Raw genomic sequence first — 115343 nt, 5'->3', positions numbered from 1 at the left:
CTGAAACAAAAAGGGGCTCCGCAAGGAGCCCCTTTGAATTTTTAAGAGGTGCGATCAGTTGATGAAAGTCACTTCGTTGCTGAGCAGCAGCACGTGGGCGTATTTCTCCCAGGCGCTGAGAGCTTTCACAGTGGCACGATTGTTGCCGGTAAAGTCCTTGTCCGCATTCCATTCCCTGTGCAGGCCGGCGATCGTCTCCCCGGTTTCCTGTGCGACGGTGATGACTGGTGCCCAGTTGAAGCTGTCACCGCCATCGTTGGCGCGCGGATCGACCACGAAGTCCAGTGTGTCACCGGCCTTCACTTCGATGCGGGCGATCTTGGTGGCCACCTTCTGCTTGAAGGACGTCCATCCGCCGACCTCACCAGAGCGGCTGGAGATCACTCGGGCGCGCACGCCATCACCCGTTGTTCCCGGATGATCCAGAGTGCCGTTGATCGTCACGATGGCGTCGCGCGGAGCAGTCCAGCGGCGGACGGCTGCCTGCTTCGGGTTCTTGCCCGGGTGACCGCCTTGCTTGCTCAGGCTGAGGTAGCCGAGGTTTTTGTCCGGCATGGCATTGCCCGCTTTCCAGACATTGTTCAGGAAGTTCAACGTGCGGAATTCCTTCACACGCTTGCTGGCTTCATCCACCTCACCGTAGCCGTATTTCCAAGTCTGTTCAGCCGGCATGTCCGTGACGCCCGGCAGTGAGTCGAGGAATCGCAAGCCCATCTTCACTTCATCCTGGGACGGTTCGCGCTGAAGCACCAGGTCATACAGCATCTTCACGCGCTTCTCTTCATCGCCCTGGTCCTTGAAGTCCGGACGTTCGACCAGGTTGCGCGCCTGCTGCACCACCATCGGGTTGTTCATGAGGAACAATGACTGTTGCGGCACGATAGTGAAGTAGCGTTTGCTCGTGGTGAGGTCGGGGTTCGCGAAGTCGAAGTGATTGAACACCTCGGGCAGGTTGCGACGATCGACATAACCATACACTGTTCGGCGGGTGGTTTCGGGCTTGGTGATATCCACCGGATTGCCACCGACGGAGGTGTCCAGTTTGCCACCGAGCGCCAGCAACGTGTCACGCAGCGACTCGAAATCGAGACGGCGGATGTTCATGCGCCAGAGCAATTTGTTGCCCGGGTCCATCTGCGAGTAACGCGGGTTGTGCGTGCTGGCCTGTTGGTAGGTGCTGGAGAGCATCATCAGCTTATGCATCTTCTTCACGGACCAACCGTTATCCATGAAGTAGTTGGACAGATAATCCAGCAATTCCGGATGAGATGGCGGCGTGGAGCGTGTGCCGAAGTCGCTTGTGGTCGGAACCAGAGCTTCACCGAAGTGATACATCCAAATGCGGTTCACCATCACGCGGGCAGTGAGCGGGTTTTCTTTGGAGGCGATGGCCTTTGCTAGGTCATAGCGACCGCTGCCATCCGAGAATGGCTGGCGGTTGCCGGTGCTGAGCACTTTCAGGAACTGGCGCGGAGCCGGATCACCGAGGCTGCTGGCATTGCCGCGGATGAAGACACGTGAATCACGCGGCTGGCGGGAATCTTCCAGTGATTGTGCGCGTGGAGGCGAACCCGGATGGGTCATCTTCAACTGCGCGATGTTGCCGCGCATGGTGGTTTGGCGCTGCTGCACCTGTTGCGGAAGCATGTTGTCGATCTGGTTGCTCGGCGGGTTGGCCGGGGAGTTTTGGCCGTAGAGCGCCATGCGGACTTCCTCGGCATATTTGTCAGATAGGCGCGTCGGCTCGGGCAAATCGTCTTTCTTGCTCAGCTTCTTGCGCGTCTCCCACATATCGATTTCCGCTTCCCATTTCTTGTCCACATCCGCCAGGGCGCGTCCATACCGGTCAGTCACGTCTTTGAAATCCACCGGCCCTGAGCCGGCAAAGAGACGCGCGATGTAAGGATTGATCTGGCCGGCTTTCCATTGGTTCTGAGCGAACTGCGCCGAAAGTGCGCGCCCCTTGGTGGCATATTCCTCCGGCTTCAATTTCGAGAACTCGATCAGTGGAGTGAAGATGGACGGCTGCTTCTGACGCGAGAATGCCGCCAATGTGCGCTGCCAGGCACCCAACACGCCTTGATTCAAGCGGTTGGTGCGCAAGATGAATTCATTCCGCGCCTGGGCGTTTGTCATCTTCGGAGCCTCATAGGCCACGTAGAGATACTTGGCCACATTCGTGCGGAGGTTGGTCAGGATGAACACTTCGTTCGATTCCTTGTATGTCCGCACTTCCGCCTGCAATTTCTCCAGTTGCTTCTGGAAATCAAGGAACTCGGGCGTCTCCACCGGCTTGCTCAAGAGCGGTTCGATCTCCGGCTCCGTCGTGCTGTTGAAGATGCCGTGCCAGGAGTAGTAATCCGCCGTGGGGATCGGATCGAACTTGTGGTCATGGCAACGCGAGCAGGAGACCGTCAGGCCCAAAAGGCCTTTGGAGACGGCATCAATCTGGTCATCAATGATCTCATTGCGATTGCCAGCGAACCGTTTGCCCAGCGTGAGGAAGCCCAAACCGGCCATCGCCTGCTTGTCCTCGCCTTGGACCATCTTGTCACCGGCGAGCTGTTCCATGATGAACTTGTCGTACGGCTTGTCGTCATTGAAGGATTTGATGACGTAATCGCGATACGTCCACGCATAGGGGAAGCGGAAGTCCTCGCGGTTATTGTTAACATCACCCTTAGTGTCCGCGTAACGCGCGATATCCAGCCAGTAACGGCCCCACCGTTCTCCGTACTGCGGTGAAGCAAGCAGGCGGTCGATCAGCTTTTCGTAAGCATCGGGAGACTTGTCTTCCACAAACGCTTTCACCTCGGCAGCTGTCGGTGGCAAACCGACCAGGTCATAGGTGGCACGACGGATAAGCGTACGGCGATCGGCTCCGAAAGAAGGAAACATCGCCTTGGATTCAAGCTGCTGCAGGATAAAATTATCTACGGGTGTGCCGACCCAGCCTTTCATCTTGACCTCGGGTACAGGAGTCTTGGCGACCGGCTTGAATGCCCAATGATCTTTCTCCGCCGCTGCCAGCTGTTCCTTCCACTTATCTGGATCGCCACCTTTGCGGGGATCGGGCGCACCCATTTTCACCCATTGCTCGAGATCGGCGATCTCCTGGGTGGATAGCTTCTTGTTCGATGGCGGCATCCGGAGGTCGGGATCAGTATAGCGGATGGCCTTGATGAAGAGGCTTTTGTCCGGATCACCGGGCACGATGGAGGGACCAGTATCGCCACCTTTGAGCAATGCTTCCTTGGAATCGACTACTAGACCGCCTTTCGATTTGCCCTCCGATACACTATGGCAGCTATAGCACTTGTCGTTCAACACCGGGCGGATCTTCTTCTCGAAGAAATCCAGCTCGGCAGGTGTAGGCTCGGCCGCCTTTGCAGCAGCCGCAGAGATTAAAACGGCAACGGCGGTCGCACGGACCGCCGTCACCCCTTGCCAGAATTGTTTCATGACAGGCACTTGGAGACTTCCCTGTTTTTAGGCGATGATGTCCTTCACTACGTGGCCATGCACATCCGTCAGGCGGAAGTCGCGGCCATTGTAGCGGTAGGTCAGCTTCTCGTGGTCGAAGCCCAGCAGAGCCAGCACGGTGGCGTGCAGGTCATGGATGTGTACCTTGTTTTCAACCGAAGCGGTGCCGAATTCGTCGGTCGCGCCGTAAATCGTTCCGCCTTTGACACCGCCGCCTGCCAGCCAGGTGCTGAACGCGCGGTTATTGTGATCGCGGCCCGGCACTTCGAATGCGCTGTTCGCATTCGGGAGCTGGCGCGAGGCCGTGCGACCGAACTCGCCACCCCACATCACCAGCGTGCTGTCGAGCAGACCACGCTGCTTCAGATCCGTCATCAACGCGGCCAAAGGCTGATCGATATCGCGGGCGCGATCGCGAAGTGAGCGTTCCAAGTTGGAATGGTGATCCCAACCGCCCGCCCATGCTTGGACGAAGCGTACGCCCTTCTCGATGAGACGGCGGGTGATGAGCATCTGGCGGCCTTGCGGCGTGTTGCCGTACATGTCGCGGATGTTCTGCGGTTCTTTGGAGATATCGAATGCATCCGTCGCCTCGATCTGCATTTGATAAGCGAGTTCGAACGCCTGCAGGCGCGCTTCGAGATTCGCATCCTTCTGCATCGTATGGCTGTGGATGTTATTAAGCTGGTTCAGCAGGTCAAGCTGCTGGCGCTGTTCCGGCAGCGAGGTGTACTGGCTCTTGATGTTCTCGATAAGCCGGTCGATCTGCGTGAACTGCGTATTGATGCTGGTGCCTTGAAAAATACCCGGGATGAAGGCCGACTGCCAATTCTGAGCACCACCGGGAGGCACGCCACCGGGACGCAGCGAGATGAAGCCCGGCATGTTCTGGTTCAAGCTGCCCAAACCGTAAGTGACCCAGGAACCCAAGCTCGGCATCGTGCGACGGCCGGAGCCCGTGTTCATCAGGATGCTCGCAAATTCATGGGAAGGAATATCTGTCCACATGGAGCGCACAATCGCCATGTTATCCACGTGCTCACCCAAACGAGGAAACACGTCACTGACCTCGATGCCCGACTTGCCCTTCTTCTCGAACTTGAAAGGCGAAGGAAGACCCACACCGTTTGTGCCCGGAAGCGGCTGGTCGGCATACTTCTCTAACGCGGGTTTCGGATCCCAAGTATCGATGTGTGACGGTGCGCCCTGTGCGAAGATGTGTACCACCTGTTTGGCCTTCGCCGGGAAATGGGGCTGCTTGATGGCCAAAGGACCGGAAGTCGCGGCTTGCAACGGAGACAGCTCACCCATGAAACCTGCCAGGCTCAAGGCACCGAACCCCATGCCGAAGCGGTTCAAAAATTGGCGGCGGCTGACACATAAGTCTGCCATGGTGGGCGTGTGTTCCGCGAGATACTTGTCCTTCATAGCGCGTGGTCTGGTTGGTTAGGTTTTAGGGCGCAAGCCGGCCTTGGTTGTCTGGTTGGTTTGCACGGCTTATTCAACAGGAAGCATTAACACGATTAGGGCACTATGCAACCCGATTTTTCATGTCCTCCTATCGGCATTTTGTAATCGCCCATTAAACCCTCTGATGCGATTCGTTTGCAGGGATTTAGGAGTAGAAACTTTGGGGTGAGAGTTTGCCTTCAGACGGCCAAGCCGTAGCGCCGATCTCCGAATCGGCGAGAGCTTTCCTTTCTTCATTATTGGCCAGCCGGTGCTACCGGCGGCCTCTTGCATCGGAAAAGCGTTGGCCGCTTATCCGTCGGATCTTTCAATCTTCCATAACCGTTATTATCCGTCACTACCCAGATATTCTCGGCATCTACCGCCAACCCTTCAAAGTAACCGGTAGGATAGAGCCGGTGATAGGCATGCTCCGGGGTGGTTTCCAGCGAGGATATATCATACTCCGCCACCACGCGTTCTGTCTTCGGGTCCACTTGGAGAACCACTCGCGCCTCCCGCATCAGCACGTAAAGATGTCCCTCAAACCAGCTCAAATCCGTATAATGCATGTCCCGCGCAAAGAGCTGAATCGCCCCGACTGAAAAATCACTGACAATCTGTAACGTCTTGAGGTCTAATACAATAATACGCCCACGCTCCCGCTCATTCGCTAAATAAAGCCGCCCATCACCGACCGCAATTCCCTCCCAAGAAGCGTTCGTATCCTTGCTAAAATACTTCTTCACCGGGGACCAATCGATTGCCAATCGCTCCACCTTTTCCGTTTTCGGATCCAGCCGCAGCACCCAGCGATTTCCCTCCTCACACACATAAATCTGCCCCTCCTCATCCCGCGCGATCCCTTCCAAGTCCCAATGCCCCGTTTTCTCGCCTTTGAACGGGCTTAACTGCTTTTCCGTAAATAGGTTAGGGATAAGCTCAAGCGTCGCCTCCATACTCTCCGCCGGGCGATTGATCTTATAAAGCCCCACCCGCTTGTCATTCACCGTCAGAAGATCGCCATTCGGCATGAGGAGCAGCCCCGAGGCATCGAACTGCTCCTTGTCCGGCACCGTCAGCCGCCACGCTTGGTCGGGCTTCAGGACGTAACGCTTCCGGGCGTCCGCCTTGACCTCCGCCGCCAGAGTGTCCAGTTGCGAACCCACCAGCCCCAACCCGAGGAGCCCCATGAAACGTCGTCGGTCCATCGATAAGTTTGAGTTAACCCAAAACCCACCCCTACGCCATTACAATCCCGCGTCGGCACCCGTGCAAGTGAACCTCGGGAACTGCGACGAATCACGTGACCCGCGCTGCCGGATTCCAGCCGGCAGTCCGCGACGCCCGCCGTAGCCAAATCTCTGCCATTTCCCGCCTCGGCACTTATCTACAAGTGCCGAGGAATTCTTCCGATTCTCAAGTCCCAACCTCATTTTCCCCTCCGTTCCTCCTTGATCGTTCAAAATGACTCAACTGCCACCCTTTGCCCCAACCGTAGTCGCGGTCGTCAGACCGCGCTGACATTCTTTTCGCCCCTCGTGAGAAGGTCGGTGTGAGGAGTGTCTGGGTTTGCCTAGTAACATGCATGCCAGCGGCACGCAATGAAGGTAGCCGTGGGTGCAGAGTAGCGAAACCCACGGTAGCAGGAACAAAACACGGTTGCGTCGCGGAGCGACGCTTCGAAGTCGAAACGAGAGAAATCCCTCCCTACTCTGGGTTATGGTCCGCTACTTTAAAGCTTAGAATCCTCATTGCATCCTTGCGCATCCACGCTGCTAATAGCGCTATGAAAGGTGACTGGCTGAACCTTGGATATTTAACCCGATGATTTTCTCACAAGCACAACTTGAAGCCTTGATGGACGTACGGACGATATGTGATCGGCCGCCGTGGAATTTGAACGCGACCGATGACCGTGAAGTTGTGCACTTTTATAAGGCAGTGATAGAGACTTTGAATGCGCGCCTACATCTCAAGTGTGAGATCGAGCATGGCTATGGTTCCGGCTATGCTTCATACATTGATGCTTGGTTCTATCCAGCCAAGGGTGGCAGTCCGGCACGGAGATATGGTGATTCAGAATGTCGGGAAGGATTGGTGATTCTTTTCAGCATCCTTTCTGATTACTACGCCATTGGCCAAGGTGAGCGATGTAAGAGTGTTTCGGGCTCAGGTGGCAGCCATTATTTGCCGGACTTGATGATGATAGATAAAGTTACGGATCCACATCTGCAATATCTGGTGCCCAAGATCGAGAAGGTGCTGGACCAAGAGTTCTGCTTGAAACGCATCGGTGCCACAACGCTATCAGAATCTATCCCGTCACATCTTCGTCATCATGATACGACTAACCTTAGTAATCCGCCGTATCACGTCTTTGATGCCCTGTTCTATTGGTATGATTAGCTCGATGGCTCTGTTTTGAAGCAGACTTGGTGCTTCGTCATTCGTCATTTCTCCCCTCTGTCGCTGACGAATTGAATTCACGAAAAAATCCTGCCACCCTCCACCCCAGCAAAATTAAATGACCACCCATCACTACCTCGCCTGCGATCTCGGTGCCGAAAGCGGCCGCCTCATGCTCGGGACGTTGCGTGAAGGGCGGGTCACACTGGAAGAGATTTACCGCTTCCCCAATCCCGTGCTGCGCCAAGGCGAGTCCATGCATTGGGACATCCCGCAGTTGTTCACGGAGTTGAAGAGCGGCTTGCGCTTGGTAGCCAAGCGCAAGCTTCCCATCGCCAGCATCAGCACCGATTCCTGGGGCCTCGATTATGTTCTCTTCGATGCCCAGGGCGCACTCATCCCACCCACATTTCATTATCGCGATCCGCGCACGGCGAGGGGAGTGGAGCGCGTGTTCTCGCTCACCAAATGGGAACACGTCTTTGCCGAGACGGGCATCCAGTTCATGCCCATCAATTCCCTCTACCAGCTCGCTGCGGAATCACCCGAGCGACTGCGAAATGCGCGTCTGCTGCTGAGCGTTGCGGATGCCTTCAATTACTTCCTCAGCGGCAACGCCACCGTGGAAGAGTCCATGGCCAGCACCTTCCAGCTCTACAATCCGCGCACACGCAACTGGTCGGATTACCTCATCAACCTGCTGAAACTCCCACGCTCCATCTTCCCGCACGTCGCCAGTTCCTGCACCAGCCTCGGCCCCATCAAACACGACCTTGCCGATGAACTCTCGCTGAAAGAAACACAAGTCATCGCCACGTGTTCTCACGACACAGGAGCCGCCGTCGCCGCAGTTCCAGCGAAGGAAAAGAACTGGGCCTATCTCAGCTCCGGCACCTGGTCCCTACTCGGCGTGGAACTGGACAAACCCGTCCTCACCGATCTCTGCCGCACGCATAATTTCACGAATGAACTCGGCTACGGCGGCACCGTGCGCCTGTTGAAAAATATCGTGGGCTTGTGGGTGATCCAAGAATGCCGCCGCCAATGGGCCGCTGATGGCAACGACATCGACTACGGCACCCTCACCAGGCTCGCCGCCGATGCGCCGCCCTTCACCGCGATCATCGACCTGACCGATCCACGCTTCGTCTCCCCCGGCGGCATGCCTGCCAAGATCGCCGCCTTCTGCCGCGAGACAAAACAACCTGAACCTGTCACGCCCGGAGCCATCGCCCGCTGCGTCCTCGAAAGCCTCGCGCTCCAATACGATCGTACCCTGCGCCAAGCAGAAGAAGTCTCCGGCCTGAAAACCGAAGTGCTCCACATCGTCGGCGGAGGAAGCCAGAACAGATTGCTCAATCGATTCGCCGCCAACGCCACCGGACGAACCGTCATCGCTGGGCCTGTGGAAGCCACCGCCCTCGGCAACGTCATCCTGCAATCCATCACCCTCGGACACCTCCCCACACTATCCGCCGCACGAGAGATCATCGCGACATCCTTTTACGTGGAGACATATGAGCCGACAGAGATAGAAGCGTGGCAAATAGCAGCGCGGAAACTGGCGCAATTGATGGTAAAGAAATGAAGATAGCTTTTGCGCAATCAAATCGCCGTCAGGTGGAGCGCGGCTTTTAAGCCGCTTCACCATTCAAAAGCAAGGCAGGGATAAGAAAGCATGAGAGCACTCGACAGCCTTGTAGCGAAACGACGCTCTTTGAATTTTGGGTGTTGAAGCGGCTTAAAAGCCGCGCTCCAAACACTCACTTCGCCGTTTCCCCTCGCAAAAACTCCGGCATCAACCTCACCGCCCGCCCCGGTTTCGCCCCCCGTTCCAGCACCTGCACCAGCGCCTCCCCCACCTTCCGTGCGAACTGCTGCGGTCGGCTCGTATACCGCGCCAACGTCGGCACAACATGCTGCAGATATGCATCATCATCGCGACTGATCAGTGCGATATCCTGCGGCACCTTGATGCCACGCCGTTGCAGATGCGTCAGCACCGTGAGCGCATGCGCTGAACGGGCGATGAGAAATGCCGTGGGTGCTTCCGCGAGTGCAATCAGCCGATCGACTCGCGCGCAGACACCAGCCACCGTTTCATCGTGCCGAACGATCTTCACCTCACCTTTCAATGCGCCTTCGCAAAACCCTTCCTCGCTCTCCTGATCGCCCGGACAACCACTCGCGGGCAGGAGCAAGGCGAGCCGCTTATGCCCGTGCCCGCTGAACCACTGCGCCGCATGACGGCAGGCCGCGCGGTAATCCACATCTACCGAGGGCAAAGGGTTATCCGCAGGACAAGAGCCCACCACGAGCGCCGGAATCTTCCGCGCCGCGAACCACCGTTGCATCGGCTCATTCGAGAGAAAAAGCACCCACGCTGCCGATGGATGGCTGGCAGCCAATTCCTCCCAAGCCTTCTCCGCCTTCGCATGATAAGCAGAGGGTCGCACGACCAATTCCATGCCGAGCTGCAATTCCGCCAGCCGCGCCCGCAATTCATTGATCCAAAAAAGAACCATCGGCGGCACCGCATCCAGCGGATGCGGCGAGAGCAAGCATATGGATTTCGGCGCAGATGATTTGCTACCCCGCGACCTCTTCTGAGAAATGACCGTTTGCCGCCGCTTGCCTTGGGACGTTTGCAACAGACCGTCTTTTTCCAATTGCGCCAGTGCCGCACGCAAAGTAGGACGGCTCACGCGAAGTTGTTCGGAGAGCAACCGTTCCCCCGGCAACGCCCCCGGCCAGCGCCCCGTCTCCAATCCCAGCCGCAGAATGCGCGCCGTCTGCGTGACGAGCGAGACCCGCTCCGGCAGTGGCAAGGCGGCAGAGGGCGACGACAATGCTTTCATGCGATACGACTGGTCAAAGGACTTGACCAGCAGCATGGCGTTGCCGATACCAGACGCAAGCCAACAATGCATCCCGTGTCTTCAAGCTCTTTTTTAAACGCGTCAGATTTAACTGACCCCGCTGAACCCCAACGGGGTTCCATAAATCAGCCCAGGGTTGCGAGGCACGAGCTACCCTGGGTCAACGCATCAAAATCCACTACCCTGAAAGGGTTGCGTCACACCCCGATTGCAACCCTCAATTAAAATTTTAAGAACATCCCCATGCGCGCCCTCCCTCATTCCGACCTCCTCCAGCTCAAACGCTGGAACACGCCCACCATCTATAACGGCTGGGAACAGCTCACGAAACACAACGCCGCCCGCGATGCCTTCAATCTGGAGGAAACCCGCGATTTCATGCCACAGATGGGCCCGATGGTCGGCTACGCCGTCACCGTCGTCATCGAACCCAGCAACGCCGCGCACAAACAAAATGCCAACGCGTGGGCAGACTATCGCCGCTACGTCGCCAGTGTAGAAGGCCCAAAAATCGTCGTCGTGCAAGACCTCGATAAACCCAACGTCATCGGTGCCTTCTGGGGTGAGGTGAACAGCAATGTCCACAAAGCCCTCGGCTGCGTCGGCACCATTACCGATGGCGGCATCCGCGATCTAGATGAGATGAACAACGCCGGATTCAAAGCCCTCGCTAAACGCCTCTGCGTCGGCCACGCCCACTCCACACCCGTCCGTTGGAACGTGGAAGTCGAAGTCTTCGGCCGCAAAGTATCGCCCGGCCAACTCATTCACGCGGACAAACACGGCTTCCTCGCCGTTCCCTTTGGTGAAGAGTCGGGCTTGCTCGAAGCCGCCCGTTTCATGGACAGCAACGAGTGCGAAACCCTCATCCCCGCTGCCCGCGGCAGTGCTGGCTGCAGCACCGATGAGATCATCGAAAAGCTTGCCAAAGCAGGCGCAGAATTCGGCACCAAGGCCCAAGCAAAGTTCCAACGCGCCGGCGAGTGGAAATAGCTAATCCCGGTAGGGCGAGAGTCCTCTCGAGCCCATGCCAGACCTTAATGTATCCACGTGCCAGAAAGGTATTCTGGCAAGGTAAGGGCAATTGGATGTCAAAGTGTTGCCAGAGTGACGCATTCGACAGGAATAAGCGTTCAGGTCTAGTTAGGGCTCGACAGAGTCTCGCCCTACCAGTTGTCGGAGGTTGACCCCATCCCCGTTTTCTCTAGCATTCCGCCATCAAGTCACCGCTCCCGCCGCGCTAGCCAAGTCTGGCGGTATCGTCGTCACTTGCTCGCTGAACCATGAAAAGTCGTATCTTCAGTATCGCGCTGGCCTGCTTCGGGCTCGCACTGGCCATTTCCTCCGCCTCCGCACAAACCGCGACCACCACGAACAAACCCGCTGCCAAGCCAGCAGCTAAACCGGCCACACCAGTAGAGCGCAAAGCCCCGCCCTACATCATCCTGAAAGTGGACGATCTGCGGAACAACGGCGGCAAGGTTCATCCCCGCTGGCAAAAATTCGTGGACTTCACTGCCGAGCGAAAGATCAAGTCTGCCATCGGCATCATCTCGGATTCACTCGAGAAGGATGACCCGAAGTATTTTCAATGGATCAAAGACCAGCACGCCAAAGGCCTCATCGAATTCTGGAACCACGGCTACAATCACAAGGAATGGGAAGTGGACGGCAAGAAGCTTCAGGAGTTCAAAGGCCCATCCTACGAGGATCAAAAAAAGAATCTCCTGCGCTGTAATGAACTCGCGAAACAAAAGCTGGGCTTCACGTTCCCCGCCTTCGGCGCGCCCTTCAACGCCATCGATGGCAACACGGCCAAAGCACTCTTAGACGATCCCGACACCACCATCTGGCTTTACGGCGACCTCAAGAATCCCGCTGGCAAGATTGTCATGGACCGGGTCGGCTCCGTGAATATCGAAGCCCCGACCTTTGTCCCCAGCCTGCAGAAATTCAAAGCCGGTTACGCTCTGAATCCTACCCGCGATTACTTCGTCATCCAAGGCCACCCCGCTCAATGGACGGATGAACGCTTTGCCCAGTTCGTCGAGCTCATCGATTTCCTTGTGCAGGAAAAAGCCATTTTCACGACGCCTTCCGAATACGTGAAACTGAAAGGTTTGAAGCCCGCGGCTGCTCCAAAAAAATGATTTCCCATCTCTAACAACACACTATGCGTTTACGTTTCACTCCACTGTTCTCGCTGGCGGTTCTCGCTGCGAGCCTCTCCGCTCATGCCGATGCGCGGCTCGCCAGCATCTTCGGCGATAACATGGTCCTCCAGCGCGACCAGAAGCTCCCCGTCTGGGGTTGGGCTTCGCCAGGAGAAGCCGTCTCCGTGCAATTGGACGGCCAAAGCGCCGTCTCCGCGACTGCTGATGCCGCCGGCAAATGGCGCGTGGAATTGCCTCCGCAAAAAGCCGATGGCAAGGCCCGCACGCTCACGGTGAAGGCGAATAACACGCTGACGTTGAAAGATGTTCTCGTGGGTGAAGTCTGGCTCTGCTCCGGCCAATCCAACATGGAGTGGACGGTCAATAATAGCGAGAATCCGAAGGACGAGATCGCCGCCGCGAATTACCCGACCATCCGCCACATCAAGGTGCCGTTGAAACCGGCCAGTGTGCCGCAAGATGAGTTCAAGGCCTCATGGCAGGTTTGCTCGCCGCAGACGGCAGGTGGTTTTACCGCCGCCGGTTATTTCATGGCGCGCAAACTGCAGAAGGAACTCGGCGTGCCCATCGGCCTGATCAATTCCTCTTGGGGCGGCACCCGCATCGAGCCATGGACACCGGTCACTGGCTTCGCGGATCTGCCTCAGTTGAAAGACATCCACAGCCAGGTGCTCAAGACGTTGCCGGATAATCCGGCGTATCAACAGAAGCTCAAGCAGCATCTCGATGCCGTGGATAAGTGGAGCGCAAGCGCTAAGGCGGCTCTCGCGGAGAACAAGCCGGTCACCGCGTCGCCTGTGTTCCCGGCGGACATCACTCCGCTGGCTTCACTGCAGTCTCCGCAGCAACAGCCCACCACACTCTTTAATGCGATGATCAATCCGTTCGTCGGCTTCCCCATCCGCGGTGCCATCTGGTATCAGGGTGAATCGAATCACGGCGAAGGCATGCTCTACACCGAGAAGATGAAGGCGCTCATCCAAGGCTGGCGCAAGATCTGGGGCATCGGCGAATTCCCGTTCTTCTACGTGCAGATCGCCCCTTACAAATACGGCGCGGAAGATCCGAACGTGCTCGCCACGTTCTGGGAAGCCCAGAGCGCCGCGCAAGCCATCCCGAACACCGGCATGGTCGTCACCACGGACATTGCGAACCTGAACGACATCCATCCGAAGAACAAACAGGACGTGGGCCTGCGCCTCGCCTTGCTCGCGTTGAAGAACACCTATGGCAAGAGCGATGTGGTGGCGAACGGGCCGAAATTCAAATCCCTCAAGCAAGAAGGTGACAAACTACGCGTGACGTTTGAAAATACTGCAGGTGGCTTGAAATCGCGTGATCAGAAACCGCTCAACTGGTTCGAGATCATCGGGCCGGAAACGGATTATACGAAGGCGGATGCGGTGATCGACGGCGATTCCGTGGTGCTCTCCGCAGCGAGTGTAAAGAATCCCGCCGCGATGCGTTTCTCCTGGCACAAGGATGCGGAGCCGAATCTCGTGAACGGTGCAGGCCTGCCCACGGAAGCGTTCCGCGCCGGTGAAGTGCCCAAGATGGATTACCTCGCCATCAAAGCTCCCGAAGCCAGCGGCTACAAGCTCGTTTACGATCTCGACCTCGGCAAGCTCGGTGCAAACATCAAGTATGACGTGGATAACTCGGCCTCACTGAAAGGCGAGTTCGATCGCGTCGCTTACTTCATCGAGTTGCGCGGGCCGCAAGGCGTCAACTACTCCTACGTGTCCATGGATGCCTTCACCACGGATATCAAGAAGATCGGCATTCCCACGGTGGCTTCCGGCGCGAAGTTCCAGACGCTGGTAAAGAATGCAAACGTGATCTCGAACGTGAAAGATATCCCGAACGGGACGTTTGCAGGCGATTGCAACATCGAGTTCTGGCCGAACAACTACGGTCCCGCGAACACAGGTAAGGTTGTAGGAGCATCTGATGCCGCATTCGATACGGGTGACATGATCGATGCCTTGGTGGATGGCTACGGCTCCATGCAAGTCCATAACTTCAAGGCCAAGCAGACGATCTTCGCCATCAACAACTGGAAGGCGGCCGCGGGCGCCAATATCGGCATAGGCAACAGCACGGGTGAGACCAAGGACTGGACGTTCGTGGCCAACGCCAACACCTACAGCCAAAAACGCCTCCGCGTGCTGGTCCGCATGAAGTAACGGGTTGCACCCGTGGGCCTATATTTTTGGGCTATTGCAATCATCCGGCAGGTTAACAGCCTGCCGGCTTTTTGTTTTTGGAGCGCGACTCTCCGAGTCGCAGCAACGCTCGATAATCAAGCAGCTGAAATATTTCACGGACGGCGCATGCAGTGCCGTTAGGCACGACCCGATGGTAGCCGTGGGTGAAACCCACGGTATTCAGCGTAATCACGGTGCGTCGCGTAGCGACGCTATGATGAACAGACCAGCTATAGATGGAGTGGTCAAATTAACTAACCAGTCACCCCAACTTGCCATTCACCACTACATACGTCCATCATCCACCATGCACCAGCTTCATCAGCTTTCACGACGCATTGTGCGGGTTCTTTGCGTTGTCGGACTCATCATTTCCGCCTTCACCACTCACGCCGCTGAAATCATCACCGCCGAGGTCTGCGTCTATGGCGGCACCTCGGGCGGCGTCTCCGCTGCCGTGCAAGCCGCGCGCATGGGAAAGAAAACAATCCTCGTCGAACCGCGCAACCATCTGGGCGGCATGACGTCAGGCGGCCTAGGCGCGGTGGATATCGGTGATCCACGTTCCGTCGGTGGCATCACGCGGGAATACTTCACGCGATTGGTCGCCACGTATGGCCAAACGCTCGCATGGGACAAGGCATTTGAGAGCAAGGCCGGTGGTGGTCCCGCAACCGGTGGCGCTTATTCCATTGAACCCCATGTCGCGGAGAAGGTCTTCGCCGACATGGCGAAGGAAGCCGGTGTGACCGTTTATTTCAAAGCCCGTCTTGCGAAGGTGAGCAAGCAAGGCGCACGCATCACGGAATTCACCACGGAAGATGGCCGCACGTTCCGCGCGCAGATGTTCATTGATACCACGTATGAAGGCGACTTGATGGCGAAGGCGGGCGTCTCTTACACCGTGACGCGCGAGGGCAATGCCAAGTATGGCGAGACGTATAACGGCATCCACTACACGGAGAAATATCAGCCCCGCACGAATCATGGGAAACCGGGCGCCAATGGCCGTGTGCCCGGTGGCCAAGGCGTATGGGATCGCGATCTTCCGCTCGATCCTTATGTGATTCCCGGCAAACCAGACAGCGGATTGCTGCCGCTTGTGCAAGCAGGTGATCCCGGCAAACAAGGCGATCCCGCGCCCGGTGTGCAGGCGTATTGCTATCGCCTCTGCCTCACGACAAATGCGAACCGTATCCCCATCACTGCAGCACCAGGCTATGACCCGAAACGCTATGAACTTGTCGCACGCTTCATCGAAGGTTGCGTGAAACTGGGCGATGACATGGACCTCCGCTGGTTCTCGAAATACGACCCGTTGCCCAATGGTAAGTTCGATTTTAACACCGCGACGTTCGGCGGCAATCTGCCGGGGATGAATTGGGAGTGGCCGGATGCGAGTTATGCGCGACGTGAACAGATCGCCAAGGAGCATGAGAATTATCATCGTGGTCTGCTGCACTTCTTGGCTACGGATCCACGCGTGCCGGTGAAGGTGCGTAATGATGTGAAACGGTTCGGCTTACCGAAGGATGAATTCGCGGACACTGGCGGCTGGCCGCACCAAATCTATGTGCGTGAGGCGCGCCGGATGGTTTCCGATCTGGTCATCACGGAGCATCATACGTTTGGGCGGAAGATCGCCACCAATTCCGTAGGGCTGGGTTCCTACGGCACAGACACGCATGAGATCCGGCGCATCGTTAAAGACGGCGTGGTCATCCGCGAGGGGAAGACAGCATTAGGGCGTGGAGGTTTTGAACCTTATCGTATCGACTACGGCGCCATCGTGCCGAAAGCCAGTGAGTGTGAGAACCTGTTCGTGACGTTCGCGTTGTCAGCAAGTCACACCGCCTTCAGCAGCATCCGCATGGAGCCGGTGTTCATGATCACAAGCCAATCGGCGGCGACGGCAGCGTGCCTCGCGTTAGATGGCAAGGTAGCCGTGCAGAAGGTGGACCAAGCCAAACTCCGCGAACGCTTGCTGGCTGACAAGCAGGTGCTGGAGTGGAATCCGCCCAAGACAGGGAAGAAAAAGTGACAGAGCACGAATTGATTGGAAACTATCTCATGACAGACGGAGAATGCGCTCCATCACTTCCCTCAATGTAGCCCCCAGTTTTATCAATTAACGCTCTTTGAGTGTTTGCCGGTAGTTGTTTGCGTCGAAATCCAAGACCTAACCATGCAAACATATCATCGAGAACCGGAGGGCAAGCCTAACTCATCTGCCGCACGGATTCCGCTATGGCTGAAGACCGCCTACACGCTTTTCATGGCGGTGCTGATTACCGTGTATTGGCACCATTATGGGCCCACGAACTTCCTCTACTTCTGTGATGTGGCGCTCTTCCTCACGCTCATTGGCATCTGGACGGAGAACAGGCTGCTCATCTCCATGCCCGCGGTGGGCATCCTCATTCCACAGGCATTGTGGGTGATCGACTTTCTGGTGCAACTCACTGGAGTAAAGTCGACTGGAATGACGGCGTATATGTTCGATGAGAATCGTTCACTCTTCCTGCGGGGGCTTTCTCTCTTTCACGGATGGCTGCCATTTTTGTTGCTCTATCTGGTGGCAAAGCTGGGTTACGACCGTCGTGCCTTTCTAAACTGGACCATCATCGCGTGGGTGCTGTGTCTCGTCGGTTATTACCTGTTGCCACCTGCGGGCGCACAATTGCCGGACCCGAAGATTCCAGTGAATGTGAATTACGTGTTCGGCTTTGACGATGCGCAACCGCAGACGTGGTTGCCCGCGAAGATTTATCTGTTTGTGTGGATGATCACCTTGCTTGCACTGATCTACACGCCTACGCATTACATGTTGAAGAAACTTTTCAGCAAACCCGCTGAGGCCGTTTGAACGCCAGGAGAGGTGAAGCGCCGGGAGTGCCCTCACACACTTCCGGTGCTGTCTTTTTAAAAGCGCTGCCAGAAGCGAAACCAGATTCGGAGCGGGGTCTGGCTTAAAATGTCTTTTAGCAAGACTTCCATGCTGCTCGCGGCGGGTTCTTCCAGCTTGTGACAGCGGTTCAAAGAGAACAGGAACGTCACAAAAACAGCTATGAAAAACCAGGTGTAACGGTTCATATCCAAGCCATACCAAAGTGCTTCGGAACTTTGCAGCGCATCGATGAACACGCCCCAAACCACAGGAGCGATGCCTAGTGAGAGGCTACCAGCCACAGAATAGAGCGCGAAGAAATGTGAGCGGCCCATCTCTGGCACCACTGCCATAGCGAGGCGTGTCGTGGCCATGCCGATGATGGAAGCACTCATGCCAGTGAGGAACATCAGGAACAACACGATCGGAATGGAGAAGGCGAGCAGCTTGGTGGCCAACAAGAACCAACCCGTCAGGATGAGCAGGAAGAGAAGATGCCCGAGAGCCAACGCAGGTTTGCTGCCCAAACGATCTAATCGCGCACCAAGCAACCAAAGGCTGCTCAAGCCGCCGATGAACATCGCTGCGGTCATGAAGAGAATTTTGCCTTCTGGAATACCTTCCATGACTTTCAAGTAAGCAATCGGAAACGTGCCCATGCCGCCATAGGCAAAGGACCAGACGACCGTCATACGCAGCAGCTTCTTGAACGGTGGGTAATTGGAAATTTCTTTCCACGGCACCGGATTATTTGAGCCACTGATCTGCGGCGGCGCTGGCACTTCGGGAATGCGCTTCAAGAAAATCAGGCTGATGGCACCCATGATGGCACTAAAAGCGATGATGGCAGAAAACTGCCACGCTTTCGGATTCGCGCCTAGGGTAGCAGCCGCGATGATCATGGTGATGAAGCTGGCTATGTTCACCATGCTGGCTTCGCGAGCGAGATACTTGCCGCGTATCTCTGCCGGGATCAGTGCCGTGATCCATGGCAACCAACCGCAACTGGAGATGCCACGTGAGAGATTGAAGAAGAACAGCAGGAACAACATCAACGAGAGGCGCGATTCTTTGCTGAGAAAAATTTCCGTCAATGGCACCAACGCCATCAAGAAGATGAACACGACGCGAATGGACCAGCCGCCGAGCACGAATTTCTTATACCCTACGCTCGCCACATGCTTCGCTGCTGGAATTTGAAAGATCACCAACAACGGCATCATGCCAGCAATGATACCGAGCACAGTGGCACTCGCATCCAGTGTCTTCGCATACAGGATCATCGGGCTGGCGAGGACGATCTGGAACGACAGCGCATTGAAGGCCGCAAAGGAAAAGATGTTCCCGATACCCGGCGGGAAGGCCGGGGTGGATGGATTGCTCTCGTTGCGTTCCACAGGTAAACACCGGAGCGCGTTGCGGGCGTATCCGGTGAAGTCAGTGTGGAAAACCTGCGGCCGGTGTCGAGGGAGATTTCTAATCCAAAAACACGAAACCCGGCGTGGTTTTCATCACGCCGGGTTCGTTCGAATTCTTTTTATCGCTTACGCGAACAATTCGTTCATCACCTTGCCGTTGCGCACGATCATCACCGGACGACCGCTCGGTGTGTGGTATTCCTTCGTCGGATTGATGCCCAGCGAGTGATAGTATGTAGCCGCCACATCATCCGGTGTGATGGCCTTGTCCTTCGGGCCTTCACCTTTCGCATCGGATTCGCCGATGACTTGGCCGCCTTGAATGCCACCACCAGCCAATAGGCAGAACATCGCGCGCGGATAATGATCACGACCGCCGCGCTGATTGATCTTCGGCGTGCGACCGAACTCACCCGTCACGAATACCGAGGTGGATTCCAGCAATCCTTTCGCCGCGAGCGTCTGGAACAATCCTGACAACCCGGCATCGAGCGTCGGCAAATTCTTGTCCTTCAGCTTCGCGAAGTTCTGGTCATGCGTATCCCAGCCACCGAGCGTGACCGTCACGAAACGCACGCCGGATTCCACGAGGCGTGTCGCCAGCAAGCAGCTCTGCGAGAATGAATCCGTGCCGAACAGCCCCGTGATGCTTTCCTTCTCCTTGCGCAGATCAAACGCCTCGCGTGACTTGTCCGAGCGCATCATGTCGTAAGCCTTCTGGCCGAACTGATCCATGCCTGCGAGCAATTTGTCTTCCTTAGCGAATTCGCCGAAGGCCGTATCATAACGCTTCACCAAATTCTGACGGCGATCCACATCTTCGAGCGTCACACCATTGCGCAAGGCCAGACCGCGCACTTCCAGAGCACGCCCTGCGACCGGCGCAGAACCCGTCTCGAACGGCCCATATTCCGGCCCCATGAAGCCCGTCGCGTAATTGCCCTGGCTCGGAATCGCCACGAACGGCGGGAGATATTCCGGCGCGCTCAGTTCCTTCGCCACCACCGCGCCATAGCTTGGATAGCGCAGCGAGGCGATAGGCCGATTGCCCGTCATCATGTAGGAGCTGCCCAACTCATGCGCCGCGAGTGTGTGGCTCACACCGCGCAAGATCGCAAACTTATCCGCGCACTGCGCCAGCTTCGGCAAGTGCTCGCTGATGCGCACACCCGGCACATTCGTAGCGATCTCCTTGAACTCGCCGCGATGCGTATCAGGCGCGTTCGGTTTCAGATCAAACGTATCCATGTGGCTCGGTCCACCGGAGAGGCGCACATAGATCGCCGCCTTGCCCTTCGCCGCAGCGACGCCACCTTGCGCCTGAAGCTGCAGAAAGTTCGGCAAGCTCAGGCCAATGCCTGCGAGTGCACCCACGCGCAGGAAATCGCGCCGACTGACGCCATCACAATAAGTGTCGTTTGCCATAAGGTTACGTTTAGTGGTTCACCAAAAATTCACGCGCATTCAGCATTGCCCAGAGGACGTCGCGCACGCCATCCACCGGATCTTTCGCCTTCGCCAGATCTTCCTTCGCCAACTTCACCTCTTCTGCGGTCGGGAAGCGGCTCACCGTGCGGAGATAAATCTCCGTGATGACTTCATCATGATTGAGTGCCACCGGCTTCACCGCTTCGCTCAATTGCTTTTCCTTCACATCTGCCGCCGCGATCTGTGCATCCACTTGCTTGAGCTGCACCTCCGTAGCAGTGCCCTTCTCCATATGCATCGCGCGACGCTTCTTCAAATTCTCTCGCGTCGCACGCATCTTGCGCAGTTCATCATTCGCCTTCTTCGCTTCACCGGTATTGCCTGCATTGCGCAGCTCACTGATCCATGCGCCATCCTTGGAAGGGCTTTCCAACTTCACCAGCATTTCTGGATCATTCCGCGTGAAGAGCGTTTGCAAGAGGGTGGGATCCGCTGTGCGTTCGCAGTCGCAGTTCGTCAACCGTGCTGGTTTGCCGAACGTTGTCAGCGAATAGCTGCTCAAACCTTTCTTATTCCCCAGGCTGGAGGCAGGTCCGATCGCACGTTTCTCGATCTCACCCGCAAAGGTCGATTGATCCTTCGCCGATGCCGTAGCCATCGTAATCGCATCCATCGCCACCTCGGCGGGCAGGCGGCGTAGGATCATGTGGCTGAAATTCTTTTCATCCAGTTTGTTCGTATCGTTCGGTTTCCACGAGCGTTGATACGTATCGCTGTTCAAGATTTCGCGATGCAGCCACTTCATGTCGTACCCCTTCGCGGCGAACTCCATCGCCAGATAATCCATCAACTCCTTGTTCACCGGCGGATTCGCCAGATTCATGTCATCCGCTGGTTCTACGATGCCGCGTCCGAAATAATTCGCCCACACACGATTCACAAATGCCCGTGCGAAATACGCATTGTTCGGATCACGCATCCACTCCATCAGCGGCGCACGCGGATCGGGATAATCGCTCAGAGAAACTTCATCACCACCCAGAATCTTCGGCGTGGCCACGCGGCTGTTGTAGTTCGGGTTCTTCGCTTTGATACGAGCGATGTCCTTATCGCTCAACTTGCGCGCAGTGGTCTGGCTCACGAAAAGCTCCTGCCACGGCGCCGGTTCACCGGCACGCACAAGCTTCTCGAAAGCCGCTTCCATCAGCTTCTTCTGCTCTCTTTTATCCACTTCGCCCACACTGGCACGCATCTGGTCCGCCATCGTGCGCAGAGTGATCTCCTCTTTCTTGTTGTTGCCGCCGTATTTGATCGGCTCGAAGAACGCCTGGAACTGCTCGAAATCCGCCTTCGTCCACTGATCGAACGGATGCTTATGGCACTCTGCGCACTCGATTCGCACACCGAGGAAGCTGTGAGAGAAGGCCAGCGCCTTTTCCTGCGGCTTGCGCACATTCTGGCGCAACCAGAAGAACGGCATGTTCGGGCGATCCGCGATATCCGCCGGGTTCTCCTTCTTCAAGTAAGAGGACATCTCCTTCGCGTAATCCACATAAGACTGATCCGGGCTTGTGCGCCCCGTGGCGAGGACGATGCCCGCCACCAACTTATCGTAAGGCTCATTCTTCTGCACCCGCGCAAGGATCCAGTCATACCACATGCGTGATAATTCGTTGCTATACTCCTTCTCGCCCGCGCCACGCAGTTGGGCTGGATTATTCCCCGTCCAATCATTCATCTGCGTCGCCCACCACGCGGCATAGCCCGGTCGATTCAGCAATTCATCGATCTTCTTCGCGCGTTTGTCGGATGATTTGTCCGCCACGAACTCGCGGATCTCCGTCGGCGTCGGCAACGTGCCTGTGACATCCAGACTTACGCGACGCAGGAACTCCGTATCACCTGCCACATCGGAAGGCACGATGCCCACCTTGCGCAGCTTGTTCACCACCAGTTCATCCACCTTAGTGCGTGTGGCCACTTGCGGATATTTCGGCCCCACCTTATCGCTGACCGGCAGCATCACCGGGATGGGCAACACGCCGTTATCGTAGAACGCCACCACATGCGTATCACCGGGTCCCGTGCACTTCACTTCACCCGTATCGGAAATATTCGAGACCGTGTCATCATTCGTGCGGAAGCGCGTGATCTGCGTCACATCCTCCACCGTGCCGTCTTTCCAATGCGCGAGCACCTTGAGCTGCACTGCTTCACCGGTCTTCTTGAAAACGATCTCCTTCGGGAAAATTTCGAGACGATCAAACTCACCCGTCTCCGCTACATCGATCTTCGCACCCTCGCTGATCCACTTAAGCAACAAGTTATACTCCCAAGAACCTTTCTTGATGCGCTCCTTGCCCTTGTGCTTCTCCTCATTCGTCGCCTTCAGGAGTACGAGACTCTGCGCCGGGTTCTCTTTCTCGATGCGGATACCGTCTTCCTTGTCACTCGTGATCTCCTTGTGATCCTTCTCGAAATCATATCCGAACAGGGAAAGCTGAAATCCACCCTGACCAGCGAAAGAACCGTGACACTCGCGACCACTGCAACCCGACCGGCTCATGAGCGGCACCACGTGACGACGAAAACTCGGCGACTCCGCCTTCTCCATGGTGATCCAGCGCTCCAGCGCCGTCGGCAACTTCTTCTCCGCGGCGCCCACCCCCATCGGAGCGATGAGAGAAAGCGTGGCGATCGCCACCCAGATCCGCGCCCAAAGTTTGCTGGCCTTGCTCGTCATAAAATCTTGTCTCAAATCACTCCCGGCATTCATCCGCCGCGAGCGGTAAACACATCGGTCCCTGCACAAAGAGTCGGCTGAACTTCAAAGCACACCTCAGCCGCTCTGAACACGCAAGGGATATGTTCACCAGATAGACGCCCTACCACCTCCGTAAGGTTACGGAAAAATATTCTTCCATCAGCCTTCCCGCCGCCCACCCACATCTCCCTTACCCACTCAATTTTCATGGCACCCATCATAAAGGAGGGGGTAGGACATTGGCTGTCCATGCCTCCATTTTGCGAAAATATTTCAAAAAATCACAAACAACTAACCATCAATTAGTTAGGCGTTAAATCACCACCTTGATATGAAAATTTTTCCGGCAAATAACGCTTTCTGCCAACTCCGAAAAATTTAACCTAATCAACTTCCCACCCCTCGACGAAGCCCACCGCCCCGTGCTGCCGGATTCCAGCCGGCAGTATTAGTGCGTCCGCCGTAGCATATCTCGACAATTAGCCCGGCGACACGATTTCCCCCAACCCAGCATCCTCATGAACTCTCACCGAGCACTCCTCCAGCCTTGGCCCAAAGGGCCAAAAGAATCCAGCCCAAGGCAGACCACGGGTGGTCTGCCTTGGGATTAAAGCCGCAGAATGAACGCGGCCTGAAAGGTCGCCAGAGCCTTAAAGCCCATCAACCCACTGGTAATGACGCCCCAGCCTCACACAAACCCACCCAGCTTCCCTTACTGGCCCCGAGAGGGACCAGCAGCCACTAGTGACCAAAGGGAACTAGTAAACGATATTTAGCAACCACCGCCCCGGCAGGGGCGGATGACCTCCCGGAGCGCCGACCTCCGGTCCGGCGAGAATCACTTCTGTACCGCAACCCCATCATTGCCCTTCTCGACCTCAAGGCATACCTTCCATCACAAAGGATTCGACCATGAAAACAGGCACTGCCCAGCTCCTCAAATTTTCGTGCGTATTGAGCCTATTCCTCTTCATCGGTTGCACATCACCTCCATCACCCGCTAAAAACGTCACGCTCTCACTGACCGAAGCCACGCTTCAACATGAGGACAGCTATTACCGTCTCACCTGCACAGCCATATTGGATAACCAAACCGGTCAAACCCTCTTCGTGACCACCAGCTTCGATTCCCCTTTCGATCATTTACGCCCGGTCATCTATGATGCACATGGGCAGTTGCTGCACGATGAAAACGATACAAACAAAACCCGCTTAATTTTCGACTATCGTTCTCCCTACCATCTAGGAAAGCCCTATCCGCTCGCCACTGGACGCTCCACCAATGAACTGCACTTTCTGTTACCTTTCACAATTTTCCCGATACGCACCTACACCGTTACAAATCACCCCTCCGTAAAAGTCAGCTTGGCCGGATTTCTGACCGGCAGCTCCTATCCATATCAGGTGAAATCGCAAATCGTTCCAGTGACTGCTGCCGCACCAGAATCTAAACCCACATCACGTCCTTACTTATGGGAAACATCGGCTCCTTGATCCGAAACACCTCATTCAATATGAGGTATGGTTGATTATTTCACTGGAGCACAATTACTTGTTCCTCCGTCCAACCCTCATGCACCGCATCTTTTACCTTCTCCCACTCCTCCTCCTAGCCGCTTGCCACACCACCCCTGACTACACCCAGACCGAATCCACCACCTGCGAAGTCCATCAAGTCGCCATGACCAAACGCACCGTGCCGATCGCCTACGGCATGATCCCCATGAGCAAAGCTGAAGCAGAACAAGGCGAATGGAAACGTCGCACGACCCAATACCCTCACCCCGGCGATTGCCTCCCCGCCACGAGCATCAACCTGCACGGCGAAAAGAAAGCCCGCATCTACGTCTGCACCCAATGTGAACAAACTTGGAAAAACTCACTTCAACATTTTCCCACTGAAAACTGAACACTGAAAACTTGAAACTTACCCCCTCATTTCGTCATTGGTCATTTCACAAGCCCATGCCCCTCCACCACCATCCTCGTCTCACTCGGATCCTGATGAAACACCGTATGCCACCCCCGCGCCTTCCCCGCCTCCACATTCTCCAACCGGTCATCGATATAGAGTATCTCCGCCCCGCGCTTGCCTGACATCGCCTCCACCGCCTCGTATATCTTCGGTGCCGGTTTCATCGCCTTCACTTCATGCGAGTAAACGTAACCCGTGAACTTCGCGAAGAATGGGAACTTCCTCTGTACATGTCCCACAGCCAGTTCGTTCGTATTGGAAAAGATGAACGTGGACACACCGCGCTGATGCAACTGCGCGTGCAACTCCACCATCGCCGGAATCTCCGAGAAAATATCCGCAAACGCCTCTTTGAACTGCGCCAAGCTTCCTGAATATCCCGTCGTGCTCACGAACTCACCGAACAACTCCGGCGTCGTGATCAACCCCGTCTCATAGCGATGCAGCAAAGGCGATTGATCAATCACCAGCTTCAGCTCCTTGCCCTTGATGCGACACAACGGTTCCAACTGCCGCGTCATGATCCCATAATCAAAATCCAGCAGCACCTTCCCCAAATCAAAAACAACCACCGTTGGCTTCATCGTGTTTCCCATTTCTTAATCGTCCTCGATTCCCACCTCAGCGTCCGAATCGCCGACCTGAAACATTAGACCTGAGACCTGAAACTTTTCACCACTGAAAACTGAACACTGAAAACTTGAAACTAATTTTCCACCGTCCGTCTCCCTTCCATGGCGCGGCTAAGAGTCAACTCATCCGCAAATTCCAACCCGCTCCCCACCGGCAATCCCTGCGCCAGTCGCGACACCTTCACACCCTTCGCCGCCAGCCGCTTGGAGAGATAATTCCCCGTCGCATCCCCTTCCACATCCGTGCCCAGCGCCAGCACCACCTCATGAACCTGACCGCCACTCGCGCGCTCTTCCAGCTCCGCGATCCGCAAATCCTCCGGCCCCACGCCATTGAGCGGCGAGATACGCCCGCCCAGCACATGATACTTGCCCTTGAACACACCTGACTTCTCGAACGGCAAAATATCCACCGCCCGCTCCACCACACACAGGATGGCTCCATCGCGACGCTCATCCGCACAGATGCCGCACGGCTGCGATTCCGTCAACGCACCACACACCTTGCACCCCTGCACCCGTTCCCGCGCCTGCACCAATGCCTGCGCCAGCCGTTTCACACCATCCACCTCCGCCTGCACCAGATGCAACGCCAGCCGCTCCGCTGAGCGCGGCCCGATACCCGGCAGCTTGCTCAGCGAAGCAATGAGTTCCGTAAGTGGTGGCGGCAGTGAAGCCATGAGGGTTTAAAAATTTCACCGTTTGATCCCCCTCGCCCCTCGGAGGGGAGAGGGCCGGGGTGAGGGGTGCCGGGAATTACTGACACTACCTACAATTTATGGGAGCACCCCTCATCCTCAATCCTTCTCCCCTCCGAGGGGAGAAGGAAGACAGCCTGTCGCCATGCGGCAACCCGGCTGCTTCGTCCATCCGTACTTTAGAACATCCCGGGCAAGCTCAGCCCCTGCGTGATCTTGCCCATCTCCGCATTGGAGACTTCCTTCGCCTGATTCAGCGCCGTGTTCACCGCGCCCACCACCAGTTCTTCGAGGAACTGCGTGTCCTGCGGATTGCACGCCTGTGGGTCGATCTTGATCGACGCGATCGTACCATCGCACCGCGCGACGACCTTCACGGAACCGCCACCGCTGACGGCCTCCACTGTCTTCGCGGTCAAGGCGGCCTGGGTTTGTTCCATCTGCTGCTGCATGCGCGCAGCCTGCTTCATGAGTTTGCCAATGCTCGACATAGTAAAAGTTGGTTAGCTGTATTATGCCCTCACATCCACGATCTGTCCCTTAAAAATCTCAAGGGCCTTCTTGATCAATGGATCATTCTTAAAATCTTCGATCCGCACCGGCTCCACGGATTTCTTCTTCTCTTCCGTCTTCGCCGCCGGAGCGCCATTTCCGCCACTAGATGCCGGAGCCGCTTTCGCCGCCTCTGGCGTTCCGAGAATCGGCACCATGCGCCGTTCCCAACCTTCCGGCTCTACCGATTCGATGAACTTCACGCGTGCCTCGCCCTGCCCCAGTTCCTTCAACTTCGTCTGGATGAGCGCATGGTTCTTCGAGTTATCCACCAGGCTCAGGTGATACGAAAACTTCGGATCATATCCGATGATGAACACACCGTTATTGAACGACACCGGATGCGCCTCCAACAGATACGACTTGATGAACGGACTCACGCGCGCGACCGCATCCACCACCTGATCCCACAAAGGCGCGAGTTCCAGCGTCGTCGCGCCAGCCTTCGGTGCAGGTTTTTCTTCCTCAAAAAGTGCCGGAGCAGATACCGGAGCCGCCTCAATCTTGTGTGCTTCCAGCTTCGGAGCCACTGGTGCAGATATCGGGGCCGGTTTCGGCACTTCCAATTTCGGTGCCGGTGCAGCCAATGGCACAGGTGCTGCCGTAGTTGCCGGAGACGCTGACATCGCTTCCCGCAAAGATGTAAATGGCTTCGGTGCCGCTGCCGGAGCAGGTGCTGCTGGCGCCTTCGCCACTTCCGCAGATGCTGCCGCTACGGAACCGCCGCCACCACCACTGCCACGCAATTGATTCAACGTCTTCAACACCGAATCAATGCTCACCGCATTGCGCGCCTGAATGGCCCGCAACAACGCCACTTCGATCAAAATCTTCTTCGACACCGCCTCGCGCAACCGCCCCTCCGCATCCGTCAACACCTCAAGAATGCGGCTGAGCGCCTCGACGTTCACGAGACCCGCCTGTTCCTTCAGCATCACCGCTTCCGCCTCGGAAACTTCGAGCAGCGAGAGATCGCCCGAGGACACTTGGTAAATCATCAAGTTACGGATATGGCTGAGCAAGTCGCTGAGCAAACGTCCCAAGTCCTTACCGCTCTTCGCCAGCGCATTCAGTTCGCGCAAGGCCCCATCCACTTCACCCGCAAGCACACCTTGCGAGAGCGCCAGCAACTGGCTCCGCGCCGTGAGGCCGAACATCGAGAGCACATCGCCCTCCTCGATCTTGCTGCCGCAAAAGCTGATGAGCTGGTCCAGCGTGGACTCCGCATCGCGCATACCGCCATCCGCCGCGCGCGCGATCGCATACAGCGCCCCGTCATCGATCTCCACACCCTCTTCCTTCGCGATGAACGCGAGCTGCTTCACGATGAGATTCGCCGGAATGCGCCGCAGGTCAAAGCGTTGGCAGCGCGAAAGAATCGTCGGCAAAACCTTCTCCGGATCCGTCGTCGCGAAGAGAAACTTCACATGCGCGGGCGGTTCTTCCAGCGTCTTCAACAGCGCGTTGAACGCTGCCGTCGAGAGCATGTGTACTTCGTCGATGATGTAGATCTTGAACTTGCTCGAAGCCGGGGCAAAGCGGCAGGTATCGCGCAATTCGCGCACCTGTTCCACACCATTATTGCTCGCACCATCGATCTCGATCACGTCCAGCGAACGCCCGTCCGCGATCTCCTGGCACTTCGGGTCCGCCACGTCGAAATCCGCCTTCGGACCACCCGTGCAATTCAGCGCCTTCGCGAAGATGCGCGCCATCGTGGTCTTGCCCGTGCCGCGCGGACCGCAGAAGAGATACGCGTGCGCGATGCGCCCCGCCTTGATGGCATTGGCGAGCGTCTGCGAGACATGCTCCTGCCCCACCACATCGTCAAATTTCTGCGGACGATACTTCCGGGCTATGACCTGATATGACATGACGGAAAAAGTATGGTTCAGGATTTAAGTTTTACGAGCCCAAGTTTTTCACAACCCCCACGTAGCTGCCGACGTAAGGAGGCAGAACTAACTTCTTCCAACCCGTAGCAGCCGAGGTGACGAGGCTCTAACCTCCGACTCTCGATGTTCAGAGTTGGACGTTCGATGTTCGATGTTTCCGCGTTCCTTGAAGAAAATATCAGGGACACCACGGCAGATGTAGAGCAAACTACCGTTGCTGCCTTCCGGCCCTGGCGGGGTTCGTAAGTCCGCATTCCATGGGCCCTGACGCGCGTGATTAAGCCGAACGAACCCACCGGCATCAAGACACAATTTGCGAAAACATTTCTTACCCCTACGCCTTCACTCGCTCCCAATCCCCATTCATAACTCATAATTCATACCTCATCCCTCAGCATTCCCCTCCGGCCCCACCACCGCCACCACCGCCATTTCCGGCCGCAAATACTTCGCCGCCACCGCTTTCACCTCTTCCACCGTGACCGCCTCATAATGCTGATCTTCCGTCTCGTTATTCGCGAAACCCAGCCCGTAAAGCTCATCCAGCGCCGTCGCCTGTGCGTAGCCGCCCAGCTCCTGCCGCCCGATCTTCTTCTGCCCGATGATCTTCGCCTTCGCCCGCTTCAATTCCTCGGCACTCAACCCTTCCTTCACCAAGAGCGCCGCTTCCTTCAGCAATTCTTCCTCAACGAGCTGCACCTTCTCCGGTGCCGTACCCACATAGAACCAGAACCCGCCCGGCACCAAGCCCGGAAAATTCTGCGCGCCCACGTAGTAAGCGAGCCCCAACTCATCCCGGATGCGGATGAACAAGCGCGATCCCAGATCACTGCACGCCTCGGACAGCAGCTCGATCGCATATCGGTCATTCGCTTTGATCGTCGTGCCGGGGAAGCCCACCACCACCACCGCCTGCTTCTTGTCCCGCGCCTCGAACACATGCCGCAACGCGTTCGCCTCCGGCTTCGGCTGCGCCTTCACCAGCGATTCGCCACTCACCGCATCCTTCCAACCACCCAGCGACTTCTCCACCGCCGCGACTACATCCGTCGCCTTCACATCCCCATAGATCGCCAGCACGCAATTCGATGGCGCGATCACCTTCTGATAAAAACTCCGCAACACCGCTTCATCCAATCGCGCCACACTCTCCTCCGTGCCCGTACCGTCAAAGCCGTAACCACTCGGGCCGAACAACGCCTTGCGCATCAGCGAACTGCAGCTCTGCAAGAGCTGATCCCTCCGCGACCGGATCGCCGCCAGTTGCATCTCCCGTTCGCGCGCCAGCGCATCCGCCGGAAACGCCGCGTGTAGCAGCACATCCGTGATCAACTCCATCCCCAACGCGAAATCACTGCTCAACGTCTCCGCCGAAAGCCCGAAGCTGTTGTTCCCGCCATACGTATCGATGCTTCCGCCCACGGACTCGATCTCCTCCGCGATCTGCTCCGAAGTCCGCTTCTGCGTGCCTTGCAGGAGCATCCGCGCGAGCAATTGCGTCACGCCATTATTCTCCTCCGTCTCCGCGAGCACACCGCCTTGGAACACCGCGCGAAACTCCACGAACGGCAAGCGATGATCTTCCTTCACCAGCAATTTCAAACCATTCGCCAGCGTGAATTTTTGAATCGCATTCTTCTGCGCTTCTGTCGATGCCTTGCTCGCCTTCGGCGCGAAACCCGTCGGCACCAGCGAGTAAACCGTGCGGTTCTCCGGCGTCAGATACTGCTTCGCCACGCGTTGCAGATCGGCGGGCGTCGCCTTGCGCACCGCTTCCAGATAACGCTCCGAGAAATTCAAGTCATTCGCCGCCAGCCAACTGCCGCCGAGATCCTGCGCCTGCCCTTGCATCGTCTTACGCGTCGCGAGCGTCGCCGCCGTGAATTGCTTCACCGCCTTCGCGAACTCCGCTTCCGTGATGCCCTTTTCCTTCACCAGCTCGAGCTGCTCCAGCACCGCCGCCTGCGCTTTTTCGAGCTTCTCTCCCTCGCACACGATGCTCATGCCGAAGAGCCCCGGCGCGCCCGGACTATACGTCCACGCATCCACATGATTCACCACTGCCTGCTTCTGCCGCACCTCGCGATAGAGCCGCGAACTCCGCCCAGCACCCAGCACCGTGCCCAGCACATCCAGCAACGGCACATCCACATGCCGCAAGTCCGGGATATGCCAGCTCATGTGCGAATGCACCAGCTCCACCGTCGCCTCTTCCGTGGTCACCCGCTCCGCGATCTGCCGCGGCTCCACCGGCAACACGATATCCGGCAAAGGCCGCGCCTTGGAATTCGCCCAAGCCGCTTTGATCTGCTCCACCACCTCCGCCGCATTCACATCACCCACCACCACATAGAACACATTGTTCGGCGCGTAACGCTCGTGGTAATAGCCGCGAATGTCTTCCGGCTTCAACTCATTGAAAATATCCAGATACCCGATGATCGGATACCGATACGGACTCTTCGTGTAAGCCGTCTCGAACAGCCTGCGACCCGACCGCCGACCCGGATCATCCTGCCCCATATCCATCTCGCGACGGATCACGTCCAGCTCCTTCGCCAGATCATCCGGCGGTAGCGACGCGTTCTGCATGATGTCGCACAAGATATCGATCGCCACCTTCCCACCCGTGTTCGGCACATTGATCCAATACACCGTGCGATCAAACGACGTGTAGGCATTCATATACCCGCCCGCCTCCTGCACCTCCTGATCGATGCGACTCCCCGTGCGCGACTTCGTCCCCTTAAACAACATGTGCTCAAGCACATGCGAAAGCCCCGCCCCCATCCAGCGCCCCTCATGAATGCTCCCCGTCTTCGCCCAAGCCTGGGCGGACACCACCGGCGCGCTATGATCCTCACGCACGATGATCGTCAGCCCGTTCGGCAACGTCGTCATCTCCACGCCCGACGGCATCGCTGGAATACTTGCCGGTGCCGCCGCTCCCGCCCCATTCGTCTTGCCTGCTTCAGTCGTAATCATGCTCACAAAATTATTAAGTTAGAATTGCCCCTCACCGCTCGGAATGCAAACCACTTCCCATCGTGCTCGTGCTCGTCGTCGTCCTTCGTACTCGAATAACGGTAGGGCTGGGTGTCCTCACTCGGCCGCCCCTTCCCAAGCCGAGGAACGAGGCTCTAACCTCCCAACTCTCGATGTTCGATGTTCGATGTTTCTCTGTCATACCTCATCCTTCATAATTCATACTTTACCCGAGGGGGTAGGACATTGGCTGTCCATGTGACTTTTTCCCGAAAATTTCCAAAACCACACAACCAACTCACCATCAGGCATTTAAACCAAAGCGGCATTCAACGGTAAAAACCCTCTCAAAAAACACGCCCTGAGCGAAATTCTCGTCTCTCCCTCCGTCAACATCCCACTCCCTTTTCCCCTTTCGCGTATTTGGCGTGTTTCGCGGTTAACCACCCTCCCCTTAGATATTTTCCCGTGCTGGCCCACCAGTGCAACCCGCTTCTACATTGCCAAACCACCGCTCCTCTGCTCTGCTAACCATCAAGAGCAACCCCATCACCAGCGCGCCGCCATAGCCCTATGCAAATAAAGTGGCCCAAATACCAATCCATGCCCGCCGACGAATGGCCGGAAGTCTTGGCCCAGATCGTCGTGCTCTATTGGCTTCTCTTCGGCCCCTTTCCACCCAATTCCTCCATGATTGGCCGGATGCTCGGCACAGCTTTAGCTATTGGTGTCGCCTACAATATTTGTGAACGCTGGGAACCTTCGGAAAGAGCCAAGCCCAAAACCCGGTTCCATTTCTACCTGCGGATAGCCGGAGTTTATCTGTTGATGATCATCGGTATCAAAACCGTACTTTGGCTCGTGGCCTTGAGTTTCAGGCACCTTGGCTCATCAGTCTAAGCCTTTCATCCGGCTTTAGTCGAGGATGCGGCTTCCACATTCCTCATTCACTTGACCCCATTCGGTTGAAAAATCTTCTTTTTGCGCCTTTTGTGCTTCTTTGCGGCCATTCCTCTCCGCAGTTAATCCCCCTCTCGATGTTCGATGTTTGCCCAGTCATTTGAACAGTGCTCATTCCTTCGTCATTGGGATTTAGTCATTCGTCATTTAGGTAACGCCCCGTGTCCGACCTTCATCGCTCCCGCCACCTTCGGCTTATATCCGTTAGCCTCATCCAACTGCGGATCCACCCCATACGTCCCTCCTTGTTCCGCTGACGGCAATTGTGGTTTCGCCGGTTGCGACGACGCTTTGTGATACCACCAATTCTCCGCAAACTTGAACGTCCCCGCCTGCGTGTTCCCTCCCACATTGATCCACGACCTCAACGGCTTCTCACACACGATGATGTTCTTCTCGAACACATTGTTCCCGCACGGCGTCATTCCCGGCTCATTATTCTCCTGCAAGATGCGGAACACCCACGTCTCCGGATTCACGATTGTGTTATACCGCACCACCCCTTGCTCCACGCCCGTGAATACAACAGCCGCCATCCCGCCGATGATCAAGTTCCCCTCCACCGTGATGCGACGCCCCTCATACTTCGCATCCTTCGGTCGAAAATAAGGCCGCCCCGTGGAACCGCCCAGATGCATCGGCCGCTGCCCCGCATTGATGAACGTGCAACCGCGCACCGTAATATCCTCCGAGCCACCCTTCGTCTGCGGCCCCGTCGCCTGTGAGAAACCCGCCTTCCCCTCGAACACACACTTCTCGATCAACCCGCGATGACACCCCACCATATCGATCGCCTGTCCCGCCCACCCATTGATCCGACAATTGCGAATCGTGAAATCATCCACGCCCGAGAGCTTGATCCCATCATTATTCCCCGTCGGCCCGATGTCTGAAACGGAAACATTCTCGATCGTAATCTGTTGCGAAGACTCTCCGCCATCATCGAAGTTCAACCCGTTCCCCTTTTGTCCGGACACCGCAATATTCCGCACCGTCAGATAAGAACACCCACGAAAATGAATCGCCAGATTCCCACCCGTGAACTTCGGCGGCTGCGCCGCATTCGCCCCCTCAATGACGATCGGCGCCTCCTTCGTCCCCTTTGCCTTCTCCACCGCATACCCCGATCCATACTCCCCCGGCGCAATCTTCAACGTCATCCCCGGCTTAAGCGACCGCACCGCCTCCAACAACTCCTGCCGATTATTCACCAAGCGCACACTCTCCGCCGCGTTCAAAGAAACCGAGAGCATCAAAAGAAAACCACAAACCGCCGCTAAACGAATGATGGGCATAACCAAAGCCTGTCATATCCCCCTAACGCTGACGAGCCACAAACAAGCACCCCTCAATCCGTAGCAGCCGACGTAAGGAGGCTCTGCCCTGTTTGGAGTGCGGAGGCTTGACTCCGCTTTCCGCCCGAGGCGGCTTGACGCCTCGACTCCCTCAGATGCTCGAAAAGATATTCAGCCATGCAAATCAGCTTTGCCCTCTTCAATTCGTGCCAATCCGTGAAATTCGTGTCTTTTCCCCATCTGCGCTTATCTGTGTCCATCTGCGGTTACTTCCCCTGCAGCCCCTTCATCTTCTCCCCATACCGCTTCCCAAACTCCCGCAACGAAGCCGAATCAAAATGCACCACATCCCCCTTATGCACCAATCCCTCTGACTCCACCACCGCACACTTCGACACCTTCTCCGGCAGCGATGCGATCTGCTCATTCACCAGCGGCCAGTAAGACGCCTTGCCGTCCTTGTTCGCTTTCTCCAAAAACAACCCCAGCTTGCCCGCCACGAACGGCACCTCCGGCGCATTCAAGTCCGTGCGCCAATCCTTCACCGCCTGCGCCAGCCGCTCCGCATAACTCTTAGCCGTCGCCTCGTTGCTAGAATCTCCTTCGCCTTGATGCCATAAAATCCCTTTCAACGTCCCATCCTTCATCGCCGCCTTCGCCCGAACCAAAGCATCCTCATACAAATCCTTCCCCTTCTGCCAACGCGAGAGCGGCGTGCCACCCACCGCACACGGGATCAGCCCGATCGTCACCTCCGGATTCGCCTCCGCCATCACGCGTCCGAACGTAGAACCCAGCCCGACCCCGATGATCGCAGGTTTATCAAAATGCATCGGATCAATCGCCGGAGCCCACGTATTCGTCTTCGTAAACATGAACACCCTAGGATGCGGCACCTTATCCACGTCCTCTACCTTGCCTCTGCCCGCCATGTTCGATTGCCCAATGAGCAAATACAGATGCACCTTCTCCTTCGCCGGCAACTTCACCTCATCCGCCGCATATAAAGAAGCTGCCCCGGAAAACAAAACCAGTCCGCTCAACAAAAACGCACGCAAGGAAATCATGTCTCACCACTAGACCAGAGTGCCCCCAGAAGCAAGCCACATGCTCGAACCTCCTAAAGCATGGTAAGGACCGGTTCCACCCGGTCCCAAACCTTCCCTCAAAGCATCCGCATACAATGTGCAGATATACGGAAACACTGAGTCGAACAAATACTGCCCCTTTCTTCGTTCTTCCTTCTGCATTCTTCATTGAACAATTTTCCATTTGTCCAAATCCCCTATCAGGTGGACTCTTTACCCCAAGCAAATGAAAGCATCGTTTTTCAATCAGCGCACCGGTGTCTTGTCGGCCGCCATCTTGGGCATGGGATTAAGCCTTAGCCCCATCATACCGATGTCCACGCAGGCGGCGGACAAGGAAAAGGACAAGTCCAACGAAAAGCCCCGCGCCATCTCCGGCATCTATCCACACCTCGCCTACTTTAATGACGAAGGTGAATGCGGCACCGGCGCCGTCGTTCCTTGGGCCGATAAACTCTGGGTCATCACCTACGGCCCGCATTTGCCCAAAGGCTCCTCGGACAAATTGTACGAGATCGATAAAGACCTGAACCTCGTCGTGCGCCCGGAGAGCATCGGCGGCACACCTGCGAACCGCATGATCCACAAGGAATCCGAGCAGCTCTTCATCGGGCCATACGCGATCAGTGAAAAAGGCGATGTCCGCACGATTCCTTACAGCGCGATGTTTGGCCGCCACACCGGCAACGCCCGTCACCTCACCGATCCCGCGAACAAAATCTATTACGCCACCATGGAGGAAGGCCTCTATGAAGTGGACGTGAAGACGCTCGACGTGAAGATGCTCTATGCCGATGAGCAATTGAAGGACGCGAAGGAACCGAAGGCCGATCTCCCCGGCTATCACGGCAAGGGCCTTTATTCCGGCCAAGGTCGCGTCATCTACGCGAACAACGGTGAGCACGGCCCGAAAGCGCTCGTCGATCCCTCCATTCCCTCCGGCGTGCTCGCCGAGTGGGATGGCAAAGATTGGAAAATCGTCCGCCGCAATCAATTCACCGAAGTCACCGGCCCCGGCGGCATCTACGGCAATGACCGTTCCGCGAAAGGCCCCGTGTGGGCCATCGGCTGGGATTACCGTTCGCTCATCCTTATGATGCTGGACAAGGGCAAGTGGCATCCCTATCGCCTCCCGAAAGGCAGCCACAGCTACGATGGCGCGCACGGCTGGAACACCGAGTGGCCGCGCATCCGCGACATCGGCGAGAGCGAACTGCTCATGACCATGCACGGCACCTTCTGGAAGTTCCCGAAAGATTTCAGCTTCGAAGATTCTGAAGGCATCGAACCGCGCTCGAACTATCTGAAAGTCATCGGTGACTTCACCGAATGGCGCGGCAAAGTCGTCTTCGGCTGCGATGACACCGCCAAGAACGAATTCCTGAACAAGCGCAAAGCCAAAGGCGAACTCGCCGGTCCCGGCCAGTCGCAATCCAACCTCTGGTTCGTGGAACCCGATCAGATCGATGACTTCGGTGCCGCCCTCGGTCGCGGTGCCGTGTGGTTTGATGAACCCGTGAAGGCCGACTCCGCCTCGGATGCCTACCTCTTCTCCGGCTACGAGCAACGCGGCGTCCACCTCACGCACGATAACGACAAGCCCGTCACATTCACCTTCGAGATCGACCGCAAAGGCCGTGGCGAATGGAAGGGCCTCTGCATGATCGAAGTCCCCGCCAAAGGCTATCGCTGGCTGGAATTCTCTCCGAAAGACAAAGGCGCGTGGGTGCGCGTGCGCGTGGATAAAGACTGCGCCAAGGCCACCGCGATGTTCAATTACAGCAACAAGGACAAGCGCAGCAACGAAGCCAGCGAGATCTTCCGCGGCATCGCCACGGTGAAAGACAAGGCCGTATCAGGCGGCGTCATCCGCGCTCGCGGTGAAAACCTCCGCACGCTGAACTTCGCCGCCCTCCGCACCGAGAACGGCACCGCGAGCGATGCCGGTTATTTCGAGATGGGCGCCGATCTCAAGCTGAACAAAGTCGATGACACAAAAGCCCAAGATTGGCTGAAGAAAAACGTCGCCATCCCGCACGGCATGTTCCAGGTGGATGAAGCCTCCGTCATCTTCACGGATGACAAGGGCACGCGCTGGCGCTTGCCGAAAGGTGACGCCGCCTTCGATCAACCCGGCGCGCTGGGCGATGAACGCATCGACCGCGAAGTCTGCACTGAACGCGATCTCTTCAACTGCCACGGCACCTTCTACGAACTCCCCGCCGAGAACGCCGGTGGCTTCGCCAAGGTCCGCCCCATCACCACGCACAATCGTCGCATCAAGGACTACACCAGCTATCGCGGCCTGCTCATCATGACGGGCATCAGCGATGGCGCACCGAAGAATTCCCAGCACATCATCCGCTCCGCCGACGGCAAGGTCGCCCTCTGGGCCGGTGGCGTGGATGACCTCTGGCAATTCGGCAAAGTGCGCGGCCAAGGTGGCCCGTGGAAAGACACCAGCGTAGAAGCCAATAAACCTTCCGACGCCTATCTCATGACCGGCTACGATAAAAAATCCGTCCTCTTCCAACACGATGCGAAAGACGCCCTGAAAGTCCGCATCGAAGTGGACCTCACCGGCACCGGCCTCTGGCGCACGTATCAAGTCGTGGAAGTTCCCGCCAAGACCACCATGACTCATCAGTTCCCTGACGCCCTCCAAGCCTACTGGGTGCGCGTCGTTGCGGACAAGAACTGCAAAGCCACTGCGCAATTTAGGTACGAATAAGCTGTCCGGTTTTTGCCAATTTGTCAGAAACCCAACAAACGATTCCTTACTTCAAAAATCATTAGGAATCCCGAAATAGGGCGTGCTATATACGGACGGCTTGGGGATTCGCCGTCGCCGTGAGGGGATATTGCACGCAGGCTCGTCGCCAGGCTGTTGTCACACACACCGTCAACAACCATGGCGGACTCATCAAACCAGCCGGTCAGCACGCTTAAACCTCCCGCACGCGAAGGTGCCACCGAGTCGTTGCTCAACGTCGCCGACTCGCTCAACTCCTTTCGCCACGGCCTGCGCACGCCGTTGAACCAGATTCTCGGCTACACCGAGATGCTCATGGAGGATGTCTCGTGCAGTTCCGCGCAGGCGCTGCTGCCTGATCTCGAGCGCGTCCATCTCATCGGCGGCCAGTTGCTCGCGCTCATCAATGAAGGCCTCGCCCCATGGAAGCTCATGGTCGGTCGCGTGGACCTCGAGACCATGCGTTTCGAGATGCGCAGCCCTTTGAATCTCATCATCGGTTACACCGAACTTTGTCAGGAGATCGCTGAAGAACGGGGCGATATGCGCCTCGTGCCCGATCTCAAAAAGATCATCGGTGCGGCCAAGAATCTGCAGAACGCCTTCGAAAGCCCCTCGCTCAAAGACCGCGTGGACCGCTGCCTGCAAAGCGAAAAATCCAAGCATCGCACGCGTTGGCTGATGGAAGAGCCGCCCGAATCGCCACAGGATGAAGGCACCATCCTGATCGTGGACGATAACGAGATGAACCGCGACATGCTTTGCCGTCGCTTGGAGCGTTACGGTTACGTCACTATCGAGGCAGAGAACGGCAAGGAAGGCCTTGAGCAAGCCCACAAACGCAAGCCCGACCTCATCCTCATGGATGTCGTCATGCCGAACTCCAACGGCTACGAATACCTCGAAAAGTTTAAGAACGATCCCGCCCTTGGCCACATCCCCGTCATCATGCTCTCCGCGCTGGACGAGATGGAGGTGACCATCCGCTGCATCGAGATCGGCGCGGAAGATTACATCCCCAAGCCCTTCAATCCCGTCCTCCTGAAAGCCCGCATCGAATCTTCCGTGCAGAAGAAACGCCTGCGTGATCAGGAGAAAGCGCTGCTGGACATGATGCGCATGGAGCGCGAACACCTTGAGCAGATCATGAACGGCGCGCTGCCCCAAAGCGCTGCCGCCCGCATCCGTCAGGGTGAACAAGGCTTCGTCGATGAAGCCGTCGAAGCCTCAGTGCTATTGGTCGAAATCGTTGATTTCAAAGCCCTCTCCGCGCAACTTCCCACCAAGCAATCCGCCACTGTCCTCACAGAAGTTTCCATGACGCTGGATTGGCTCGCCCGTTTCAGCAAGGCGGACAAGATCCGCACCAATCCCGGCCAGTTTGTTATCGTCGCCGGCCTTCAAGGCGAACGTGCCGATCACGCCAATGCCGTCAGCGACATCGCGCTCAAACTCCAGCACGTCCTCCCGCTCCTGCGCATGCAGACCAAAACAGATCTGCACCTCCGCGTCACCATGGCCTCCGGCACGCTCTCCGGCGGCGTCATTGGTCGGGCCAGTTATTACTACGAAGTCTGGGGCGAAGCCTTGCGCAAAGCCACGCAGTTGATGCCCATCTGCGAACCCGGCAGCGTCATCGTGGAGGAACAATGCGCTCGTAAACTGCAGAACTATTTGAAGCTGGAACCTATCCCCGGCACCACCGCCAGCCGATTGATAGGCCGCTCAACTCCAGCCACATCAGTAGCCGCCTAAAGTTAACTGCCTTCTTTCGATGTTGGACGTTGAGCGTTCGAGGTTCGATGCTTCCGAACTCCCCCAGTGCGCTCCGTGGTTCCCTGACCTGACACATGAGACCTGAGACTTGAAACACTCTATCATTCTTCCGCCACTACAAACCCCTTCCGCAACAACGCCGTCAACGCCGCGATCGCCGTATCATCATCCGGCATCTGATCGATCACCCGTCCCACGATCCCCAGCTCCATCACCAGCAATAGTGCTTGCATCTCCTGCGGCGGCAACCCTGCTTGCGCCCCCGTAAGATCACCACTCACCCGCAACCGGCTGCTCCATGAAGGCAACTCCGCCTCCATATCCTTCGTCTCATCCATCATTCGCAAGCCTTCGAGGATCGCATTCTCCGTCGACATCTCGATCTCATCCGGCTGCGGATTCACCGGTCCTTGCTCAAAGACAAACGTCCCTTTTGTCCAGCGAAAGATACGGAAAAGCGCCCGCAACGGCGGCAACGGACTCGCATCAATGCTCGCGAAACACACATGCCCGTCCCGCATATGGATTCGCGCCACCACCGGCAGATTCTCGATCCGTACCACACCCGTACGGCCGTACCGACAAAGGAATTGTAACAGATCCGGCACTGGCGTTTCCGCAATAGTACCGGATAGCCCTGTGGTGCGTTCCTCCTGTCCGCGCGTACGCACCTTGCTTACGAAGTGGATCTCCGTCTCTCCGCTGGGCTTTTGTGCCGACATGCTGAAACGTGTGATCACCACCACCACCACGAGTATCTTGCCCAGTCGCAGGCGATCTCCTTCCTTCAACTCCGCTTGTGCCACTTCCTCCTGGTTCACCTGCACGAACTCACCCGAATTCAGGCTGCGGATGGCCGCGCGGTCGCCCCATCCCGTCACCACCGCGAATCGCTGGGCATTGGCCATGATATCCAGCGTGATGTCGTGATCGCTCGTAAGATTCAAGAGCAGCGCGCCGCCATCGGGCACCGGAAACTCCGCTCCCTTGTTCTCTCCGTTCAAAAAGTGCAATGCCAGCGCCACGCACAAAAATCTTGTGAGCATCGCTCACAATGACAAGCGGCATTCCCCTCACATCCATGAATCTTTTTCTTGCGAGAGGCAGGTTTCATGTTTGAACCGGCAGACCTCCTGCTTCACGTTGCTACCGGAATGCGAGACAGGATTGAAATCGTCTCCGGGGATATCACAAAGCAGCAAGTGGACGCCATCGTCAATGCGGCCAACAGCTCGCTGACGGGCGGTGCCGGTGTCGATGGCGCCATCCACGCCGCTGCGGGACGCGAGCTCTACGAGGAATGCATCACCCTCGGCGGCTGCCCCACAGGCGAAGCCAAAGCCACCAAAGGCTACGCGCTGGCCGCCAAATGGGTCATCCACACCGTGGGCCCCATCTGGCGCGATGGCAAAAGAGGTGAATCGGAGAAACTCGCCCGTTGCTATCAGAACTCTTTGAAAGTCGCCGGGACTTTGCATGTGAAGACCATCGCCTTCCCCTGCATCAGCACCGGCGCCTACGGTTTTCCATTCGATGACGCCACCCGGATCGCCTTGGACGAAACGCTGAAATTCCTGAACACCACCGAAAGCACCATCGAAAAAGTCACTTTCGTCTGCTTCGGCCAGGCCGCCTTCGCCACCTACCAACGCCTGCTGGCCGAACGGCTAATGCAGGTGTCTTGAATATTAGCCCGCAGGTGCAACCTGCTAAATGTTTGTCCAAAGCTCGTGGTTGTGGACTAATAGTCCTTAACCATGAATCGCCGAACTTTTTTGGCCTCCACACTGGCGTCTGCCGTCGTCGCCAGCACTTCCACTTCCTTTGCTGCGGATAAGAAACGCGCTCCTCGCATTCTCCTCCGTTCCTCCTGGCAAGTCGTGAACATCGGCGACATCGCCCACACGCCCGGCGTCCTCACGCTCATCGAGAAATACATTCCCGATGCTGAAGTGATCCTCTGGCCCTCCGGCGATATCACACCTGAAGTGATCGCCATGGAGCACAAACGCTTTCCGAAATTGAAGTTCGTGAAAGGCGGCATCAATCCTGACGGCACCACCAAGGTCAAGGAACTCGAAGAAGCCATCGAATGGTGCGATTTCATCCTGCACGGCTCCGGCCCCTCTATGGTCGCTTACAAGGATGTCTCCGCCGCCGTGAAACGCACCGGCAAACCCTTCGGCGTTTACGGCATCACGTATGGTGGTAGCACCAAGGAACAGCAGGAATTCATGGGCAAGGCCAAGTTCCTCTACTTCCGCGACACCGTCTCCCTCGCCAAGGCCAAGTCTGAAGGCATCAACTGCCCCATCATGGAATTCGGCCCGGATGGCGCGTTCGCTGTGGACTTGCGACAACCGGAACCAGCGGCTGCTTTCTTGAAAGCGAACGGTCTTGAAGAAAAGAAATTCCTCTGCTGCCTCGCCCGCTATCGCTACACGCCTTATTGGCTCGTAAAAGATGGTCGTGCGAAAGACGCCAAGCGCGATGCGCGCAATCAAGAGATGCGCGATCACGACACGAAACCCTTGCGCGACGCCATCATCGCCGTGGTGAAACAGACCGATCACAAAGTCCTGCTCTGCCCGGAAGACGCCACGCAGATGACCATCACGAAAGAGGACATCTACGATAAGCTGCCGGAAGATGTGAAGAAGCGCGTCGTGTGGCGCGAGAAATTCTGGCTCACGGATGAAGCCCTCAGCACGTATCTGAAATCCTCCGGCATCTTCGGCCTGGAGATGCACTCACCCATCATGTGCATCGGCAACGGTATCCCCGCTATCGTCTGCCGCTTCGAGGAACAGACCACCAAAGGTTTCATGTGGCGCGACATCGGCCTCGGCGACTGGCTCTTCGACATGGATAAACCCGACGAAGTCGCCAAGCTCACCGACACCGTCCTCAGCCTCGTGAAAGATCCCAAAGGTGCGAAAGAAAAAGTGGCGAAAGCGGCGAAGTTCGTGGAAGAACGCCAACGCATCACGATGGGAGTTGTGAAGAGCAATTTGCCGGTGTGATGCAGTAAAAATCTTTCTTCGAATGAGCAAGGATACTATCTCCAACATTGAAGCGGTTGTACGCCGCTTGGAATCAGGAGATATTACCGAAGCTGAATTGGAGGAAGCGATCAAATCACCTATCGAATCGGGGATGATAGCCGAGGAAATCTATCTGCTAGTTTCCATTCTTGCGCATGAAAGGAGACAGCTTTGGGTTGGTCATATAGTGGAGTCGCGTCTTCACGCCCAAGGAGCCGAACTGGGCACCATGGGAGCTGTCGGACACCCTCAGGACATGCCGCAAAGCGGAGACGTTCCCGGCGAAAACGGCTGGCGTTATTACTTTCACGGCCGGGGATGCTGTTTCACGCACGAGGACAAGACAGAGATCGATGTAGATTTTGCCGATGATGGCACAGCCTTAGAAATCGACCCGTATTTTTACAGAAACTATCTCAAATCGAGTCCTTCACTCAGTTGGTTTGAGCAGAAACTGATACCGCACAAAAAGCTCGATGATGCCTGGATGTTTGATCTGAAAATGCTACGCAGCATCAACTTGATACAAGACCAACATCGGTTTCGATTAACTGATACCGGTCGAAGCCTAGCAGCAGCTTTCGAAGCTCTACTGGAAAAACTTGATGCCTTGCCCTGCGCAGCAAGATCGCTACTTTTCGTCTCTATCGCCGATTGGCAGGAAGCAGCAAACCAATGCAAACAAGGCGGGCTTCAGGTCGAGAAACTTACCGAAAAGTCAGAGGCTCAACGCACTTCGCGGCTGGCTCAGCTTAGGGCAACAGTTAACAACAAAGCTGTTAAGGATGGAGATATCGCTTTGGCTTCTCTGGGAGCATTCGACAAACAGATCATTTTCCATGATGTGCTCACCTGCTTGCGTCAAAAGCCCGCAAGCAATTTAAACCATACGGCTTTGACGATTCTTAACGGATGGCAAGGCCCGGAAGTGGTGGACATCTTGATGGAAAACATCAAAACACATTCCAGCTTGAGTCTAAAAGATACATTCACGCGATGGACTTCCAAGCATTTGCCCCCGCAGGAGTATAGCCGTTTAAGTTTGATCGTAAGCCTCACCAAGAATCTTTTAGAAAAATGCGCTCCTGACAGACACCCATCAGACCTTATTCCTCTGCTCCGGAAGGTATTGGCAGCAGACTTCGCCTGTCATTCCGCTACAGCCGCTTTCCTTTTGTATCTCATCGACCCTAACGTCGGCTTGATCAAATTAAGCGCAGGGCTTTCAGACCACATCCCCATAAACCGCCAATATTCAGCGGCCTTCTTGGCTATCATAGGCAATAGACATAGCGTCGACATCCTCATCCAAGGAACTAAATTGCCGCCAGAACTTGGTGGTCACGAATCGGCTAGCGCACTTGTTTTGATCAAAGATATTGAAGCCCAGGCTGCCGGGAAGAGCTGGTCGCGGCAAAATAATGGATACGAAAGTATTGAGGGCAAAGAAGTCGAAATCATGGGCAGGAAAATTATGACGTGGAGTTTCGATGAAATCGAACGTTCCAACCTTCGGGAAATGCTCAAATATGAGTATGAAGCTAAATCCATCGAGTTTGGCCCTTTGCTTTCTGTATGGCGGTCAAGTTCATCAGCTTAAAATCTATTTCAAAAAAACAGCCACTTTGACATGAAAAACTCCATCTTGAGTATCAACACACCGGCACTAGTTCTTTTCTGTTTGTTGTGCAGCCCGATCACTAAAATTTTTGCTGCCGAAAAACCACCCGGCGATATCAAAGCAGTTCAAAACACTCCCAACCTCGTCGCCTTCTGGACCTTTGGCGAGGAAGCCGGGCAACCGCGCGTTTCCACTGGCACGAAGGAAAAGCACCCGATGAAAGAAGTCGGCACGCCGATCGCCCGCGTGGAAGGCGGGCCTTTCTCGGGTTATGCCGCTGACTTGAATGGGAAACAGTATTTCTCCATTCCCTATGCTGAGACGGGCGATCTGAACATCGGCGGACCGGGTGCTGAGGTGAGCATGTTCGCGGTCGTGAATATCCAGAATCTCAAGCAGAGCCGCACTATCGCGGGCATGTGGAGTGAGGGCAAAGGCGCGAATGACGATACCGGCACGCGCCAGTATTCCCTGCTCATGAACATGCCCACCTACGGCGGCCCGAACAAACTCGTCCCGCACATCTCCAGTGAAGGCGGCGTGACGCGTCGTGCGGATGGCAGCGCCTTTCCTTGGTGCGCCGATTACGCCGCCACGAAGAGTGAAGTGCCCACGAACCAATGGTGCACGCTCGCCTTCACCTACGATGGCAAATACATCCGCGCCTACATCAACGGCGTGCTGGACAAGATGGAACTCGATCCCGTGAAGCACAAACGCACCGATCCTTACTTCACCAAGGAAGGCCCCGATGGCAAAGACCGCGGCATGAACCCGTATTACCACGGTCGCGGCATCTTCAGTTACGATCCCGAAAAGCATAAGAACCGCATCGGTGGTGCGGACTTCACTGTGGGCGCACGCTACGCCGTCGGCTCCATGCTCGGCGAAGCGACCATCGGCAAATTCGGCGGCCTCGCCGTCTTCAACCGCGCCCTGACCGATGAGGAAATGAAAAAGCTGCATGATGCCGCGAATGTGAACGCGTTGAACAAGTAATCTTAAGCCATATCTCATGAATCGCCGCCAGTTCATCCAAGTCTCCAGCGCCGCCACCATCGGCACGTTGCTCGCCAGCGAATCACTCCTCTCCGCCGCCGACCTCGCGAAGAGCTACGATGTCGTCGTCTATAGCGGTGTCCCTTGCGGTTTCGCTGCCGCCATCGCCGCCGCCCGTGAAGGCGCGAGCGTTTTGCTCATCGAGCCGACCAAACACGTCGGCGGCCTGAGCACCAGCGGCATCAACACCGCTGAGACGGAGCACATGCTCAAGTGGACGATTGGCGGACTCGCTCAGGAATTTTACGAACGCCTTGGTAAACATTACGGCACGAACAAGCCCGAGTATTACTTCGAATCCTCTGTGGCGGAGAAAGTGAAACTGGAAATGCTGGCCGAGGCCAAGGTGCCCATCCTCTACGGCCAACGCGTGGAGAAGGTGGATAAGAAGCGCGGCCAGATCCGCAGCATCACCTTGAGCGACCGCAAGAAGATCACGGCGAAAGTCTTCATCGATGCCAGTTACGAGGGCGATCTCATGTCTCGTGCGGGCGTGAAGTATTCCATCGGCCGCGAAAGCAAAGCCGAGTTCGGCGAAGAAGCAGCAGGCATACGCTTCGATAAAGTTGTGCGCAAAGCCGCTACGGTGGATGAGAAAGGTAAATTGCTCCCCGGCATCAGCGCGTGGGCAAAGGACTTGAAGGAAGGTGACGCGCATCGTTCACCGATGAACTACAACTTCCGCCTCTGCTTCGCGAAAGACCCGGCTTTGCAAGTGCCCATTCCCGCACCGAAGCATTACGATCCGAAACGCTATCGCCTGCTGGAGAACTGGCTGAAGGAAAAGACCGGTCGCAAAGAAGCCGTGAAGCTGACCGATCTGCTGGATTTCTACGCCCGTCGCAACGGCAAGTATGAGGTGAACAACAAGCAGGCCGCCATCTTTTCCATCGGTCACTTCGGCGGCCAGTTCGATTACCCGGACGCCGATTACCCCAAGCGCGAGAAGATCATCGAAGACCATTGGGATTACACCCTCGGCCTGCTCCACTTCCTCGCGAATGACGTGAGCGTGCCGGAGAACGTCCGCACCGAGATGAAGTCATGGGGCCTGCACAACGATGAGTTCAAGGACAACGGCAACCTGCCGTATGAACTCTACGTGCGCGAGGCGCGCCGCATGCGCGGCGAATACATCGTCACGCAGAAAGATGTGCAGACGGATCGCCGCAAGCCGGACAGCATCGGCCTCAGCAGCCATTTCATCGACAGCCATCACGTGCAACGGGTGGCGCTGTCACCTACGGAGTTCGTGAATGAGGGCCGCATCTGGCGTGTGAGCCGTGCCTATCAGATGCCTTATCGTGCTTTCACACCAAAGAAAGCCGAATGTGAAAACCTCCTCGTGCCCGGAGCCGCCAGCTTCACGCACGTCGCCTTCTGTTCCTATCGTTTGGAGAGCGTGTGGATGATCTCCGGCCACGCTTGTGGCGTAGCGGCAGCCATGGCGGCAAAGGCGAAGCAAACTGTCCATGAAGTGGATCTGCCGAAGTTGCAGGAGAAACTCCGCACGCAGAAGCAAGTCGTCGATTTCCTCCCCGGCCAACCAGAGTTTTGGTATGACGTGAACAAAACTCCGAACGGTCCGCCGGAGTTTTAAAACGCTGTTTTTGGAAACAAAAGGTTGTTGCGCAGAATCAATCAACTCTGTGCAACAACCTCGTAAATCGTAATTCAAGAAATCGTAAATCCGCTCACTTCCCCTTCGTCTCAAACGTCTGTTTGTGGCCGCTGGACGGGATGCTGATCGTGTAGCTCTTGCCATCCGGCGCCACGGACATCTTGATGTAATGTGCCGCGCAATCCTTCTCCGTATGATTCGCGATGTGCTCCTTCACCGTGTTATTTGAACTGCCGTCAGCGCGTTCATTCCGGTGCAACTGATACATCGCCTTGATGGAAGGTGTGGACTTGAGTGTGCCAAACGTCTCCGGTCCGCACCCCTTAGTCGCGCCATTATTCATCACAGAAACCGTTGGCGACAGGCTCTTGATAAGCAGAGGATTGTTGCTCACATCGAGACCGTGATGATTCACCTGATACACATCCACCACGCCCGCGAGATTGATCGGGCAGACCAGCTCCCCTTCCACATTCCAAGTGAGATCACCACCATTGAAGAAACGGAACCCGCCGAACTCTACCAATGTCACCACGCTGTTCGCATTATCGCTCCGGTCTTTGTCCTTCAACGTGATGCCTTCGCACTGGCTATTTTTGCCTTGCGGTTTCTTGCCCGTGAAAAGCTGATGCGCCACCAAGCAACGAACATTGAGCTTCGCCACTGATGCGTCCGCGCTCGCCTTGAATGGGATCGTGTCATCCGGGCGGATCACTTTGCGCTCAGCCGGGATGTCCTTATACGGCTTGATCATCAGCGGGAAACGCGTGTCACGAGGATTATTATCCGGATTCACCTCGGGGATACCCTTATCCCAAATCGTGCCAAAAGGAATTTGCTGCGCCACCTCCGCCGCGCCACCAAAGTGATCGATGTGAAAATGCGTCGTCAGCAAGTTGTCGATCTTCTTCAACCCAGCCACTTCCTTCGCCACCTTGATGATGCGTGCAGAATCGCGGCCACCCGGATTGCCGCTATCAATCAACAACGATTCACCCGCTGGCGTCACGATAAGCGTGGAACCGCCGCCCTCGGAATCGATCCAGTAAAAATCCAACGTCTTGTCCGCTACTCCGGCAAAAGTGGAAACGACAGAAGAGCCGGTGATGGCCAAAGCGAGTGCGAGCGATTTCGTATGGTGCATAAAAAGAGTTAACCGAGGATGCGAAAGAGTTTCAACCCCATACGGCTTCTATGCCCCGGAACTCAAAGGATGACGGCGATCTTTCAGCGGTAACGACACCCGCCGTTTCGCTAAGGCGGATTGATAAACGGCCATCACCATCTCCACTGCCTTCATGCCGTCGTAACCATTGCACGCCGGTTCCCAACCCGTGCGTGCAGCCGTGATGAGGCTATCCAACAGCACGCGATTGCCCGCTGTGGTGTTGTGTTGGCTTTCCGGCACGCCCGTCAATGGATCACCCGGCACCCGCTCCCACGCATTGGCCTGGCCGCGCTCGGACCATGCACCAGGTTTCAGTAAAAAGATGCGGGGCGGGATGTTCGCCTGTATCTTCACCATCCCCTTGCTGCCGATGAGTTCTAATCCCCAACCGCCCGCCACCGTGGCATTCTCTTCACGCGAAACGAACAACCCGTTCACACCTTTCGCGAAACCGAATTGCGCATAAATATCTTCACCGGCGACAAGACCGATGCCTTCCGTCGCCTTACGCGCATCCTTGATCGTGATGTCACGGCCTTGGGTCTGCACGCGAGCCGTACACCACTCGGCATTACCGGCGAAGATGCGCATGAGATCGAAGAGATGCGTGCCCAGCACCAGCATATCCTCACCGCCAGCACGCTTGTCCTGCTTGCCATTCGCACGGATTTCGAGCAAATCGCCGATAAGACCTTTCTCCAACTCCCCTTTCAGATACGCGATGTTCTGCGCCACATGCATCTGATGCGCCACCGCGATCTTGATACCCGCTTTCTTCGCCGCCGCGAGAATCGCATCCGCTTCTGCAAGATCAGTAGTGAAAGGTTTCTCAGTATAGATGTGCGCACCTGCTTTGATCGCTGCGAGCGCCATGTCTTTATGTTCCACCGTCCAGCGTGTGGCGATGCTCACGAGATCCGGCTTCTCTTTCTCGAGCATCTCGTGATAGCTCGCGTAGGCCTTGGGTGCCTTGAGTTTTGCCTGGGCTTTCTTCAGGCCATCGGCATTCGCATCCGCCACCGCCACCAGTTCCACTTCAGGATGACCGACCATCACCGTATCCATGCCATGGCCGTAATTGCCTTTGCCCGTGTGACCTATGACCACGGCGCGAAGTTTGCCCGTCTTGGCCAGTGAAGCTTTGGGGGCCACCGTCTGGCAACCGGTGAGAATGGCGGTGCTGGCAGCAGCCAAAGCCGTGCGGGCAAGGAACTGCCGACGCGAAACGGGGTTCATGGGCTCAAAATTCATGATTTTCCGGTGCGTGAAATTCCTGTAAATATGCCTTGCCAAACCGGGTGTCGCCAAGTTGAATTGCGGCCCTTCGATAACTTGGCTGGATAGCTCAGTTGGTAGAGCAGAGGATTGAAAATCCTCGTGTCGCCGGTTCGATTCCGGCTCCAGCCACCACTTTTTCTCAATAGTGGCCGCAGCACATCCATCCAATCCAACGGTAGTGATTCTCGCAGGCGGTCTCAGCACGCGCATGGGGTGCGACAAGGCGCAGGTGCGCTTGGGACGCCGCACCCTGCTCGGTCATGTGAAAGCAGCGGCAGACGCAACAGATTGGCACGTGAAAGTAATTCGCAAGGATGTCGTAGAACGCTGCGGCCCCCTCGGCGGTATCCTCACGGCGTTAAAGCAAAGCCGAGCGGAAACATTGGTATTCCTCTCGTGTGACATGCCGTTCATCTCATCGACGTGGATCAAGAAATTGGTGCGCGTGCAGAAGCAAACGGGAGCGAAAGCGGTTTTCACACAGCAGGAAGAGTTCGCTGGATTCCCTTTTGTGCTTTGCGCTGAGACTCTGGAAATCGTGGAACAACAACGCGCCCAAGGCCGCTACTCCCTGCAAGCCCTCGCGAAGGTGTTGAAAGCAGATATGATGGATGTCCCGGAGAAACGGATTCACGAGTTCATGAACGTGAACACACCGGAAGCATTGGAAGAAGCCAAACGACTCACGAAGCGATAGGAGCGCGGACTTTAGTCCGCCTAAATATCCGTCAATATTGGCGGGAGAATAATATCGAGACTCTCGAAAACTTCCTTGTTCGCCAAATCTAACCGTTTTCCCAAGCTGCTTTTGCTTATGCATGTTTAAGCGGACTAAAGTCCGCGCTCCACTGCAAACGCACACCCTCCCCTTTCTTCATTCTCCCCTCTTAATTCTGCATTCCATCCTACGGTTCCACATACACCGGCATGTCCACCCAGATCATCTTGATCAAATAAGCCGCGTTCCAGTTCGCCAAACGGAAGCACCCATGCGACTCCGTCTTCCCCACTGCTTCCGGCGAAGGCGTGCCGTGGATGCCATAGCCCGGCTTATCGAGGCCGATCCAAGCGACACCCACGGGATTATTCGGACCCGGCTGGATCATGAGCGGCTTGCCGATCTTCTTAGCCTCTTCAGATTCAGGGAAAATCTCCGGATTGAAACGGTAATTCGGATTCTCCGCCGCTGTCTTCACGCGCACCACACCGATGGGGCGCTTATCCACCTTTTGCGCGATGCTGCACGGGAACTGCGCGATGAGCCGGTCCTTCTGATCAAATACCTGCATGAGCCGCGCTGAGAGCAAGATGCTGACATACGCCGCACGACCAGCCGGTTTGGGCGGAGTAATATTCGGCACAGTCAACACCGTACCCGCCGACACATCATCCCAATTCACCCCTTGGTTCAACTGCTTGATGAGCGAGGGATAGGATTGAAACTTCTCCGCTACGAGTTCCAGCACCGTCTCATAGCCCAGCTTGTCCTGCTGTGATTTGCCGAGCCATGTCTTGCTCAACGCCCGTAGACCACCGATGTCCTCGCTGGTGACGGTATAGTTCGTGTAAAGCGGCAGCTTGATCTGCAATGCATTCTTGGTGGCCGCATCGAGTTCCCCGCTTTGCGGAATGCCATTGCGCTGCTGGAAGCCACGGATGGCCGCCCGTGTTTGATAACCGGTCGTGCCATCAACCGAGCCAGGTGAAAAACCAAGTCGCGCCAAGGCAACTTGCGCCTCCAACGTCGTCTGCACAGGACGCGCTCCTTCCACCACCATGTTAGTGACCGGAGTGCTATTGCTGGTGACAATGGGGATGGCCGGAGGAACAACGGTCTGGTTGGTCGTTGGACGGGTGACCTGATTGGTGATAGGAGATCGGACAATTTGATTGGTCGATACTCGAACCGGTTGATTCGTCGGCGTGGCAGAGTTGTTCGTCTTTGCATCTGCCCAAGGGAGGTTCGTGGCGACACGGTTGGAGACGGCTTGCCAGTTCTCATTGGAGAGCAAGACACCGGGAGCGCGCTTGATGGCATCTACATCGACATATTTTTCGATGACAGGCGGCTCTTTTCGCAATGGATCGTTCGATTGCCACCAATACCAGCCACACAAGCCCGCAATCGCCAATACAAGCAGCACGAACATCCGGGAGATAATGCTACCTCCGCCGGACTTCTTTTTACCGCCGCCACTATTGCCGCTATTGGGTGACTTGGATGCCACGGGCCAGACTGTAGCCATAAACCCAGGCTAAATCCAAAGGAAGAAAACAGCCCTGCGAAGACAACCCGCTCTTGGCTGTCAGCGCAATCGACTACTTTGCCGTGGTCAATTTCTCCTTGGTCTTGCTCCAACCTTCATTCGGCAAAGCCTCCCAGACTCGCAAGTTACGGAAAGAAGCTGACTCCCCGCCAACGGTGAAACCCAGATTCGCTTTTGCGGTGGCGATCAACTCATGCGCTCCCGCGATCGCCTTGCCATCGATATGGGCGACCATCTCCTGCCCTTTAATTTCCAGCACCACAGTTTTCCAATCGCCCGGTTTGATCTCGATCTTTTGTGTGCCGAACTTCAACGCCTTGTCCGGGCCATCGTGGTCGTGATCATCCTTCTGGGCTGTGAAGCCGTCTTTGTTGATCAGCACGCGGCAGACGTGTTCTTTCGTATCATTGATGCTGAGGGTCGTCATGCGGCACCCATCCACACGCACATCGTATTGGATGACCACGTCCTTGAACTCCAACGGATAACGGGCGACGGCGCCGTGCTTGTCTTCCTTGAGTTCGATTCCTTTCAAGGCGCCATCCACCGTTTCCCATTTACCTTTGGCCATACGCCAACCGGCAGCAGCAGGCTTGCCTTTCTCGGCCTTGGCGGCAGCGATGGGCTTGGAGAAATCTTCGCTGAGGAGCAGCTTGCCGCGCTCGGTCATGAGGGTCTTGGGATCGGCGGCGTGGAGCTGGGTGTAAGCGGCGGTGATGGCCAGTGCCAGAAAACGGGTCATTGCATTCATGGTTAACGAGCCAGACGAGGAAGCGCTATGTAAGGTTACAAGCGTCGCCGCCTTCCCGATGCTGGCAGGTTAAAAACGTTAAATCGTTGAACCGTGGAATTGATTCACGATTCAACGATTTTAACCATTTAACGAGTCCTCACTTGGGCAGCCACTTTTCCCACTGCTTGGCGATTTGCTCTACATTCTCTTTCTTCACTTCCATGAGCTGGGTGTTGTCGATGGCCTTTGCGGGATTCTTCTTCAGGTGCAGTTTGTTCACGAGGTGTTCCACGGAGCGCCAGCCGTAGTTGTAGACGTCCTGGCCGAGGAGTAGCTGCACATGGCCGCTGCGGACGTAGCCGAGTTGTTGCGGGAGGGCATCGACGGAGACGCATTTCACGGTGCCAGCGGGCCATTTCAGGGCGTTATCCGTGAAGAGCGGCCAGCCGCCGAGGAAACCCCAGCCGGTGATGTCCGGGTTTGCCTGCATGACTTGCTCGATGCGGGCGACGGCGTCTTGCGGCGTTTCCTTATGATAGAAGATGTCCACGATGCGGATGCCGGGATAGGCCTTCGCACCGGCGCGGAAACCGGCGGCGCGTTGTTGGAGGTTCGCGGCGTTCGGGTTGCCATCGATGGCGGCGACGACGCCTTTACCGTTCAGCAATTTGGCGAGGGATTCAAAGGTGGCCTTACCGCATTCGAAGTCATCGATACCCACAGAGACGAAGCGCTGGCTGTTCGGGGCATCGCCGGAGAAGGTCAGCACGGGCACGCCGTTCTTTACGGCTTTGTTGATGGCGTCGGTGAGTTTGATCGCGTCTGAGCAGCTGATGATGATGCCGTCCGCGCCATTGAGGACGAGTTGCTCGATGTATTCGGCCTGTTTCTGCGCGTCCTCTTCATTCGGCGTGCGCCAGTCGATCTTGATCTTGATGCCGTGCTTGGCGGCGAGTTCCTTGGCGGCGTCATTAGCTCCTGCCCTGGCGGCTTCGAAGAATGGGTTGCCTTGGGACTTGGCGATCATGCCGAAGGTGTAGGTGCGCGCGGCTTGGGCGAAAGTGGTTTGCGCAGATGCCAAAGACACGATGACAGCCGCGGACAAAGCGATAAGGAAAGCGAAACGGGTCATGCGGGGGAGTGTAGGAGAGAAAAACTCCAAATTCAAAGCTCAAAGCTCAAAAGAAGCTCCAAATCCGAAGCTCTAATAGGAATTGCATTTCTGTGTTCAGACGACATCCCGGCACCCCTCACCCTGGCCCTCTCCCCTCCAAGGGGCGAGGGTGGTAAGCGTTACGTGCGTTTTATTAGTCACCTGCAATTCGAAAGCAGATTGAATATTATTTCATCCGTATCCCGAAACTTGCGTTCCATTCTCAGTGTGAAAGTATTCGCCCATGTTCACCCGTTGGTTATCCCCTGCTCTGCTTGGATTGGTTTTCATTGTGTTCACGGATCATTTGCAGGGGGCGGAGAATGTGGCGGGTGTGCGAGGTAAGGTGGGTTGCAAGGAGAGTCCGCGCAAGGTGGAGCGGTTGGTAATCGATAAGCCGGGGGTTTATGAAAATATTCTGGTGGATGGGAAGTGGGCGGCGGCGAACTTGGTGAAGATCACGGCGGATAATGTCACGTTGCGAAATTGCGAGATACTGAATGGGAGGCATAACGGCATCACAGTGTATGCGACGAATGTGGTGATCGAGTCGTGCAAGATCCATCATCTGCTGAATGGGACGTTCAAGGATCAGCAGGATGCGCATGGGATCACGGGGCGGCCGCAGAATCTGGTGATACGGAATTGCGAGATCTATTATACGTCCGGTGATTCGGTGCAGTTCGATCCGGGTCGCGGGCCGTGGGACAATGTGTTGATCGAGAATTGCACGTTTTGGAACGGACCGTTGCCGGAGGATGCGGCGGGTTTCAAGAAAGGCGAGCGTCCGGGTGAGAATGCGCTGGATACGAAGCAATCAGTGAAGAATCCCCGCAGCCGGATCACGGTGAGCCATTGTGTGTTTTACGGGTGGAATCAGCCGGGGCAGATCGAGAATCTGGCGGCGTTGAACCTGAAGAATCATGTGGAGGTAAAGGTGGAGCGGTGTCTGTTCCGCGATAATGAGATCTGCCTGCGCCTGCGTGGTGGCACTGGGGATTACGGTGGGGCGCTGGTATCGATCAGTGATTGTGCGGTTTACGATTCCGCGGTGGCTGTGCGGATTGAGGATAAGATTGCGGACTTGAAGATTTCGCGGCTGGGCATGGGAACGGGCATTAAGACGAAGGTAGTGAATGCCGGTGGCGGTGCGGGTGCGGGTTTTGTGAATGAGGGGGAGTATGTGCCGGTGGGGTTTGAGGAGATGGTGAGGAAGTGGAACCTATAATTGTGTGATGGCGCTGGCTTGGACACTTTAGTAAAGATTTGAAGCATGAACCTTCCGCTTAATCAACCGGCCAGGCTTGTGGAAATCGCGCGGTTTGTGGAGGACGTGCCGGCGATGGTCCAGTTTTACCGGCAGTTTCTGGGCATCGAACCGACGTATAGTGACGATACGATCGCCACTTTCCATCACTCCGGGTTGACGATGCTCATCCATCAAAGGTACGTGCCCGGACCTGATGATTTGCCGTGTGAGGATCATCAGGCTTATGGCGTAGCGGATGTGGATGCGGCGGTGGCAGAACTGGCCGGGAAGGGATTGAGCATCGCTTATCCCCCCAAGGATTATGACTGGGGGCGTTCAGCGTATTTGCGGGATCCGATGGGGCGGTTGGTTGAGATCACTTGCTTGGCACAAACCCACGGATAGGTCGGTTCCGCCTCCATATCTCGGCGGCTACGAGGGGTTAAAATGGCCCTTGCATAGCCTTCCCCGGTCTATACTATCGCTCCTTGCCTGAACGCCGCGTGTGCGGATGTTCATTAAGGCTGAGAAAAATAAGTCAACCAGGTAACCTAACCTCTAACCCTCCGTTGCCACGCAACGTTCGGTCAGTAATTAGGCAATCGGAGTCCTCTCAAGGCGCTTTCGTCGCCTTTTCTGGATACTCCTCCCTGTTAGTCCCCAAGTCAGTCAGTATTACATTGTTATGTTAACGATGGAAGAAGCTCTGAAGCAGCATTCGATGCGTTTTGCTGCCGAGGAAATCGTCAAAGGTACAATCATCGAAGTCCGCCCGAAGGAAGTGCTCGTGGACATCGGTTATAAGAGCGAAGGTGTCATCCCGGCCAATGAGTTCGATGACATCAAAGTGGTCAAGGTGGGCGACAAGATCGACGTCTTGATCGAACGCCTCGAAGACAAGGACGGCATGGTCGTCTTGTCGAAGGAAAAAGCCGAGTTCAAACAGAACTGGGAAAAGATCGTCAACACCGCCAACGAAGGCATCACGGTCACCGGCAAGGTCAAGGCTGTGGTCAAGGGCGGTCTCTTGGTCAACATCGGTGTGGAAGCGTTCCTCCCGGCGTCCCAAGTGGACATCGTGCCGCCGAAGAATCTCGCGATCTTCGTGGGCAATACTTACGAATTCAAGGTCGTTAAGATCAATCAGGACCGTCAGAACGTCGTACTGTCCCGCCGCGAATTGATCGAGGCCGAGCGCAACAACCGCCGTTCGGCGTTGTTGTCCGAAATGGTCCCGGGCGATATCCGCAAGGGCACGGTCAAGAATATCACGGACTTCGGCGCGTTCATCGACCTCAACGGTCTGGACGGCTTGCTGCATATCACGGATATGTCCTGGGGTCGCATCGGTCATCCGAGCGAACTGCTCAAGGTGGGTCAGGAGCTGGACGTGGTCGTTCTCGATATCAATCGCGAGAAGGAACGCGTGAGCCTGGGCCTGAAGCAGAAGAGCGCGAATCCTTGGGACGCGATCGAGAACAAGTTCCCGGTCGGCACCAAGGTCAAGGGCAAGGTGGTCAACCTCGTGCCGTACGGCGCGTTCGTGGAACTCGAACCCGGTGTGGAAGGTCTCGTGCACGTCACGGAACTGTCCTGGACCAAGCGCATCGCCAAGCCTTCCGACGTCCTCAAAGTGGACCAGGAAATCGAAGCGGTCGTGCTCGGCATCAACCGCGAGGAGCAGAAAATCTCCCTCGGTGTGCGTCAGCTGGAAACGAATCCTTGGGACCAGGCGGTCACCAAGTATCCGGTGGGCACGAAGATCAAGGGCAAGGTGCGCAACCTCACCAGCTACGGCGCGTTCGTCGAGCTGGAAGAAGGCTTGGACGGCATGGTGCACGTGTCCGACATCTCCTGGACGCGCAAGATCAATCATCCTTCCGAAGTCCTCAAGAAGGGCGACGAAGTGGAAGCCGTGGTGCTCGAGCTCGACAAGGGCAACCAGCGCATCTCCCTCGGTGTGAAGCAACTCGGCGAAGATCCGTGGAGCAACATCGACAAGTTCTACAAGGTCGGCGACCTCGTCACCGGCAAGGTCACGAAGCTCGCGAGCTTCGGTGCGTTCGTGGGCCTGGCTCACGATATCGATGGCTTGGTGCACATCTCCCAAGTCAGCGAAGAGCGCGTGGACAAGATCAAGAACGTGCTCAAGGTGGACCAGGACGTCACCGCGCGCGTGATCAAGATCGATAAAGCCGATCGCCGTATCGGTCTGAGCATCAAGGCCGCGAACTACTCCACCGAACAGCTCAAGGAAGAGCAGAAGTTGCTCGACCAGCTCAAGCCCGGTGAAGACCTCGTGGCGCTGCAGCACGCCTTCGACGCCGCCGACGAAGCCCGTCGCGACGACGAATAAGCGAAGCTGTAAAAAGCGAATTCAAGAACCGGCGGATCGAAAGGTCCGCCGGTTTTCTTTTGGTGGGTTGCACCCACGGGCCAATATGGGAAAAATAAAAACATCTCCTTGGAGACGTTTTTATTGGCCGGTCGGTGCAACCGACAAAAAAACAGGCCAACCTTTCGGTTGGCCTGTTTGAGAGTTGTCAGCAGAACTTATTCGTTCTTGCCACCGCACTTCTCGCAGTTCTTGCCGGCCTTCTGGGCTTCGACGCAGCAAGGATGCTCGCATTTCTTGCCAGCTTTCTCAGCCTTGGCGCAGCAGCCGCCGGCTTTGCCCTTCGGAGCCGGTTTCTTGTCTTCGGCTTGGGCGATCGTTACGAGAGACACTGCCATGGCCACAACGGCCAGCACTTTGATGAGCTTCATACGGTTAACCTTTGTTACGGGTGATATCTACCCGTGTCACCACCGTTCAAAAGACGCCCAAGCTTACCCGGCCAAGGCGAATGAACAGTTGGTAACTGCGTAGATTTATACACCCGTTTAGAGGCATGTCCAATGGATTTTATTCCCTAGCCTTATGTAGAAAACGGACGCATCCAAAAACAGAAAAGCCTTAACCCATTCAAAACAAACAGTTTAAGGCTTTCTGAAAACGGTTTACTTCGCCATCGGTTTCATCGTCAGCGGATCGCGCAAGGGCACATCCACTAATCCTCCCTTGCTCAAGTCGGTCAGTTTCACCTTGTGATCGGGATGCCCTTTCAGGATGTCTTCTTTCTTGCCCACGATGAGGATCGCCACCTGATCTTTCGTGAGATACTTCGTGGCGACGCGTTTCACTTCCTTCGCATCCACCGCGTTCACCTTGTCGCGATACGTCTTCCAGAACGTCGGGTCCTTCGCGTAACGCCCCGTGATCTCATCACTCGCGAAGGTGCCTGCGACTTGCGCCGCCGTGGAGAAACTCTGCGGGAACGTATCGATGAACGATTGCTTCGTCGTGACCAGTTCTTCATCCGTCACCGGCTGCGTCGCCATCTTCTCCAACTCCTCCATCACGATGGACGTCGCATACGGCACCGTGCCGGACTTCGATTGGAACGCCGCCACGAACGCCATGCGATAATAAATGCCGCCCGGGAAACCCGAGCCTGCTGAATACGCCAAGCCCTCATCCGACCGCACACGATTCACGATGCGCGAGGTGAACCCGCCACCACCGAGGATGTCGTTCATCACCGTGATGGCCGTGTAATCCGGATTATCGCGATACACGCCCGGCAACAGGATGGACACGCGGCCTTGCGGCACATCCTTGTCCACCACGTAAACGCCCGGTTTCGCGAACGTCACTTCACTCGGGACTGTGGGCGGTTTCTCGCCCTTGAATGGCCAGTTCGCGAACAGCTTCTCCAGCTTCGCCGTCATCTCTTTGCGATCAAAGTCACCATTCACCGCGATGATGAAATTGCCCGGATGAAACCACTTCTGATGAAACGCCTTCAAATCATCCTTCGTGATGGACTCGATGGAAGCCGCCGTCGGATGCTGGTTGATGAAGAACTTGTCGCCATAGAGCAGGAAGCGCCGCTCGCGCAACTCCATCGCGGCAGAATCATCATTCCGCTGCTTCATCGCTTGGAGTGTCTGCTGCTTGCGCAAGGCGATCTTGTCGTCTTGGAATTTCGGTGCGGTTAGCACATCGCGCAAGATTTGCAGACCCTCGTCCAAATCTTTCGAGAGCAAGTTTAGCGCGACCGTGCCTTGCGCCTCAGAGATGCCCGAATTTAACTGCGCCGCTAGGAACGCCAGCCGTTCATCCAACTCCTCCGCGCTCTTGGAAGCGATACCGCTCTTCGTAAGCAAATAACCCGTAAGATTCGCGAGACCTTCTTTGCCCGCCGGATTCAGGTAATCCCCCGTGCGTACGAGGATGCTGATGTTTATCAGCGGCAATTCGCGATCGGGAACGAGATACGCCACCGGCCCGCTCTTCAGCACTGTGCGGTAATCCGCCGGATTCGGTGCCTCATACTTCAGCGGCTTCACCGGCAGCTTCTCCGGACGATCCGGGATATCCGCCGCGAACGCTGTCGTCGCCGTGGCCGCGAGCGTCAATGCCAGCCAAGTTCTACGTGTCATGCCCTTCATTTCGTCCCTTTCTCCAAAGCGTTGATACGTTCCGTCACCATTTTCAGATACGCCTGCAGGAACGGTTTGTTCTTCGCGTCCGCGCCGCCCATCTGCTTCGTGATCTGCTCCTGCGCCTGCTTCAATTTTTCCACACTGCTCTCCGCTTGGATGGAGCCTTGCACCTTGCGGATGACCGATTTCTGCTCCTCGCTCAATCCTGCGAAGATGTCATCACCACCCGCCGCGCCTTCCTTGCCCGGCTTACGCGTGTAAGTCGCCACCGCGCGATTCTCCTTTTTGAAATACTCATTCGCCACGCGCTTCACATCATCGGCCGTAACGGTCTGCACCTTCTTGCCGCTTTCATTGATTTCCTTCCAATCACCGAAACCCTCGTTGTAGATGAGCTGGAACATGATCGCGTGATTGTTCGCCAGCTTGCGATACTCGCTCGCCGCGAAGTTGTTCTTCACCTTCTGAAGCTCCTCGGCAGACACCGTTTCATTCTGGATCTTCTCGATCTCTGCGTAGATGGCCTCCTCAACTTTCTCCGGCGTCACGCCATCCTTGCACTCACCACCGATGTTGAAGGAGCCCGCCCAACGATAACCATCCTGTCGCGCCCAAGTCTCCGTGGCCACTTGCTTGCCGAGAACCATCCCTTTGTAGAGACGGCCCGTGCGCGTGGAGAGGAGCTGTCCCAGCACTTCCAGCGCGTAAGAATCTTTGTGACCGAACGGCACCGTGTGATAGAGGATATCCACCATCGGATTCGCCTCCGCCTCACCGTTCATGCGCTTCTCGCCCGCCTGCTTCATCTCCAGCGTCACTACGTCGGGAGCGGGTTGTTTGCCCTTCGCGATGCGCCCGAAATACCGCTCGCACTGCGCCGCGCAATCTTTCGGATCGAAATCACCCACCAGCACCAGTGTCAGATTCTGCGGCTGATAATACAGCGCGTAGAACTCATCTGCCTGCACCTTGCTGATGGCGGGAATGTCCGAGGGCCAACCGACCGTTGGCCAGGAATATGGATGCGATTCCCAGAACATCGCGTTGAACATCTCTTCCAAGCGGCCCGTAGGAGTGGATTCAGTGCGCATGCGGCGTTCCTCGAACACCACATCGCGCTCCGCATAGAATTCACGGAACACCGGGCGCAAGAGCCGTTCCGACTCCATCCACATCCAGAACTCCAAGCGATTCGCTGGCACCGTGATGAAATACGCCGTCATGTCTGTCGACGTGAACGCGTTCATCTGTGAACCGCCCGCGGCCGTGTAAACGCGGTCGAACTCGTTCTTCACCATGATCTCGCGCTGCTGCTTGATCAGTTCGTTGAACTGCTTTTCCAGCTCCTTGTAGCGCGCAGTTTTGTTCTCCGGCTTGTAAGGATCGGCGATCTCACCCTTGCGATACAGATCGCGCATCTTGCCTTCCTCCGCCCGCATCAAGTCGCGCAGCCGTTCCTGCTCATTGATGATCTCCAAGTCCTTCTTGTAATCCTTCGTGCCCAGCGTCGGCGTGCCCTTGAACATCATGTGCTCGAAGAGATGCGCGATGCCCGTGATGCCGGGCCGCTCATTCGCACTGCCCACGCGCGCCACCCAGCCGCCGGAGATGGTCGGCTCGCCCTTGCGCGGCAGCATGAGCACTTTCATGCCATTGGAGAGTTCCTTTTCCACCACGGACACCTGCTGGGCATGCCCGAGCGCCGTGCAGGCGACGAGACCAAGCAGGACAAAGAAGCGCGTTAGCCGTTTCATGGGTTCAATTTCTGTGCCGCACACTGTAGTGCAAGGTTCCAAACGATACAACTGCGACAAGCAAGCTGTCCGTAATTACATCTTCACCCTAAAATGGGTTTTTCTGATTCGACTCAAAACTCGTCTCAGCGTTCGAATCATTTGTCATATTGGCCCTATAAGACCTATCATTTTGAACAACCCCAGAATTCGCTTAACCAGTAACAAGAAACTGGAAACTCCATCAAAAACTTTCATTAGACACCCCCATATGAAGGCTTACTGTAGTGATCAAGGGCAATCCTTGGGTCTCATTCATGCGCGCATTGCTTACATGGGTCCGCCGCAAGTTCGCTTACACGGACTTGGATCGCGAGTTGAACCCTCCCCTGCTCATTCCCATCAATTTCCGTGCTTGCGAAGAAAAAGATTACCCTCGCCTCATGGCCCTCTACCGGCTGGTCTCTGCAGGACGCTTTCCAGAAGGTGACGAAAAAGCCTTCGCCGCCCATCTGCGTCAGCCGGAAAACGGTATGATTGTCGCGGAAATACAGGGTAAAATCATTGCCTGCTCCGGGCTGCTAAGACTTGGCCCGAACATCTACACCCTCTGCTACGGCTTGGTGCATCCTGATTACCAAAAGGATCGCATCGGCACCACTATGACTTTGCTACGTGTGGGCAGGACCGGGATAGGCAAACCCGATACGATGAATCATCTCCTCATCTTCGCCTTGCCTGCCTCGCTCACCTTCTACCGCCGTTTTGGCTTTCAGGACCAAGGCAAATGGCTCGCCTCTGATGACAAGGAGTATCCTTTCGCCGCGCTTTCCTACACCTCCTACATCGCCCGCCATATCGATTCCATTCTCCAATGGCGGGAAGTCCGCATCCGCGGCAACTACAAAGTGCCCCTGAGCCGCACTATGGAAGCCAGCCTCGGCACTGACGGTCTCGGCCGCGAATCCTATCAGATCGACACCATTTCCCCCGCGCTCAGCGAAGAACCCGTCCAAGCGGTTTAGAATATGTTTCGGGTTTGGAGTTTCTGGTTTCGGGTTGGCACCGGTAATTCACAGTCGTATCCAGATTCACAGTCCCCCAACTCGAAACCACAAACAAGAAACTCGAAACAACAGCCAAATTCCTCATTGGGCATTCAATCAATCTCTGCTATCAACAAGCCACTCCCATGACCGCCCAATCCATCCTCGCTGAACTCGAACCCCTCGGCACCGCGAGCTACAAGCGCGTGATGATGAACAATCACGGCGTCAAAGAACCCTGCTTCGGAGTGAAGATCGGCGACCTGCAAAAGATACGTAAGCGCATCAAGATGGATTACCGGCTCGCGCTCGATCTCTACGCCACGGGCAATTACGACGCCATGTATCTCGCCAGCCTCATCGCCGATGACGCCCGCATGACCAAGCGCGACCTGCAACGCTGGGCCGATGGTGCCTACGGAGCCGGTTTACCCGGAGCCGTCGCCAGTGTTGCCGCCGGAAGCCCTCATGGTCACGCGATGGCCATGAAATGGATCGATTCCAAGAAACCGCTCATCGCCGTGACCGGTTGGGCCACTCTCAGCAGCCTCGTCTCCGTAAAGCCAGATGCCGAACTGAACCTCGCCGAACTCAAAGACCTCCTGAAACGCGTCCAGCAAACCATCCACGAGTCCCCCGACCTCGTGCGCTACCAGATGAACATGTTCATCATCGCCGTCGGCTCCTGCGTCACCCCGCTCACCGAACTCGCCCTGAAAACCGCTGAAAAGATCGGCAAGGTGACTGCGGACATGGGTAATAACAGTTGCGAAGTCTTCTCCGCCACCGATTACATCCAGAAAGTGCAAAAACGTGGCACTCTCGGCAAAAAGCGAAAATCGGCCAAATGCTGAACGCGGATCAAAATGTGATAATCTATTGATGCGATAAAGTCCGCCATGGACAGCGCGTGGTTTTTAGCAGATTATTCGCCCGCCTTAGCCCAAGCATGCGCACTGGTAAAGATTTGATCTTGGCGACCAAGCCATATACGAGCGACCACCCGGCCAAAAGCTGGTGGTATATCCTTTCCACTGCGGCTCTCCTGATAGCGTTCATGGCGGGCACCCTGTTCAATCACAGCCTCCCCGGTCGTATCGTTTGCAGTGTGCTCAGTGCCTTGCTGATCCTCCGCTTTTTCGTCATCTATCATGACCAGCAGCACCACGCTATTTTGCCGAATTCCAAGCTGGCGGAAGGGTTGATGCGCCTCTTCGGCATCTTCATCTTGAGCCCGAGCAGCATCTGGCGCAGCTCGCACAATCATCATCACAATCACAATTCCAAGCTGAAGGGCTCGCACATCGGCTCTTACCCGATCATGACCAAGGAGCATTTCCTGAAGTGCTCAAAAGCCAAGCGCATGAAGTACCTGTTCATGCGGCATCCGCTGACCATCCTCTTCGGCTACGCCTTCATGTTCCTTTTCGGGATGAGCATTTATCCCTTCTTCAACAATCCCAAGGCACACTATGACTGCCTCATCGCTTTTGTCCTTCATGTCACCTTGATTGTGGTGGTCGCTGCGATCGGCGGTTGGGTGGCAGTGGTTTTGACCGTGCTGATCCCATTCGGCATCTCCTGCTGCATCGGCAGCTACCTTTTCTATGCCCAGCATAATTTCCCGGGAGTGACCTTCCGTGACAATGCCGGGTGGACCTACGATGCCGCCGCGCTGGAGTCTTCCAGCTTCATGAAGATGGGCACATTGATGAACTGGTTCAGCGCCAACATCGGCTACCATCACATCCATCATCTCAATTCCAAAATTCCCTTCTACCGCCTGCCGGAAGCCCTCAGTGGTATGCCGGAATTGCAGAAGCCCAAGGTCACTTCTCTGCATCCCATGGACATCATTCGCTGCCTGCGCCTGAAAGTCTGGGATGTGGAGACCCAGCAGATGGTCCCCTTGCCGACGAAATGATCCCGCCTTCGTGAATGGCATGAGGGTAAACTCGAATCCAATCATCCTTTATGCCCATCACTGCCGCCCAGATCGCTGAACAAGTCCGCGGAGAACTCATCGGTGACGGTTCCGTCGTCATCACCGGTTTCGCCGCCGCCAATCAGGCACGCAGCGGTGACCTCACCTTTGCCGACCAGGAAACTTACTTCGCCGCGGCTGAAGCCAGCGAAGTCTCCGCGATCCTTGTCCCGGAAGGATTCAATTCCACCAAGAAGACACTCATCCGCGTCAAGAACCCGCGTATCGCCGTAGCCCGTCTGCTCCCTCTTTTCTTTCCGCCAGACCAATACACGCCAAGCGTTCATCCCAGTGCCGTCATCGACGCTTCTGCACAAGTGGACCCCAGCGCCCATATCGGCCCTAATTGCGTCATCGGAGCCCGCGCCAAGATCGGAGCCCGCGCCGTGCTCATGGGCGGCAACCACATCGGTCGCGATGCCGAAGTGGGCGATGATACCCGACTCTATCCGAACGTGGTCATCTATCACCAATGTCAGGTGGGCAACCGCGTGATCATCCACGCCGGCACAGTTATCGGCTCAGATGGCTACGGCTACGTGCTGGATGAAGGCCGCCATCGCAAGATTCTTCAGATTGGCAACGTCATCATCCATGACGATGTGGAGATCGGCGCGAACACCGCCATTGATCGTGGCGCCCTCGGCTCCACCGTCATCGGCCAAGGCACCAAGATCGATAACCTCGTGCATGTAGCGCATAACGTCACCATCGGCCGTCATTGCATCATCACCGGCCAGGTCGGTTTCGCCGGCAGCACGAAGATGGGCGATTACTGCGTGGTCGCGGCGCAATCGGGTATCGCTGATCATTTGAAGATCGGCAATCAAGTGACCATCGGCGCGAAGAGCGGCGTGATGCGGGATATCGAGGACGGCGGCAAGGTGCTAGGGACGCCCGCGTTCCCTGATAAAGTGGCCAAACGTCAGATAATCGCCAGCACGCAACTCCCTGACATCATCCGCCGCATGCGCGATCTGGAGAAACAGATCGAAGAATTGAAGGCTAAGACAGGAGCCTAAGTGCTTCCCCTTCTTACTGCGGAGTCAACTGCACACGGTAAAACCGATGGCCAGTGAACGTCGGCAGAGTTACCCGAAAACTTTGCTCCGCAGTCAATGTCTGGAGAGAAGTGCCCGTTTCTTCCATCCAAGGTCCAGCGACACTCGTAGCCGTCCACACTTTCACCTGACCCGAGGCCGCATGGGAAAGGCCCACATCAAACTTCTTAGATGGACTGTTCTGCACCGCGCTGATCGTGACCGTAGGTGCCGCGACACTCTGAACTGTGAGCACATTAGCCGCAGGATAATTGCGCCCCGCTACCGAAGGTTTCAATGATACGAGATAATCACCCGAGACGCTGGCCGTAAAAAGAAATTGCGAGGTATTGTTCACCGTGCCGCTGCCTGCCACAGAAGCGGTGTCAGCACCTGAGATCTGGATGCTGTCGATGCACCAGCCATAGTTAAAACCCGTATCTCCATAATAACTGCCGGAGAAAAAGGAGTAATTGAACCGTAATTTCGTCTCCACCCGGGCCAATCCTCCCAGATCGATATTCACCGAAGTATATTGTGCCGATTGATTTCCGCCGCTCGTTTGCGACCAGACAGTCTGCCAGCTCACGCCATTATCTTGCGAGATTTGCACGCGAGGAATCTGATCTGTTGTGGCCAAAGCCAGACGTGAGAGGAATGAAAGTGAAGCCCCCGGTTTGGGAACAAACTTAGTTTTATACTCCAAAATCTGCTCACCCGCTCCGGGGTTAGCCAGATGGAATACGGAAGCGCGATTGCCGACACTATCTGCACCAGTCGCCGAATACCCGCCAGTGATTGTCGCGTTAAAGTTATTCAACCCGCCATCCGCATTATCCGTGAATGTGAGCGGCGTCAGCGCGATCGCCTGCCACGCATAGCTCGTGATACCGACCGGCGTGCTGAACGAATAAGTCATGTTGAATCCATTCACCGGCCGCGTTGGGCCCGTAAGCGTCGGCATCTGATACACCGGGCGCCAATCCACCTTGAAGTTCGCGTTACCAGCAACTGTGATATTCGTCGTATAGCTGCCGCCATTCGCTGCTGTGAACGTCACTGTATAGTTGCCATTCCCCGGCAAAGGAATCGTGTAACCGCCGCTGCTGGCTGTGACGGCATAGTACTGGTTGCCGGTGACTTCCACCGTCACCCCTCCAAGTCCTTCACCCAAGTCATAGAAAAGATCGCCATCGAAATCATTGTAAACCACCCCCGTCAGCAATGGCTTTCCGCCAAGCTCAGCATCATTTTGTTGGGTGCCAAAATCCTGAGTGACGGCCTGTGGCCCGATGTTCACTCCAAAGGAACCATAATAAATGCCCACCCCAACTTCTCGAAAGGCGGGATTATGGATAGTGTTTCGGTGTCCTCGCGGGTTCTGCATGCCAAATGTCACTTCACCAGGAAAATTGATGTTGGTCTGTCCCCAATCAACCTGAAAGGCGGCGTGACCATAGAGCGCACTCTTCGATGCCACGAAAATATTTTCACCCAAGTTCTGAAAATTATAGCCGGCATCAACGATCCGCTCATCCACATCCGGCTCGCCAGGCAGCACATGGGCCTGGGTACGCTGGTCGAACATCAACTGGCTGTGCACCCGGGCAGTCCCCATCAGCTTGGAGTTAAAAGCCAGTGGTGGCGCCGCGGCGATCGCATTAAACTCGGTGATCATCACTCCCAGATCGACATGGAAGTAATTAAGGGCATTCACTACATTCGGATCCGTCAATGCCGCCAGCCATTGCCCCTCTGCGGGAGGATTCGCACGCGCGCGGTTGATGAGCTCCAGGTGAAGCTGTTCGTCATCCGTCGGCTGGCCGATAGAGTAAAGCGTCGGCCCGACAGCCAAAGTCGCCTTTGCCTTGGGCAATGTCACCGAATTAGTCCGCGTGAAACTCGGCGGGTTCACTTCAGGTGCGCTATGCACTTGGTTTTCCGCCGCCCGCCCGGTCAGAGCAGTTGCCAACAACAAAGTTAAAATAAGGGCGAAGGAGCGCTTCATGGAGAGGGCTGGACTAGGTTACTTATCACGCTTTTTCAGCGAACGTGGAAAATAGGCAGTCACCACACACTCTGCAAGTGCCATTCGGACTCTTTTAGCATTGTCCTCACCGCCTCGAACCTGAGAATACAGACGCACATGATGCAAACGCCATCCAACCAGCCCAGCCCAGCGGATGATCCACCGCTGATCAAGCTGCTGGAGTGCTTGCTCAAGACCCTGAAAGACTGGCGAAATCCTGATGGTGCCATACATAAACTGCTCAAGTGGCTTCATCGAGGACTGCTCTTTGTAAATATTAGCTACGGCATCATCCTGTGTCTGGTGCTGGCTTTGCTGGAATGGCGGGCCGAGACTCATTGGTTCCTGTGTTTTGCACTGTATATTCCGCCACAAGTCTGGCTATTGCCCGTCATCGTCTTGGGACCGCTCACCTTACTCATCAAACCTCGTTGGTGTTTATTGCATATTGCAGCACTCATTTTGGTTCTATTTGTTTACATGGACCCGCAGTTCGGTTCTGCCGGAACACCCAAAGGTGCATCCATCAAAATCCTCACAAACAATCGCGGGCAGGATAACAAACAGAGCCCTACAAATTTCATCGAAGCAGAGAAACCGGATGTGGTGGTGTTTCAGGAAGCAGGGCGGGAAGCGCAGTTCGCCAAAGCATATCCCGGTCTGAGCGTGCGCGGCATAGATGAGTTCACCTTCATCAGTCGCTTTCCCATCAAGCAGGCGGAACTTCTGCCTCAACGCGGACTGAACCGGCGACCAGTAGCTGCACGAGCCGTCCTGGATTGGGAGGGTCGCGATCTGGTCATCTACACCGTGCATCTCACGTCACCACGTGAAATTCTTGAGCCTATGAGCAAGGGCGGTTTCGTGGCAGCCGTCTTCGGACGTAAAGGCGGTTACGGCGAAAAGCTGCGCAATGAGACGCAAGCCTTCTGGGATCATCAAAAAAAGATGGCGGCGGAGATCGCCGAACTGGCCAAGAAAGAAACAGCTCCCGTCCTTATCGCCGGTGATTTCAATGTGCCGAATCACGGGCAGATCTATAACTCCTACTGTGACCAGTTCACGGATGCTTTTGAACAAGCTGGCAGCGGCTATGGTTTGACCTTCCCAGGCTTCACGCGCAACCCCCTCACCTTCTTCGGCCCATGGTTGCGATTGGATCAAATTTTCTCCAGCAGCCAGCTCAAGCCCATCGCGTGCAAAGCAGAACCGGGACGGCGCTCCCAGCATCGCAGCATGGTGGCGACGTTTGAGTTGAAGGAGAGCGGGAAGTAACTTCTTTTGGACCGCGGCGGCTTGCCCCGATGCGGTGTCGGGGTGTTCCTCTGAGGAACCAGCCGCAGCACGGGAACAAGCAAAGTCGCCTGTGAAATATTTCGAAACCTCTAAAAAATAGTTCCCGCTGCGACTGGTGCTCCGCGCACACAGTCGCGGCCCATGAACCTCACATGACCCGATCCAGCAACGGTGCTTCATCCAGATAGCGCGAAAAGTTGTTCAGGAAATGGCTGATGAGAAATCCTGTCTCATCATGATGCCCCCCGGCCACATGCGGAGTGATGTAACAATTCGGCAAGCTCAACAATGGATGCCCCAAAGGCAAAGGCTCCGGCTCGGTGACATCCAGCCATGCGGCTCCGAGATGTCCCGTGCTCAAGGCGTCCACCAGCGCAGCTTGATCCACCGTGGCACCACGTCCGATGTTGTAGAACACCGCACCGCGCTTCATCTGCTTCAATCGCTCGCTGGAGACGAACGCGTTTGATTGCGCATTGGCCGGCAGAATGTTGATCACGTGATCTGCTTGGGCAAGCGCATCCGGCAGCTCAGCCATGCTGATGATCGGGATGCCTTCATCCCCACGCGGCTTGCGTCGATACGCCGCCACTTCCATGTGAAACGGCTTCAGCATCTCGAGCAAGCGGGTGGCGATGCCGCCGAATCCGAGGATGACCACGCGTTGATGTTTCAACAGGGGCGAGGAATGGCGCAGATGCAGCCATTTCGGAGAGTTATTCTCGTAACGCGCTTTCAACGATTCCGGCAGACGACGCGACTGAGCCAGCATGAATGCGAACACATGCTCCGCGCAGGCTTCCGCATACACCGTGGAACTGTTCGTCACGTGGATTTCACGCTCACTCGCAAAAGCTCTAAATTCAGGTGTGTCATAACGGGTGAAGCCGGCACTGGAGATGTGTATCCACTTCAGCTTCTTTGACTCATAGATGTTTTCAAGGTTGGGTTGACCAAAGGCGATCTCAACCTCATCAAAAGCCGTATCCCTGGTGGACTGCGTGAATGGCGAACTCAGCATCTTAGAGGGCAGGATGATCTCATGCGTGGCCACGCCTTCACGCAGACGTTTCAACCCTGGTTCGCTCAGTTGTATGTCGCAGAAAATCTTCAATTGCTTCATCGCCTTGGTGGACAGTAGAGGTGCGAAGAGATTCCGTCGAGTCCTTGCCAGAGTTCGGCGCTTCACGTATCAACAACGCAAATCAAATCGCCACTCATGAGCGCCGAAAAACGTATCCAAGAACTCAAACTGGAACTCCCACCTGCTCCTCCGCGTGGAGGCATCTACAAACCCGTCGTCATCACGGGCAATCTCGCTTACGTGTCCGGACACGGTCCATTGCGCAGCGATGGCACGATGATCCGCGGCAAGGTGGGACAAGACTTAGATTTGGCGGCCGGACAAGTCGCCGCTCGTCAGACGGGATTGGCCATCCTCTCCACGGTACGCAAAGAATTGGGTTCACTGGACCGCATCAAGCGCGTGATCAAAACGCTCGGCATGGTGAACGCCACGCCTGATTTCCCTGACCACCCGAAAGTGATCAACGGCTACAGCGAACTCTACGAACAGATCTGGGGATCGGATGATGGCGTAGGTGCCCGCAGTGCCGTGGGCATGGGCTCATTGCCTGGAAATATCGCCGTGGAGATCGAAGTGATTTTTGAGCTGCATAACTGACATCTCTGTGGAGCGCGGCTTTTAAGCCGCTTCACCGTAACCGGCAAAACCGGTTCTGAAATTAAACCGGCACCCACTTATCGGATATATGAGCACAGACTGGTTCGTCGTAGAAAACGCGGCGGAGATTCCCTCCCCTTCCCTGCTCGTTTACCCGGCGCGTTGCCGGGCTAACTTGGAACGCGTACTCACGATGACCGGCGGACCGGACCGCTTGCGTCCGCATATCAAGACACACAAGCTTGGTGAGATGGCGCAGATGCATGTGCAAGCGGGCGTGATACAGTGCAAGGCGGCGACAATCGCCGAAGCAGAACTCGCGGCCACGCATGGCATGACGGATGTGCTGCTCTCCTATCAACCGGTCGGGCCGAATGTGGCGCGATTGCTTGAACTCATCCGACGTTTTCCACAAGTGACGTTTCGCACCATAGTGGATGACTCAGGTGCGCTGAAAACGCTCTCTGCAGCCGCGACGCAAGCGGGTGTAAAGATTCCGGTGCTGTTGGATATCGATTGCGGGATGCATCGCACAGGTGTGCCACCGGATGAACGGGCGTTGGCACTCTATCGTGAACTGGCGAAAGCTCCAGGACTCATAGCAGATGGCCTGCATGCGTACGATGGGCATCTGCACATCGAAGATCTCACGGCACGCACGAAGGCGTGTGAGGACGGCATGGCTCCGGTGCTCGCGTTGCGCACGCAGTTGCAGACGGAAGGCCTGCCTGTGCCGCGTTTCATCGCCGGTGGCACGCCGACATTTCCGATTCACGCAAATTACCCCGATCGCGAGTGCAGTCCGGGCACGTATGTGTTCTGGGATTTTGGTTACGGGAATCGCTTCAAAGATCTGGGGTTTCAGCAAGCCGCCATGTTGCTCGTGCGCGTCATCAGCAAGCCGGGCGAAAATCGGCTCTGCCTCGACCTCGGGCACAAGGCGGTTGCGGCGGAAAATCCGCATCCTCGCGTTTTCTTTCCGCAGTTGCCTGATGCAAATGCCATCAGCCAGAGCGAGGAGCATCTGGTGATCGAGACCCCACGTGCTAATGAGTTTTCTGTTGGCGATTGCCTCTACGGCATTCCTCGGCACATCTGCCCTACAGTGGCACTGCATGGATCAGTCGTCACAGTGGAGAATAGGAAGGCTGTTGGAAAATGGCTGGTACGCGGACGTGAACGGATGCTGACGATTTAAGGTGAAATGCCACGTCGTTTTGCATGAAAAGCATGCAAACACAGCCCTTGTTGCAAAATGCATTTAAATTCTCTTTTGGCAGCGTTAATTTCACAGTTTTAAAAACTCTTAATCTCCTATTAATCAATGAGTTACATTTAATTCTGAGACGCGTGCATCCTTGGCACATGCGATGCACTATACAGACTTGTTAGTGAAAAATTAGTAACAAACACACAAGACTATGAAAAAACTGATTAGCTCGCTGATGATGCTCGCTTTCGCCTGCTCGGCCATGGCGGCGAGCCAGGCAGAACTGGACCAACGCATCCTGAAACTCACCTCCAAGTTTGAGGCGATGCAGGCCAAACCGGACAAGGCCATTCCAGCCAAGATTTTGAAGAACGCACAAGGCATCGTACTGCTCGACCGCACGAAAGCCGGTTTCATCATCGGGTTCCAGGGCGGTGGCGGCGTGGCGATGGTGCGTGATTCCGTGACGAAAGAATGGAGTGCGCCTGCTTTCTACAATGCGAATGAAGGCAGCATCGGGTTCCAAGTCGGCGGCCAACAGACCTTCATGGTCATGGTGCTGATGAATACGAATGCGGTTCGTGCACTCATCGATCACAACGGCGAATTCGGTGGCGCGGCGGAAGGCACAGCGGGTGATTCCAGCACGAATGCGGGTGAAAGCGTTCACGAAGATGATCAGGCCATCTTGATCTACTCGGATACGAAGGGACTGTATGGCGGCGCTACCATCAAAGGTGGCGCGGTCTCCCCGAATGAAAAAGATAACATGCGGTACTACGGCGAGTACGTGTGGGTTCAAGACATCCTCTTCAAGAAGAAGGTGGAACCCACAGCGACCGCCAAGGCTCTGGCTGCGAAGATCGAGTCCTACGCGCAGCCCACTCCGGAACTGAGCCAGAAGTAGCCACCGCAATTCAGAAAAGGCCGCCGCGGAAAAGTGTTCCACGGCGGCCTTTCTTATTGTACCAAATCCTCTCGCAACACTTGGTTGATTCTCAGGGTTTGGAAAACACTTTGCCGATATTGGGAGAGATTGTTGTTGTCCGGTGCAAGTGACGGTAGACATCTTTCCCAGAAACACCGATAACACCGTCTTGCAACAGACAATTTAGGCATGAAAGCATTTGCTCCATTCATCTGCTATTTGGCTTTAAGCGCAGGCACCCTCACCGCCGCCGATGCCAACCAGTCCGCCATCATCAGCGAAGCCCTCAGCCGCCTGCCCGCGAATAAAATCAATGAGCAGCCTGAACTCAAAGCCGCGCTCACCCGCGTATTGGACAGCTCCAAAGGCACCGCTGAATTCGTGGACCTCGTGCAACGCTTCAAGGTCACCGACCGCAATCCCGACCTGCTCGAGCTCGCCATCCAGAAACCGAACGACCAGCTTGGCGTCGAAGCCCTGCGCGCCCTCTTCGCGAACAACGGCCTCACTCTCGTCCAAGCCGAACTCGCCAAGACCAACGTCACCCGCATCACCAGCCTCGTCGATGCCACCGGCAATGTCGGTGGCCAAAACGCCGAGAAGCTCCTCCTCCCCTTGATCATCGACCTGAAACGCGACCTCACCATCCGCCGCCAAGCCGTGAAAGGCGCTGCCAAAGTCCAATCCGGCGCGCAAGCCATCCTCAAGCTCGCCAAGGAAGACAAGCTTCCTGCTGACCTGCGCTTCATCGCCACCACGGAGCTCAACGCTTCCCGCTTCCCGAACGTGCAGAAGGAAGCCGCTGACGTGTTGCCTTTGCCCCTCTCCGGCAACGCCCAGCCTCTGCCCGCCGTCAGCCAGTTGCTCACCATGAAAGGTGATGTGAAACGCGGCGAAGGCGTCTTCTTCCGCGTGCAATCCACCTGCGCCACCTGCCACGTCGTGAACGGCCAAGGTCGCGACTTCGGTCCCGCCCTCTCCGAGATCGGCACCAAACTCGGCAAGGACGCGCTCTACGAATCCATCCTTGAACCCAGCGCCGGCATCTCCTTCGGCTACGAATCCTGGGAGATCAAACTCAAAAACGGCGACGAGATCTACGGCCTCATCGTCAGCGAGACCTCCGATTCCATTAGCGTGAAAGACGCCACCACCATCGTCCGCAAAGTCGCCAAAGCCGACCTCAAGAGCCGCTCGACCATGAAACTCTCCATCATGCCCGCCGGCCTCCAGATGACCATGAGCACGCAAGAACTGGTGGACTTGGTCGAGTATCTCTCTTCATTGAAGAAGAAGTAAGCGTGGTAGGGCGAGACTCCGTCGAGCCCCAACTCTTTTCGTCAAAGTGCCTCCTTCTTCAATACGCGCTAACACATCCAAATGAATCAACTTCCTTTTCCCTAAACGGAAAGAGAAGCGAGCTCTACATTAGAAATTAAAACCCCGGATGATCTCTCATCCAGGGCTTCGTCATTCGTGCTTCGGAATTCGTCATTCCCGCGCTATAGCGCGGGCCTTACTTCTTCTTGAAGAACTTCTTCAAGTTCGCCAGGCCCTTCACCGCGATGTCATTGCGGTTCGGCTCGATCTTGCGCCAGATGGCCGCCGCGCGGGCGATGACCTTCACATCCGTCGTGAAGGACTCGATCACCACGTCACCCTGATAATTGATTTTCTTCAGCGCGGCCACGATCGGCTTCCAGTCGATATGATCGCCACCCGGCGTGCCACGATCGCTGCCGCACGCATGGAAGTGACCGAGGTTCTTGCCCGCCTTGAGGATGGCCGCCGCCTGGTTCTTCTCCTCGATGTTCATGTGGAACGTATCGAGATGCAGCGTCACCGCCTTGCTGCCGATGGCCTTGATGAGCTTCAAGCCCTTGTCGCACGTATTGAGGAAGTCCGTTTCAAAACGGTTCAACGGTTCGATGCACAGCAGCACGCCCTTGGATTCGGCATACTTCGCGATCGGCTTGAGGTTCTTCACCACGAGGTCGAACTCCACCTTCTGTTGCGCCGGTTCCACCGCATCCGCCTTTCCCACCACGGAGTAGATGGGACCGATGATGCGCGGGCAACCCATGGCAGAGGCTTGATCGATCAGGGTCATCACATAATCCGTCGCCACCTTCTGTTCTTCAGCAGTCCCGCGGAAATCACGTCCCGGGCCCATGCACGCGCAGATGGAACCGATGGCGATGCCCGCCTTAGCCGCTTCCGCCTTCAGCTTGGCCGGATCGATGTGGGAAGGATCTTCCACCGGGATCTCCACGGTCTCGAAGCCCCATTTCTTGAATTGCTTGAAGAGCTTGGTGCTCTCCGTGACGAACGGTGAAACGTAAAGGAATGAATTGATGCCAAATCTCATAGTATTTCTGCGCTTTCGGATTTCCCAACAGGCTAATGATTGAAGGGATAGAGTCAAAGCGATTTGGGAGCAAAATCAGAGTTTCTCCATGGAATTGTGGCTTGAACGCAGCCATTCGCCGATTAGCATATTGAGACTATGCCCAAGGGTTCTTCAGCCAAGCTCTGGCTAATCCTGCTGACTCTGCTGTCCAGCATGAAGGGATTCTGTGCAAGTAACTCTCTCGAGTTGGAGAGCCGGTATGAAGGGGACGGCTGGTTTCGCTACACGATAACGCTTCCAACGCATCATTTTGCGACTTCTTTTGAGATCAACTATTTTGTAGTACACTTTGGGTCAGTACAAGAAATGGAAGCTCCTGAAGGTTGGGTTACCATTCCCTCTTCTGGTGAAGCAATTTGGAATCCAGTAACATCTCTAACCCGTCCTTCAGTGCATGTTTTCCGCTGCCGCAGCCCTTATCGGCATTTCAGAATGGATCCTTTGGGCATTTATCTGGGAATTACCACACCGCACCCGGAATATGGAATTCCTGTTCAAGCCACTGGAATAATTTACTGCTTGGTTCCCTGCCCACCGGAATATGCTGATGGTTCAGAGCCAGTTTTTACAGCCAAGAGCCAGAATCCAGACCTCAAAATCACCAACCTTCTCCATGACACCGTAAAAGTGACTGGCATCTCGCTTAACTTGCAGACATCTGCCACATACGTTTTGGAAGCCAGTAGTGATCTGGCCGAGTGGCGTGAGGCGACCACGTTTCAAGCTCCATCTGGTACTGCCAGTTTCACCTCTTTGAATGAATCAGGACCTTTCTTCCGTGTGCGAGTAGGAGAAACCGTTCTTTCTTCCGCTGCGCTTAGTGCCACCTCCAGTCGAGCTGCACGTATAGAACCTTCGATAAAGACTTCACTGGTCATGGAAGACGGCAAACTCGCCGCTGTATTTCCCTCACAGAAAGACACGTCCTATACAGTCGAATTCTTATCTTACTCAGGCCAGTTGTTTAAAAAGCTAGCCGTCACTGGAACCGCCCCGCAGACAACCGTTCCCATACCAGTAGAGCTGCGCTCCAGCGCACTCTTGCTGCGAGTATATGCCACTCAACTGAACACCAAGTGATCTCAATCAACAAAACGCGCATTGATGTTGATTCCAGATATGCCCATGTGCGTCTCCTCCGTTGAACGTTTCTGATTTGCGTTCATGATAGGCGGACTTTCACTTTATGAATGTCCGTCATCTCTTTGCCTCATTGCTGTTCTTGGGTGGAACGCTCGCTGCGTTCGGCCAGGGCAAACAACTCACCGGCGTTTACGCGCCGACTGCTTCAGAGCCCCTGCCGCCCGCTGAAGCGCAGAAGAAATTCACCGTGCCAGAAGGCTTCGAGGTGCGCCTCTTCGCCTCCGAGCCTATGGTCGTGAATCCCGTGGCGATGACTTGGGATGAACGTGGCCGCCTCTGGGTGGTGGAACTCTACGAATACCCCCTCGGCGCTCCGAAAGGCGCGAAGCCCCGTGATACCGTAAAGATTCTCGAAGACACCGATGGCGATGGCCGCGCCGACAAGGTGACCACCTTCGCTGATGGCCTGAACCTCGCCACCGCCATCATCCTCGGCAACGGCGGTGCCTACGTGGGCCAAGCCCCTCACCTGCTCTTCCTGAAAGATACGAACGGTGACGACAAAGCCGACACCAGCGAAGTCGTCATGACCGGCTTCGGCCTCGAGGACCGTCACGAATTGCTGAACGGTTTCACTTGGGGACCGGATGGTCATCTCTACATGACTCACGGCGTCTTCACGCATTCTCTCGTGAAAGATCCGAAAAAGCCGAATGACCCCGGCGTGGTGATGAACGCCGCCGTGGCGCGTTGGCATCCGCAGACGCGCAAGTTCGAGGTGTTCGCCGACGGCACCAGCAATCCTTGGGGCGTGGACTTCGATCGCGCGGGCAATGCTTTCGTCAGCGCCTGCGTCATCGATCACCTCTTCCACATGGCTCCCGGTGGCCAGTTCGTCCGCCAAGGCGGCATCTGGGCGAATCCCTACGGCTATGCCGACATGCACTCACCGCGCGGCGGTCTGGCGAGCATTGTGGATCACAAACATTTCCGCGCCGCCTACTGCGGTGTGCAGGTCTATCAGGGCAACCAATATCCCCAGTCCTACACGGGTAAGATTTTCATGGGCAACATCCATGACAGCTCCGTGCATATGGATGAACTCAAGCCCAACGGCTCCAGCTTCACCGCCAGTGACCGTCCTGATTTCGTTCGCGCGAATGACGGCTGGTTCCGCCCCATCAGCATTCAAACCGGTCCTGACGGCAACATCTGGCTCGGTGACTGGTATGACAAGTATCCGTGCTACCAGAACGCCCGTGCCGACCCAGAGGGTGTGGACCGCACCTACGGCCGCATCTGGCGCGTCGTTTACACCGGCAAGGAAAAGGGCAAACCCATCATGAGCCGCCCGAGCAAAGACATGAACCTCGCCAAGCTCCCGAGCGCAGAACTCGTGAAGCTCCTCGCTCATTCGAACGTCTGGCAACGCCGCACTGCTCAACAATTCCTCAACGAACGTCGCGACAACACCGTGATGGGCCACCTGCAGCAGTTGTTCAAGAACGGCACCACACTCGAAGCCCGCCTGGCCGCCCTCTGGACCATGCACAGCTCCGGTTACTTGAATGATGACGTGCTGCTCGCCGCGGGCACCGATCGCGAACCCGCGATCCGTAATTGGTGCGCCCGCCTCATCGGTGAACGCAATGTCGGCACGAAGGATGAGATCACCGCACTCGAAACACTCGCAAAAGACCCCGATCCATCTGTACGTTTGGCTGTCGCCACAGCTGTGCGCCAGTTCACCAGCGGTTCACTCACCGTGAATACTCCGCCTGCCAAGCAAGTGGACCTGGGCGATGTCATCCCAAACCTCATCGAAGCCTCGCGCGATGGCAAAGACCCGCTCATCCCCTTCATGATCTGGTTTGCCGCGGAACCGCTCATCCCGGAAGCAGTCGATGTCGCCTTCCAATGGACCGTCGAAAGCGCAGCCAAGAACATGCCCCTCTCCGGCCAGCTCACGCAAAAGCTCATGCGCCGCGTTTGCGACCTGAACAAGCCGGAGTTGCTCGTGCAAGCCACCGAGGTTATCGGCAAGCTGCTTGATCAGGATGCCGCCCTCACCGTCGCCGCCCTGAACGGCTTGCTCGAAGGCCAAAAGGGCAAAGCCATCGTCCCCTCCGGCGATACGACTGCGGTGCTGAACAAACTCCTCGCCAGCAGCGATGCGCAAGTGAAAGAGCGTGCTCAACGTCTCGGCACTCTCTGGGGCAATGCCGCCGCCGTGCAAGGTAGCGTGAAATTGGTGAATGACCAGAGCGCCACGATCGAGAAACGTCGTGAAGCAATGCAGGTCGTCCGCCAGCTTAAGAACCAGGCCGCGCGAGATGCTTTCCTCCAAGTCATCAGCGTGAAAAATCCCGACTCTCTCGCCATGGAAGCCTTACGCGCCTTGGCCGAGATCGGCGGCGATGCCTTGCCGAACGAGATTCTCGCGCGCTGGGGCAACTTCACTCCGCCCGTCCGTCGTGCGGCTGCCGACATCATGACCACCCGCGATCGCTGGGCTTCCACCCTTCTCTCCGCGCTGGAGCAGAAGCAAGTCGCCACCACCGATGTCTCCGCCACGGGCATCCGCACTATGATGCGTTCGCAGGCGGATTACGGCATGCTCGCCCGCCGCGCGCAACTCGTCTTCGGTCGCGTCCGCGATGCCGATGCTGATAAGACGAAACTCATCGCCGCTAAGCGCAAGATGATTCTTGATTCTAAAAAGCAACCGGACCTCAAGGCCGGTCACGAGATCGCCCAGCGTACCTGCTTCACCTGCCACAAGCTCTACGGTGAAGGCGCGGATGTCGGCCCTGACCTCACTGGTGTCGGTCGATCCAGCTTGAACGCCCTGCTCGCGAACATCATTGATCCGAACCAGATCATCGGTGCGGGATATGAGAACGTGGAGATCGAGACGAAGGACGACCGCATCGTCGCTGGACGCATCATCGAGAACAACGATGCCCGCGTGAAGATCCTCTCCGCCGGACCGAAGGAAGACATCGTCGCCAAGTCCGACATCAAGACCATGCGCGTGAGCGAACTCTCCGTGATGCCTGAAGGCTTGGAACAGATGTCCGATGAAGACTTCCGCAACATGATCGCCTACCTGCTAAATCCGCCGCAGGAAAAGAAACCGTTCACCTGGCTGGAAGAAGACGCCTTGCCCGAAGGCAAACCGGCCGAGAAGAAAACCGAAGCCGCGCCGCAGCCGAAAGGTAAACCCGTCTCCGAGATCAAATACAAGGAAGTGGACTGGGAATCCGTCTCCCACTGGAATCCCGAATGGCGCGTGGAAGCCCCAGATTTTGAGGCCACGCCGAATCGCCTGACCGATTACGCGGGCAAGCAGAATGTGCTCATCACGCATCCTTACACCAAAGAGAAAGGCGCCGCCCTCGTCCGCAAGTTCGCCGTGCCCGCCGGTCAAAAGACCCGCCTGCTCTTCGACGTGTTAGCGCATGAGAAAGGTGATTGGGATCTCGTCGTGCTCGCCAACGGCAAAGAATTGGAGAAGCGCCTCATCAAAGGTTCCAAAGACCAATGGCAGGCCATCGACATCAACCTCACTCCGCTCGCCGGCCAAACGGTTGAACTGCGTCTCGAAAACCGCGCGAATAATTGGGCTTGGGAATTTGGTTTCTGGACCAGCCCGAAGATTGAGAGTGCCCCGCTGACAGCGGCAACGCGCTAATTAAGAGGAAAAACTCACCGGCCGCGCCAATTTCTTTGGCGCGGCTTTTTATTTACTCATGGCGCAAGGCATCAATCGGATCCAAATTCGCCGCGCTGCTCGCCGGATAGATCCCGAACACCACGCCGATCAATCCGGAGATGCTGAACGCCAGCACCACCGACCACCACGTGATGATGGCTTTCATGTCCGTGAAATGAGACACCAGCAACGGAATGATCACACCTGCCATCACACCGATTAAACCACCACCGAACGAAAGCACCACCGTTTCCACGAGGAACTGCGTGATGATGTCCTTCTTCTTCGCACCCAACGCACGGCGCACGCCAATCTCGCGCGTGCGCTCCGTCACCGTCGCGAGCATGATGTTCATGATGCCGATGCCACCGACCAATAGCGAGATGGCCGCGATGGAACCGAGCACGATGTTGAAGATGCGCTTGGTCTGCTCCGCCTGACGCAGCAATTGCAACGGCACGATGAACTCGAAATCCTTGCGCTTGTGGAAGCGGCCGAAGAGCGCCTCAATCTGCGGCACTGCCGCCTCCACCGCTTTCGGATCGTGAAACTGCACCGTCAATTGATGCAACTCCACCTTCTCGGCACTGAAGCTGCCCGCTGAACGGTTCACCACCACATCGCCGAAACGGCTGCGCGCCGTGGCCAGCGGAATGTAAACATTGCTGTCCAGCGCCTGCCCTTCCACATTGCCCGATTGCGCCCGTTGTTTGTCCGTGCCCTGCTCCTGCAAAAGACCGACCACTTGGTAGTAATCCGCACCGATGCGCACTTCTTCGTCCAACGGGTTCTGATAAGGGAACAGATGTTGTGCGAGGCTCAGCGTGATCACACACACATTCGCCTGACGGCTCTCGTCCGTGCTGCTGAGGAAACGTCCCCGGATCATTTTCGCTCCCGTCATCTCTGGATAATTCGGATGAGTACCGATCACCTGCACCTGGATGTTATTCTGGTCGAAGATGACGTTGTCACGGATGATTCGCATTGGCAAAACGCTCGCGACACCCGGGATTGTCCCCTGGATACGGCCGGCATCTTTGTAGGTGATGCCATGCTCGCTCACGAAACTGCGGCGCCCACTGCCACCACCGCTGGATGACGTTTCCTCAGGCGGCTTCACACTGCGGATGATGACGTTATTACTGCCCAGCTTCTTGATGGTTTCCTGCGCCTCATAGGAAGCACCTTCACCGATCGCGAGCATCGCGATCACCGAGCACACACCGAATATGATGCCCAGCATCGTCAGTGCCGAGCGCATCTTGTGAAGCAAGAGGCTCTTGATGCCCAACTGGACGATTCGCAATACGCGGTAGGCGATCATGGTGCAGAGTTGATACCGAGAGATTTTTCGATGGCCGTCAGCCAGTCGCTGTTCGCCTGTTTGCGCGGAGTGAACTTGCGATTGATCACCTCACGGTCGATCACCCCGTCCTTCATGTGCAACACGCGATGCGCCCGCTCCGCCACCTCAGGACCGTGGGTGACGAGCACGATGGTCTTACCCGCATCGTTCAGCTTGTCCATCAGATCCAACACTTCCTTGCCCGTCTTGGAATCCAAGTTACCCGTGGGCTCGTCCGCGAGGATCATCAATGGATCATTCACCAATGAACGCGCGATGGCTACACGCTGCTGCTGACCGCCGGAAAGCTGCTTGGGCCGATGGTCTAATCGTTTGTCCAAGCCCACCAATCCCGCCAGCCGCTCACAATGCCGCTGATAGTCCTTCAGGTCTTTGCCCTGGTAGAACAACGGCACATAGATATTCTCAACCACCGTCAATTGGTGAACGAGATTGTAAGACTGAAAGATGAAACCAAGCCGACGTCCCCGGATGTCCGAAAGCTGATCGTCATCCATCGTGGCAACGTTCTCATCTCCCAAATAATACTCGCCCGCTGTAGGACGATCCAGGCAACCCAGCACATTGAGCATGGTGGATTTGCCGGAACCAGAAGGCCCCATGATGGCCACATAGCTGCCCTCCTCGATGTCAACGCTCACGCCCCGCAGGGCGCGTACTTCCACCTCACCGAGAATGTATAACTTCTCCAGCCCCTTGATGCTGATGATCGGCTTCCCTGTCATATGCGCCTGCTGCCGCTCAAGTTCCGCCGTTGGACTTGGAGGATGATTTGGACGGCCGTTCCCCGCCGCTTCCCTCGGAGGAACGTTCACCACCGCTGCCAGACTTGCGCTCACCCGAACCTGACTTGCGTTCGCCGGATGATTTGCGCTCACCATTCTGGGACTTGCGCTCCCCACCGGCATCGAGCGAGGACTTGCCGCTGCCTCCATCGTTGAAAGTGCCCTCCCGGATCTGCTTGGCCACCGAAGTCTCATTTGTATCCACTTCATCAGCCTGCACGATGGATCCGCCCAGATCGATCTCGGTGTTCGCCAGCGCGGCGAGCAACACGGTATCACCATCTTTCAAACCCTTTTTGATCTCGATGAACTTGTCATTATACATGCCCACTTCCACCGGGATGCGGTCCGTGGACTTGCCGTTTTGCACATAGCACACCTGCTGTCCGCGCGAAGTCGTCACCGCCTGGATCGGCACTGTCAGCACGGAAGGCAGATTCGTCACCACGATCTCGGCACGACCGGAAACACCCGGTTTCAAGTCCGGCAACTGTTCCTCTACAACGATCTCGGTTGGATAGACCTTCAAGTTCGGGTTGTAATAGCGGCTGTTGGAATCCGGCAAAATGGCCACCTTGCGGATGGAGGCTTTGAAACGGCGATCCGGCAGCGAATCGATCGTCACATAAGCGCGCTGGCCGGGTTTGATCTGCGCGACATGCGATTCATGCACACGCACTTCCAGCATCATCTGAGAAACATCCGGCAGCACGATGATGTCCTGCTTCTGGCGAATGGTGGCTCCTTCCTCGATGAGATAGTTGCCACGGTTACCGCCCGTGCTGGAGGCATAAATGACCATGCCGTCCTGCGGAGCGCTGATCCGCGTGAACTCCAACTGCTGCTTGAGGTGCTGCAATTTTTTTTCATTGAAGTCCAGCGTGCGCTGCTTCGCTTCCAGTTCCACTTCCGCCTGCGCTTCTTGCGAACGCGTACGTTGTTTGATGCGCATCAGTTCCACCTCCGCCCGATCCACGTTGGATTGCAACAGGCGCAACTGCTTCGGGAAGTCATATTTCTTCATCAGTTGAAGCGCCGTCTCCGCCGTTGCCAGAGTGATCTCAATGCGCTTCTTCGCTAGATTATCTGCCTGAACCTCCGATTGACTGGCAAAATCCTTGGCCGCTAGCCTCTCCGTCCACACGAGTTTCTCTGCCGCACGGGAGAGATCTTCCTTGGCCAGGGTGATGGTGTTCTCGGCGTTGCGCTCCAATTGCAGCATGTCGCCTTCCTTATATTTTTCGAGCGTATCTTTGGCCAGTTCCAGCGCCAGCTCAGCATCCTTGACCGCACTGTCGCCCAGGCTTTTTTGGATCGTCAGCGCTTCCTTGGATTGCACGTAGGCAAATTGGGCACTCTCGGTGGTGATCTCCTGCTGGGTGAGGCGGTCTTTTAGATCTGCCGAATCCAGCTCCACCAGCAGGTCGCCTTTCTTCACGTAGGTGCCTTCCTTCACGATGGAGAGGATCGGCGCATTGCCTTCCAATTCTGAACGCACCACCACCTCGTTCACCGCCTTGATGCTGCCGCCTTCCACCACCGAGATCAGAAAATCACCTCGCTTCACCGTATGATACAGGGTCGCGGTCGTTTCTTCCTTGCTGCCTGAACGCACGATCATGAACAGCAACACCATTACGGTCGCCGTGACGATACCAGCAGTCTTCGGTTTTTGCCGGGCTTTGGTCCAAACAAATCCAAAAATGGAACGTAAACTTCTCATCAGTTTCCAAAAAGTTGGTCAGGGGTGATCATCGATTCAGGCGCCGCCAAAACCGCCGGGCTCAACGGCGCAGTGGCTATATGTCCGGGCAACTGCTGGTCAGCCACCCAGAAACGGTCGATATCCGTCTTCATCAGGCCAATCCGCAACAACAAGTTCATGCGGGCGATATGGTAGTCCACCAGTGTTTGCGTGACGCCGTTCTGCGAACGGATGCGGGCGTCTTGCGACTCGATCAAGTCGCGGATTTGGGAACGCCCCGCTTCCAGAAGCATCTCTTCACGCTCGACACGCCGGTCGGCCAGCTGCAACTCCATCTTCTGGATCTCGTAACTGCGCGCGAGCTGGTCCAGATTCCGCAATCCCTCGCTGATGTCCCGGCGAAGATCGTCCAGTTCAAGGGATAGCGTGCGGATACGGGCTTCGAAATTCACCAGCGCAGTACGATACACATTGCGCTCCAGCAAACGGTCGATGGGAAGGTCCAGATTCAAACCCGTGGACACCCGCACCTTGTCGATGTCGAACTTCGAGTAATCGATATTGCCCTCGGAATCCAGATCTGCCCGGGCAAAGAAATTCAATCCTGGCTTCAAACCGCTCGCCGCCACCCGGATCTTGCGTTGCGTATCCTCGAACTGATCGATCGAGTTCAGCATTTCCAGCTGATTCGTCACCGCGAACTGATAACCGGCCACCTGGTCAAAATTCAATGGCGTCAACCCGATTGCGCGGATGTCATCCAGCGCCTTGTCATCAAACTTCAGCTCCAGTCCAACAGGCAATCCGAGTGTGATCTTGAAATCGTTCACCACGTCCTGATAACGCTTCACCGCCGAGATGTAATTGCGCCGCGCCTGCAATTCACTCTGACGCGCCAGGTCCGCCTGCGTCGGAGTGGGCGTCAAACGGCCTGGAGCCGCCGCCAGCGCAACCGTTCGCTCCATGGAAACTTTCAACCGCAAGTAGTTGCTGTATTGGTTACGCACCGTGTCCTTTTCCCGCAGGATGCGGTAGTAGCTGGATACGATATTGACCGCGAAACTCTTCTGGAACTGGTTATAGGTCCGCAGCTCATACACCACGTTGCGCTCAGCCTGCGTCAGGTTTTCCGCCGCCACCTTGGCCCACGCACCACGCAGCAAAGGCTGCACGAACTCCAAGGACACCACTGTCACCGCTTCTTTCTGCGGAGCACCTGTGAAGTATTTGAAGAGGCCGTTCGCCAGAGTCGCCGTCAAACGTCCGCCCGTACGCAGGAGTTGAGTGCCCTCCGCTGTGCTGGCCACCCGGCCACTCGTATCTGCGGCACTGTCCCGACCCAAGGTGCCGGTGGATTGGGCCAAAAACTGCGGCCCAAAATTGTAACGGTTCCCAGTCAACGTCAGTGAGGTGAGATACAGCCGCTCTTTCTGCAACTGATAATCCCGGCTGTTCTGCGCGGCTATCTCCAAAGCATCTGGTAAGGTCAGCAACTTATCCCCCGCCTCCAATCTCTCAGAAATGATCTGCTGGGCCTTGAGTTCGTAAGGATCGATGCCACTATACTTGGTATCTATGGTGAATTCATTGGTGCGTCCGAATATTGCCGCCTCTTTTTTCGCGATGATTCGGTACGTCTCATCATCGGCCCGCTTGGCATAGTGCTTCGAAGTGCAACCCGCCACCAATCCCACTGCCGCCAGACAAACGCCTGCCGTTAGCCATGGACGGTTTCGCGTCCGGCTTTGCGTTTGTGACCGCTTGCCGCTCAACAAGTTGCTCAACATCATGACTTCGCCAAAATGGCAGGTTTCTGTCTGTCAGCGTCTTACGTAGACGAATCCACCCACCGCTCTATTCACCGATTTGGAATAGCGCTCATCTCATCGGGTGCCGGTTGCCCTGTCAAGGATAGGACCAATAACACCACCCAATTCAGTAAGTTTTGTTAGAATTTGACCTCACCCCAAACCGTCGGTAAGTATCACTTATCTGTATGAATTCCCACTCCATGAGCCGCCGCCATTTTATCCAGACCACTACCGCTCTCATTGCCGCCGGTCCTGCTCTTTTGACCGCTGCCGAAGCGACCAAGTGGGAGATCGGCTGTTTCAACCGCCCTTGGGGCGCTTGGAGTTACGATGTGGCTTTGGACGGCCTGAAAGCGGGCGGGTTCAAGTCCACCGGCCTCGTCGGCGATCATAAGGGCGATCTCGGCCTCTCGGCCACCGCCACCCCGGAATACATCGCGGAACTTAAGAAACGCATCAACGATCGCGGCCTCACGCCGAACATCGCCTGGCTTAAATCCCAGCATAACCTGCCCGTGGACCAGTCCATCGCCGGTTGCCGAAAGCTCATCGACTACGCCGCGCAACTCGGTCTGAAATATCTCCTCTCCGGCGGTGTGAGTGCTGCCTCTCAATACGATAACTACTACGCCACCATGGCCGACGCCGCCAAATACGCCGACGATAAAGGCGTGAACATGGTCCTCAAACCCCACGGTGGCAGCAGCGGCGCTTCCGATGAAGTGCTGAAGTGCTTAGAAAAAGTGAACCACCCGAACTTCAAGGTCTGGTTCGATGCCGGGAACATCATCTATTACACCGGTAAAGACCCCGTTTCAGAACTGAAGCCTATCGCCAAATACGTCACCGGCTTCTGCGCCAAAGATTGCGCCACCCAAAAAACCGACGTCATGATCCAGTTCGGCGCGGGCAAGGTAGATTTCAAAGCCGTCTTCAAAGTTCTCAAAGAAGCCGGGTTCAACGGCCCCGTCATGATCGAATGCGCCGCCCCCGCGAAAACGCCGGAAGAAGTCACCGCCAACGCAGTGGCAAACCGAAAGTTCCTAGAAAAAGTCTTCGCGGAAATCTGATTTCATAGTCCCGCATGCGGGATCAGGAGGCGGCCCCCTTTAAAAGTAACAGTCCCGAGCCTGCAGGATGAGGAGGCTCTAGCTCGTGGAGCGCCGATTTCCCAATCGGCGATTAAGGTTTCTGTTTTCCGCTCAATCGGACTAGAGCAGTTCCAGCAAACATCAGGGCCACGCATATAGTGACACTCGGCAGAAAAAAATCCGTGGCCAAAGAATGAACAGATGCCCGCGCCATTTCATACGCTTGCGGATGACTCTGAGCCAACGGTCTCACATAGGTGAAGCGCATGATATAGCAAGCTGTGATCCACAGCCCACAAACAAAACCAAGGCAGATAGCTGCAATACCTCCGATCTTCATGACATTGACATGCTAGTTTATCACGACACCACGCCGTGATAACAAACTCTCAGACATCCAAAAACGAAACCCGCCTTTCCAAATCAGTCACCAGTAACGTATCATCCTCGGCCAGGCGTTGAATCAATGCAGCCGCATCCAGTTGTTTGTTCTTGATCGCATTGATCTCCGCATCAGTCACTCCCACCATTTGCAGAAACTTCACCTCTCCGTGTGGCGTAGCAATGACACCCAGCACCGGGTCGGTGACAAAGATCAACCCTGTGATCTCTGTTTCCGATTCAGCCCGGATGGGACCATTGGCGGGTATCCAATGGAAATCATCAAAGCACTTCCCCGTCTTGAACACATAGCGCGCGATGTTCTGTATTAGATTCACCACCCAGACCGGCGGCACATCTCCTTCATCAGCTTCCGGCTTCAAACGAAACGTCAGTTCAAAACCGTATTTACTGAAGTCACCACCCACCGCTTCCTCATCATAATAAAGCGATGAAAAACCATATGTGACATAGTGGTGATGTTTCCCAGATACTTGAGCGCAAGGATACACACTGACACCGTCAATGGGATCGGGGCCACCCAACATGTGTTTGATGACCGTCCCCCAATGTTGCGGTTCGATGCCGGGATAAATCGGTCGTAACCGGGCATCAATCGCATCCCAGCCCGGTGCCGCATCATCCGCAGTATACGTACGACGATATTCCTCCAGTGTCATACATGCTTCCCCGTAAATCGCCCGCCGGTGCAACCGGCCTACACCGTCAACTTCGCCAATTCCCCCGTGCTATCCCCGAACCGTTCCGCCTGCACACCCATACGACGGATCATGCTCAGGTAGAGATTGCACAACTGTGTATCCTTCGCATACGTCAGATGCCGCCCCGTGCTAAGCGTGCCACCAGCTTTGCCCGCCAGCACCAGCGGCAGGTTGTGCGGATTATGCGCGTTACCGTCACGGAAACCAGAACCGAACAGCACCATCGAGTTATCCAGCAGATTGCCGTTCCCTTCCTTGATGTTCTTCATCTTGGAAAGCATGTAGGCGTATTGCGTGCTGAACCACGTCGTGATGATCCGGTATTGCTCCAGCTTGTCCGCGTGATTCTCGTGATGCGATGTCTCGTGATGACTCTGTTTGACGCCCGGCAAGAACGAGAAATTACGTCCGCTCACCGAGTTACCGAACATGAACGTGCTCACGCGCGTGGAATCAGACCAGAACGCCAACACCATCAGGTCCAGCATCAAGCGCACCTTCTCCGTGTGATCCACCCCGAACTGGTTCGGGTCTTTCTGGAACTTCGCGATCCGCTGATCCAAGGCATCCACCTCACTCTTGATGATGCCCAAGTCTGCGTAATGTTGCGCCTGCCGCTTCGCATCGAACTCGATGCGCCGCTCGATGGCGCGGACGGATTCAAAATACTCGTCCAGCTTGCGCTGATCCGCATGGCTCACCTTGCCGCGAAGCTGCTTCGCATCATCCATCACCAAGTCCAGCACACTGCGATCCCGCTGCGGATTCGTGCTGCCACCGGCCTTGGAGCGGAACAGACGGTCAAACGCCAGCCGCGGATTGATCTCCTTCGCCACGGGCGTCACCGGACTGCTCCAGGAGATGTGCGCACCGTAAAGCTGTGTGTAACCCACGTTCGTATCCACGCTCGTGTTCGGCGGATCCATGCCCAACTCCAAGGAAGGCAACGGCGTCAGATTACCGATCTTCTGCGCGATCAATTGATCCACAGAGATACCATTGCTGCGCACATCCGCACCCGTCGTCTTTGTGATTGTCGTGCCCGTGAGGAACGCCGCGTCCTTCACATAATGCCCGTCACCCGTATTCGTCGCCTGATTCCAGAGATTCGTGAAGACCAGCAAATCCTTCTTATGCTCGGCGAGCGGCTCAAGGATCGGCGAAAGTTTGAAATCTGCGCCCTCACCCTCTGGCGTCCACTTATGCTCATGCGTGCCATTGGGGAAGAAGAGCACCGCCAGACGCTTCGGCATTTCGCTATTGGCAATGGGAGCACCAGCCCCGAAGGAAGCGAGCGGCTTCATCGCCTCCAGCAACGGAAGCGCCATGGACACACCCATGCCTTTCAGCATGGTACGACGTGAGATTTGCCACTTATTGCTCATTTGCTTGCGACTTTTTCCTGCCAATCACGACTCCGGCGGTGCTGGAAAGGATAACTCTTAACGATCTCCATGACCAGTGCTTCCGCCTTGAAATCTTGCTTCGCCACTTCGGCCTTTATCTTTTTGACGCTCGGCACGTCATAAAATTCCAATCCGCGCCCCAGCGCATACGCCAGCATCTTCTCCGTCAGGTTGTGGATGAACTGGTCCCGCTGCAGCAGCAAGACTTTCTTCAACTCCGCCGGCCCCGTGAACTTCACGCCGGAAGAGAACTCGCCCGTGGCATCCACTTTTTCCTTGCCGATCTCGACGCGCCACCGCCCGATCGCATCAAAGTTCTCCAGACCAAACCCGATCGGGTCCATCTTGTTATGGCACGAAGCGCATTCCGCCTTGGAACGATGCTTCTCCAAGCGTTGACGGAAAGTCAGCCCCTCACGCGGTGCTTCATCCGCTGGCAACCCACCCGCATTCGGCGGTGGCGGCGGCGCAGGAGTACCAAGTATCTCTTCCAACACCCACTTACCGCGTAACACCGGACTCGTCCGCTGCGGATAAGACGTCAGCGTGAGAATACCGCCCATGCCGAACAACCCGCCGCGATTCTTATCCTTAAGCGAAATCTGGCGCAGCTCCGTCCCCGCCACCGGCGGCAATCCGTAATGCTTCGCCAGTTCCTCATTCACAAACGTGTAATCCGCATCCAGCAGATTCACCAGACTCACATTGCGCTTCACCAAGTCTTGGAAGAACACGATCGGCTCTTCATACATCGCATCGCGCAACCCCTTCGTATACATCGGATACTTGCGCCGATCCGGCTCCACCGTCGTCTTGAGCCGGTTCACGCCCAGCCACTGACCCGCGAAATTCTCTGCGAATGAACGTGCCTTCTTGTCCGCCAGCATCCGCTTCACCTGCGCCTCCAGCGTTGCCGGTTCATGCAACTTGTTCTGCCGCGCCAGATCCGTCAGCTCCTGATCCGGCATCGTGGACCACAGGAAATAACTCAAGCGCGTGGCCAGCTCATAATCCGTGATGCTATGCGCCTCATTACCTGGCTTCTCGTCTTCAATGCGGAAGATGAAATGCGGCGAGACCAGCATGGCCTTCAGCGCCAGCTTCAACCCATCCTCATACGTGCCGCCCTCCTTCACCGTCTTCTCATACAGCAGGAAATACTTCGCGAATTCTTCCTGCTCCACGGGACGTCGGAAAGCGCGCGGCAGATGATACTCCAGATTCTTGATCGCCGTCGTGCGTTCAGAGATACGGCTCAACTTCGGCACCACAAAGACATATTCCGGCCTCGCCGCCTTCAGCACCGCATCTGCCGCTTCCAGATACTTCTCCATCAGGATGGGCGGCGTGAACAGCGTATCCGCGTTGTTATCGAACCCACCACCACCACCACCATCCGCCGGGAAACTGTCCGCGGGCTTGATACCCACATTGAAAAGATCCCGCACAGTATTGTTATACTCCGAGCGGTTCAACCGATGCGCCACCTTACGGCCCGGATCCTTCACCGTATTGAAATCAATGCTCGAAAGCGCATCCCGCCCCCAACCGATCATCGCCTCGCGCTCCGCCTGAGTAGGTTGCTTCTTATCCTCCGGCGGCATCTCACGATCCCTCACCAGCCGCACGATCGTCTCCCAACCGCGCGCATCATGGATCACGCTGTTCAAATCATTGAACTTCGTGAGATCCACGCCACCCTTGGCCCGTTCCGCCTTATGACAGTTGAAGCAATATTTCTCGAACAGCGGCCTGATTTCCTTTGTGTATTTCTGGTTCAGATCCGCCGCCCCCGCCGAAGCCACCACGCAAAACCCCACCAAAGCACCCATTAAAGTGCTTAACTTCATTACTTTGTGCTTCGACAACGACATGGCTTATTTCGGACTCAACTTAACCGACAACCATTCAAAGAAAAACAGGTAAATGCGGCCTCCTTCACCTTTTTCCAACGTAGCGCAGGCCTCTGGCCTGCCGTCCGGGCAGTCCGTCCCGGCTGCCCTCCCCTTTGCCTTCTAACCTTGCTTCCGCCTTCCCATACTTTTCATCTGCCTCCCGTTCTACCACACCCCCTGTGACATCTATAGGCACAGGGGTAAACTATTTTTAGAAATTTCAGCCCTCCCCGCTCGCGTCAGCGAGCCCAAGATTCCTAGCGGCGGCTTTTAAGCCGCCGTTGATTCCACAAAAACCACCGTCGCATAGCGACGGAAGAACCCTCCAACCAACTTACATTATACAAAGAAACAAAAAGCACCGTAATGTTTCACCATTCAAAGAAAGCAATTCATGCTACACAGCTCCATGGCATGGCACATACAGGCCCTAGCTTCAGTAATACTCACCCAAGCGATCCATAGTGGATACGCTTTTCACTTCCCCAGTAAAACCATTCACTTGCACACCGAATTTTGAAATTCTTCCCTGCTTGTCTGGACTATGAAAGTGATACCAATCCCCCACGATGACCCTGTGATCGCTGGCACCAAGCATCACTTTCCGGTCGTCTCTTTGCACCTTTTGAGCATCATCATCCTTGGGAAATTGGGCCATTAGCTCAGCCATCCTAGATGAAGGAGAAGCAGGAAGCGAATTGGTCTGCTGCGTATAAAAATCAACCATCTTTTTACGTGCGGTTGTAAAATCCACCGTAAATCCGCTTACACGCTTCTCATAACTCTTGGTGCCCAAATAGACCACCTCCCGCCTCGAAGAAGCGCAACCAGAAAACAAAACCACAAAACAAAAGATAAGCGTCAGTGATTTCATATTGTTACAGGGACAGTCCAACCGCTGCACTTCTCCTTCGGTTTCCGACTCACTCAATTATTCACATCATGCGCTCTATTTGGCCTTAGCGAGCCAAAGATCCCTAGCAGCGACTTTCAATAGACCGCCGCCTGTCACTTCCCCTTGATCGGGTAGCCCTGCCATAACCACTCCAACGCGTGAGGCGTGATCTGTGCCCGCGCCTTGCCGAGACTGTGTCCGGCATCGAGGCAGAAGATGTATTGGTAGTGATACCCCTTGGCCTTCAGGACATCCGCCATACGATGATTGGCCTCCACCCAGTCATGCATGCCGTCGCGCATCACATTGGGGTTGTAGTTATCACGATCACCCACCGCCATGAAGATACGGAGGGGCTTGCGTGCACTCTCCGGGATAAGCTTGTTGTGGAAGCCCCAAGCCCCGTCAGGCATCGCAGGATCGAAAGGCCATTGCTGGTTCACAAAAGTTCCCGAGGTGGTCAACACACGATGATACCACTCCGGATGAAACCAAGCCATGATAAGCGCCGCCGAACCACCGGAACTGTTGCCCATCGTCGCCCTGCCTTCCGGGTCCTTGGTCAGCTTGACGCTGCAATTTTTCTCCACCAACGGCAAGACCTCGTGCTCGATGAATTCTGCGAACAGGCCGGACATCGTGTCATACTCGCGACCCCGTTCATGCCCCTGCGCATCGCCGCCACCGTTCTGGATCAGAATGCCGATCTGGACGGGCACCCGCTTCTGGGCGATGAGGTTGTCGAGCGTATACGCAAAAGTCATGTCTGGCTTGCCCATCCCGGGACCATCGTGCTTCACGATGAAGGGCGCTTCCGTGCCCGGCACATACTGCGCCGGGATGTAAACCGTGATGGTGCGCGTGTAATCGATCGGATGCGTTTCCACGATCAAAGTCTTGGGATTCTTCGGATCCACCGTGCCGAAGACCTCTCGGGCAATTCCTGGGTTGAACCGCTGGCAGTCCTTCGAGTTCATGGTGAACTGCTGCACCTTCCCCTGCGGCACACCCGGCACGAGTTTTTCTTCTGGCGCGGGCACGTATTCGGGACCGATCACGAAATTTCCATCCGCAGTAGCTGGCGGATTCACTCCCGGCTTGCCATCCAGCCGGGTGAACTTCGGTGCCCCCGGCGCATCGAAGGCACGGGTCGGAGGTGTGGGCCGGATGTCCTTCTTTTGCTCCTTCGCCTCCGCCGCACCTGCCGACCAGGTGGCGAAGACCAAAAGAAACGCGGACAAGCTGAGAACAGCGGTGGAACGGGCACAAATGATGGCGGACATAAGGGTGGACCAAACCTAGAATTCACCTTGGAAAAAGGCAAGGACTGCCCGCAAGCAGAACCATGAAAAAAGCGTTGAATCATAACACGATTCAACGCCTTCCCGTTTTAACGCCTCAACGAAATCTCAACCCTTCGCCAGCTCAGGCACTTCCATGAACGCATAGCACAGGATATGGCAGATACCCATCTGACCGTCCTCCGCGCGACCGTAGTGCCCGTCATTCACCACCACCGTCTGCTCGGCGATCTCCGCCAGCTTGCCCTTCTTGGCACCGACCAAGGCCACCGTCTTCACGCCATGATCCTTCGCCCACTTCACCGCTTCCACCAAGTTCGGCGAGCTACCGCTCACACTCAGCACCAGCAAAAGATCACCCGGCTTGGCGTAATTTTGCAATTGGCGCACATACACCTGGTCATAGGCATAATCATTCCCCAACGCCGTCACCCAGCTCATGTTGTCATTCAGGGAAAGCACGCGGAACCGCTTGCCGATCTTGTCCGAGGAACCCTTGCCCAAGTCCGTGGCAAAATGCGACGCATTGGAGGCGCTGCCGCCATTGCCGCAGATAAAGATCTGCCGGTCTTCCTTCAGCGCCACGCGGAGCTTCTCCACGATCTGCGCCACCTCATCGACGGGAATGGAATCCAACGCCGCCTTCTGTGCCTGAATATATTGCGCAATCCACTGCTTCATGATGCCCCTATCATGCGAAGACTCCGTCCGCTTGCCAGCAGAATTTTACCCCACTTGCGAAATCCCATTTCGTCCTCGATTCAACTGGTAGGGCTGTCCCGCTTGCGGGATCACCCGGCCGCTCCTTCCTCAGCCGAGGAACGAGGCTCTAACTCTTTCCCCTCACGATGTTCAGAGTTCGATGTTGGATGTTCGATGTTTCCCCAACCCCAAAAAAATCGTGCCCTTCCGTGTTCAATCTGTGGCTAAACATCCTATTTCGCCAACCCCGCCAGTTTCAAAGCCCCCACCGTCACCGCATCCTCACTCAACCCTGCCAGCCTCACCTTCGGCCCCGGATGAAACGCCTCCATGATAAACCCCGCCAGCGCCTTCTCCACCGCCACCCGCAACGGCTCCCCGATCAACGACACCCCACCACCCAGCACGATCACTTCCGGATGAAACAGATGCATCACATGCGATAAACCGAACGCCAGATCACTCGCCGTCTCCGCCAAAATCTCTTTCGCCAACAGATCATTCGCATTCAAAGCAGCGACCAATTGCGTTGCCTCACCGCGCACCATCCCCCGCGTCAACTCCGCCAGCTTGGATTTCGGACTCCCCGCACAGGCTTCACGAATGCGCCGGTCCACCGCCCAACCCGAGCAACGGTCCTCCACGATCGTCCCCGTCTTATCCAATCGGATGTGCCCGATCTCCGCCTCACCCGGTTTCGCCCCGTGATAAATCCTTCCATCCACCACCACACCACCTCCCACACCACTGCCCATGGTGATGTAGAACACTGGATTGAACCCCTTGCCCGCGCCGCACAACGCTTCGCCGAACGCCGCCGTGTTCGCATCATTATCCACCTTCACCGGCAACCCGCTCAGCTTCTTCAACCAATCACCGATCGGAAATTCCGACCACCCCTGGATCTGATGCGAGCAACAGATATGCCCCGTCTCACAATCCACCGGCCCGCCAAATCCTACACCGATCGCTGTCGCCTTCGTCGTCGCGATCAACTCCGGCAACGCCCCCGCGATCTGCTCGCGAATCCCTTCTCCGCCACGCTCCTTGTCTACATTGAAGCGACGGCGCTCTTTGATAACCCCATCCGCATCTCCCGCCACCAACTGGAGCTTCGTCCCCCCGATTTCGATTCCAATGAACATAAAATTTAGAATGAAGAACTAAGAATGCAGAAATCAACCACTTCGCGCGCGTTTGAGAATAGTCACCAATATTGCCACCAATTCATTTGCTTCGATAAGAATGGGTTCAAGCCTCACAACTGGCAGCAAGGATTCGTCACGGATCAACTCAAGCCAATAGAGAGTTTCATCGGCTTCACGAAGACACTCTCCTATCTTAGAAATAAATTCAGCTTTCGACCTAGCACGATCTGCCTCTCGACAATTCGCTCCCACTGAAGTTCCAGACCTGAGCAACTGCCGTCCTAACACTTGAGCGACCGTGGATTTAGGAAGAGCCGAATACAGACGAATAACCCTATGGGCAAACTTCTTCGTACGCTCCCGCAAATCCTTTTCTGCATTCTCCATTCTTAATTCTAAATTAACTTAAAATATTCAGGTTCGTTTCCATTCTTCCACTTGATATTACAACCGAGACTTGCGCGCTGTTCCGAAGGCGCAGGTTTCCCAGCCAAAGCCGCATCCACCGCCGCCCGCAAATCCTTCCCCGTCACCGGCAAAATCTTCTCCACCCGCGGACGGCTCTCATCGAACTGCCCGCGATAAAACAACTTCTGTTCCTTGTCATACACGAAGAAATCGGGTGTGCACGCCGCTTTGTATGCCTTCGCTACCGCCTGCGATTCATCATACAGATACGGGAACGTGTAACCCGCAGCCTTCGCCTCCTCCGCCATCTTCGCCGGGCTGTCGTCCGGATGATTCACGATGTCATTCGCGCTGATCGCCACGATCGCCGCACCCTTCGCCTGATATTCCTGCCCGAACTTAGCAAGTTCAGCCCTGATATGCTTCACATACGGGCAATGATTGCAGATGAACATCACCACGAGCGCCGGAGCGCCCTTGAACTGGTCCAGCGAATAAATCTTCCCGCTCGGATCAGGCAGGGAAAAGTGCGGAGCCGGTGTACCCAGCGGAACCATCGTGGAAGGAGTGCGTGCCATAGTATAAATTTAAGTCAAAAGGAACCAGCTTTATGCGCAAATGCAAGGCTTACAAATGTCGTCGCGGTTTGCAGAGGTTGACACTGTGACGCTGCCCTACGTAGGCTGGACACCAGCGCAAAGGAAAAAATCCGCACAATTGATCTCGAACGCCATATGGAATCTTGGAACTGCTTCGACCTCAAAGGTTGCCTTCATTTTCTGCTGGATCTGGGATTGCTTGGCTATGTCACTCTGGCGCTCGCCACCTTTTGGCTGCGCCAGGAGACCCGCTTGGAATACGCATCCGTCAAATTCTTGGTCATCGCCTCCTCTGTCATGGTGATCGTGACACAATTGGCTGGATATACAGGATCTTTCAACAAACACAGCTTCACTGTGATCCTTGCCCTGTTTGTTGCGGCATCCGCCCGCCTCAGGAGCCGCATCCCTCCGATGCTAAGCCTATGGCACTCCATCTGGATGCAGCTCAGCCGGGCAGCGCGAGTGATTGCGGGTGCGATTCTCGCGATAATGCTGCTGCTGGCGGTCACCAATGCCAGTTCATTCCCCATGGAAGTGGACACCTTGAGCTATCGCGTACCACGCATCGGGATGTGGTTGCAGGAGGGTTTCATCGGTCATTTTCTCACTGGTGATGAACGCATGAACTATACCCCCCATAACGCAGCACTGATGATGAGCTGGATTGTGGCGCACTTTGACCAGGGCTTTCCTGGCATGGGCCTAACCCAGAATCTGGGAGGCGCCTTATGCATCGGTGCTATCGCAGCCTTTGGGCGGCGCCTGGGGTTGGGGCTTACGGCAAAAACCTTCGGCGTTCTCGTTTTTCTGCTGATGCCTTCGAGCATTGCCGAAATGCTCAACGGAGAGACCAATCTTCTGGCGACATCGTTTTGCATCGCCTATCTCCTGTTGCTCGATGAAGACCTTTCAGCACGCCAGATAACTCCCCTGCCATGGATGGCTTTGGCGCTGGCCTTGGGCACCAAGGCCACGGTGATCTATTGGCTGCCCGGCCTAGGGCTGATCACGTTGTATTGGCTTTGGCAGCACAAGTGGTTCACCGATCCACCCAGGATTGCCAGACTGACCGGTCTGGCTTGCTTGGCGTTTTTGCTCTTCGGCAGCGGACGCTACATACAAAACACTCTGGCCTATGGAAACCCGATCGCTCCGTTGGAAGCCATCTCAAGGCACGGCACAGGAACAGTCGCACAAAACACCTTGACCCCAGGCTTGAACCTGCTCGGCTACGCCGTCACTGAAATCGTACCAAGCAACAATCCAGCAGGCTTGCGCACGCTGTTCTTAAAGGCTCGCACTCCAGTCTTGCAAACGACACGAGACGATGCCGCCGGGATGTATCGTGACCAGTCGCGCCGATCGGTGTATGCCATCCTGTTTGCCGTCGGTCCTGGCGGCAGCATCATCGGACGTGGCGTGATCCCTTACCTGCTGGTTTTTGCCGGGTTGACTGTGGCCTGGCGCCAAGGCATGGATCGCAGGTTCCTGCTGGGCTTTTTCGGTCTTATCGTGGCCTGGTGGATATGCATCTCCGGCACTCAGGCTTGGATCGAGGAAAACACCCGTTATTTTGTTCTTACCAACCCGCTGCTGGCGATCCTCTCGATGCCACTGTTGGCAATCCAGAACAAGATCCTGAAAAACGTCCTGCTCCTCGTGGTTACCTGGCTGGCTGCCAGCAATCTCCTGGTGATCTCTTTGGCCGGATTTAAAGTCGGCCTGTCCAATTTCACCGAACGGCACACTTATTCGGTCTGGCTGACGCATCAGTTCCAACGGAATGAATGCCAGCGGCATTTTCAGGGAAAAACCGTCAATGTGCTCGTCGTGAACAGCCTGTACAGCGTAACCTCAGGCTACTTCCGAAACCCATTCCCCACTCGTGTTTTCTTTGCGCGCCCAGAAGACCTGCCTGAAAAAAAGGACGTTCTCCGTGTAAAACAGGAACTGCAATGTGATCTGGCCCACGTCTTGTGATGCACTTTGTTTGTCACAACTTAAACAACCTCTTCGAATTCCCAAAAAGTATCTTCCGCTCGATCTCCTTGCTCGGTGCCAGCCGACGAATCGCCGCAATCGTCCGCGACCCCTGACATCCTGGCCCCCGGCTGATCGTATCATTGCAATCCGTGCCCAAGAGCAGCTTGTTCTGATGCCGCGTGAAGAATGCCTTAGTATGCTCCTCATCCCGTAGAAGTGCGCCCAATCCTGACCCGGCCGACATATCCGCATACATGTTCGGGTAATCGCTCAGATACCGGTCCGTGATGCCACCCGGCGTCACCTTCCCCATCGGATACAGCACCGTCTGCACATGCTCCTTATCGATGTTCCCCCACCACGTCTGCGCGTGGCCGATGAAGTTCACCTTCGGGAACTTCTCCAGCATCTTGTAAAACCGCTCGATGCCCTTGTTATACGTCTCGTGCTGGAAATGCATCAGCACTGGCACATCGAACTCCTGCGCCACTTCCGCGATCTTCTGCATGTGGATGGAATCACAATCCACATTGAACTTCTGTTCACCAATGCCCTTCGCGCCCAGCTTCAGATACTTCTCCAGCTCTTTCTGCGCCTCCGGAATGTCCGGCACCTCATTCGCGAAAAACAGATACTCCTTGGGATTCGCCCGCGCCATCGCCAGCACTGCCTCATTGCCACTCGCTGACGCGGCCAAGCCGTTCGATTTCCCGTTATGCGTGGAATCCAGATTCATCGGCCTGCCCGCAGGAAGCAGGATTGTCGTCGTCACACCCAAGGCTCGCTGATGAATGAGCAACTGCTCATTAGTGCGCCCGGAATAATCCGTGTGCTGATGGATATCAATGATCGGCTCCTCCGGATTCGGCGCAGCATGGCCCGTAAGGCAGGAGCAGGTTAGTGCAGCAGCAGTCCCTTTGAGAAAGTTACGGCGGTTCAAGTTGGGCATGGCAAATTCTGTTCCTTCTCGAAATGATTTCAAATACAAACGTAGTGTCCACCGTCGATAGAAAAGCTGTTGAAGCAGAGCTGCTCTGCAGGGCTCGACGTAGCACGAACCCCGTGCTGCCGGATTCCAGCCGGCAGTAAGAGGACTCACGCCGTAGCCAAGACGCTTGTCTGTATCCGTTTTTGAACATACTGATAGGTAACGTTGTTCGCGCCATGAACAAACCATCCGCCACACTGCTCCTGACGACGCTCGCCACTGCCTTAGCCTTCAATCTGTCTGCCGCCGAGCCCGAATTGACCGCCCAAGACCTGCCACGCCTGAAGCCTACCGAGCCTGCGGATGTGATGAAGACCTTCTCCGTGCGCCCCGGTTTCCATCTGGAACTCGTCGCCCACGAACCGCTCCTCGTTTCCCCCGTCGCCATCTCCTTCGATGAGAATGGCCGCATGTTCGTCGTTGAGATGATCGATTACTCCGAGCGACGCGATGAAAAGCTCAGCCGCATCAAGCTGCTGGAAGATACGAATGGCGACGGTAAGTTCGATAAAAGCACCATCTACGCGAAAGAACTGCCATGGGCCACCGGCGTCATTTGCGCGAATGGCGGCATCTTCGTCACCGCCTCGCCCGATCTCATCTGGCTGAAGGACACTAATGGTGACGGCCAAGCCGATGAACAAAAGGTCATCTTCACCGGCTTCGCCGAAGGCATCGCCCGCCTGAACATGCAGGCGCTGCCGAACAGTATGCACTGGGGCTTGGACAATCGCATCCATGGCGCGACTGGCCCCAATGGCGGTGTCTTGCGCAATCTCGCCCGCCCCGATGACACGCCCGTGAATGTGAACCGGCGCGACTTCTATTTTAATCCCACCACGCTCGAACTGTTCAGCGAAGCCGGTGGCGGCCAGAACGGGCTGAGCTTCGACAGCACCGGTCGCCGTTATGCCACCAGCAATAGCCGTCATCTGATGGCGTATCTATTCGATAGCAAATACGCCGCGCGCAATCCCGACTACATCATGCCGAATCCGCTCGTGGACATTCCGGCTGATGGCCCCGCTGCTGAAGTTTATCGCACCAGCCCGGATGAAGCCTGGCGCGTCATCCGCACCAAGTGGCGTGTCGATGGCACCGTGAAAGGCGTGGTGGAAGGCGGCGGCCGCGCCTCCGGCTACTTCACCGGCGCAACGGGCGTGACCATCTATCGCGGCAATGCCTATCCAGCGGACTTTCAGGAAAACGCCTTTATCGGAGATGCGGGCAGCAATCTTGTCCACCGCAAACGCATCCGCCCGGATGGCGCTGGCCTCATCGCCGAACGCGCCGCAGACGAGCAAAAATCTGAATTCATCGCCAGCTCAGACAACTGGTTCCGCCCCGTGAACTTCGCAAACGCACCCGATGGCTGCCTCTACATCATCGATATGTATCGCGAGGTCATCGAGCACCCATGGTCTATCCCCGAATCCATCAAGAAATTCGTGGACTTGAACAGTGGCAACGATCGCGGCCGCATCTACCGCGTCGTCCCCGATAGTTACAAGCAACCCAAGCTGCCCGCCCTCGGCAAAGCCACGACCAAGGAACTCGTCGAAACCCTCGGCCACGCCAACGGCTGGCATCGCGACACCGCCGCCCGTCTGCTCTTCGAGCGACAGGACCAAGCCGCTGTTCCGTTGCTGGAAAAATCCTTGAAAGAATCCAAGTCCGCTTTCGGACGTATGCACGCGCTTTATGCCTTGGCAGGACAAGGCACCCTGAGCCCGACGCAGATTCTAGAAGCGATGAAAAGTCCTGACGCACTGGTTCGCCAGCACGCCGTGAAGCTCTCAGAAAAATATCTGAAACCGCTCGCTTCCAATCGTCTGCGCGATGATCTGACAGCACTGGCTAACGATCCCGACATCAACGTGCGCCATCAAGTCGCCTACACCATCGGCGATTTAAATCCTCCCGACCGCACCGCCGCTTTGCTGGCGCTAGCCAAGCAAGATGGATCGGATAAATGGATTCGCACGGCCTTGCTCAATTCCATGCCCACAGATGTAGTGCCGATTCTAAATGCAGGTTTCAAAGATGAAGACTTTCGCCGTTCTCCCACCGGCCGCGCCTTTCTCTCTGAACTCCTCACGCTGGCTGGCACGAAAATGACTTCCGATAGTCCCAGCGAATTCTTGGCCGCCCTCGAAAAGATCGGCGCACCGGATGCCTACATTTATGTCCGGGCACTTGGTGAAGGCACCAAGCGGAGTGGGCGCACGATCGCCAAAGTGGACCCTCATAATTATCTCACCAAGATTTTCGCCGCCGCCGGGAAAGATGTGACCCGCACCGACCTTTCGGATGCACACCGCATCGAAGCCATCCGTACACTGGCATACAATCCCCACGATCACACCGGCCTGCTGTCCTCACTTCTAAAGCGCGAAACCAGCACCCCGGTTCAACTCGTTGTGATCGAATCTTTGGAAGCTGCCAAATCACGGGAATTGTCTGGCAGCTTAATCAAGCAATGGGACCAGCTTACCCAACCCGCTCGTGGTGCAGCGGCGGAACTTCTGCTTAAGCGCGCAGAATATCACCCCGCGTTACTGAACGCCTTGGAAACTGGAAGGATCAAGCCCCACGAACTCTCCACCGCTCAAATCAATCGTTTGCGCGAACATAAAGATCCCGAACTGAAGGCCCGCGCTGGAAAACTCTTCGCCCAAAGCAACACTGCCAAACGTGATGACGTGATCAAAGCCTTTGAACCCGCTCTCAAGCTCAAAGGTGATGCGGTGAAAGGCAAACAGATCTATGCCGAGCGATGCGTATCCTGTCATCGTGCCGAAGGTGAAGGCCACGCACTGGGGCCAGACATCGTCACCGTCAAGACCACTGGCCGCGAGAAATTGCTCGTGAACATCCTCGATCCGAACCGCGAAGTGCCCCCGCAATTCGTCAGCTACGCTATCGACACCAAGGATGGCGAAAGCTATTCCGGTCTGGTCGTGAACGAATCTCCCTCCAACGTCACCCTACGTATGGCCTTCGGCCAGGAAAGCACCGTGGCGCGTAGCAACATCACCAAGATGAATAGCAGCGGCCAATCCCTCATGCCCGAAGGGCTGGAAGCCGGATTAACTCCGCAAGATTTGGCGAACCTGCTCGAGTTCATCGTCATGGCGAATAAATGAAAACCAGCGAACTCATCACGGTTGATCCAGAGATCATGGGTGGCTCACCTGTTTTCAAAGGAACACGCGTACCCGTGAATACTTTCTTCGAGTATCTGGCCGATAACTACACGCTAGATGAATTCATTGAATGCTTTCCTACAGTTTCCAAAGAAATGGCCGTGAGTCTATTAGTTGCATGCCGTAATTCTCTGTCATAGCGCTCGCCCTTCGCACTTCTTACCTCGCCCTTTTCTACAGCCACTTTTTGATCTTCTCCTGATACCGCGTGTAGATGTATCCCAGCACGATCAGCACCACACCCAGCGCCATGAAGCTCAGCACGCGATAGATCGTCGCCAATCGCCACACATCGATCAGCATCGCCCGCCCGATGGCACACGCCAGTATCACCAGCCCCAGCCAGCGATAACGGCGATCTTGCACAGCCAAGCCAACGATAAGGAACACAAACGCCAGCGCCGCCCAACCGGCCGTGATGTAAAACCCAGCGGCGTTCAGGGATAGCCAACGGTAAAGATAAAACCACAGGCTCAAGCCCGCCGTCGTGATGAAGAACGTGCCCAAGCCGCGCGTCTCCTCCGGCTTCTCGCTCAGGCGATCAAGCGCCTGTTGCTGCATGAACAGCAACGCAATCGCCAGCAGGTTTGGCCAATGAATCACCGGCGTGCCACCCGGACGCCAGAAATCGAACAGCCCAAACACCGTGAACAGCAGGCTCACATAGAGCAGTGCTTTGTCCTGCCGCCACATCCCCACCGCGAACACTGCGGCACCCAGCAACGCCTGTACCCAGAACCACTTCTCCGGCACCAAGTATTGATGCACCCACAGCAGGCTCATCAAAGCCGCCATCGTGTAATAGATATACGCCAGCGAGAGCAATCCACCACGCGCTTCGCGCCGGTCATCTCTCCCCATCACACCTGCCAGCAGATACGCGCCGATCGCGAACGCCAGCAGCACCGCGATCGGCAGCAGGTTATGCACGGACCCGATGTCTTTCATCGTCAGGGCCAAGGCGAATTGGCCAGCTTGCAGGAAGACGAAGGCTTGTGCAAAGACCGCGAGCTTCGTCCAGCGGGTCACCAGAGCATACACTGTGATGCCCACCGCCAAGGCCGCCGTCCACACGATGCGTGGAGCCAGTGCGAATTCACTCTGCACCCACACCACGCCGATGATGATCAGCATGAGCGCGAGCAACCCTTGAAAGACATTCGCCGTGCCGATGCGCACTTTCAGCCGTGTCTGATGCTGCCACCAATGCCCCATCCACACTGTGCAACCGATCAGCGAGGCCAGCAACCAGCCCGGCAACACATCATGCGACAAGTAAGCCTCCAGCCAGATAAGCTGCCCCAGCACCAGATACAATTGCCCCATGATCGTCAGCTCCTTCAACCGCAGCACCGGATGCAGATGCACCAATAACAATGACAGTAGCGCGAAGATGATGGGCCGTTGCGTGGCATCAACATTTTGCCACGTCGCGACCAAACCGAGCAGCCACGTGGCCGCCGACCAGAAGAACAATCGTCCATCCGCCTCTGTATCCTCCTGCTGTTTCAATTGCCGTTGCGTCCAGCAGCCGCAGAAGAGCATCGCCCCACCCACACCCACCGCTTTGATCAAGTCCGGCACATTGAAAGCCGCGATGTGCGGCAGGCAATGGAACAGGCTCAACGTCGCCGTGATATACGCACCGATGCGCAAGATCACCAAGTTCAGGCGATAGCCCGTGACCAACAAAACCACGCTCTCCGCCGCCAGCAACACTGCAAGCGACATACCACTGAACTTCACGATGATGCCCAGCGTCACCAGCAGCAGCCCTTGCGTCAGGAGCGTGTGGCCAACTTCTTCCTCCTCCTTAAACAATCTTGCCGCCAAAGCGGATAGTGCCAGTAATACCACACCAAAGCTCAAAGAGAACAACCAGAACCGGTCATTATGACTGCTCCAGAAACTCAATGTCGTGAGACCGAAGAAAGCCGCATTGTTCAACGAGAGGAACGTCGCCCGCCCCGTCTTCACCAACGCTTCTGAACGGCTTACGAATCCTGCCGCGCAAAAGGCCGCCCAGTAGCACGCCAAGAAAGCCACGCCATACCCGATCTGCGGCTGCGGCAGATGATCCACCACCCACCCGCCATTGTAATAAAACCGCCAGAACGCGTAACCAGCATACGTCCCCACCATGCCGATGAATGAAAGCGTCACCCAGCGGTTACGCAGGAAAAAGCCCACGGCAGCGAGTGTCAGGATGAGATTGGAAACCAGCGTGAACATCCCCACCTGCGTCACGCCGGAGGTGTAATACGAAAGCCCGATGGCGAACAATGCCATCACCTCGGACTTCTTCCGGTCAGCCAGCCAGAACACCACCAGTGCCCACGCCAGCAACAATATCCCATCTACAAACACACTGGAGATCACCCGCAAATACTCGATGTGATGCGCCGCGTACGTGCCGAAATAGACTGTCGCCAACCCGCCCGCGAACAGCACATGCCCGAAGTTCGTGAGCTTGTCATTACTCCGATCTCGCTGGCACCAATGCCCGCCGAACAACAACCCTATCCCCGCAAAATAGATCAGCCCCAATTTACCCGCCGGTCCAAGGTGCGGGATGTAATTCTGATAAGCGTAATAACCGAAGAAAGCCAATCCCGTCAGCAGCATCACCACGCCCAGGCGCACGAACCAATACGTCGCCAGCTTCATCTCGAAATTACCACCTTCCACCGGAGCAGGTGCTGCTGCCGACGGAGTGACCGGAGGAGGAGGAACAAGCTTGGGCTCATATTTCGGCTCCTCAATCTGCTTGGTGACACGCTGAAGAACCTCCTCCCTCACTTGAGGCATCTCCGGCAAAGGCGGCGGCAGAACGGGCATCGGCTCAGGCTCCATCGGCATCACCGGTTCGACTGCTGGCTCTGACTCCATCTGCAATTGCGCCTCAAAGGTCTCGAGCCGCACCCCATAGCGATCCACTTCACGCCGGAGACGTTCATGGTCATCCCGCAGTCGTAACAACTCAGCTCGATGCATCGGTTTCATGGCCGGCCTTTCTCTAAGCACACAAATCTGTTTCGCCAATCAGCCTAGGTCCTCCGGTCTTTTTTGCGTGAATTGATAATAAATCTGGCGACATTGATAAAACCGATGACGCTTTTGACTTCACCCCGCCCCCTGTCTCGCGTACCTAAGACAGCGACAGCATGCAGCCGAACAATCAAAATGTGACCCGTGGTATCGCCCTCTTTCTGGGTCTCATCACCCTGTTGCTCTTCCTGCCCTTGGGAAAGTTCGATTTCGTCAATTACGATGATGATTTGCACGTGACCCAGAACGAGATCGTGAAAGAAGGTCTGACTGTAAAAGGCCTCGTCTGGGCATTCACCGGCAGCTCCGATATTTTCTGGCATCCTATCACTTGGATGTCCCACATGCTCGATGTTTCCCTGTTCGGCTTGAATCCCTCCGGCCACCATATCATGAGCCTGCTCATCCATCTGGCAGCCGCCATGATACTATTTTATGCCCTGCTGGAGATGACGGATCGGCCATGGCCCAGCGGCATCGTCGCCGCATGGTTTGCCTGGCACCCATTGCATGTGGAATCCGTAGCCTGGATCGCCGAACGCAAAGACGTCCTGAGCGGATTTTTCTTTGCACTGATACTGCTCGCGTATGCCCATTACGTAAAAAGCAAAGATCGCCGCTGGTATTGGCTGACATTTGCTGCCTTGGTGCTGGGGCTGATGTCCAAGACCATGCTGGTCACAGTGCCGCTGGTTCTGCTGCTGCTGGACATCTGGCCGCTTAAACGCGTGAGCATTGGCGGTAAATTAGACCTCGTAGAGTGGCGCAAACTGTTTTGGGAGAAGTGGCCGTTTTACGCGATCATGATCATCGCAGTATTGCTCACGCTGGTTCCTGCGATCCTGGGCAGCGCCGTGCGCTCGGAAGAACAATGGGGCTTCGATTTTCGGGCAAAGAATGCGATGGTCTCGATCCTGCGCTATCTGGAGCTCACCTTTTATCCCCGCGGCCTGGCTGTTTATTATCCTCCGGCTGACATCCCTGCGGCACAAGCGATGATGGCTGCCATACTCGTGACCGGCTTGGGTGCGTGGTGTTTCGTGCAGCGCAAGCAATCCCCTTTCTGGCTCATCGGCTTCGCATGGTTCATCATCATGCTGTTGCCGGTTTTGGGCTTGGTAAAAGTCGGTACACATGCCTTCGCAGACCGCTACACTTACCTGCCATTGATCGGTATCTTCACCGCTATCGCCTTTGGTGCCGATGGGTGGGTGCGGGCCAATGTCGGACATCGAAAGATAGTCGCTGGCATCGCGGGCGTCTCCTTGGTCGCCTGCATCGTCTTGACGAAACAACAGCTCATGGTTTGGCAGAATTCCATCACGCTTTTCCAACACGCCTTGAAAGTGACCCGAGACAATCCGATCGCTCACTACAATCTGGCTGCGGAGTTGATGCAGCAAGACCGCCCAACTGAAGCACTGCCTCATTACGAAGCCGTATTGAAGCTGCGGCCCAACCGTGAAGATGTCCACCTCAACTACGGCCTCGCCCTGCTCAAAACAAAGAAGATCGTCGAAGCCCGGGAACATTTCATCACCGCCATAGAGTTGAACCCGGCCAACGTCGAGGCACGGATGAATCTGGGCAACATATTCTACCTGGAGGAAAAACGTAATGAATCCCTTGAACAGTTCCGTCAGGTGTTGAGACTCCGTCCAGATCACTCCGGCGCGCGGAACAACCTCGGTCTCATACTGCTGGATCAAGGCCGCCTGAACGAAGCCGAGGCCAACTTCCGTGAAGCCATCCAAAGGCAACCGGAGAACTCTGAAGCGCACTTCAATCTCGGTCGGGCCCTTGTGCGCTTGGGACGCGTTGAAGAAGGCACCGTCGAATGGATGAAAGCTGCGCAACTGTCACCCGACGCATCCGATGCGCTCATCCACCTCACCTGGCTGTTGGCGACCCATCCCGAGGCACGCTATCGGAAAGGCCCCGAAGCTGTGAAGCTGGGTGCTCGCGTCTTGCAGATCACGGGGCCGAATGACTTGGTGGCTCTGGACGCACTGGCTGCTGCCCATGCCGAATGCGGCCAGTTTGCCGAGGCGATCAACATCATCAAACGCGCCTTAGAAATCTCGCGGGCCGCCGGAGACACCCTCTTGCTGGAAACGATGGAAAAACATCTAAAGAGCTATCAAGAAGGCAAACCCTGGCGGCAAGCGCCCTGACCATGCGGGCTGAAAAGAAAATCGAATCTGCAGCCATTCCTTCATGGAAGCGGTTGACGCCGCTGATTCTTTTTCTGCTGACACTGCTGCTCTTCTCTCCCGTCCGTCATAATGAATTCACGAACTACGACGATCCGATCTACATCACCGAAAGCCCTCTGGTTCTGAACGGATTGAGCTGGGACGGCATCCAAGCCGCCTTCACCGGACACCACGCCTACATGTGGCATCCGCTCACGACCATCTCGCACCAACTGGACATCACTCTTTTCGGTTTGAATGCCGGCGCACACCAGATGATGAACGTAGTTTATCACGGCCTGTGTACAGCGTTGCTGTTTGTTTTGCTGCGTTCGATGACAGGAAGCTACTGGCGTTCTCTGATAGTGACTGCGTTATTCGCCTGGCATCCACTGCGTGTTGAATCCATCGCGTGGGTGGCTGAACGCAAGGACACCATGTATGGCCTCTTCTGGGTGCTCACCTTGCTTGCCTATCATCGCTATGCCACAAAAACAGACGGAAAGAATTATGCGCTGCTTTTTTTCACCTTTGCCTTAGGTATCTTGACCAAGCCCACCATCGTCACCCTGCCCTGCGTCTTGCTTCTGCTGGATATCTGGCCGCTGAAGCGTCTGCCCGTGGAGGTTTTTGATGGAAAGGAGCAATGGAAAAAACATTGGCCCATCTTGCGGAAGCTGCTCGTGGAGAAGCTGCCTTTGTTCGCGCTCTCAGGTTTGCTCGCAGTGCTCACATGGAAGATGCAAAGCCTGGGCGGCATCATCCGCACCACTGGCCAAATCGGCATGATCGAGCGGCTCGGCAATGCCGTGGTCAGCTATGTCCGATATCTTGGCAAACTCGTCTGGCCACAAGACCTCGTTGTCTTCTATCCTCATCCTGGTCAATGGCCTTGGGGGCTGGTAATCATCGCTTTGATCATGGTCATCGGACTGAGTTTTTTTGTTTTCAGACGGCGCAAAACTCAGCCTTGGGAACTGGTAGGCTGGTGCTGGTTCCTTGGTGTCCTGTTTCCCGTGATCGGCGTGGTGCAATCTGGCGGCCAGTCGATGGCGGACCGCTATACTTATGTCGCCTGCATAGGTGTTCTGATCGCCGTGATCTGGACGGGAGAACAAATTTCCCGGCAGAAAGGCTGGCGTGGCACTGGACTGACACTGACTGTTCTGTTGCCATTGCTGTGCTACATCACCCTCACCCATACGCAACTGAGCTACTGGCGTAACAGCGAAACCCTCTTTCGCCACACATTGGCCGCATCACCCGGAAACGTCATCGGCTACGACAATCTCGGCAGTACACTCATCGCGCAAGGCCGGATGGAAGAAGCTGTGGCCGTCATCACCGAAGGGCTTCAGGCACATCCCGGACGTGCTGTTTTGCATAACAATCTCGGACTCGCCTACCGGTCCTTGGGGCAACCCAAAGCGGCCATTGAGCAATATCGACTGGCCTTGAAATCAAGCCCCGGCTTCGCCACCGCTCATAGCAATCTCGGCAACATACTGCGTGAAACCGGCGATTTGAACGGCGCCATTTACGAACTGCAGGAAGCGCTAAAATCCGACCCGAATGACACCGAGGCCATGAACAATCTGGCGCTCACATTTGAAGAAGCCGGACGCAAGTATGATGCGTTGCGGCTATACCAATCCGCCATCATCGCGAACCCGCTCAACGTCGAAGCCCACGTGAACATGGGCACACTGTTGCTGGATTTGGGCCGCAAAGAGGAAGCTCTCGCCATCTGTCAGCGCGCGGTCGCATTAAGACCAAACTTTGTTGAGGCCAATATGGCATTGCTATACTCACTGACCGCTACAGGCAAGATGACTGAAGCCAAGGCACTCGCAGGTCGGGTCCATCAACTGGCTCAGATGCAAAATCGCCCCGATATCCGGCACCTGCTGGAAGCAGAAGTGAAACGCGCCGGATTGGATAAATGAAGTCCGCCACTATCCCGCGAGCAGCTCACGAAATGCAGTGCTGATGTCCGGGTGGCGGAATGAATAGCCATTGCCCACCAGCTTTTGCGGTTGCACCCGCTGACTCGCCAGCACCGTCGCCTCAGCCATTTCTCCGAAGGCAAATTTCAATGCGATAGCCGGGATGGGCACTTTCGCCGGACGATTGATCGCATCACCCAAAGCATGCGCAAAATCACGATTCTTTACTGCATCCGGCGCCACGATATTCACTGGCCCTGAGAGTTCAGCATGCTGAAGCGTGTGCAGAATAGCACCTGCCGCATCAGGCAGTGATATCCAGCTCACATACTGCTCACCATCACCTACAGGTCCACCCATGCCTGCTTTAAAAGGCGTCAACATCTTCGCCAGCGCACCGCCTTTTGGAGTAAGAATCGCACCGAAACGCAAGTTCACCACGCGGATGCCCGCTTCCTTCGCAGCCTCAGTGGCGGATTCCCAGTCCTTGCACACCTCCGCAAGGAAATCATCTCCTAGCGTGCTCGTTTCCGTAAGTGTTTCTTCACCACGATTGCCATAGATACCAATCGCCGAGGCACACAGAAAAATTTTGGGCCGAGGACTTAGTCTGACAGCTGTTTCCGCAAGTAACTTGGTGCTGTTCACCCGGCTTTCCAAAATAAGGCGCTTCTTTTCCTTGCTCCAGCGGCCTTCACCGATGTTCTCACCTGCCAGATGAATGATGCCATCCACACCTTGCAGTTTGGTAGTGGCGTCGATATGTCCTCTGTCCGGATCCCAACCGACCGAATTCGGCTCCCCAGCATTGCCACCACGAACGAGTCTCACGACCTCATGTCCCGCCGCGCGCAACGCGGGGACAAGCTCGCTACCCAGCAACCCGCTGGCACCACTCACCAAAATCTTCATGGGCTAAGATTCTCCACCTTTCATCCAACAGCAAGGAAGGTAAACACTCCCTCTATTGCTATTCGTAGCGCAAGGCTTGGATCGGATCCAGCCGCGACGCCTTGAACGCCGGGAACAATCCCGCCAACACACCGGTCGCCGCACTGAACGCCACGGCAATGGTCATCGTATCCATCGTAATGACTGGCGAATTCGCCGTGGGCGATAGCATCGTCAATATCTCGACCAATCCATAGGAAGCGGCGATGCCCGCCAAGCCGCCCAGCAGCGAAACCGAAACGCTCTCCACTACGATCTGGATGAAGATCGTGCCATTCGTCGCGCCCAAAGCCTTGCATGTACCGATCTCGCGGATGCGCTCATTGATGCTCGCGAGCATGATGTTCATGATGCCGATACCGCCCACCAGCAAACTCAAGCCCGCGATAATGCCACCACTGATGCGCGCATTCTTGATGCGCTTGTTGATGTCCTCCACCTGATTCTCCTGCGTGCGGAAGCTGAAGTCCTCAATGCCATTATGTGTCATCAGCATCACATTGCGCGCTTGCGCGAGCGCGGCATCCATCAGTTCGAGATCGGCCACCTTGATATCCATGTCCGTGAGACGCGGATCAGGCAAACCACCCGTTCCAGAGGCGGAACGGAACTTCACCCACATCGTATTGAGTGGAATATAAACAGTGTTGTTCTTGCGCCAGAAAGCATCCCATTCCTTGCGCATCCAGCCGTGTTGACGCGCCGGACCAGTCGCCTCCTCCTTCGGCTTGTCCTTCTCCAACTCACGCAACTTGCGTGCCTGCTCGCTCTCGTAATGAGCGAACATGCCCACGATCACAAACGGCATACGATTAATATTGATGACCTGCCCCACCGGATTGATCTCATGCCCCGCCTGCTCCGGTGAACCGAAGATGGCATCACGGATACCTGTGCCGATGACACAGACATTGTGCGCATTCTCTTCATCCAAGTCCGTGAAGAAGCGGCCATGCTCCACTTCAAAGAGATTCATTTCCAGCACTGCGGGCCACACGCCCACGCACTCGGAAGGATTCGTCGTCTTGCCATTCGCACCAATAACCGCGCCGCGCAACTCCATCTCTGGCGACACTACTTTGATCAGCGGCGCGCTTTGACGCAGGGCATAGACATCTTTGATCGTGCGACCGATCGCCTGGTCTTTCAAATGTTCCTGATACAGCGGCACGTCTTCATCCCGCACGAGCACCTTATCGAGGCCGCCCATCGCGATGAGCGCCTCCTTCATGCCGTTCTCCATGCCCTTCGTCACGGCGGCCATCGCGACGAGACTCGCCACGCCAAGCACAATACCCAGCATCGTCAGGAGCGAGCGGAACTTGTGCGCCCAGATCTCCTTCAAACCGATGACGATGGCGTTAAATAGATTCATCAGTCGTATTTCAAGGCTTGGATCGGATGCAAGCGTGATGCTTTGAAAGCCGGGAACAATCCCGCTAACACACCTACACCCGCGCTACAGGCAAAGGCCATCAACATCGCGGACGTGGTGATGATCGGTGAGTTATCCGAAGGCGTGAACGTGGCGATGGCATAGACCAATCCGTAAGAAGCGAACAAGCCCGCCACACCACCCACAACCGCGATCACGATGCTCTCCACCAGAATCTGCACGAACACATCGATCGTCGTCGCGCCCATCGCCTTGCGAATGCCGATCTCGCGGATGCGTTCCGAGATGCTCGCCAGCATGATGTTCATGATGCCGATGCCGCCCACGATGAGGCTGATGACCGCGATGATGCCACCGCTCGCCCGCGCATTCTGGATGGTCTTCGTGATCTCCGCTGCCGTGTCCTCTTGCGTGCGGAAGGTGAAATCTTCAATGCCCTTATGCGTCATCAGCATCACGTTACGCACCTGCTGCAACCCTGCCTCCAGCAACTCAATATTTGGCACCTTCATCTGCAATGTTGTCAGCCGATAATCCGCTGTGCCACCCACTCCCGCAGCAGAACGGAACTTCACCTGCATCGTACGGAGCGGGATGTAAACCGTGTTGTTCTTCAAGCGGAACACGAAATGCCCACCACGCGAACGATTACCACCGCCTCGCGAGGCCTCCGCTTTCTTGCCATTAGGTGAAGGCGGCGCGAGCTTGGCGAGTTCACGCTCCTTGCGCGCCTGCTCGCTCTCGTAATGCTGGAACATACCGATGATGGTGAACGGTTGCCCATTGATATTCACGATCTCACCCACCGGATTGATCTCTCGCCCGACCTTTTCCGGATCACCAAACAGTTGATCGCGAATGCCCGTGCCGATCACACACACACTACGCGCCTCATCATCTTCCAACTCATTGAACATGCGCCCGTGCTCCACCACATGTTCGTTCAATGCCAAAGCATCCGGCCATGTGCCCGAGAACATGAACGGCCGCGCCGATTTGTTCCTATACGTCACCGCGTTATTCCCGCGAAAGCCATACATGTCCACCGAAGGCACGATCTGGTTCACCAAGGGCGCACTCGCCTTCAACGCATAGACATCATGCATCGTCACACCCGTAGCGCGATCCGCCATGTGGCGTTGATGCGCGGGCAATTCCTCGCTCTGTTCCACGCGAATCTTTTCCAAACCGCCCATCGCGACGAGCGCTTCCCGCAAACCCTTCTCCAAGCCCTGCACCATCGCGGACATGGCCACGAGACTGGAGACGCCCAAGATGATCCCCAGCATGGTCAGCAGGGAGCGGAACTTGTGCGCCCAGATCTCACGGAAGCCCGTGGCGATAGTATTTCCCAGGTTCACGTCTGCGCAGGAGTTACCGGCACGCGGTCCAAGCCCGCCAGCTTGCGATCCACCTCTTTCGCGATCTTACCATCGCGGATCTCCAATCGCCTTGGCGTCACCGCCGCGATCTCCGGGTCATGCGTCACTAAAATGATCGTGCGGCCCTCTTCATGAAACTTGTGGAACATATCCAGCACGATCTCGCCCGTGTGCGAATCCAAGTTACCCGTCGGCTCATCCGCGAAAATGATGCGCGGATCGTTCACCAGCGCACGGGCGATCGCCACACGTTGCTGCTGACCACCGGATAATTGCGAAGGCCGGTGCTTCGAGCGGTTGTCGATGCCCACCTTCTGCATCGCGGACATCGCGCGCTCGCGCCGTTCTTTGCCACCGATGCCGGAATAGATCATCGGCAGTTCCACGTTCTGCAAAACAGTAAGCTTCGGCAGCAGATTGAACGACTGGAACACGAAGCCGATCTTGCGATTGCGAATGCCTGCGAGTTGCCGCGCCGAGGCATTGTGAATCATTACTCCATCGAGCTGAATCGTTCCGGAGGTCGGAGAATCCAAGCAACCGAGGATGTGCATCAGCGTGGACTTGCCACTGCCTGACGGGCCGATGATGGACATGAAATCGCCCTGCGCGATGTCCACCGTGATGTCATCCAGCGCATGGATCGTCTCATCGCCCATGCGATAAGTCTTGCGGACGTTGCGAAGTTCGACGAGCGCCATAAGCCTCTTAGGTTCCGCTCTTCGGTGCTTTATCGGCTACCGGGGCGTCCTTCTTTTTCTTCTCGTCGCCCTTGCCAATGCCTGCACTCTTCACTTCCGCACCCGTCGGCGGTTGCTCCAAGGCGACCAGTTCACCCACCTGCAAGCCGGACAAAATCTCCGCGTAAAAGAAATCCGAGATGCCCACACGCACCGGACGTTGCTCGAACACATTATCCTTCACCACATAGGCGTAACGCTCGCCCTGCTCCGAGAACACCGCTGGTAAAGGAACCGCCAGAACCCCTGCCGCCGAAGCCACGGGAATGGCCAGATTCGCCGTCATGCCGGGTTGGATGCGATCCTCGATCTCCGTGATGAGCACGCGCACTTCGAAGCCCTTGATGTTGTTCTTGATCGTCGCCTGCGGGGCGATGCGGTTCACTTTGCCCTTCACCTTCAAGCCGCTCACCGCCTCCACCTTCACATCCACTTCCATGGCGGGCTTGATGCGCGTGATGTCCGCCTGATTGACGTGCGCGATGATGATCATCTCGTTCAAGTTCGCGATGCTCATCACTTCCGTGCCGCTATTGAAACCCGCCGAGCCGGACACCGCCTGACCGACTGACACTGGCCTCGTCAGCACCGTGCAATCGAACGGCGCCATGATCTTCGACTTCGAGTAACGATCCTTGGACAACTCCAGCGAACGTTCCGCCTTCTCAATGCTGTTCTTCGCCAGCTCAAACTCCGTGCGGGCATTGTCATACAACTCTTGGGAGACGAGCTTTTCCTTATAGAGCTTCTCTTCACGTTCGAAATCACGCTTGGCCTTATCCAGTTGCAGCTTGGCGGCCTCGATGTCCGTCTCGCGCGTGGCGATCTCGATGAGCAAGTCCTTATCATCCAAGGCAAACAGGAGAGCGCCCTTCTTCACGCGATCACCGATATCCACCGGGAGTTGCAGGATACGGCCATTGATCTCCGGGCGCACGGAAACCTGCTCCGCCGGTCCGATCTCCCCAGCCACATTGATGGCGAAACTGATGTCGCGCGATTCCACCGGCGCGGTCTTCGTCCGATTCGCGATCGGGTCTTTGGCCTGCTGCGCGGCGGCGGTTTCCTTCCACTTCATGTAACCCCAGACGCCCCCACCTATCAGCAAGGCGATGATCAATAAATTCTTCATGCTAAAAATTGAAAGCACATCCTAAAAGACCGGTAAGCGGAGTGCAAATGAGGAATGAGGCAGAATCTTGATACCCAAGGACGCACCCTGACACTGCCCCAAAATGTGCTGCCGGAATCTTGCCGGCAGTCCTACCCCAGACGCCACCGCGTCTCTAACTACCCTCCCATTAGACAACAATGTCAGGGTGCGCCCCAAGTGAGCCGGTTTCACCCCGGACCAAGCAACGTCCGAAGTGACCCCGGCCAACTACGGGCCTACCCTTTTCATACCTCATACTTCATAATTCATACATCCCCCCGAAGCGGCCTTCCCATCTCGTCCGTTCGATGCTCCCTCTTCTCAATGGCATCCTGTCCTGCGGCACTCTAGCCACCAAGTCCACACCTCCCAGATCCGACCCTCGCCAGCCACTTCAAAAAGAAACGCAGTTAAAGAATGTTGAAGCTGACCAGAGCACTTTCCCTAATCTTCCTTCTCCCTTGGAAGCCGAACTTCGGCCGGGAGAAGGATTGAGGATGAGGGTGCCCCCTTTCTTCATTCACCATTCTTAATTCTGCGTTCCTTAATAAGGAACTATGTCAAAGAGCAATGAAACCATCCGACCCCT

At 56.1% G+C, this 115343-nt stretch carries 84 protein-coding genes, 1 tRNA gene and 1 other RNA gene; 39 read left to right on the top strand and 47 right to left on the bottom strand.

All coding sequences use genetic code 11. The annotated features are described in order from the left end of the window. Positions 1 to 54: 54 nt before the first annotated feature. From VGH19_23530 to VGH19_23520, 3 genes are all read right to left on the bottom strand, one after another. Positions 55 to 3462 carry a PSD1 and planctomycete cytochrome C domain-containing protein gene (locus VGH19_23530; GenBank protein HEY1174357.1) on the bottom strand — a complete coding sequence of 1136 codons (3408 nt, stop codon included), beginning with the start codon at positions 3460 to 3462 and terminating at the stop codon, positions 55 to 57. Between the two features lie 27 nt (positions 3463 to 3489). Next, positions 3490 to 4911: a DUF1501 domain-containing protein gene (locus tag VGH19_23525; protein HEY1174356.1), complete on the bottom strand. Its 1422-nt coding sequence runs from the start codon at positions 4909 to 4911 to the stop codon at positions 3490 to 3492. A 278-nt stretch (positions 4912 to 5189) separates the two neighbouring features. Further along, positions 5190 to 6143 (bottom strand): esterase-like activity of phytase family protein, encoded by a 954-nt coding sequence (locus VGH19_23520; protein HEY1174355.1) that lies wholly within the window; start codon positions 6141 to 6143, stop codon positions 5190 to 5192. 745 nt (positions 6144 to 6888) lie between these two features. Here VGH19_23520 and VGH19_23515 point away from each other — a divergent pair. Together VGH19_23515 and VGH19_23510 are read left to right on the top strand one after the other, a co-directional pair. Next, positions 6889 to 7341, top strand: a complete 453-nt coding sequence (locus tag VGH19_23515; protein ID HEY1174354.1) for a hypothetical protein — start codon at positions 6889 to 6891, stop codon at positions 7339 to 7341. Positions 7342 to 7459: 118 nt separating this feature from the next. Beyond that, a complete protein-coding gene (locus tag VGH19_23510; protein ID HEY1174353.1) occupies positions 7460 to 8929 on the top strand; it encodes a rhamnulokinase family protein in 1470 nt (489 codons plus the stop codon). 175 nt (positions 8930 to 9104) lie between these two features. Here VGH19_23510 and VGH19_23505 read toward each other — a convergent pair whose 3' ends face one another. Beyond that, positions 9105 to 10271 (bottom strand): substrate-binding domain-containing protein, encoded by a 1167-nt coding sequence (locus VGH19_23505; GenBank protein HEY1174352.1) that lies wholly within the window; start codon positions 10269 to 10271, stop codon positions 9105 to 9107. Positions 10272 to 10463: 192 nt separating this feature from the next. On the opposite strand from VGH19_23505, the gene VGH19_23500 reads away from it, so the two are divergent. The 5 genes from VGH19_23500 (at position 10464) to VGH19_23480 (ending at position 17467) form a co-directional block, all read left to right on the top strand. After that, positions 10464 to 11213: an RraA family protein gene (locus VGH19_23500; GenBank protein ID HEY1174351.1), complete on the top strand. Its 750-nt coding sequence runs from the start codon at positions 10464 to 10466 to the stop codon at positions 11211 to 11213. Between the two features lie 290 nt (positions 11214 to 11503). After that, on the top strand, positions 11504 to 12370 hold the full coding sequence (locus VGH19_23495; GenBank protein HEY1174350.1) for a DUF2334 domain-containing protein: 867 nt from the start codon (positions 11504 to 11506) through the stop codon (positions 12368 to 12370). 23 nt (positions 12371 to 12393) lie between these two features. Further along, positions 12394 to 14580 carry a sialate O-acetylesterase gene (locus VGH19_23490; GenBank protein HEY1174349.1) on the top strand — a complete coding sequence of 729 codons (2187 nt, stop codon included), beginning with the start codon at positions 12394 to 12396 and terminating at the stop codon, positions 14578 to 14580. Positions 14581 to 14908: 328 nt separating this feature from the next. After that, positions 14909 to 16642, top strand: a complete 1734-nt coding sequence (locus VGH19_23485) for an FAD-dependent oxidoreductase (GenBank protein ID HEY1174348.1) — start codon at positions 14909 to 14911, stop codon at positions 16640 to 16642. A 144-nt stretch (positions 16643 to 16786) separates the two neighbouring features. Further along, positions 16787 to 17467 carry a hypothetical protein gene (locus VGH19_23480; GenBank protein HEY1174347.1) on the top strand — a complete coding sequence of 227 codons (681 nt, stop codon included), beginning with the start codon at positions 16787 to 16789 and terminating at the stop codon, positions 17465 to 17467. Positions 17468 to 17523: 56 nt separating this feature from the next. On the opposite strand, the gene VGH19_23475 is transcribed toward VGH19_23480, so the two are convergent. From VGH19_23475 to VGH19_23465, 3 genes are all read right to left on the bottom strand, one after another. Then, positions 17524 to 18885, bottom strand: a complete 1362-nt coding sequence (locus VGH19_23475; GenBank protein ID HEY1174346.1) for an MFS transporter — start codon at positions 18883 to 18885, stop codon at positions 17524 to 17526. A gap of 147 nt (positions 18886 to 19032) precedes the next feature. Continuing rightward, on the bottom strand, positions 19033 to 20331 hold the full coding sequence (locus VGH19_23470; protein HEY1174345.1) for a DUF1501 domain-containing protein: 1299 nt from the start codon (positions 20329 to 20331) through the stop codon (positions 19033 to 19035). 10 nt (positions 20332 to 20341) lie between these two features. Beyond that, complete coding sequence (locus VGH19_23465) at positions 20342 to 23077, bottom strand: DUF1549 and DUF1553 domain-containing protein (protein HEY1174344.1); 2736 nt, start codon at positions 23075 to 23077, stop codon at positions 20342 to 20344. A 933-nt stretch (positions 23078 to 24010) separates the two neighbouring features. On the opposite strand from VGH19_23465, the gene VGH19_23460 reads away from it, so the two are divergent. Both VGH19_23460 and VGH19_23455 read left to right on the top strand, forming a co-directional pair. Then, positions 24011 to 24592: a hypothetical protein gene (locus tag VGH19_23460; protein ID HEY1174343.1), complete on the top strand. Its 582-nt coding sequence runs from the start codon at positions 24011 to 24013 to the stop codon at positions 24590 to 24592. Positions 24593 to 24779: 187 nt separating this feature from the next. Further along, positions 24780 to 25007 carry a hypothetical protein gene (locus tag VGH19_23455; GenBank protein HEY1174342.1) on the top strand — a complete coding sequence of 76 codons (228 nt, stop codon included), beginning with the start codon at positions 24780 to 24782 and terminating at the stop codon, positions 25005 to 25007. A gap of 41 nt (positions 25008 to 25048) precedes the next feature. On the opposite strand, the gene VGH19_23450 is transcribed toward VGH19_23455, so the two are convergent. The 6 genes from VGH19_23450 to VGH19_23425 form a co-directional block, all read right to left on the bottom strand. Beyond that, on the bottom strand, positions 25049 to 25657 hold the full coding sequence (locus VGH19_23450; GenBank protein ID HEY1174341.1) for an HAD family phosphatase: 609 nt from the start codon (positions 25655 to 25657) through the stop codon (positions 25049 to 25051). A 122-nt stretch (positions 25658 to 25779) separates the two neighbouring features. Beyond that, entirely contained in the window at positions 25780 to 26385 is a 606-nt protein-coding gene (gene recR / locus VGH19_23445; GenBank protein HEY1174340.1) for a recombination mediator RecR, read from the bottom strand. 197 nt (positions 26386 to 26582) lie between these two features. After that, positions 26583 to 26894: a YbaB/EbfC family nucleoid-associated protein gene (locus VGH19_23440; protein HEY1174339.1), complete on the bottom strand. Its 312-nt coding sequence runs from the start codon at positions 26892 to 26894 to the stop codon at positions 26583 to 26585. A 21-nt stretch (positions 26895 to 26915) separates the two neighbouring features. After that, the gene (gene dnaX / locus VGH19_23435) at positions 26916 to 28829 is read right to left on the bottom strand and encodes a DNA polymerase III subunit gamma/tau (protein ID HEY1174338.1); all 1914 of its coding nucleotides are present in this window, start codon (positions 28827 to 28829) and stop codon (positions 26916 to 26918) included. Between the two features lie 194 nt (positions 28830 to 29023). Continuing rightward, positions 29024 to 29120: signal recognition particle sRNA small type (gene ffs / locus VGH19_23430), an RNA gene on the bottom strand. Between the two features lie 114 nt (positions 29121 to 29234). Then, entirely contained in the window at positions 29235 to 31835 is a 2601-nt protein-coding gene (locus tag VGH19_23425; protein ID HEY1174337.1) for a pitrilysin family protein, read from the bottom strand. A gap of 603 nt (positions 31836 to 32438) precedes the next feature. On the opposite strand from VGH19_23425, the gene VGH19_23420 reads away from it, so the two are divergent. Then, positions 32439 to 32735 (top strand): hypothetical protein, encoded by a 297-nt coding sequence (locus VGH19_23420; GenBank protein HEY1174336.1) that lies wholly within the window; start codon positions 32439 to 32441, stop codon positions 32733 to 32735. A 203-nt stretch (positions 32736 to 32938) separates the two neighbouring features. Here the strand turns inward: VGH19_23420 and VGH19_23415 are convergent, their stop codons facing one another. Continuing rightward, complete coding sequence (locus tag VGH19_23415) at positions 32939 to 34090, bottom strand: right-handed parallel beta-helix repeat-containing protein (protein ID HEY1174335.1); 1152 nt, start codon at positions 34088 to 34090, stop codon at positions 32939 to 32941. 266 nt (positions 34091 to 34356) lie between these two features. Next, positions 34357 to 35157: a sialate O-acetylesterase gene (locus tag VGH19_23410; GenBank protein ID HEY1174334.1), complete on the bottom strand. Its 801-nt coding sequence runs from the start codon at positions 35155 to 35157 to the stop codon at positions 34357 to 34359. A gap of 247 nt (positions 35158 to 35404) precedes the next feature. Here VGH19_23410 and VGH19_23405 point away from each other — a divergent pair, with 247 nt between their 5' ends. Together VGH19_23405 and VGH19_23400 are read left to right on the top strand one after the other, a co-directional pair. Next, on the top strand, positions 35405 to 37909 hold the full coding sequence (locus VGH19_23405; protein ID HEY1174333.1) for a hypothetical protein: 2505 nt from the start codon (positions 35405 to 35407) through the stop codon (positions 37907 to 37909). A gap of 180 nt (positions 37910 to 38089) precedes the next feature. After that, the gene (locus VGH19_23400; protein HEY1174332.1) at positions 38090 to 39685 is read left to right on the top strand and encodes a response regulator; all 1596 of its coding nucleotides are present in this window, start codon (positions 38090 to 38092) and stop codon (positions 39683 to 39685) included. A gap of 122 nt (positions 39686 to 39807) precedes the next feature. Here VGH19_23400 and VGH19_23395 read toward each other — a convergent pair whose 3' ends face one another. Continuing rightward, entirely contained in the window at positions 39808 to 40752 is a 945-nt protein-coding gene (locus VGH19_23395) for a DUF4388 domain-containing protein (protein ID HEY1174331.1), read from the bottom strand. A 108-nt stretch (positions 40753 to 40860) separates the two neighbouring features. Here VGH19_23395 and VGH19_23390 point away from each other — a divergent pair, with 108 nt between their 5' ends. The 5 genes from VGH19_23390 to VGH19_23370 all read left to right on the top strand — a co-directional run bounded on the left by VGH19_23390 (position 40861) and on the right by VGH19_23370 (position 47030). Continuing rightward, positions 40861 to 41391, top strand: a complete 531-nt coding sequence (locus VGH19_23390; protein ID HEY1174330.1) for an O-acetyl-ADP-ribose deacetylase — start codon at positions 40861 to 40863, stop codon at positions 41389 to 41391. Between the two features lie 72 nt (positions 41392 to 41463). After that, positions 41464 to 42729 carry a polysaccharide pyruvyl transferase family protein gene (locus tag VGH19_23385; protein HEY1174329.1) on the top strand — a complete coding sequence of 422 codons (1266 nt, stop codon included), beginning with the start codon at positions 41464 to 41466 and terminating at the stop codon, positions 42727 to 42729. Positions 42730 to 42751: 22 nt separating this feature from the next. After that, complete coding sequence (locus tag VGH19_23380; GenBank protein ID HEY1174328.1) at positions 42752 to 44350, top strand: hypothetical protein; 1599 nt, start codon at positions 42752 to 42754, stop codon at positions 44348 to 44350. A 30-nt stretch (positions 44351 to 44380) separates the two neighbouring features. Continuing rightward, positions 44381 to 45370 carry a LamG-like jellyroll fold domain-containing protein gene (locus VGH19_23375; GenBank protein ID HEY1174327.1) on the top strand — a complete coding sequence of 330 codons (990 nt, stop codon included), beginning with the start codon at positions 44381 to 44383 and terminating at the stop codon, positions 45368 to 45370. Positions 45371 to 45386: 16 nt separating this feature from the next. Further along, positions 45387 to 47030 carry an FAD-dependent oxidoreductase gene (locus tag VGH19_23370; GenBank protein ID HEY1174326.1) on the top strand — a complete coding sequence of 548 codons (1644 nt, stop codon included), beginning with the start codon at positions 45387 to 45389 and terminating at the stop codon, positions 47028 to 47030. A 94-nt stretch (positions 47031 to 47124) separates the two neighbouring features. Here the strand turns inward: VGH19_23370 and VGH19_23365 are convergent, their stop codons facing one another. Beyond that, positions 47125 to 48195 carry an MBL fold metallo-hydrolase gene (locus VGH19_23365; protein ID HEY1174325.1) on the bottom strand — a complete coding sequence of 357 codons (1071 nt, stop codon included), beginning with the start codon at positions 48193 to 48195 and terminating at the stop codon, positions 47125 to 47127. Positions 48196 to 48243: 48 nt separating this feature from the next. Next, on the bottom strand, positions 48244 to 49455 hold the full coding sequence (locus tag VGH19_23360; protein ID HEY1174324.1) for a Gfo/Idh/MocA family oxidoreductase: 1212 nt from the start codon (positions 49453 to 49455) through the stop codon (positions 48244 to 48246). A 98-nt stretch (positions 49456 to 49553) separates the two neighbouring features. Between VGH19_23360 and VGH19_23355 the strand changes: the two genes are divergently transcribed. Continuing rightward, positions 49554 to 49629, top strand: a tRNA-Phe gene (locus VGH19_23355). A gap of 13 nt (positions 49630 to 49642) precedes the next feature. Then, positions 49643 to 50194, top strand: a complete 552-nt coding sequence (locus tag VGH19_23350; GenBank protein ID HEY1174323.1) for a molybdenum cofactor guanylyltransferase — start codon at positions 49643 to 49645, stop codon at positions 50192 to 50194. A gap of 208 nt (positions 50195 to 50402) precedes the next feature. Here VGH19_23350 and VGH19_23345 read toward each other — a convergent pair whose 3' ends face one another. The 3 genes from VGH19_23345 to VGH19_23335 all read right to left on the bottom strand — a co-directional run bounded on the left by VGH19_23345 (position 50403) and on the right by VGH19_23335 (position 53629). Next, positions 50403 to 51743 (bottom strand): L,D-transpeptidase, encoded by a 1341-nt coding sequence (locus tag VGH19_23345; protein ID HEY1174322.1) that lies wholly within the window; start codon positions 51741 to 51743, stop codon positions 50403 to 50405. Between the two features lie 73 nt (positions 51744 to 51816). Beyond that, positions 51817 to 52506 carry a family 16 glycoside hydrolase gene (locus VGH19_23340; protein HEY1174321.1) on the bottom strand — a complete coding sequence of 230 codons (690 nt, stop codon included), beginning with the start codon at positions 52504 to 52506 and terminating at the stop codon, positions 51817 to 51819. A gap of 148 nt (positions 52507 to 52654) precedes the next feature. Continuing rightward, positions 52655 to 53629 (bottom strand): substrate-binding domain-containing protein, encoded by a 975-nt coding sequence (locus tag VGH19_23335; GenBank protein ID HEY1174320.1) that lies wholly within the window; start codon positions 53627 to 53629, stop codon positions 52655 to 52657. Between the two features lie 265 nt (positions 53630 to 53894). Between VGH19_23335 and VGH19_23330 the strand changes: the two genes are divergently transcribed. The 3 genes from VGH19_23330 (at position 53895) to VGH19_23320 (ending at position 57255) form a co-directional block, all read left to right on the top strand. Beyond that, positions 53895 to 54878, top strand: a complete 984-nt coding sequence (locus VGH19_23330) for a right-handed parallel beta-helix repeat-containing protein (protein ID HEY1174319.1) — start codon at positions 53895 to 53897, stop codon at positions 54876 to 54878. Positions 54879 to 54923: 45 nt separating this feature from the next. Then, the gene (locus VGH19_23325; protein ID HEY1174318.1) at positions 54924 to 55304 is read left to right on the top strand and encodes a VOC family protein; all 381 of its coding nucleotides are present in this window, start codon (positions 54924 to 54926) and stop codon (positions 55302 to 55304) included. Between the two features lie 280 nt (positions 55305 to 55584). Then, entirely contained in the window at positions 55585 to 57255 is a 1671-nt protein-coding gene (locus tag VGH19_23320) for a 30S ribosomal protein S1 (protein HEY1174317.1), read from the top strand. Between the two features lie 197 nt (positions 57256 to 57452). On the opposite strand, the gene VGH19_23315 is transcribed toward VGH19_23320, so the two are convergent. The 3 genes from VGH19_23315 to VGH19_23305 form a co-directional block, all read right to left on the bottom strand. After that, the gene (locus VGH19_23315) at positions 57453 to 57665 is read right to left on the bottom strand and encodes a hypothetical protein (protein HEY1174316.1); all 213 of its coding nucleotides are present in this window, start codon (positions 57663 to 57665) and stop codon (positions 57453 to 57455) included. 234 nt (positions 57666 to 57899) lie between these two features. After that, complete coding sequence (locus tag VGH19_23310; protein HEY1174315.1) at positions 57900 to 59384, bottom strand: pitrilysin family protein; 1485 nt, start codon at positions 59382 to 59384, stop codon at positions 57900 to 57902. Between the two features lie 5 nt (positions 59385 to 59389). Further along, positions 59390 to 61141 (bottom strand): pitrilysin family protein, encoded by a 1752-nt coding sequence (locus VGH19_23305; protein ID HEY1174314.1) that lies wholly within the window; start codon positions 61139 to 61141, stop codon positions 59390 to 59392. 296 nt (positions 61142 to 61437) lie between these two features. On the opposite strand from VGH19_23305, the gene VGH19_23300 reads away from it, so the two are divergent. The 4 genes from VGH19_23300 to lpxD all read left to right on the top strand — a co-directional run bounded on the left by VGH19_23300 (position 61438) and on the right by lpxD (position 65172). Further along, complete coding sequence (locus VGH19_23300; protein HEY1174313.1) at positions 61438 to 62145, top strand: GNAT family N-acetyltransferase; 708 nt, start codon at positions 61438 to 61440, stop codon at positions 62143 to 62145. Positions 62146 to 62312: 167 nt separating this feature from the next. Beyond that, complete coding sequence (locus VGH19_23295) at positions 62313 to 63020, top strand: DNA alkylation repair protein (protein ID HEY1174312.1); 708 nt, start codon at positions 62313 to 62315, stop codon at positions 63018 to 63020. Positions 63021 to 63115: 95 nt separating this feature from the next. Then, entirely contained in the window at positions 63116 to 64090 is a 975-nt protein-coding gene (locus VGH19_23290; protein ID HEY1174311.1) for a fatty acid desaturase, read from the top strand. Between the two features lie 50 nt (positions 64091 to 64140). Continuing rightward, the gene (gene lpxD / locus VGH19_23285) at positions 64141 to 65172 is read left to right on the top strand and encodes a UDP-3-O-(3-hydroxymyristoyl)glucosamine N-acyltransferase (protein HEY1174310.1); all 1032 of its coding nucleotides are present in this window, start codon (positions 64141 to 64143) and stop codon (positions 65170 to 65172) included. Between the two features lie 13 nt (positions 65173 to 65185). Here lpxD and VGH19_23280 read toward each other — a convergent pair whose 3' ends face one another. Beyond that, positions 65186 to 67198 carry a carboxypeptidase regulatory-like domain-containing protein gene (locus tag VGH19_23280; protein HEY1174309.1) on the bottom strand — a complete coding sequence of 671 codons (2013 nt, stop codon included), beginning with the start codon at positions 67196 to 67198 and terminating at the stop codon, positions 65186 to 65188. 138 nt (positions 67199 to 67336) lie between these two features. On the opposite strand from VGH19_23280, the gene VGH19_23275 reads away from it, so the two are divergent. After that, on the top strand, positions 67337 to 68494 hold the full coding sequence (locus tag VGH19_23275) for an endonuclease/exonuclease/phosphatase family protein (GenBank protein HEY1174308.1): 1158 nt from the start codon (positions 67337 to 67339) through the stop codon (positions 68492 to 68494). A gap of 169 nt (positions 68495 to 68663) precedes the next feature. Here VGH19_23275 and VGH19_23270 read toward each other — a convergent pair whose 3' ends face one another. Beyond that, positions 68664 to 69704: a D-2-hydroxyacid dehydrogenase gene (locus VGH19_23270; GenBank protein ID HEY1174307.1), complete on the bottom strand. Its 1041-nt coding sequence runs from the start codon at positions 69702 to 69704 to the stop codon at positions 68664 to 68666. A gap of 30 nt (positions 69705 to 69734) precedes the next feature. On the opposite strand from VGH19_23270, the gene VGH19_23265 reads away from it, so the two are divergent. The 4 genes from VGH19_23265 (at position 69735) to VGH19_23250 (ending at position 73636) form a co-directional block, all read left to right on the top strand. Beyond that, positions 69735 to 70199: a RidA family protein gene (locus VGH19_23265; GenBank protein ID HEY1174306.1), complete on the top strand. Its 465-nt coding sequence runs from the start codon at positions 69735 to 69737 to the stop codon at positions 70197 to 70199. Positions 70200 to 70287: 88 nt separating this feature from the next. Then, positions 70288 to 71397 carry a D-TA family PLP-dependent enzyme gene (locus VGH19_23260; protein HEY1174305.1) on the top strand — a complete coding sequence of 370 codons (1110 nt, stop codon included), beginning with the start codon at positions 70288 to 70290 and terminating at the stop codon, positions 71395 to 71397. A gap of 223 nt (positions 71398 to 71620) precedes the next feature. Continuing rightward, the gene (locus VGH19_23255) at positions 71621 to 72316 is read left to right on the top strand and encodes a lipid-binding SYLF domain-containing protein (GenBank protein HEY1174304.1); all 696 of its coding nucleotides are present in this window, start codon (positions 71621 to 71623) and stop codon (positions 72314 to 72316) included. Between the two features lie 210 nt (positions 72317 to 72526). After that, positions 72527 to 73636 carry a hypothetical protein gene (locus VGH19_23250; protein HEY1174303.1) on the top strand — a complete coding sequence of 370 codons (1110 nt, stop codon included), beginning with the start codon at positions 72527 to 72529 and terminating at the stop codon, positions 73634 to 73636. Between the two features lie 217 nt (positions 73637 to 73853). On the opposite strand, the gene VGH19_23245 is transcribed toward VGH19_23250, so the two are convergent. Beyond that, positions 73854 to 74705 (bottom strand): sugar phosphate isomerase/epimerase family protein, encoded by an 852-nt coding sequence (locus VGH19_23245; GenBank protein HEY1174302.1) that lies wholly within the window; start codon positions 74703 to 74705, stop codon positions 73854 to 73856. 138 nt (positions 74706 to 74843) lie between these two features. Between VGH19_23245 and VGH19_23240 the strand changes: the two genes are divergently transcribed. Together VGH19_23240 and VGH19_23235 are read left to right on the top strand one after the other, a co-directional pair. Then, complete coding sequence (locus VGH19_23240; protein HEY1174301.1) at positions 74844 to 75827, top strand: hypothetical protein; 984 nt, start codon at positions 74844 to 74846, stop codon at positions 75825 to 75827. Positions 75828 to 75933: 106 nt separating this feature from the next. Beyond that, on the top strand, positions 75934 to 79524 hold the full coding sequence (locus VGH19_23235; GenBank protein HEY1174300.1) for a PVC-type heme-binding CxxCH protein: 3591 nt from the start codon (positions 75934 to 75936) through the stop codon (positions 79522 to 79524). A gap of 52 nt (positions 79525 to 79576) precedes the next feature. On the opposite strand, the gene VGH19_23230 is transcribed toward VGH19_23235, so the two are convergent. Genes VGH19_23230 through VGH19_23215 form a run of 4 tightly spaced genes read right to left on the bottom strand, consistent with a single transcriptional unit; the run spans position 79577 to position 85194 of the window. After that, positions 79577 to 80872, bottom strand: a complete 1296-nt coding sequence (locus VGH19_23230; protein HEY1174299.1) for an ABC transporter permease — start codon at positions 80870 to 80872, stop codon at positions 79577 to 79579. Continuing rightward, on the bottom strand, positions 80869 to 81639 hold the full coding sequence (locus VGH19_23225) for an ABC transporter ATP-binding protein (GenBank protein ID HEY1174298.1): 771 nt from the start codon (positions 81637 to 81639) through the stop codon (positions 80869 to 80871). The genes VGH19_23230 and VGH19_23225 overlap by 4 nt, the downstream gene beginning before the upstream one ends. 16 nt (positions 81640 to 81655) lie before the next feature. Then, positions 81656 to 83422, bottom strand: coding sequence for an efflux RND transporter periplasmic adaptor subunit (locus tag VGH19_23220; protein HEY1174297.1), 1767 nt, complete (start codon positions 83420 to 83422; stop codon positions 81656 to 81658). Next, the gene (locus tag VGH19_23215; GenBank protein HEY1174296.1) at positions 83422 to 85194 is read right to left on the bottom strand and encodes a TolC family protein; all 1773 of its coding nucleotides are present in this window, start codon (positions 85192 to 85194) and stop codon (positions 83422 to 83424) included. Before VGH19_23215 ends, VGH19_23220 begins: the two co-directional genes overlap by 1 nt. Before the next feature lie 206 nt (positions 85195 to 85400). Between VGH19_23215 and VGH19_23210 the strand changes: the two genes are divergently transcribed. Further along, entirely contained in the window at positions 85401 to 86285 is an 885-nt protein-coding gene (locus VGH19_23210) for a sugar phosphate isomerase/epimerase family protein (GenBank protein HEY1174295.1), read from the top strand. Positions 86286 to 86695: 410 nt separating this feature from the next. Here the strand turns inward: VGH19_23210 and VGH19_23205 are convergent, their stop codons facing one another. The 9 genes from VGH19_23205 to VGH19_23165 all read right to left on the bottom strand — a co-directional run bounded on the left by VGH19_23205 (position 86696) and on the right by VGH19_23165 (position 95742). Then, positions 86696 to 87367 carry a suppressor of fused domain protein gene (locus VGH19_23205; protein HEY1174294.1) on the bottom strand — a complete coding sequence of 224 codons (672 nt, stop codon included), beginning with the start codon at positions 87365 to 87367 and terminating at the stop codon, positions 86696 to 86698. Between the two features lie 38 nt (positions 87368 to 87405). Beyond that, entirely contained in the window at positions 87406 to 88794 is a 1389-nt protein-coding gene (locus VGH19_23200) for a DUF1552 domain-containing protein (GenBank protein HEY1174293.1), read from the bottom strand. Beyond that, positions 88791 to 90689: a DUF1592 domain-containing protein gene (locus VGH19_23195; GenBank protein HEY1174292.1), complete on the bottom strand. Its 1899-nt coding sequence runs from the start codon at positions 90687 to 90689 to the stop codon at positions 88791 to 88793. Before VGH19_23195 ends, VGH19_23200 begins: the two co-directional genes overlap by 4 nt. Before the next feature lie 457 nt (positions 90690 to 91146). Further along, positions 91147 to 91584: a hypothetical protein gene (locus VGH19_23190; protein HEY1174291.1), complete on the bottom strand. Its 438-nt coding sequence runs from the start codon at positions 91582 to 91584 to the stop codon at positions 91147 to 91149. Between the two features lie 134 nt (positions 91585 to 91718). After that, entirely contained in the window at positions 91719 to 92888 is a 1170-nt protein-coding gene (locus tag VGH19_23185; protein ID HEY1174290.1) for an alpha/beta hydrolase-fold protein, read from the bottom strand. A gap of 126 nt (positions 92889 to 93014) precedes the next feature. Continuing rightward, the gene (locus tag VGH19_23180; GenBank protein HEY1174289.1) at positions 93015 to 93587 is read right to left on the bottom strand and encodes an SIS domain-containing protein; all 573 of its coding nucleotides are present in this window, start codon (positions 93585 to 93587) and stop codon (positions 93015 to 93017) included. Between the two features lie 254 nt (positions 93588 to 93841). Beyond that, complete coding sequence (locus VGH19_23175) at positions 93842 to 94753, bottom strand: ROK family protein (protein ID HEY1174288.1); 912 nt, start codon at positions 94751 to 94753, stop codon at positions 93842 to 93844. Positions 94754 to 94786: 33 nt separating this feature from the next. Beyond that, entirely contained in the window at positions 94787 to 95143 is a 357-nt protein-coding gene (locus VGH19_23170; protein HEY1174287.1) for a four helix bundle protein, read from the bottom strand. 8 nt (positions 95144 to 95151) lie between these two features. Then, positions 95152 to 95742 carry a thioredoxin family protein gene (locus tag VGH19_23165; protein HEY1174286.1) on the bottom strand — a complete coding sequence of 197 codons (591 nt, stop codon included), beginning with the start codon at positions 95740 to 95742 and terminating at the stop codon, positions 95152 to 95154. A 156-nt stretch (positions 95743 to 95898) separates the two neighbouring features. Between VGH19_23165 and VGH19_23160 the strand changes: the two genes are divergently transcribed. Continuing rightward, on the top strand, positions 95899 to 97746 hold the full coding sequence (locus VGH19_23160) for a hypothetical protein (protein ID HEY1174285.1): 1848 nt from the start codon (positions 95899 to 95901) through the stop codon (positions 97744 to 97746). A gap of 13 nt (positions 97747 to 97759) precedes the next feature. On the opposite strand, the gene VGH19_23155 is transcribed toward VGH19_23160, so the two are convergent. Further along, the gene (locus tag VGH19_23155) at positions 97760 to 98698 is read right to left on the bottom strand and encodes an amidohydrolase family protein (GenBank protein HEY1174284.1); all 939 of its coding nucleotides are present in this window, start codon (positions 98696 to 98698) and stop codon (positions 97760 to 97762) included. Between the two features lie 215 nt (positions 98699 to 98913). Between VGH19_23155 and VGH19_23150 the strand changes: the two genes are divergently transcribed. Further along, positions 98914 to 101883: a PVC-type heme-binding CxxCH protein gene (locus VGH19_23150; GenBank protein HEY1174283.1), complete on the top strand. Its 2970-nt coding sequence runs from the start codon at positions 98914 to 98916 to the stop codon at positions 101881 to 101883. Next, a complete protein-coding gene (locus VGH19_23145) occupies positions 101880 to 102083 on the top strand; it encodes a DUF433 domain-containing protein (protein ID HEY1174282.1) in 204 nt (67 codons plus the stop codon). The genes VGH19_23150 and VGH19_23145 overlap by 4 nt, the downstream gene beginning before the upstream one ends. A 34-nt stretch (positions 102084 to 102117) precedes the next feature. Here the strand turns inward: VGH19_23145 and VGH19_23140 are convergent, their stop codons facing one another. Then, a complete protein-coding gene (locus VGH19_23140; GenBank protein HEY1174281.1) occupies positions 102118 to 104946 on the bottom strand; it encodes a DUF2339 domain-containing protein in 2829 nt (942 codons plus the stop codon). A 161-nt stretch (positions 104947 to 105107) separates the two neighbouring features. Here VGH19_23140 and VGH19_23135 point away from each other — a divergent pair, with 161 nt between their 5' ends. Continuing rightward, a complete protein-coding gene (locus VGH19_23135; GenBank protein HEY1174280.1) occupies positions 105108 to 107165 on the top strand; it encodes a tetratricopeptide repeat protein in 2058 nt (685 codons plus the stop codon). A gap of 2 nt (positions 107166 to 107167) precedes the next feature. Beyond that, entirely contained in the window at positions 107168 to 109132 is a 1965-nt protein-coding gene (locus tag VGH19_23130; GenBank protein ID HEY1174279.1) for a tetratricopeptide repeat protein, read from the top strand. A gap of 9 nt (positions 109133 to 109141) precedes the next feature. Here VGH19_23130 and VGH19_23125 read toward each other — a convergent pair whose 3' ends face one another. Genes VGH19_23125 through VGH19_23105 form a run of 5 tightly spaced genes read right to left on the bottom strand, consistent with a single transcriptional unit; the run spans position 109142 to position 114733 of the window. After that, a complete protein-coding gene (locus VGH19_23125; GenBank protein ID HEY1174278.1) occupies positions 109142 to 110044 on the bottom strand; it encodes a TIGR01777 family oxidoreductase in 903 nt (300 codons plus the stop codon). A 58-nt stretch (positions 110045 to 110102) separates the two neighbouring features. Beyond that, entirely contained in the window at positions 110103 to 111458 is a 1356-nt protein-coding gene (locus VGH19_23120) for an ABC transporter permease (protein HEY1174277.1), read from the bottom strand. Then, positions 111458 to 112840 carry an ABC transporter permease gene (locus VGH19_23115; protein ID HEY1174276.1) on the bottom strand — a complete coding sequence of 461 codons (1383 nt, stop codon included), beginning with the start codon at positions 112838 to 112840 and terminating at the stop codon, positions 111458 to 111460. The genes VGH19_23120 and VGH19_23115 overlap by 1 nt, the downstream gene beginning before the upstream one ends. After that, positions 112837 to 113562: an ABC transporter ATP-binding protein gene (locus VGH19_23110; protein HEY1174275.1), complete on the bottom strand. Its 726-nt coding sequence runs from the start codon at positions 113560 to 113562 to the stop codon at positions 112837 to 112839. Before VGH19_23110 ends, VGH19_23115 begins: the two co-directional genes overlap by 4 nt. 7 nt (positions 113563 to 113569) lie before the next feature. Then, on the bottom strand, positions 113570 to 114733 hold the full coding sequence (locus tag VGH19_23105; protein ID HEY1174274.1) for an efflux RND transporter periplasmic adaptor subunit: 1164 nt from the start codon (positions 114731 to 114733) through the stop codon (positions 113570 to 113572). Between the last annotated feature and the right edge of the window lie 610 nt (positions 114734 to 115343).

The sequence above is a fragment of the Verrucomicrobiia bacterium genome, assembly GCA_036405135.1.
Taxonomy (GTDB): domain Bacteria; phylum Verrucomicrobiota; class Verrucomicrobiia; order Limisphaerales; family JAEYXS01; genus JAEYXS01.
Note: the sequence above shows the minus strand (reverse complement) of the source record. Positions and strands in the feature narration are given on the sequence as shown.

Bases quoted from the DNA above. Each gene is read 5' to 3' on its own strand.
- VGH19_23530 (HEY1174357.1), bottom strand. From the start codon at position 3,462: ATGAAACAATTCTGGCAAGGGGTGACGGCGGTCCGTGCGACCGCCGTT.
- VGH19_23525 (HEY1174356.1), bottom strand. From the start codon at position 4,911: ATGAAGGACAAGTATCTCGCGGAACACACGCCCACCATGGCAGACTTA.
- VGH19_23520 (HEY1174355.1), bottom strand. From the start codon at position 6,143: ATGGACCGACGACGTTTCATGGGGCTCCTCGGGTTGGGGCTGGTGGGT.
- VGH19_23510 (HEY1174353.1), top strand. From the start codon at position 7,460: ATGACCACCCATCACTACCTCGCCTGCGATCTCGGTGCCGAAAGCGGC.
- VGH19_23505 (HEY1174352.1), bottom strand. From the start codon at position 10,271: ATGCATTGTTGGCTTGCGTCTGGTATCGGCAACGCCATGCTGCTGGTC.
- VGH19_23500 (HEY1174351.1), top strand. From the start codon at position 10,464: ATGCGCGCCCTCCCTCATTCCGACCTCCTCCAGCTCAAACGCTGGAAC.
- VGH19_23495 (HEY1174350.1), top strand. From the start codon at position 11,504: ATGAAAAGTCGTATCTTCAGTATCGCGCTGGCCTGCTTCGGGCTCGCA.
- VGH19_23490 (HEY1174349.1), top strand. From the start codon at position 12,394: ATGCGTTTACGTTTCACTCCACTGTTCTCGCTGGCGGTTCTCGCTGCG.
- VGH19_23485 (HEY1174348.1), top strand. From the start codon at position 14,909: ATGCACCAGCTTCATCAGCTTTCACGACGCATTGTGCGGGTTCTTTGC.
- VGH19_23480 (HEY1174347.1), top strand. From the start codon at position 16,787: ATGCAAACATATCATCGAGAACCGGAGGGCAAGCCTAACTCATCTGCC.
- VGH19_23470 (HEY1174345.1), bottom strand. From the start codon at position 20,331: ATGGCAAACGACACTTATTGTGATGGCGTCAGTCGGCGCGATTTCCTG.
- VGH19_23465 (HEY1174344.1), bottom strand. From the start codon at position 23,077: ATGACGAGCAAGGCCAGCAAACTTTGGGCGCGGATCTGGGTGGCGATC.
- VGH19_23460 (HEY1174343.1), top strand. From the start codon at position 24,011: ATGAAAACAGGCACTGCCCAGCTCCTCAAATTTTCGTGCGTATTGAGC.
- VGH19_23455 (HEY1174342.1), top strand. From the start codon at position 24,780: ATGACCAAACGCACCGTGCCGATCGCCTACGGCATGATCCCCATGAGC.
- VGH19_23450 (HEY1174341.1), bottom strand. From the start codon at position 25,657: ATGAAGCCAACGGTGGTTGTTTTTGATTTGGGGAAGGTGCTGCTGGAT.
- recR (HEY1174340.1), bottom strand. From the start codon at position 26,385: ATGGCTTCACTGCCGCCACCACTTACGGAACTCATTGCTTCGCTGAGC.
- VGH19_23440 (HEY1174339.1), bottom strand. From the start codon at position 26,894: ATGTCGAGCATTGGCAAACTCATGAAGCAGGCTGCGCGCATGCAGCAG.
- dnaX (HEY1174338.1), bottom strand. From the start codon at position 28,829: ATGTCATATCAGGTCATAGCCCGGAAGTATCGTCCGCAGAAATTTGAC.
- VGH19_23425 (HEY1174337.1), bottom strand. From the start codon at position 31,835: ATGATTACGACTGAAGCAGGCAAGACGAATGGGGCGGGAGCGGCGGCA.
- VGH19_23420 (HEY1174336.1), top strand. From the start codon at position 32,439: ATGCCCGCCGACGAATGGCCGGAAGTCTTGGCCCAGATCGTCGTGCTC.
- VGH19_23415 (HEY1174335.1), bottom strand. From the start codon at position 34,090: ATGCCCATCATTCGTTTAGCGGCGGTTTGTGGTTTTCTTTTGATGCTC.
- VGH19_23410 (HEY1174334.1), bottom strand. From the start codon at position 35,157: ATGATTTCCTTGCGTGCGTTTTTGTTGAGCGGACTGGTTTTGTTTTCC.
- VGH19_23405 (HEY1174333.1), top strand. From the start codon at position 35,405: ATGAAAGCATCGTTTTTCAATCAGCGCACCGGTGTCTTGTCGGCCGCC.
- VGH19_23400 (HEY1174332.1), top strand. From the start codon at position 38,090: ATGGCGGACTCATCAAACCAGCCGGTCAGCACGCTTAAACCTCCCGCA.
- VGH19_23395 (HEY1174331.1), bottom strand. From the start codon at position 40,752: ATGCTCACAAGATTTTTGTGCGTGGCGCTGGCATTGCACTTTTTGAAC.
- VGH19_23390 (HEY1174330.1), top strand. From the start codon at position 40,861: ATGCGAGACAGGATTGAAATCGTCTCCGGGGATATCACAAAGCAGCAA.
- VGH19_23385 (HEY1174329.1), top strand. From the start codon at position 41,464: ATGAATCGCCGAACTTTTTTGGCCTCCACACTGGCGTCTGCCGTCGTC.
- VGH19_23380 (HEY1174328.1), top strand. From the start codon at position 42,752: ATGAGCAAGGATACTATCTCCAACATTGAAGCGGTTGTACGCCGCTTG.
- VGH19_23375 (HEY1174327.1), top strand. From the start codon at position 44,381: ATGAAAAACTCCATCTTGAGTATCAACACACCGGCACTAGTTCTTTTC.
- VGH19_23370 (HEY1174326.1), top strand. From the start codon at position 45,387: ATGAATCGCCGCCAGTTCATCCAAGTCTCCAGCGCCGCCACCATCGGC.
- VGH19_23365 (HEY1174325.1), bottom strand. From the start codon at position 48,195: ATGCACCATACGAAATCGCTCGCACTCGCTTTGGCCATCACCGGCTCT.
- VGH19_23360 (HEY1174324.1), bottom strand. From the start codon at position 49,455: ATGAACCCCGTTTCGCGTCGGCAGTTCCTTGCCCGCACGGCTTTGGCT.
- VGH19_23345 (HEY1174322.1), bottom strand. From the start codon at position 51,743: ATGGCTACAGTCTGGCCCGTGGCATCCAAGTCACCCAATAGCGGCAAT.
- VGH19_23340 (HEY1174321.1), bottom strand. From the start codon at position 52,506: ATGACCCGTTTTCTGGCACTGGCCATCACCGCCGCTTACACCCAGCTC.
- VGH19_23335 (HEY1174320.1), bottom strand. From the start codon at position 53,629: ATGACCCGTTTCGCTTTCCTTATCGCTTTGTCCGCGGCTGTCATCGTG.
- VGH19_23330 (HEY1174319.1), top strand. From the start codon at position 53,895: ATGTTCACCCGTTGGTTATCCCCTGCTCTGCTTGGATTGGTTTTCATT.
- VGH19_23325 (HEY1174318.1), top strand. From the start codon at position 54,924: ATGAACCTTCCGCTTAATCAACCGGCCAGGCTTGTGGAAATCGCGCGG.
- VGH19_23320 (HEY1174317.1), top strand. From the start codon at position 55,585: ATGTTAACGATGGAAGAAGCTCTGAAGCAGCATTCGATGCGTTTTGCT.
- VGH19_23315 (HEY1174316.1), bottom strand. From the start codon at position 57,665: ATGAAGCTCATCAAAGTGCTGGCCGTTGTGGCCATGGCAGTGTCTCTC.
- VGH19_23310 (HEY1174315.1), bottom strand. From the start codon at position 59,384: ATGACACGTAGAACTTGGCTGGCATTGACGCTCGCGGCCACGGCGACG.
- VGH19_23305 (HEY1174314.1), bottom strand. From the start codon at position 61,141: ATGAAACGGCTAACGCGCTTCTTTGTCCTGCTTGGTCTCGTCGCCTGC.
- VGH19_23300 (HEY1174313.1), top strand. From the start codon at position 61,438: ATGCGCGCATTGCTTACATGGGTCCGCCGCAAGTTCGCTTACACGGAC.
- VGH19_23295 (HEY1174312.1), top strand. From the start codon at position 62,313: ATGACCGCCCAATCCATCCTCGCTGAACTCGAACCCCTCGGCACCGCG.
- VGH19_23290 (HEY1174311.1), top strand. From the start codon at position 63,116: ATGCGCACTGGTAAAGATTTGATCTTGGCGACCAAGCCATATACGAGC.
- lpxD (HEY1174310.1), top strand. From the start codon at position 64,141: ATGCCCATCACTGCCGCCCAGATCGCTGAACAAGTCCGCGGAGAACTC.
- VGH19_23280 (HEY1174309.1), bottom strand. From the start codon at position 67,198: ATGAAGCGCTCCTTCGCCCTTATTTTAACTTTGTTGTTGGCAACTGCT.
- VGH19_23275 (HEY1174308.1), top strand. From the start codon at position 67,337: ATGATGCAAACGCCATCCAACCAGCCCAGCCCAGCGGATGATCCACCG.
- VGH19_23265 (HEY1174306.1), top strand. From the start codon at position 69,735: ATGAGCGCCGAAAAACGTATCCAAGAACTCAAACTGGAACTCCCACCT.
- VGH19_23260 (HEY1174305.1), top strand. From the start codon at position 70,288: ATGAGCACAGACTGGTTCGTCGTAGAAAACGCGGCGGAGATTCCCTCC.
- VGH19_23255 (HEY1174304.1), top strand. From the start codon at position 71,621: ATGAAAAAACTGATTAGCTCGCTGATGATGCTCGCTTTCGCCTGCTCG.
- VGH19_23250 (HEY1174303.1), top strand. From the start codon at position 72,527: ATGAAAGCATTTGCTCCATTCATCTGCTATTTGGCTTTAAGCGCAGGC.
- VGH19_23245 (HEY1174302.1), bottom strand. From the start codon at position 74,705: ATGAGATTTGGCATCAATTCATTCCTTTACGTTTCACCGTTCGTCACG.
- VGH19_23240 (HEY1174301.1), top strand. From the start codon at position 74,844: ATGCCCAAGGGTTCTTCAGCCAAGCTCTGGCTAATCCTGCTGACTCTG.
- VGH19_23235 (HEY1174300.1), top strand. From the start codon at position 75,934: ATGAATGTCCGTCATCTCTTTGCCTCATTGCTGTTCTTGGGTGGAACG.
- VGH19_23230 (HEY1174299.1), bottom strand. From the start codon at position 80,872: ATGATCGCCTACCGCGTATTGCGAATCGTCCAGTTGGGCATCAAGAGC.
- VGH19_23225 (HEY1174298.1), bottom strand. From the start codon at position 81,639: ATGACAGGGAAGCCGATCATCAGCATCAAGGGGCTGGAGAAGTTATAC.
- VGH19_23220 (HEY1174297.1), bottom strand. From the start codon at position 83,422: ATGAGAAGTTTACGTTCCATTTTTGGATTTGTTTGGACCAAAGCCCGG.
- VGH19_23215 (HEY1174296.1), bottom strand. From the start codon at position 85,194: ATGATGTTGAGCAACTTGTTGAGCGGCAAGCGGTCACAAACGCAAAGC.
- VGH19_23210 (HEY1174295.1), top strand. From the start codon at position 85,401: ATGAATTCCCACTCCATGAGCCGCCGCCATTTTATCCAGACCACTACC.
- VGH19_23205 (HEY1174294.1), bottom strand. From the start codon at position 87,367: ATGACACTGGAGGAATATCGTCGTACGTATACTGCGGATGATGCGGCA.
- VGH19_23200 (HEY1174293.1), bottom strand. From the start codon at position 88,794: ATGAGCAATAAGTGGCAAATCTCACGTCGTACCATGCTGAAAGGCATG.
- VGH19_23195 (HEY1174292.1), bottom strand. From the start codon at position 90,689: ATGTCGTTGTCGAAGCACAAAGTAATGAAGTTAAGCACTTTAATGGGT.
- VGH19_23190 (HEY1174291.1), bottom strand. From the start codon at position 91,584: ATGAAATCACTGACGCTTATCTTTTGTTTTGTGGTTTTGTTTTCTGGT.
- VGH19_23185 (HEY1174290.1), bottom strand. From the start codon at position 92,888: ATGTCCGCCATCATTTGTGCCCGTTCCACCGCTGTTCTCAGCTTGTCC.
- VGH19_23180 (HEY1174289.1), bottom strand. From the start codon at position 93,587: ATGAAGCAGTGGATTGCGCAATATATTCAGGCACAGAAGGCGGCGTTG.
- VGH19_23175 (HEY1174288.1), bottom strand. From the start codon at position 94,753: ATGTTCATTGGAATCGAAATCGGGGGGACGAAGCTCCAGTTGGTGGCG.
- VGH19_23170 (HEY1174287.1), bottom strand. From the start codon at position 95,143: ATGGAGAATGCAGAAAAGGATTTGCGGGAGCGTACGAAGAAGTTTGCC.
- VGH19_23165 (HEY1174286.1), bottom strand. From the start codon at position 95,742: ATGGCACGCACTCCTTCCACGATGGTTCCGCTGGGTACACCGGCTCCG.
- VGH19_23160 (HEY1174285.1), top strand. From the start codon at position 95,899: ATGGAATCTTGGAACTGCTTCGACCTCAAAGGTTGCCTTCATTTTCTG.
- VGH19_23155 (HEY1174284.1), bottom strand. From the start codon at position 98,698: ATGCCCAACTTGAACCGCCGTAACTTTCTCAAAGGGACTGCTGCTGCA.
- VGH19_23150 (HEY1174283.1), top strand. From the start codon at position 98,914: ATGAACAAACCATCCGCCACACTGCTCCTGACGACGCTCGCCACTGCC.
- VGH19_23145 (HEY1174282.1), top strand. From the start codon at position 101,880: ATGAAAACCAGCGAACTCATCACGGTTGATCCAGAGATCATGGGTGGC.
- VGH19_23140 (HEY1174281.1), bottom strand. From the start codon at position 104,946: ATGAAACCGATGCATCGAGCTGAGTTGTTACGACTGCGGGATGACCAT.
- VGH19_23135 (HEY1174280.1), top strand. From the start codon at position 105,108: ATGCAGCCGAACAATCAAAATGTGACCCGTGGTATCGCCCTCTTTCTG.
- VGH19_23130 (HEY1174279.1), top strand. From the start codon at position 107,168: ATGCGGGCTGAAAAGAAAATCGAATCTGCAGCCATTCCTTCATGGAAG.
- VGH19_23125 (HEY1174278.1), bottom strand. From the start codon at position 110,044: ATGAAGATTTTGGTGAGTGGTGCCAGCGGGTTGCTGGGTAGCGAGCTT.
- VGH19_23120 (HEY1174277.1), bottom strand. From the start codon at position 111,458: ATGAATCTATTTAACGCCATCGTCATCGGTTTGAAGGAGATCTGGGCG.
- VGH19_23110 (HEY1174275.1), bottom strand. From the start codon at position 113,562: ATGGCGCTCGTCGAACTTCGCAACGTCCGCAAGACTTATCGCATGGGC.
- VGH19_23105 (HEY1174274.1), bottom strand. From the start codon at position 114,733: ATGAAGAATTTATTGATCATCGCCTTGCTGATAGGTGGGGGCGTCTGG.